Raw genomic sequence first — 114,748 nt, forward strand, 5'->3', positions numbered from 1 at the left:
CGCTCATCGAACAATGGGGTCAACCTACGTCCGACGCCACCTCCCCTGTGGACTCCATGGATGAAATGGACCACGGCGGGGTTGATTCAGGAATGATGTCCCAGCAGCAGATCGCTCAATTGGAGGGACTGCGCGATGGGGACTTCGACACCGCGTGGCTGAAGATGATGATCGAACATCACTCCGGCGCGATCGCGACGGCCCAATCGGAACTATCCGATGGCGACAACGCCGACGCCAAGCAATTGGCTACCGATATCATCGCCGCACAGCAGTCCGAGATCACCGCGATGCAAGCACTTTTGCAACAGAACTGATCCGGAAACTGGCGAGTGGCTAGGCCTGTCCGTCGAAGCCTCTCTTCTCGTTGTCCGCTCTGATCTTCCATCTGATTACTTGCGTCCCTTGCGAATCACTGTCTTCGTCGGCGCTCCCCACCCACTGACGTGAAGGAACAATTATGGCCTCAACACGGCATACAGGGTTAGTCGTCCTTGTCCTTATGGTCGCAACGCTGACAGGATGCACCTCCACAGCACCGCAGTCCGCACCGAGTGACACGGGTGCGCCCGCCGAGAACGACTCTCCTGTCTCCGCGCTGGTGATGACTCCTTCCGGGGGGACAGATACCGTCAACCCCCTTGATCCGGTCACGGTGGAATCTGTTGGCGGGAGGCTCGACTCGGTAGTGCTCACCGAAGTGGGCGGGGCTGTGGTCGATGGCATCTTCACCCCTGACCGGCAGGTGTGGAAACCCGGCGCGTCCTTGGACTACGGGAAGACCTACACGATGACAGCGTCAGCCACCCAAAACGATGGCTCACGTCTCGATCAGTCCAGCACCTTCTCCACAGTCAAGCCGCGGAACCTGACCAAACCATCCTTCGTGACGGCCGGGGGTAACCTCCTCACAGATGGTGGCACTTTCGGGGTAGGGATCGTTATTGTCACGCATTTCGACGAGCCGATCCTCGATCGTGCAGCGGCGGAGAAAAGCCTGACTGTGCAAACGTCGGTGCCGCTCGAAGGCTCGTGGTACTGGGTGGATGACCAGAATGTTCACTGGCGACCTCGTGCGTACTATCCCCCCGGCACCGAGGTCACGGTCCGGGCTGCGGTCTTCGGCGTCCCGCTCGGTGGCGGACTGTTCGGACAGGAAGACGCCACGACTGCATTCACCATCGGCGACTCGCATATCGCCGTCGCCGACGATACGACCAAGCAAGTGACGGTCACGAGCAACGGCAAAACTGTGCGCACTATGCCGACATCGATGGGCATGGGAGGAACCGAGCTCGTCAACGGCCAAACGATCTCCTTCTGGACCCAACCAGGCATTTACACCGTCCTCGATCAGGCCAACCCCGTGATCATGGACTCGTCGACCTACGGACTTCCCGTCAATTCCCGGCTGGGGTACAAGGAAAAAATCAACTACGCCACCCGAATAAGCACCGACGGAATTTACCTTCACGAACTCGAAGACACAGTCTGGGCGCAAGGCAATACCAATGTTTCACACGGCTGCTTGAACCTCAGTCGCGCCAATGCTCAATGGTTCTATGATTTTTCGCTTCCCGGAGATGTCGTGGAGATACGCAATACCGGCGGCGCCCCTCTCGAATTGTGGCAGAACGGCGACTGGAGTGTGCCGTGGGACCGATGGTCGGAAGGCAGCGCGCTGTAAGACCTGTCGCCCTGCCGGCAAACGATGCTGAATCGCAAACAGAAGCTCCGCGCGAGACGTTCTCCCGTAGTCGACGCGAAAGTGCTGGATAAACCTTTTGACACTGTCAGAGCTGACAGGGGTTCGGCAGATCGTCACGGGAGGAGGTCGCCAGACACCGCCGCCGTATCGGGGCGGCGACGGGAAGCAGAACAGATAGTATTTCTACAGGGCTTCGGTTCGCCGTCTCGGCAACCTCCAGCGTGCAGAGTCGACACGACACCCTCATCGAGCGGTCCCACATCACTGTGACCGACGAATCACCGACAGCGCTGGTTGGGCCCCGTACGAAAGCGACGGAGGTTGCAGGTTGGGCACTCGCACGGTGCGGTGACGAATGCAGCTCTACGAGGAGGAAAAATGCAAGGTCTGGGAGAGCTCGAGGCGCTGGTGATGGATGTGCTGTGGCGCTCCACCGAACCGGTCCGTGTGCGCGACGTCATCGACGGCCTCGATGACGACCGTGAACCGGCGTACACGACGGTGATGACCGTCATGGACAATCTTCATCGCAAAGGTTGGGTGCATCGTCAGCGAAACGGGCGCGCGTACTGGTACGAAGCCACGCGAAGCCGCGAGGAAGCGGCAGCTGACGGGTTGCGCGCACTTCTCGAATCCACCGGAGACCCGACCGGGGTCCTGTTGCATTTTGTTCGCGGGACATCCGACGTCGAATCGAAGATCCTGGCGCGTGGATTGCGTGAACGAGGCAAGAAGTGACAGCCGTCCTCGCGTGGGCGGTCGGTGGCCTTCTCGTTGCCGCACTCTCCCCGCTGTTCCTCGGATCGATGATGCGTCGCGGCGTTGATCCGCATGTCGTCCTCGTCTTGTGGGGCGCTCTGGCACTCGGAACTGTAGTGAGTATCAGTGTCCCGGTGATCTTGAGCCTTTTACCCAGTCACGGTGGTGTCTCGTCGCTGATCGAATTCGCCCACAGCTGTTGGCTCGCCCTTCACGACGACGCGCCGGCCAGGCTCGAGACGGCGGTGGGTGTACTCGGTGGGTCAGCCCTGGTCATCGGGGCGGTGCGAGGCACCGTCCATCTGTTCAGCTTCTCCCGCACTCGCCGCGAGCTACACCAGCAGCACCTCGGGTTGCTGCGCATTCTGGGGGGTGCACGGTCCTCGTCACTGCTCTGGCTCCCGGTTTCTGTGCCCTTCGCCTACAGTATCGCTGGGCGCCCCGCGCTTGTAGTTGCGAGCGACGGATTGAGAGATCAACTCGACACCGAGGCTCTTGCTGCAGTACTCGCACATGAACGAGCACACATCACGGGGCGGCACCATCTGCTCGTCAGCGCAGCTCAAACGCTCGCCTACGCGTTTCCGTGGCTTCCGATCATGCGATCTTCGCCCCCATTGGTCCGTGCGTTGGTGGAAATCGAAGCCGACTCCCGAGCCGTTCGTCAGCATGGGCGCGAATCCGTGCACCGCGCACTCTGCAGTATGACACCTCACGAGGTGCCCGTGGCGGCTCTGGGAATAGCGCAGGATTGCCTGGCGTTGCGACTTGATCGTCTGTCCTCCCACCGCACCCACCACCCGGCGCCCATTCGCTACCTCCGCACCCTTGCTGCCTGCGGAACGGCGATCGTCCTACCTGCGGCGCCTCTTCTGGCGCTACTGGGTGCGATGGCGATGGCTTCATGCGCAGCAGGTGCTTGAAACAGTGCGAAACCGGGTCGTGGACGAACAAGGAGTCCGGCCCGCAGGGGGCCAGTGCTCAAGGCCGGTTCACCCCCTCCTCGAACTGAACCGGCCTCATGCACCGAACGCGGCGCCAATCGAATTGGCCAGATCCCGCGCGAAACTTGATTCGTGGCCATCCCAATTTTCGTGAGACTCACCTTCTGCGCACGTGGCATCGGCAGAAAAGCGCAAAAGGCTACTACTCTGGGTCACGATCACACCACGCCCAGCAGAATCGTCGCGACGATGACAATTCCGCATGCCGCGCTGGTCAGAAGCCGCCCGCGCCGTGTATGAGGGTCCGCACGATAGGGGAACAACCCTTGACGGACCCACGTGTAGATAGCCGCGGCGACAACGAATACTGCTCCGTCATAGGGCGTTTCGGTGCCGTAGAGGACGAAAATCAGTGTCGCGAGGCCGATGATCAAGCCTGCGAACGCTTCGATCAGTTGCACGGGGATTCGGCGCACCGCGAGAGTCCGGTCCGAAGCCCACATTCCCCATCTCGACCTGGTAGGTCGACCCGAACAGCATCCTGTCAAAAAGCATCCCGGGCGCCCGATCGCAATCCCGAGAAACAACCCGGGCGTTGTCATGTCCAGTAACACACCGACGCCCAGACCGAAGGCTGCTCCGCCGAGCACCAATACCGCGAGCGACACCACCAAAAATCCTTGTATGCATGCGCCGGCAGAGACGAATTTTCGAAGGCTCTGGCGGTGAAGTGCCAAGTACCAGAGCTTCGCACCCACGTAGCCGAGAAGGCAGCCGAGGATCGAAATGAGAACTGCCGCAGTGGCGTTCTCGCTCATACGGGTCAAGAGCAGTGCCTGCATGACGATGGCGAACACTGCACCCAAACCGACCAACAGCGGCCACGTCCAGAGTCGCACGCCGGGCCCGTGCACCAATGGCGCTGCGGTAGTCCAGGCCGTGGCGGTCTGCGGAGCTGCGATGTCGAACTGCCCGGTGGTGTCGTCCGGAGTTTCGATGCGCTCGGCACTGACAGTCCAACTACCAGTGGCGATTCCGCGGATTCTCGCAGTCACCGCGAAGCGTTCCCCCGCTGGAACACCGTTGACGTGGGTGACCCTCTCGAAACGTTCCGGTTCGCTGCCCGGGCTGTTGCGGGCTCCTCGGAACAGAATCGACAGATCGGAAGTAACCTCGGGCGATTCTCCCCAGTACGTTGCTGCGAGCCCCTGTGGTTCTATCTGCGTGAACGCTTCAGCGCACCCACCGCCGGGCGCAGCGAGTTCCGTTGCAGCGGTCGACTCGTCGTCACCCAATGGCCGGGCAACGCGTTCAGTGCCCGATGGCTTGGTGGGCATCGCCTTTTCGGCGATGGCCGGCGCCGGCGGTGCTTGAGCCAAGGCCGAGGCTGGCGTCGGCGCTGCTTTACTCAGATACGCCGCTGCGGCCGCTGCGGCCAGTTCTTCCACGGCACTACCGGCCGGACTGGGCCTAGCACGGGGTGTTGTGCCGACTTCGTCGTGCGGTCGTGAAGTGGGGTTCCGCTTCGGTGACGTGGCGCGTCGGGCTCGACTCTGCGTCGTAGACCGCTGTTTCGCGCGGGTTTTGGTTGATTTTTTGCTCACCGTCGCCCCAATCTCTCGGTTGGCGCGGATGCCCACCGAACTACTAAGGTCGATAGTAGCTGAACTACGAACCTGGATAGTAGGTAGAGGTCGAGCGCGAACGCGCGGGTGGGCACTGCGGCGAGACGAGGCGCTTCGAGGCCGAGCCGAGGAATATGGGAATTCCATGGTGCCGCAACGATCTTGGGCACACTCAAGAAGGACCTGGAAAGGACATCGAACGTCAACCGGCAATCGCGCGGACAGTGTAGTAGTTTGCGAGACTGGATAGGCTCCTTGTTCACCATGTTCGGAGACCGGGCACGGACTACTGGGTACGACTGCGGCAGACCCGGCGGCTGATGCGGGACTGGGCGTAGGGATCGCACTACGTTGCAGCAAGGGTGTGCAAAGTATCGAAGCGAACAATCACATCTAAGGGATCTGCAAAATGGAAGCTGACGCGATGCGCAACCACCGCCTGGTGGATTTGCCGACCAATGGCGCGGTGTTCGAAACCTCTCGGCCGGTACGGACGGGAGATATCGACGTCTCCGGGACGGTGCGACTCGATGGCGTTGCACGTTATCTGCAGGACATCGGTTTCGACGATCTCGATGCGAGCGGCGCAGCGGCTGCCCACCCGGTGTGGGTCGTGCGCCGCACAGTCATCGATGTCATTCGTCCGGTCAGCTGGCCGGCTCGTGTGCGCATGCGCAGATGGTGCTCGGGGTTGTCGAGCAGGTGGTGCACGATGCGTGTCCGCATCGAATCCGACGGCGGCGGCTTGATCGAGACCGAAGGATTCTGGATAAATCTCAATCCGGTCAACGGGATGCCTTCCAGGATCGAAGAGAGTTTCATGGCCGGACTCGGTTCGACCGCCAACGATCACCGATTGAAGTGGAAACCCTGGCACACCGCTCATCCGGGCGATGGGGAGGAAACGACATTCGTCTTACGATCGAGCGATATCGATCCGTTCAACCACGTCAACAACGCCACGTATTGGCAGCCTGTCGAAGACCTGATCAGAGATTGGGCCGGACCCCGAAATCCACTCCCCTACCGAGCGATTCTCGAATATCGCTCTCCCATCACCGCGGGAAACGACGTGACCGTGCGGTATCACAGTTCAGGGGAGAGCCTGAGTAGTTGGTTCCTGGTCTCGGGTTCGGTGTGCGCGAGTGCCTACGTCACAGCGATCGAAGTGTAAGTCCCCGGGCCGGGTCACCTCTGCGCTCTGGTCTCTTGAATCGTCATTGATCGGTTCACCTCACGAGTTCTTGACCAGGTGTGCCGGTAGCGGCGGGGTGAGTGGGTGTTCCCGGAGCGTTTCCATTACCTCGAATGTCGCGTCGAATGTCACGCATCGACAGTTCCCCGGCAGTCGATGTGCCGCCCTTTCGGACGATGTACTGGCAACGCGATAACGAAGGTGGTGCCTTGCCCGGCTCCGTCACTCGCGGCGGTGATCTGTCCACCGTGTGCTTCGACGAGTGCTTTCGCGATGGACAGTCCGATCCCTGCCCCTCCGTGAGCACGATCGCGTGCTGCGTCGGCGCGATAGAAACGCTCGAACAGATAGGGGAGGTGCTCGGCGGCGACTCCATCGCCTTCGTCGGTGAGTGTGAGGATGAACCGATCCCCTTTCACCCGTCCCCGCACCTTCACTGTGCTCTGTGATCGACTGTGGCGCAGTGCGTTGTCGAGCAGATTGCTCAACACTTGCCCTATGCGCTCCGGGTCCAGCCACACCGACGGCAGATTTCCGGGGACGTCCACGCTCAGAATGACTGCTTTCGTGTCGTATCGTTCTTCGTGCGCCGCTACCGCTGAGCTCACCAGTACCTCAGGTCTGGTCCATGTCGGTTCGATTGCAGCTCGATTCGTCTCGGCATCGGACAGCGCCGAGACGTCGCCGGAAAACCGTGCCAGACGTCGGGTCTGATCTCTGAGCATCGCAATGGTGTGATCATCGAGAGCTTCCACTCCGTCTTCGAGCGCTTCCATGAATGCTTCGAGAACAGCTACCGGCGTCCGGATCTCGTGCGCGAGATCTGCCAGCAACCGTCGACGCATCGACTCGGCAGACTCGAGACGGACCGCCATTTCGTTGAAGGCCGTCGCAAGTGCGTCGAAGTCGTCACCGAGCTGCGGCGGCGGGACTCTGGCCGCGTAGTTTCCCGCCGAGACTGCCGTGGCGGCAGTTGACACCGCAGTCACCGACCGCTGCAGCCGACGACTGAGATACCAGGTCACAGCCAGCGCGCACAACGCAGCTGCGCCGATCGCCACGGACAACGAGACCGCAGTTGCCGAGCGATATGCCTGCTCGGCATGCATTTGCTCCTCAGACATCGGAGGCACGCCCGCGCGGCGCAGATGCTCGCGGAACAAACTCGGACCGACAGTGACTGCAACGACCCATGAGGTGGCCGCTCCTGCCACCAAGACCAGCGTTTGGGCCATCAACAAACGCACGCCGACACCGAGTCCTCGGCGGGTACGCCCCTGATGAGACGAAAGTTCTTCCAGGGTAGTCATTTTCCGGAACCCATTCGGTACCCGATGCCGCGCACGGTATTGACATACAAAGGCGCGGCGGGATCATCGCCGAGTTTGCGGCGCAGATGACCGATATGAACATCGACAAGATGTTCGTTCCCCGTCCACGCAGGACCCCACACTGCTTCGATCAGTTGCCGACGGCTGAACGCCATCCCCGGCCGAGCGGCCAATGCCGCCAACACGTCGAATTCCGTCCGAGTCAGCAGAACCGGTTTCTCGGCGACCGAGACCTCTCGCCCGGCAACGTCGATCCTGAGCACCCCGAACGTCATTGGCGGACTCTCCTCGTCTCGGGTTACCGCTCTCGCAGTTGTACCGTGCGCGACTCCGCTGCGGGGTCTGCGCATCATCGCGCGGATCCTCGCTACCAACTCTCGGGGGCTGAACGGCTTGCTCATGTAATCATCGGCACCGACAGAAAGCCCGACGATGGTGTCCACTTCCTCACTGCGAGCAGTCAGCATCACCACGTATGCATCCGAAAATGTACGAAGTTCCCGGCATACCTCGATGCCGTCGATACCGGGCAACCCGAGATCGAGGACCACCACATCAGGATCGACCTCACGTGCCAGGGCGAGAGCGTCGAAACCGTTGTAGGCCACACTCACCTCGAATGACTCTCGTTCGAGGTAACTCGAGATGATCGAGGCCAGTGGGCGTTCGTCGTCGACGACCAGTGCCCGAAAACCTGCGTACCCGTCGGTTGACCGTGTTGACGTACTGTCCATGCCACCATCGTGGACTGCTCAGTCGCCGCTGCGCACGCGATACACGGTATGCGGTCACCTCTTCAGCGAATCTTCATAGAAAGCACACCGATCCCAGAGGGTTCGGCGAGCACTGTCGAAGGTGAGGAGAGTGAACGGACATGATGTGGTGGAGCGAGAATTCGGGTTATGGAATGGGTTGGGTCAGCTGGATTCTGATGGCGCTGGCGATGATCGCATTTTGGGGGTTGGTCATTGCGGCCCTACTTGCTTTGTTTCGTCCCAGGCGCAGTACCCGCAGCGAACTCCGTGGTACGAATGCGCAGCATCTGTTGGATGAGCGCTACGCCCGCGGCGAGATCGACGATGACGAGTATCGCTCCCGCAGTGAAGCTTTGGATCGATCCTCTCGTCGACACGAGAGTCGTTGACCTCTGCCGCACGCGCGCCCCGGGCTCGGTGGCGTATCAGTTCCGTTTCTCCACAACGACTAGACAAGGACAATCACAATCATGGCTATTGCGCCGTTCACAGGATCGGCTTTCAGTCGACGTACGTTTCTCGCCGCCACGGCGGCGGGGGCGGGTGGCCTGGCGTTGACCGCATGCACCACCAGCGGATCGTCCAACCCGAACCCCCCGCCGTTCGACAAGAATGCCATCACGTCCGCTGAGGCAGCGCGCCCGCATACCGGTCGCACCGTGGACTACACGCTCAATCCGCAGGGTGCCGATATCGATCTCGGCGGCATCACGGTGCGCACTCTGGCATACGGCGACAGTGTTCCCGGTCCGTTGATTCGCGCGAATGTCGGTGACGAGTTGGCGATCACCGTCAACAACGGACTCGATCATCAGACATCGGTGCATTGGCACGGCATCGCGCTTCGCAACGACATGGACGGCGCCATGCCGGCAAGCCCGAACATCGAATCGGGGCAGAACTTCACATACCGGTTCTCAGTACCTCATTCGGGAACGTATTGGGCTCACCCGCATGTCGGTCTCGACACCGACTACGGCCTGTATCTCCCCATCGTCGTCGACGACCCCCGCGAGCCCGTCGACTACGACGCCGAATGGATCGTGGTTCTCGACGACTGGACGGATGGAGTCGGCACGAGTCCGCAACAGATCCTCTCCGACCTTCAGTCCGGAAACGGCATGGGTTCGATGGGCGGATCCGGGATGGGCAACATGCCTGGCATGGGTGGAATGAACCACGGGTCGGCCGAAACCACGCTGCCCGCCACCTCGGGTGGCCCTAACTCGGTAGAATCAAGCGCTCTGCTCGGTGGGGACGCGGGTGACGTCAGCTATCCGTACTATCTGATCAACGGGCGGATAGCTTCTGCACCGACAACTTTCTCGGCCGCTCCCGGTCAGCGTGTGCGTATTCGCATCATCAACGCGGGTGCGGATACCGCTTTTCGAGTCGCCCTTGCCGATCACGTGATGTCCGTGACCCATACGGACGGTTTTCCGGTCGTACCGACAGAAGTCGATGCGCTTCTCCTCGGCATGGGTGAGCGCTACGACGTGATCGTCACGGTCAAGGACGGTGTATTCCCGCTCGTCGCCGCGGCCGAGGGTAAGAACGCTCAGGCTCGGACGCTGCTGCGTACAGGCTCGGGCGCTGCGCCCGACGCGTCGTTCCTCCCTCGGGAATTGGCAGGTCGAGTGGGCACGGTCGAGTCGTTCACTGCAGCCGAAAGTGTCGTTCTGCCGCGAAGCGATGGCACCGGTGTCGATCTCGTGGCAGACCTCGGGGGGGACATGATGAGCTACCAATGGACGATCAACGGTCGGAACTACGACCAAACCGAACCTCTGACCGTCAAAGAAGGGGACCGAGCCCGGCTCACGTTCACCAACATGACGATGATGTGGCATCCCATGCATCTGCACGGGCATACGTTCCAAGTGGTCAAAGGTGACGGCGGTGTCGGCCCTCGTAAGGACACAGTCATCGTTCGTCCGATGGAATCTGTCGCTGTCGATCTCATCGCCGACAACCCGGGCGACTGGATGCTCCACTGCCACAACGGATATCACCAGGAGTCGGGTATGATGACCCGCTTGGGCTACATCGTCTGACACGTGGAGACGTCCGAACACACGATCACACCAGCACGGGAGGCGCGACCTGATTGGGCCGGCATCTCATTCGATGCCTCTTCCTACCCCGTTCGGCGAGGTGAGATTGTGGCCGCCCCGGCATCGGGTCAGCGTCCCGGAATCCCCGGCCTCTGCCCTGCCGCTGGACTGGGATCGAAATCCCGCGAACGGCGCAACTGCCCATGGCTCCGGTGTACACCTGGCGACACTCCACGGGCGCTCGAAATTCGACGTTCTCTGCGCGGGCGAATACACGAGGGAGAATCCGACCAAATGTCCGACGGAAGTAGTCGAGGCGCAGCCTTGACTCACCTTCTCCTAACGCGAGTATAGTAGAAACAGGTACCCCCCTGGGGTACCAGACGGGAAGGGAATCATGAGCGGTCAGACTAACTCGCAGCCGAATCTACTCGATAAGACGCAACGCGGCTGTGGATGCAACTCGACGAAGAAATCACCCACGACATCCGCGCCCACCCCTACGGAGGACATCATGTCTGCAACCAACAACACGTTCGCGGTCACCGGCCTCACCTGCGGGCATTGCGTCGGCGCCGTCACGGACGAGCTGCGCGCCCTCCCCGGAGTGAGCGAGGTCGAGATCGATCTCGTCGCCGGAGGAGTCTCCACCGTGACCGTCACAGCTTCAGCGCCACTGACCGAGGAACAAGTAACTGCCGCGCTCGACGAAGCCGGCAACTATCATCTCGCGAACATCTGACCGGGCGCCCACACCGCCAGCGTAGGCAGGTCAGGAGAGGTACATCTGATGAGCACCCTGGACAACACGACCGTCGCTGCCGAGTCCGCACACAGTGTCGAACTGGTCATCGGCGGCATGACCTGCGCCTCCTGCGCCGCGCGAATCGAAAAGAAGCTCAACAAGATCGACGGCGTCACCGCGACAGTGAACTACGCGACCGAAAAGGCGAAGGTCGATTTCACGGGTGCGGTAGCACCTGAAGACTTGATCTCCACCGTCGAGGCAACGGGATACACCGCCACCTTGCCTGCCCCCAAGGGCTCGTCCGGGGAGGTCGGCACTACCGACGGGGTGGACGCCCGAATCCAGGACGAGGCTTCGCAACTGCGGACCCGACTGCTCGTCTCGCTCGCATTGACTGTGCCTGTGGTCGCATTGTCGATGATCCCGCCATTGCAGTTCACGAACTGGCAGTGGCTGGCCTTGACGCTCGCATCTCCCGTCGTCGTCTGGGGCGCACTCCCCTTCCACCGCGCTGCACTGACGAATGCCCGACACGGCGCGGCAACAATGGACACTCTGATCTCGGTGGGGGTGTCGGCGGCCTACCTGTGGTCACTGTGGGCGTTGTTCTTCGGTCATGCCGGAATGGCCGGCATGAAGATGGAGTTCAGCCTGTTCCCACAGCAGGAGGGCGGAGCGGACCACATCTATCTGGAAGTCGCTGCTGCGGTCACCGTCTTCATACTGGCGGGGCGATATTTCGAAGCCCGCGCCAAGAAGCAGTCGGGTGCAGCCCTACGCGCACTGATGGACATGGGAGCCAAAGACGTAGCGGTGTTGAGGGAACACACCGAGATCCGAATTCCCACCGAACAATTGGTGGTCGGTGACATCTTCGTCGTACGCCCCGGCGAAAAGATCGCGACCGACGGCATCGTCACCGACGGCACATCTGCGGTGGACGCCTCCATGCTGACCGGCGAATCCGTGCCAGTCGAAGTGCGCCCTGGCGACGCCGTTGTCGGCGCCACCGTCAACGCTGGAGGGCGACTCCTCGTTCGAGCAACTCGTATCGGCGCCGACACTCAGCTCGCTCAGATGGCACGACTGGTCGAAGATGCACAGAACGGCAAGGCTCAGGTCCAACGTCTCGCCGACCGCATCTCCGGAATCTTCGTCCCGGTCGTCATCGTTCTCTCACTGATGACGTTGGGTGCGTGGCTTTTGACCGGTCACTCGATGGTGACGGCGTTCACCGCCGCCGTTGCCGTGCTGATCATCGCGTGCCCCTGTGCATTGGGGTTGGCAACACCGACGGCGCTGATGGTCGGAACGGGCCGCGGCGCCCAGTTGGGGATTCTCATCAAAGGCCCCCAGGTTCTCGAATCCACCCGTCAGGTCGACACCATCGTGCTCGACAAGACCGGGACCGTCACCACCGGGCGCATGAGTGTCGATTCGACAGTCGGCGCAGATGGCGAGAATATCGACGAATTACTTTTTGTCGCAGGAGCGTTGGAGGACGGCTCCGAACACCCGATCGCGCAGGCCATCACTCTTGCAGCTCGGGCTGACGGCCGGCCGTTGCCGAGAATCGAAGGTTTCTCCAACCACGACGGCCGAGGCGTCTCCGGTGTCGTAGACGGCCGAGCCGTTGCTATAGGTCGGCGAACCTGGTTGGAGCAGGACTGGTCTCTCGTCGCACCCAAGAATCTGGAAGTGGCCGCACACGACGCGGAAGCCGACGGAAAGTCCCCGGTGTGGGTTGCGTGGGACGGTTCGATCCGCGGAATCGTGGTCGTGTCGGACACTGTCAAGGACACCTCGAAAGAGGCCATCACTGCATTCCGAACCTTGGGACTACGTCCCATCCTGTTGACCGGCGATAATGCTCGCGCCGCCGTCGCCGTCGCAAAACAAGTGGGGATCGAAGCCGCCGATGTCATCGCCGAAGTCTTGCCCGCGGACAAAGTAAGCGCCGTCAAAGACCTCCAAAGCCGTGGGTATACAGTCGCTATGGTCGGTGACGGTGTCAACGACGCCGCTGCTCTGGCACAAGCAGACTTAGGTCTGGCCATGGGCACCGGCAGCGATGTCGCCATCGAAGCCTCCGATCTCACCCTTGTCCGAGGCGACCTGCGCTCCGCCGCAGATGCGATCCGTCTGTCGCGCTCGACGTTGAAAACCATCAAAGGGAACCTTTTCTGGGCCTTCGCCTACAACGTGGCGGCGTTGCCTCTGGCGGCGCTGGGGTTGTTGAACCCGCTGATCGCCGGCGCTGCCATGGCTTTCAGCTCCATCTTCGTCGTCACGAACAGTTTGCGCCTACGACGATTCACCAGTCATGCCACAAGCTCCGATCACTGATTTGATCCCGAATTCGACTGCCCCGATGACCTTCCGTCTGCCCTGAACTCTTCGGACGCGATGTGCGGGAGAGGTCCCACTGTCCACCCGCAACGAATCCAAAGGTTTCACTTCACGACGACCACCATCACGGACGAGGGCAGTCGTCGACTGCTTGGGACACCATGGTCCTTCATCGAATCTTCACCAAACATCTAACCAAGGCATATCCGCCACCGGCAGGCTCAGTATTGAGACACACGTGGACCCCACAACATCACGCCCCAGAGGTGCCGACGATCTGCCACAACACGGGAACATGCCACCGAGGTATCCGCACAGTCGCTGCCGCAAGAATGGCGGTCACAACGAGAGGGCGCAGAGATGAATCGAACCACCGTTCTCGAAGTACAAGGATTGCAGTGGGCGACATCGAAAGCCGCAGTCGAATCAACTCTCCTTCGCCGACGTGGCGTCGTCTCTGCTGAGGCCAACGTCCTCAACCAAACTGCCACGGTCACCTACGACCCGGCTGCAACCTCGATACCCGAACTGTCCCAATGGATCCGGGACTGCGGCTATCACTGCGCAGGGCGATCAGTGCCCTCCCACAGCTGCGACCCCCTCTCCGAACCAAACGACAGCACCAGCGCCACGCCCTCTGAATACCACGTTCATTCAGACCACGCCGACACATCAACCGACGCACCGGTCGAACACCCCGGCGAATCTCCTCACGGCGAACACACAGCGCACGAACCACATGCTCAACACTCTGCACAGGACATGATGGGGCACGGAGGCGCCCACGCCGGAATGTCGATGGACGACATGGTCCGGGACATGCGAAATCGCTTTCTCGTCGCTCTCGTTCTGTCCATTCCGATCATGCTGTGGTCCCCGATGGGGCGCGACATGTTCGGATTCACAGTTCCCGCCCCGTTCGGACTCCGCGACGACGTATTCACCCTGATACTGAGCTTGCCAGTGGTGTTCTACTCGGCCTGGATCTTTTTCGACGGCGCTTATCGGGCTCTGAAGGCCCGCACCCTCGACATGATGGTCCTCGTTGCCGTCGCCGTCGGGGCGGGTTGGCTCTACAGCGTCGCCGTCACCTTCACCGGCGGCGGCGAGGTCTTCTACGAGGCCGCGTCGGTGCTGACGGCTTTCGTCCTGCTCGGACATTGGTTCGAGATGCGAGCCAGAGGTGGAGCCAACGACGCGATTCGCACACTGCTCGAACTGACCCCGCCATTGGCAATCGTGTTGAGAGACGGCGAACCCGTCGAAGTTCCCACCGCCGACGTTGTCGTCGGAGACCTGTTACTGATCCGACCAGGCGGCAAAGTCCCTGTCGATGGAACGGTCGAGAGCGGAACTTCCGAAGTCGACGAGTCAATGGTGACCGGGGAAAGCCTTCCCGTATCCAAAGAACCGGGATCCGCAGTCATCGGGGCTTCCATCAACACGACGGGCACACTTCGCGTCCGAGCAACCAAAGTCGGTGCCGACACCGCCCTGTCCCAAATAGTGGCGTTGGTCCAGGAAGCGCAGAACTCGAAAGCGCCGGGGCAACGGTTCGCTGATCGGGCCGCGTTCTGGCTCGTCCTTGTTGCTTTGATCGGCGGCACCGGCACCTTCCTCGTCTGGTGGGCGGCGGGTGCAGGAGTGCAGACCGCGCTTCTGTTCGCGATCACCGTCGTTGTCATCACCTGCCCCGACGCTCTCGGTTTGGCCACGCCCACCGCCATCATGGTCGGCACCGGACTCGGAGCTCAACGAGGAGTGTTGTTCAAAAATGCCACCGCGCTGGAATCCTCGGCGCGCATCGAGACGGTAGTGATGGACAAGACCGGCACCCTCACCAAGGGTGAACCCGAAGTCACCGACGTCGTCGTCGACGGTATCGGCACCGATGAACTCCTTTCCCTCGTCGCGGCGGTCGAACGCGAGTCCGAACACCCCCTCGCCGGCGCGATCGTCCGCTACGCGACCGAACGCGGCGCCCCGGAGTTTCCCCTCACAAATTTCCGTAATGTGCCAGGTCATGGTGCGGCTGCGGAGGTGGACGGTCGTCGAGTGGCGGTGGGCAACCGCAAACTGATGATCGCCGAAAACGTCGACTTCGGCACATTGATGGGTACACGCGACGACCTCGCGGCCAGCGGGCGCACAGCAGTACTCGTTGCCGTCGACGGACAGGGCGTCGGGGTGATCGCACTCGCCGACGCTGTCCGAGAGACTTCCGCCGCCGCAGTGGCGGCGCTGCACGACTTGGGCGTCGAAGTCGTCATGCTCAGCGGCGACAACGAAGCCACCGCACAGCGCATCGCGGGCCAGCTCGGTATCGATACCGTCATCGCGGAAGTGCTCCCCGGCGACAAAGCCGCCAAGATCGTCGAGCTGCAAAATGCCGGCAAAAAGGTTGCGATGGTCGGGGACGGAGTCAACGATGCTCCCGCGCTCGCACAAGCGGACCTCGGTATCGCCATCGGCGCAGGTACCGACGTCGCAATCGAAACAGCGGACCTCGTGCTGATGCGGTCGGACCCACTCGACGTACCGGTCGCTCTACAAATCGGGCGAGGCACCCTCCGCAAGATGAGACAGAACCTCGGATGGGCAGTCGGGTACAACGTCATCGCCCTCCCCATCGCCGCTGGAGTCTTCGAACCCTCCCTCGGACTTGTACTTCGCCCCGAGATCGCGGCGCTGTCGATGTCCGGGTCCAGCTTCATCGTCGCAGTCAATGCACTACTGCTGAAGCGGCTACGCCTCCCTTCTCCCCCAGATCAACACCGGCCTTCACCCAGCACTACGAAGTCCACCTCACAGAACGTCTCATGACCCGACAACCGATCTCCCAGCGAAAGGGATTCCCCGATATGAAGAAGGTCCTCGCAATCAGTGCTGCAGCAACTGCAGCACTATTCGTCCTCACCGCATGTAACAGCTCCAATACCGATGAAACTACCTCCACGCCAACGTCAATGAGTGCCGAATCCAGTTCATCGGCGAACGCGAGCACTCACAATCAGGCAGATGTGACATTCGCCGAGCAGATGATCCCGCATCACAGTCAGGCCGTCCAGATGAGCGACATGCTCCTCTCCAAAGACGGTATCGACCCCCGAGTGACGACGTTGGCAGAACAGATCAAGGCAGCGCAAGCCCCAGAAATCGAGCAGCTGCAGGCCTGGTTGACCAGCTGGGGACAGAGTTCGTCCTCCTCTGGCATGAATATGCCGACCACCTCCCACAGCATGGAAGGCATGACACCCTCTACCAGCATGAACATGCCGATGCCCTCAGAGAGCATGGGGATGACGCCGGGAATGATGGAGGGGATGATGTCCGCCGATGACATGACCGCGCTGCAGAATGCACAGGGAACCGATGCCGCGAAACTGTTCCTCGCTCAGATGATCGACCATCACCGCGGAGCTGTCGCAATGGCGCAAACTGAAGTTGATTCCGGACAGTATCCCGAAGCTATCTCCATGGCGCAGACCATCATCAGCGCGCAAAACCAGGAAATCACCACGATGGAAGGCATTCTCGCCACGCTGTGATCACGACTTCCGGCGTTCATTGCTCAGATTTCAGTCGGATGTGAGCGCACGCGGCTCGGTGTCTCTGCTTGACAATTGACCTCGGCAGAGGCACCGAGCCTTCTAGGCGACAGGTCAATACCCCGGAGGACACCGAACACTATCGAGGCAACCTCATTTGTTGGAGGGTTTGGTAATTACACCCGAAGATATCCCGAGATCCGCACGCGCCGTCCTGCGTGCGCGGTCACATTCGTCGGGCTCAACATTCTGGTCAGGCTCCGTGGGATACCCACCAGCACGAGGTAGGAACGGGTGCACAAAAACCCACGCCTGAACCGAACCGATCTATTTGCATCAATCAGGTCCAGGCGCAAACCGAGCCCATCGATTAACGAGGGACAGGCCGGGTACGCAAACGAGAACAGACGACATGGAGGTCATGATGCAGGACGTTCGGCGGGGGATGACCGACTCCGAGTTGATCGCGGAGGCGTACCGACTCGAAAGCCAGCCGGTATTGAGCAGGTGCGACCACATCAGGTTGACACTGATACACGATGAACTCGAGTGTCGCGCAGGATGTCGGGAAAAGAAACTCCCTGACGCGGCGCCACAACGGCTTCCGCCTTGCAAGGGCAGGAAGTGCGCATGATTGACAAGTTTGATCACCACGTTCACACACTCACATCAGAATGGCTGCGCCACTCCCCCGGCATGCAGGCGCGGGGCTCCCCTGATCCATATGCCCCCGCGCCACTCTCACCCGCTCGCTCTCAGTTGAGTCCCGCGTACGAATGGAGGCCGGAGACATCCATCTTGATGATGAAGAGATTGAACAGCATTGCGACGAAACCGGCAATGATTATCCAGGCGGCACGGGTATCGCGCCAACCAGAAGTAGCACGCGCGTGCAGAGAGGCGGCGTAGATCACCCAAGCGATGAAGGAGATGTGAACGACGGTTGAAAACTAGACCACCCGTCGTTTCTGGACTAGTTTTCAACCGTCGTCAACAGGAGACCGTTTCCTTGGGGTCCCATCCTTCTTGACAACATCCAATCGCGCACTAGGAGCGTTCGGGGACCGCAGTACCGATCGAGTCCTTCGACACACAAGTACGCACTCCGCACGCCCGCTCACCTTTCAACCGCTGCCGAAACGCGCCCGCCATCAAAGCCAGTGAAATCAGCCCCAGGACCGGTTGTATCGGTGCCCACAGATTCAACGCACCCGTCACACCGACAGTCATGATCACCAATTTGTTGCACACCGGACAGCCGACGGCCAACAGAGCCAGCGCATTGCTGCCAATGCCCACGCGCGAGGGTGCTGCAGAACTGGATTGCGTTCGCACATACGTCGCGAGTATCAATCCACTCAATATCGCGTTCGCGATCCACACCGGATAGTTCCACCACAGCACCGGAGTCATCCGCTGGTAGAACGAAGTCGGCACTATCCCGGTGGGGACGCCGACGATGAGCGCTGCTGCCACCGCACCTGCCGACGCAGTAATCCAACGCCAGAGCGACCAATTCGTCATCGCCGATGTCCCTCCCTCATACAGTGAACTACTAAAAGAGATAGTAGTTCACTGTATGAGACGACCGGAAACGGCAATCCTTCAACGACTTGCATCCCACCCGACAGGGGTATCACCGAGGTGCACGTGTGTGAAAGCGAAGTCTCCACGGCGATCGAATACGATGCGCGGGACAGCGGGAGTTTGCGCAGCGTCGAGGCAGGGCAACCGAGGCCCGCACCGACAAACGTGAGCGCGGTAAGAGTTCGCGTAACAACGAATCGGTCAGTGCGGCTGTCGTCTTGGTAGGACCCCGTTTGGTGAGCCACTCGCTATCAGAGAATCAATGCGTGTGAATACAGCTGGCAGCTGTACTCATTCGGAGTGCGGTAAGCCAGCGATGAATGCCGATGTCGGGTGTTGTAGTCCTCCTTCCCGTCCTCGATGACCACCCGGGCTTCGAGGAGGCTGTGGAACTCGTTCATGTTCAGGCATTCGTCACGGACTCGGTTGTTGAAGGATTCGATGTAGCCGTTCTTCCACGGCTGACCAGGGGGAACATATCCGATTCCCAGTCGGTCCTCGCAGAACGTCCGCAACGCCTCGGAGATGAATTCGGGTCCGTTGTCGCACCGCAACACCTGTGGCGGGCCGCCCCAGAGCGCGAACACTTTCTCCAGGGCGGCGACGAGATCCTCTGCCGGGATGGATCCCTCGACCATGTTGAGCACCGACTGGCGCGAATGCTCGTCCACCATTGACGCGATCTTGAACTTCCGTTCGTCGGTGGTGAAGTCGAACTGGAAGTCGATCGCCCACACCACCTTCGGTGCATGTGCCTCGGCAATCGGGGTGGTCGAAGCGTCGGCTCGTTTGCGGATTTTGCGGACCTTCACCCGCAACCCTTCCTCGCGCCAGAGACGCTGAACCTTCTTCTTTGTTAATCACCCAGCCCATGGCACGCAAGTCCGCCCACGCCCGACGAAACCCCTTGCGGGCATTCGCTTTGGCCCAGTCTCGCAACCACTTCCGCAGATCGGCGTCCGGATCGTCCGGGGTGTCTCTCGCAAGCGCTTTTCGTTGGGTGGATCGCGGTTGCCCGACGATTTTGCAGGCGAAACGCTGTGAGAGCCCCATCGTTTCCTGGAGCATGACGACAGCGTTTCGTTTGGCGGTCAGGCTCAGAATTTTCCAGTGATAATGGAATCAACCCGTTGACGGAACGGCCTGACCCAGAATTTTCCGAGCAATCTCCTTGAGTGCAGCCTTTTCGAGTTCGGCTTCGGCGAGGAGCTTCTTGAGCAGGGCGTTCTCGTTCTTGAGTTCTTTGAACTCTTTGGCGTCGTCGGCTTTCATGCCGCCATACTGCTTGCGCCAGTTGTAGAGCGTCGGCACCGAGACGTCGAGTTGTCGGGCGATTTCCTCGTCGTCGGCGCCTGTGGCGGCAAGTTCGTCGCCGTGGCGCAGTTTTCGGATGATCTGTTCGGGCGTGTGCCGTTTGCGTCCAGCCATGAGTTGCAGCCTTTCATGCCCTTGATCAGGGCGGAAGGATTCTCATAGCTTGCGGGTCACTTGATGGGGGTCATGCCAGTCTCATCCGTCGCCGGCACAGTCATCACCGAAATTGGGAACGAACTCATGGCGACTTCGTGTCCTCACTTCTTCCCGTCATACGTGCGACATATATTGCGTACACGTAGTTTGCGGACGACACGGCTCACTCGGATCCGTTTCCCGCCAGTGTGCTCGTTGTGGGATGGAACCTTCCGGTGTGAGCTTCAGCCCGAATCCGTTCCACCATGTGTGGGTGGTGCATCTCGAACGCCGGACACTCGGAGCGGATAGGGGCTCGGTGAAGTTGTGGCGTGGCGGCGGACAGCTGGTCGCCCACTCGAGAGAATTGCCATTGCCCCACGGATCGTCGACCGTGACGACTTCACCAAATCTGTAGCTCCTGAAGACGTTCCAGATGAACGGCAAGGTGAATGGTGAATGCACCCAAGACGAAGGACTCTACGGTCGAGATGGAGTTCAGTACCGCAAAGTCGTCCAAAGGTAGGTAATCCGCTTAGCGGCGCGGCATCCCCTCGACGCCGAGCCAGTGCTGCACGAGGAAGGTCATGTGGAATCCGCGAACGCCGCTTAGAAATGCCATTTGCCCAGCCACTCATCCATCACTCGGCCAGTCATCTTAGGGAACCAGAAGTAGATCCGCGCGTACGTGGTGAACACAACCGTACCGAAGACCACGTAGTGAAAATGTGCCACGCCGAAGTAACTGTCGGTGACCTGAAAATCGAACGGTGGTCTGGCCAGAAGCACCTCCGAAAGACCATCGACTAAGAAGGTGATCAAGAAACTGATCGAGAACAGCATCGGCGACTCGAAAGTCAATTGCCCCTTCCACCAATCCCGATAACGCCAACCCCACGATCCCCACATGTCCGCGCGCACGCCCGGCGAAACTCTTATGGAGACAGACGTACGCAACGATTTTCGCCGACCTCTGAAGCCAACCGTACCGCCGACGGAGAAGAGCTAGAGAAGCCTGGTCACATTGGGCACCATGCCGTCCCAACGCACCGGGGAAACCTTGACCACATCGCCGGACTGCGGGGATTCAAGCATCTGATTGTTGCCAAGGTAGAGCGCCTCGTGCTGACTTGCGTTGGGCCCGTAGAAGATCAGATCCCCTCGCTTCATCTGAGAGGCTGGAACCTGCCTTCCCGCGGTGTACTGGTACCCGGAGTAGTGCGGAAGTGAGATTCCCACACCAGCAAACGCATAGATCATGATTCCGGAACAGTCGAAGCCTGCATTTTCGAAATCACCGAAAGTGTCCGCGACTCCGCCGTCACGAATTCCGACGGTCGGCCCGTTTGCGTCTCCGCCTCCCCACGAATAGCGGACACCGAGTTGCGACATTGCCCGGTCGATGACAGTTTCGATGGCACCGTCACCGGTGACCGAATTCTGACCGTCGTCACTCACGCCACCTCCGGGCTCCGTCGTAACCGACGGAGCCTTGGTTGGAGAAGCAGGCGGTGACGGCGTAGCCGTCACCGACGTGGGAGCCCTTGTAGAAGCAGCAGACGGTGACGGCGTAGTCGTCACCGACGGCACCTTCGTCTCCGAGGAATCATCGCTGATCTGGGTATGCGGACGCTGTCTGCTGGCAATGTCCGCGGCGCGATCACGTGCAATTTGATCCGCAGCAACCCGGGTCGCAGCTTCCGATGCTGCTTGCTGCGCTGCGGCGATCGCCGCAGCGGTAGCTGCTTCCTCTGCTCTGCGCTGAGTATCCCACTGGTCGTAGACCTGACGCTGGTTCTGCAATCCCGTCGCGCTGTTTCTCGCTGCCTCCAACTCGATTTGCGCGGAATCGCGCTCCTTCATGACCACTGCCTGTTGCTCTGTTGCCGACTTCTGCGCATCCGTCACGCGCTGGATTGCTTCCATTGCGAGGGCTTTGTTGTCTTCTGCTCTGGCTGCAGCAGCGTCGGCGGTCGCCTGGGCCGCCCGTGCCACAGACTCCGTGTTCGATCGCGCCGTTCGTGCGCGCTGAAGCTCGTCCATGACCGCGTTGTGCTTCTTCGTAATCATCCGCACCAGGTCAGCTTTGGCCAAGAGATCGTCGGGGCTGTCGCTTCCGAGGAAGACGGTCAGCGAGCCGGCGGTGCTGCCTTGTCTGTAGCTGGCGGCAACGAAATCGTCGAACTGCTGTTGCGCCACCTCGATTGCCTGCCCAGCCACTCCCATGTCGGTGCGTGCAGCTGCCCCAGCAGCAGTGGCGGCCACCGCGACATCACGGGATGACTGAAGGTCCACCAACGCCTTGTTCACGTCCTCCCGCTTGATCGCAACCTGGGCGGCGATCTCAGCGAGTTGCGCATTCGCCGACGCAACGTCGTTGATCAGATCGCCGATACGGCCCAGAGTTTGATCCACGCGTGAGTCTGCCTGTTGCAACTCGGTATCGCTCGGATTCGGTGGCGGCGGCGGAACCGCCATCGCGATACCGGGAGTGGTTGCGACGATCGATCCGGCGAGAGCCAGACCAAGGACGGCGTGAGCGACTCTCGTGCGAGCATGCGTGAGTCGATTCCGTTGCCTCACAAACACCCCTCGTCCTCGACGACTCAAACTGCGCTCGACACCCATGTACTAAGGACAATAGTAGATAAACATCATCAACTGCCCCATATGACAAAAAGCGTCACATGTTTCCCTCGCGCACCACAGATCGGCTAACCGTGCTGTCGTACCGGATTGGACCAGAACGGCAATGCTCCTGACCTCGGGACCGTTCGCACCCGCTGCGTGGAATCGCCACCCCGCCTTGCTCAGGAATGTCGGGTGCACGCACGAGGCGCCGGCGGGCACATCCCGATTGTCATTGCGCCTGCTGAAGGTTCGTTACAGAGCGATGGTGATCGCCGCGGTGTGCAACTGGCCTCCTGTCTGGAACTCGATGAACAGTCGCCAGTCGCCGGATTTCGAGAGTTTCGCAGGTACATCGAATTCCGGACCTCGCTGATCGCTGTCCAGTGGCGTCAGATCAGCAAAGGCGAGAGTCTGTGCATGGATTGCAGTGACATGGACATAGGCGCCCTCGTAGCGCTGCACGTCGGATCCCTGCTCGTCGCCTCCGGCAATGTCCACCGTGAGCTCTCCCGACTGGCCGGGTGTGAGTTTCCCCGCGACCGTGAGCGTGTAGCCGTCGACCGAGGTCGACGGCATGGCGTGTGGAAGCCTTTCCGGAGTCCCCTCCCCAGGAACTGTGACCAGCTGCGAAAGCACCTGCGTTTCAGAGGTTTTCCCGCTAAGAGCCCTAAACTGGGCGTATACGCGGTATCTCCCGGGTACGAGGCCTGAGATCGGGGCGCTCCACGTGCCGTCGCCAGCCATGATCGGATGCAGATGCGCGAATCTCGTCGAGTCATCCCGAATGAAATACAGATGCATGAGCTGGCCTTGCTCTGCCTCGTACTCGGTTACCGCGCCACCCCCTGAATCGTCGATTCGGAATCTCCACGTCGTGGCTTGACCGGCGGGAATCATCGAATCATCAGTAATCAGCGCCATATCGGAGGTGCTGGACTCGAGCCCATTCATCACTGCCGAGGGTTCGCCGGCCTTGCTCGACGATGACTGAAGGGAAGGCTCCGCACTATCGGTACCGCTGTTCGTGCAGGCCGTGAGTGATGTCACGGCGGCGGCGACCACAGCCGCCACCGTCATGTACCGAGGCAGACTGCGAATATCCATCGGGTTGGATCGCTTTCTTTGTTCCACCGACCAAGGGAGGAGATGTCAGGGGTCGAAATGAAGGGTAGCCCGATCAGGAGATTGCCGATTGATCAACACATTCATCTCGCCCCAGCGAGTAGATCGAGGTTGGTAACACCACTGCAGCATGAGCTTCAGCGAGTGTGTCGCCGCACGCACTGATCACCTGGTCGTCGGACGCGCCGCCGAGGGACTCCGGCGTCGATTGGCCACATATGGGGTGAGCTCTTTACAGGGCAGGGATCGGGTCGTCGGCGATTCCGAGCCCGAGATGTTCGATGTGATAGACCGCTTCGTCGAGAAGCATCGCCACATGATTGTCGTACAGGCTGTACACGACGTTGCGGCCCTGCCGCGTCCCCGTCACCAACCCCATCGCACGCAGCAGTCGCAGTTGATGCGAGACAGCGGACTGCTCCATCCCCACCGCCTCCACCAGGTCACCCACAGAACACGCCCCGTGCCGCAGCCGAGTCAACATCCGCAGTCGACTCGGCGTCGCCAACGCCTGCAACGTGGCAGCCACCGTCGCGGCCGACTCCGCATCGAGCTGCGCGGGCGGTGTGGACGTGCCTTCGACTCCGTGACCCATGTGAAGCATCTTACCCATCATGATTACATGAAGAGGTCTTCATGTTTTCCTGTATCGTGGCGTTCGTTCCTACCCCCCTGCCCCCAGCCGGAAGCCGTGCCATGACCACCCCTGTACGCAGCGATCCACACACCGAGCCCGCGGCGCCCCGGGCCGCAACCGCCGTCCGCACCCGGCCGTTCGCACTCCCGGAAGTGCGGTGGGCAGCCATCGCGACCGGGCTGTTCGTCCTCGGGCTTGCCGCTCAGTTCGGCGGTGCCCCGACCTGGCTGTGGTGGACGCTGTATCTGGGCTGCTACGTCACCGGCGGGTGGGAGCCCGCACTGGCGGGCTTGCAGGCGCTTCGAGAGAAAACCCTCGACGTCGACCTGCTCATGATCGTCGCCGCGATCGGCGCCGCGGCGATCGGCCAGGTCCTCGACGGCGGCCTGCTGATCGTCATCTTCGCCACCTCCGGCGCGTTGGAAGCATTCCTGACCCAGCGCACCGCCGACTCGGTGCGCAGCCTGCTCGATCTTGCTCCCGAACGTGCCACCGTCATCGGCCCTGACGGGCACGAAACCATGGTGGATGCGGCGTCGTTGACGGCAGGTGATGTGATCGTCGTCCGGCCGGGCGAGCGGATCGGCGGCGACGGCCGGATCATCTCCGGAAGCAGCGATGTCGATCAGGCCTCGATCACAGGAGAACCCCTACCAGTGGCAAAACATCGCGATGACGAGGTGTTCGCCGGAACCCTCAACGGGACCGGCACTCTGCGAATCCGGATCGATCACGCGGCATCGGAGACGGTCGTCGCGCGGATCGTGGCGATGGTCGAAGAAGCGTCCGCCACCAAAGCGAAGTCGCAGCTGTTCATCGAGAAGGTCGAGCAGTACTACTCGGTCGGAGTCGTGGCCGCGACCCTCGCAGTGTTCTTCATCCCGTTCGCGCTCGGCGGCGCCCTGCAACCGTCGCTGCTGCGAGCGATGACGTTCATGATCGTCGCCTCCCCGTGCGCAGTCGTGCTGGCCACGATGCCGCCGCTACTGGCGGCGATGGCCAACGCCGGCCGCAACGGCGTGTTGGTCAAATCCGCCGTCGTGATGGAGCAGCTCGGTTCGGTCACCACCGTCGCATTCGACAAAACCGGAACCCTCACCAAGGGGTCCCCGGCCCTGACGGACATCCGGCCGATGAGCGGGGCGAACCTCGCCGCCGACGAGCTGCTCACGTTCGCCGCCGCGGCCGAGCATCCCAGTGAGCACCCGCTCGCTGACGCGGTCGTCGCCGCTGCCCGCCAACGCGGGTTGCAGGTGCCCCCTGTCGAAGAGTTCGACTCCGCCCCCGGCCGGGGAGTGCGAGCACGCCTGAACGGTCGCCGGATTCAGGTCGGCAGCCCCGCACACCTGCTTCCAGCGGCGTCGGCCGCGATCGCGGACCGTGCCACGGCGCAAGCGATGTCTGCGGCCGCCGAAATGGAAGCCGGCGGAAAGACCGCGATCGTGGTGATTGTCGACGCCGCACCGATCGGAGTACTCGGACTGGCCGATCAACTCCGCGACGGCGCCCGCGACGTCGTCGACGAACTGACCACCCTCACCGGACACACTCCGGTTCTACTGACCGGCGACAATCCCCGCGCCGCCGCTGCGCTCGCCGCACAGGTCGGGATCACCGACATGCGAGCCGGACTCCTCCCCGAGGACAAGGTCACCGCCGTCGCCGACCTCGAACGCAGCGGCGCGAAAGTGCTACTGGTCGGTGACGGTGTCAACGACGCCCCCGCACTCGCCGCCGCGCACACCGGCATCGCCATGGGCCGCGCCGGATCCGACCTCGCACTCGACACCGCCGACGCCGTCATCGTCCGTGACGAACTCGCCACCATCGCGCGCGTGATCGCCCTCTCACGCCGTGCCCGGCGCATCGTGATCGCCAACCTCGCGATCGCCGCCACCTTCATCACCACCCTCGTCCTGTGGGACCTGTTCGGGCACTTACCGTTACCCCTCGGCGTCGCCGGACACGAAGGCTCCACCGTCATCGTCGGACTCAACGGAATGCGACTACTTTCCCAACGCGCGTGGCGCTACGAGACAGGCAACCTCGGGTGGCGCCGGGCTCGATCCATCTAGAGAAGAGGTACATCTCCCAAGCAAAGGTCGTCCGCCTTCGATTGCCTGCGCGCTACGTAGTGGCGAAGGGAACCCGCGAGTTTTGCCGCGGGACGCCGTCAATGGACCACCCGCCATGAGCAATCTACTATTGACGATAGTAGGTTGTTGATCGACACTGTCCCAGACCGCTCGATCCGAGCATAGGAGAACTCCATGAGCTTGGCGCCGTTCCTCGTCGTAGTTCTCGGAATTCCAGCAGGAATGGCCGCCATAATTGGACTGATGACCGCGGGCAACGAGAGAAAGAGCCGAGTTGACCGACCGATGCGACGCATGCGCGCGGAGATCAGTCGACTCAATTCGGAGAACGCCGCACAGTAGCCCGGCACGGCATCGACCATGCTCACCGCCGATACACTCGTGCTGCATCTCATCTCGCAACCACGAGCGGGACCACGGACGTGGGGTCAAGATCCTTCCTCGGGAGAGGCGACGTCGTGCAGCCAAGGTCGGGCGCGAGAATCGAACTCCCAACGCAACACCAAATCGGATCTCATCACACTGTCCACGTCTTCCGACTGACCAGACAGCCGGCTTCCACATCGGGGCCGGAATGCGTCATCTCCCCTCCTGACATCCCGGCAAGCTTCAACCTACGGAAGGAGCGCGTCGGGTCGGGCGGGGAGTCGACCGGTTTCGAGGAAGATGATGCGTCGTCCGATTTCCACAGTGTGGTCGCAGAATCGTTCGTAGAACCGTCCGAGCAGGGTGATGTCGACAGCAGCTTGCACTCCGTGCGGCCATTGTTGGGCTTGGGTGACGGTGAACAGGCGCCGGTGCAGTTCGTCCATGACCGTGTCGGCGGCCACAAGCTCTTGCGCGTGAGCAGAATCGACGTGCCGCAGTATTACCTGGGTTTCGGTCGCCCGAGCCACTGCTGTCCTTCCCATGTCCGCTACGACTGCCCGCGCTTCGGGCGGTACGGCCGACGTCGGGTGGCGCAGGCGCGCGATCTTGGCGATGTGGACGGCCAGTGCGCCCATACGTTGCAGACTTGCGGCGATGTGCAAACCGCCAACGGTAAATCGGAGGTCATGTGCCACAGGGGCTTGTAAGGCGAGAAGTGAGAATGACTTGTGTTCCCAGTCGGAGGCGGCCCGCTCGAGGTCGGTGTTCGCGTCGAGTACTCGCTCGGCGGTGCGAAGGTCGGCATCGAGGAGGGCTGCCGTTGCCTCCGACATCGCTGTCACGGTGAGCCCGCACATCGACGCCAGGCCACACGAGAGGTCGTCGAGGCTGTCGGCGAAATGTGTGCGCATCTCATCACCCTAGATGTGTACCCAGCGGTTGTTTCGTCTTCAGTTCGATCCGGGGCATCGGGTCCATTGCGCCTCTTCTCGGCCTCCGTCCGGGCAATACCGTTTCTGTGCCCGCCGGTGACGGGTAGAAATGGATTGAAGCCGACAGCCGTAATGGGTGCTGTCGGCGAGGTGCCTGTGGTTAAGCAGTCAGCCGCAGGTGCCGACCACAACGCGATTCAGTCTGTCATCGGTCACAAACCGAGCAGCAGCTGATCGAATTGCGAACGCAACCCACCGAGTAGAGCGAAGTCTGCGCGAACACGGGCGCTCAACTGCTCGGACACCTGGCGGAGTTTGACGTTCTTCTGCTCCAAGCGCCAGATGAGAATGTCGAAGGCCCGCTCCGCGGAAATTCCGTACACGATCATCAGCATCACTTTGGCCTGCTCGATCGCTCCACGGGAGCTACTGATCTCATCGACCAACTCGTCGACCGACTCCCTGACCCATGCGGTCGAGCGTTTCGGTGACGTCTATGTAAAGACCGGCACTACCGATTACTTCGTCGTTGCCGCCGAGGATGCTGTCGCCCACCACGATTCACCGATCTCGTCACACCATTTGTGTCGACGATGCGATGTCTACTACTGAACGGCCCAAACTGGTCGCCGCCGGCACCGCCCTCTACGAGGCGTGAGGCATTATCTTCCTCGAAGACCAACTCGCGGAAGCCCGCCGCATCAACACCGAACTTCAACAGCAAGAAAGCGGACCCGGCGCATCACCCGAATACGCCCAGCACCTCCGACATCACCCCTCCCCCAATACTCTCCGCTACGCCACCACACCCACCTTCGCGGACTGCATCTTCACAGGGCGGATCTGTCCGAGCGGAAACGTCAGGAGTCGAACGCAGACAATGCTTTCGCTACAGTCGATCAATGCAGCACCATCCCGACGTGGCGTTGCACTCGGCCCACCGAACGCGATGTCGCGCAGGCCGAAAATTCGGTGGGCCGCCTCTGACTGCGCGCCCGTCGACCCTGACACCGGGCCGCACGGCCCATCAGGTCGGACGTCTCACCCTGACCTGGTGAACCACGGTGGAACTGTGTCCCCCCAACTGGCGAAAACACATACCCTCGCTCGGCCGCCGAAAACATGGGTACAGAAGAATTTCACCCCGGACAGCGCCTAGGAACCTTCGATCTTGCCGCAACGCCTGGCCGGGGGCAACGCCTAGAACACACACTCGTCTACGCGACCCCCATGGTGGCAGACATGGATTGATGGTGTCGACGTGTGCTCAGCACGTACCCGTGCGATCGCGTCGCGTTTCACTCGCGAGTGCATGGCAGCATTTTCCGAAATGAGGAGAGTGGGGCAAAGCACCACGGCAAACAGGACAAACCTCACCTCGACCGCCCGCGAAGCGTACGGCCTAGTCGTACACGTCCGGGAGCGGGCGCCGGCATCTACCGGTCTCATCGGTCCTCTGCCTTGTATGGTCGTCGAGACTGCCCTCCCGGCGTCAGCGCCCCATCGGTTGGGTAGAGCACATATGGTCCTGCAATGATGCACGGCCCAATCTCGCAGTTGCACCGAAAGCTCGCTCTCACTCGTCGATCTCGGCCAGAGAACCACGAACGGCACGGAGGACCTCACGAGATCAGTCCGAAAGCGAACTCCATGCCACCACAGCATTTTTCGCCGTGTCGCAAAGTCAAGACGGTCGGTGCTACGCCTGCAGCGCAAGTTTTCCAATCTGTAACTTCGATTATCTGTGCGCTAGCCGCCGAAAAGCAGTCCAGTGCAAGCCGAACCTCTACGCAATACAGTCAGGAGAACCTGATGACACCACACCCGAAGAGGGAGCATCACCGTGATCCGTCAAACGCCTGAGTCCGCGGGCGTGAGTGGTTTCAGCGACCGCCTCAGTGCTCGTTGATCCCAGGCCCTTGATGAGTGTGTATTGCGCACCGATTCGACACCGTAAAATCGACCGGGAAGCCATGCAGTGCAGTTATTCGCGTAACACGCGAATCTCGGATCTCTCCATCCCAGGCATCGTCGTGATCGCGCGCAGCGGGAGTTGGCATGCCATGTTCGAGCCCACGAGCTTTCATTTCCCCGTTCACATAGTAGAACCGCGCCTTTTGATTCGGGGTGTGGCGATCAAACCTGTCGTACAAGTATTGGTACTCCGCGACCAGGTCATCGCCCGTCATTCGGTAAACCGACAGAGGCGCCTCGTCATTCGTCATCGAATCGCCTCCTTGATACAGCGGCGCCGCAAGAGAATCTCGAAGACCATTCCCCGGCCGAGCGGACTTCGCAACGTGGATTTGCGGTTGACCCACGGGACAATTACACACCTGTCTCCGACGGGGTCAAAGGATGATCCCAGCTTTCGATCGGCTTCGGTCATGCCACCCCAGGTTCCGTACGGCTCACCAGCACCCAGGGCATACTCGCGACAACTACCGAGCAGGGGCAGTTCTGACAAATCCGCCGAGTCGGCGAATCCCACCGGCTTCCAGCAGTAAGACCACCCTCCACCGGCACTCGAACCTCGCCTTCCGTCACGCCCTCACCCGAATAACCTATAACCAAACCCGTGACTGCATTCAAACAAGCAGCAGGAAGGCAAGACACGAAGGAACCCCCCGCCGCCTCGAACGCACCAGTCGCGCCCCGCGACGTAGCCTACGAAGATCATTCTTTGGGCACTCATACGTTGTCTTCGCTTCGAACGCCACCGTGGACGTGCCCGTCGAGCTTCAATTCGATCACGAATCGCTCAGCTCAGACCGGCGTAGGAGTGCAATCCGGACACGACCATGTTGATGATGAACAGATTGAACAGCATCGAGACGAATCCTGCGATGTTTATCCAAGCGGCTTTGGTCTCGCGCCAACCTGCGGTCGCTCGGGCGTGGAGGTAGGCGGCGTAAATCACCCAGGCGATAAACGACATCGTCTCTTTGGGATCCCACCCCCAGAACCGACCCCAGGCTGCCTCCGCCCAGATCGCGCCGAGGATGACTCCGATACCAAAGAGAGGGAAGCCGACGATGACGGTTCTGTAGGCCAACCGGTCGAGTGTCTGGGCGTCGGGCAAACGACGAGCCATCGAACCTACAGGCCCGCGGCGCTCCGCGCCGGCGGGCTGTCGGATCCGTAGTAGGAACGCGAGGCTGGCCACGCCGGAAACCAGGAAGACGCCGCTGCCGATGCTGACGATTGTGACATGGATCGGAAGCCAGTAGGACTGCAGAGCCGGAACGACAGGCGCTGCGTCGGCGTAGAGCAGGGTTGCCGCAACGAACATCAGGATTAGGACCGGCGCCAGAAGAAAAACCCACATCGCGCGGTATGTCTGCCCACGCAGAAACACGATGCCAGTCGCCGTTGCGGCCGCGGTGGCCATGGTGACGAACTCGTACATGTTGCCCAACGGGAAACGTCCGGTTGCGAAGCCACGCAACACGATCGACACAAGGTGCAGTCCCAAGCCCACGACGAGAACCGCGGCACCCATGTTGCCGAGACGCTCGGGCACTGGCTTCGGCGGAGCCGAAACGATCCGTCCGGGCACTTCCGGCGACGGCGCCGAGACTCCCCCTGCCGCCACAAGCTTCCTGCTCCCCAACTCGAACCGGTGGACGTGGTCGGTGCGTGTCGCGGCGTAGTGCCAGATCAGCAACACGAGGGCTAACAGATACACGGCGAAGGCCGACTGGAACGACAGGTCACTCAGCCTGGCAATGGTTTGGTTGATGGGCACGGTGGGTCCTCTCCTGAGCCATCCGGGTTCTCAGATCAGATGCGGCCGCACCCGTCCAGCGAGTTTCTACTACTCGTACGTCATTCGTGGTCCATTAATCCGTGCCGCAGACTTGGCAGAATCGCACAACCTACAATTCCGTCTGGGATGCGCCGGACCCGCCGTACGCGTCATTGCCCGACCTCGGCGCACTGCGGTTTCGATCAGTCGTCCGTTCAGATCAGCATGCCCGTAGAGGTCGGCGAGGGCACATATTGACTACTATGCCCGATAGTAGTCAATGTTGTGTGGCTCAACGGGGAGTCACCCGGAAAATGAGGCTGCCGTCGGATACCGCGTTCCGCGGCGCTGAGTGATATGCCAAACCCCTCAGGGCGCAAGGGCTCGCTGACGCAACGAACATTGCCATGTCACCGAGCGAACACGTTGACGCATTGATCTGCTGACCGACCCTCCGGGGACGCGACTTCGCGCTCACGGCAACGCTTCTAGGTGCACTGGACCACGTGCGCGATAGATGGGCGGATGTATGAATACGCTCACCAAAGGCGGGGTCGACCGTGCATCCGCATTGAGCCTCTGCTCCGACAACCTCACAACCCGAACCGCTACGCCAGAAGTCGCCGAGCTTGAGAGTCGCCCCAAACGGCTCCCAAACCGGACTTTACATGCATAGGTGCGCATGTAACAATACCGGAGCGGGAAGGCTTGTCCGCGAAGCGAGAAGGTGGCGTGCTTGAAGTTTTGGTCGCGAGTTTCAACCATGCAGATGCGTCGTCACCGGCGAACTGAGTCGCAACTGACCGAGCCGCGCCGAACTTAGGCCACGCTTGTCCGTCCACCGACCTTTCAATCGGACATCAATAGCCGTCGCGCGAGTGTGCGCATCCTGCGTGGCTCGTCCCACCACCCACCGACGCGAGGAGTGCCGATGACCGAGTCAGCGACCGACGGAGCCCCCACGCATCCGGTGATCCATCTCTCACAGCTACTGAAGCGACCAGTGATCGCACGGAATGGGGACATCGTCGGCGCCCTAGACGATCTGATCGTGCGATTGCTCGGCGTGGACACCTACCCGACGGTATCCGGGCTGGTAGTCAATGTCGGTGGTCGGCGAGTGTACGTTTCTGTCGAACGGATCGAGCACCTCGACGGGGACCGGGTGATGCTGGCGCAGAACAAGGTGGACCTGCGCGGGTTCGAGCGCCGCGAGGGCGAGGTACTGCTGCGTTCCGACGTCCTTGGCCATCGGCTGATCGACGTCCCGGCCGCGGAGCTGGTGCACGCCTACGACATCGAACTCGAGAACCCCGGTCACGGGTGGGTACTCGCACGGCTCGACACTCGCCGCCCGGCCCGGTTCTTCGGCTTAATCAAATCCCATGGAGGACACGCCAGTCGGGATTGGAAAGCGTTCGAACCCTTGATCGGCCACAAACACAGCATGGTAGTGCGGCGGGTCGGCGGGCGAGTCGGCACCCTTAAACCGGCGCAGATTGCAGATCTGCTCGAGGGCGCAGACAAGCGCGAGGGTGGGGAAATCCTTGACCGCGTCCACACCGACCCCGAGCTTGAGGCGGACGTTTTCGAAGAGCTCGACCCGGGCAAGGCCAACAAGCTGCTCGCCGACATGAGCGACGTCGAGGTGGCCGGTGTGCTTGGTCTCATGCGCGCAGACGACGCCGCCGACGCAGTCGCAGAGTTACGACAGTCCCGCCGTCGACGAGTGCTCGATCTGATGCCGGCCGGCCAACGCACGAAGGTGATCACACTAATGGGGTTCAATTCGTCCAGCGCCGGCGGCCTGATGAGCGTCGACGTCATCTCCTGCGCCGCCACCGCCACTGCGGCGCAGGCCCTGTCGGCAATCTCAGCAGCACGGTCCATGCAGCCCGAGGCTCTGCTGAAGGTGCACGTGCTCACCGACGCCGGCCGGCTGATCGGGGTGGCGTCGGTCATCCGGCTGCTGCAATCGGAGTCGGTGACCCCGATCGTCGACATCATGGACACCGACCCTGTGCGCGTGACCCCCGTGGCGGACCTAACCGAGGTGGCGGTGCTGATGGCCGACTATAACCTCGCGACGATCCCAGTCGTCGACGATGCCGACCACGTCGTCGGCGTGGTCACCGTCGACGATGTCCTCGAGGCCTCCATCCCCGACGACTGGCGACGGCGAGAACCTGCACCGAGGCCCATCGTCGAGCGCGCCACCGACCACCCTACGACCAACACCACCTCCACAGATCCAGGCGGTGATGACCGTGGCTGAACCCGAGATCACCGACGCCACCCCGGCACATACGCCTGTCGGTATGCCTGAACCGCGACCGTCCGCAGTCCTCGATTCCGCGCACCTCGGCGACATCGAGGGGGCGCTCGGAAGAATCAGTTTGTCCGACAAGGAATCTCGCCGCACTTTCAAGGCTCGGATGCTGACCATGTTGGCGATCGTCGGGCCTGGCCTCATCGTCATGGTCGGTGACAACGACGCCGGCGGTGTTGCCACCTACGCGCAGGCCGGCCAGAACTACGGGTACTCGCTGCTTTGGGTGTTGCTATTGTTGATTCCAGTGCTGATCGTCAACCAGGAGATGGTTGTCCGACTCGGGGCGGTGACCGGGGTGGGGCATGCCCGGCTGATAAACGAGCGCTTCGGCCGCGGGTGGGGCTGGTTCTCGGTCGGCGATCTGTTCGTATTGAACTTCCTGACCATCGTCGCCGAGTTCATCGGAGTTTCACTGGCCGCCAGCTACTTCGGCGTCTCACGGTACATCGTCGTGCCGACCGCTGCGGTCGCGTTGATCGCGATCATGGCCACCGGCAGCTTCCGCCGCTGGGAACGTGCGATGTTCGTCTTCATCGCCGTCACGGCGGTACAGATCCCGATGCTGCTGCTCTCACACCCAGACTGGGGTCGCGCTGCCCGAGACTTCGCGATTCCGGGCGTCCGAGGCGGGATCACCTCGGACGCGGTGTTGTTGATTATCGCAATCGTCGGCACCACTGTCGCGCCGTGGCAACTGTTCTTCCAACAGTCCAACATCATCGACAAACGGATCACCCCGCGGTTCATCAGCTACGAACGAGCCGACACCGTCCTCGGGGCGCTGGTCGTCGTCGCCGGCGCAGCGGCATTGATGATGACCGCCGACTACGCCGCCCGCTCAACTGGCAGTGTCGGAGAATTCGTGGACGCCGGCGACATCGCGCGCCTACTCAGCGCGAATGGTTCCGTCCTCGGCCCGATCTTCGCGATCGTGCTTCTCGACGCCTCGATCATCGGTGCCGCTGCGGTCACTCTGTCGACCAGCTACGCCTTCGGTGACGTGTTCGGGATCAGCCACTCGCTACACCGAGGGTTCAAGGAGGCCAAACCCTTCTACCTCTCATACGGTGCCATGGTCCTCCTTGCCGCGGGGATCGTGCTGATCCCCGGCGCACCGCTTGGACTGATCACTACCGCCGTGCAGGCTCTTGCCGGACTGCTCCTGCCCAGCGCGAGCGTGTTCCTGTTGCTGCTGTGCAACGACCGGCAAGTACTCGGACCCTGGATTAATCCGCGCTGGCTCAACCTCGTCGCCGGGCTGATCGTCGCGGTCCTGCTGATGCTCTCGGGAATCCTCATGGCCACCACCGTTTTTCCCGACCTCAACGTGGTGACCGCCTCAATATACCTAGGGATAGCGTTGGTCGTCGCTGGCATCGTCGCAACAGTTGGCGTGCGGTGGCTCGACCGGCGCCGCGGCGTAGTCACCGCTCTGCCCCCTGACGTCGGGCGAGAGGCAAAGATGCAGTGGCGGATGCCGCCGCTGACGCTGCTCGAACCGGTCGTGTGGTCCTCCGGAACGAAACTGGGCATGCTGGCCTTGCGGGGCTACCTCGTCATCGGCGCGATACTTCTCGTGGTCAAGGCTATTCAACTCGGCAGCCGATAGGATGCCGAGCCGCAGCCAAATGAGAGTGCGAGTACCAGCAGCTCGGGAGTCACCACCACGCGGGATGCCGGTCTCGATGCCGTGCTCGAGAACCTCACGGTCGCTGCGCCGCAGACCCAGGCAGAACCGGTAGGTGACGAAGAACGCGATCGGGGGGCAGCAGCACCATGCCGATTCGGCCGATCCACATCATCGCGTTCAGCGAGATGTTGAACTTGTACGCAATGATGTCGTTGACGCAGGGGATCGTCAGACCAGGTAGAACGCGATGACCATCGCGCCGATCGCGGTGCGGACCGGAACGTCCCGCGGACGCTGCAGCAGGTTTGCCTGCGTGCGGTGGTAGTCGGAGATTCAGCACCGATCGCAGGGCTCGCGGGTTCGGATGCTGCGCTTCCTCGTCGTGGTCGTGGTACTGATGGCCGACTATAAACTCGCGACAATCCCAGTCGTCGGCGTGGTCACCGTCGACGATGTCCTGCCGCCGGGCAGAACAACTTGACTCCGTAGCCGGGTACAGGGTTCACAATGGCAACATGCGTAGCAGTGAACTGGCCACCCTCACGGGTGAATGTGCAGACGTTGCGGTACTACGAACGGCGCGGACTCCTGCAGCAGCCTCCACGATCCGCCTCGGGATACCGCTCATATCCGGGATGAGGCGGTCGAGATTATCCGGTTCGTCAAACGCACCCAGGAACACGGCTTCAGCCTCGAGGAGATCAACGAACTTCTCCACCTCTACGGTGGCGGACCGGACGATTGCGACGCAGCGCGGAGACTCGCCCAGAAGAAGATCGCCGAGCTCGACGAAAAGATCCGAGATCTGCAATGCATGCGGGCCTCATTGACCGAATTCGCTTCCACCTGTGCACTACCGCGAGCTGACCGGCACTGCCCCATGCTCCAGACATTGCACACCGACGAAGGAACACCATGATTCAACTCGAAATTTTGCAAGTCCTGGACTGCCCCAACGTGCCGCTCCTCGAACAACGAATCGAGCAAGCTCTCGCGGGTGTATCGATCGAATGGGAACTGCGCCACCTGGTCATCGAGGATTCCCAATCAGCAGCACTCGCGGGTATGGCCGGGTCTCCGACGTTGCTCGTCGACGGCCACGATCCCTTAGCCGAGTCAAATCAGATCCCGAGCGTGTCCTGCAGGCTCTATCGCGATGCCGCGGGCGCTGTCGACGGCGCTCCTACTGTGTCGGCGCTGAGGAGAGCATTCGGAATGGATTGACCAACGTGGACAGTCGTTGACTGCTGCTCCGAATTCGGCTTCGGCAGCAGCGATCGCCGCGACCTAGCCCCTTCCCGGGTGACACCGGGGGATGAAGGAGGCTTCATCTATGCCGGCGTGGCCGCGGGAAACTTCTTCACGCGGTGCGCGACGCGCGACGCCTCTCATCTACGACCATCACCTCGTCGTTGATCCGGCGTCGCAACGATCGGAATGCGATCGCAGAGATGGCGAATCCGAGCAGCAAGGCCCCGAACAGTGACAAAGCGCCGGGGATTTCGAGGTCGAATACGGCGTTGATTCCCATGACGATCACTGCGAGCCCAGCGATCAGGGCGAGTCGAGCTGCGGTGTAGTACACCATCAATCGCACAAGCTTCGACCGTGCGATTCGTGTCATTCGCGTCGGCGGCCCTTGATGTGAATCCAGTGCTGGAATTTCGGGGCGGGCCGACGAGCTGGGACGACCCTCCGGGGCGGATTGACGTTTCACAGTGCTCGATTCAATAGTTGGACTCGGGCCCCTGCCGCTGCTGAGCGAGGGCCGGTGGAAGAACCAATATAGCTACTATGCACAATAGTAGTTCAGTGTTGTTCCCCGATTCGCCGCACCATACTTGGAGGAAGTGTATGCAGGCACGGTCGCGATGGCTCATGTTCTTCTTGGCCGTGATCGCCCTCCTTGTCGTGGCAATCTGGCCTCGATCCGAACCAACCGAATCCCACTCCCCAACCCGACCGCAAATGCCCCCGGCCGCATCCCAAGACGACGGCGAAGCTCTCGACCCGAGCTTCACATCTGCGACCGCAGCAGCGAAGGTTTCCTGCCCTGCGGCCCCGGCGGCACCGCCCGTGAACGGAAAACTCCGGGGAATCAAAGCGACGTGTCTTGGCGAGAGCACTGAAGTCGACCTCGGCGCAGCGCTGTCCGGGGAACCCACCTTGATCAATCTCTGGGCTTCGTGGTGTGGGCCGTGTCGATCGGAGATCCCGGTTCTGAACGATTACGCAGGCAGCCCCGGCGCCATCCGTGTGGTCGGCGTCAATGTCCAGGACGACATGTCAGCAGCACTAGCACTTCTCACGGACGCCGGCGTGCGCTATCCCTCGTTCGCCGCCATCGACGACGTCGGAATTGCACTGTCGGCGCCGCCAGTTCTGCCGCTGAGCTTCCTCGTCCAACGTGACGGGTCCGTCGACCAGGTCACAGCCCCCATGGTTTTCGAAAACACGGACCAAATACGCTCCGCCGTAAGTGAGTTGATGAAATGACAGTCCCCACACCCACGCGACAACGGATGCACCGCACCCCCCGAGCGCATGCCCATCCCCTCTCACTCATTGCTATCCTCACCGCGGTGGTCGTCGCCGCAAGTGGGTGCGCGAGCGGTACCGACGCGGTCGCTTCGGGTGCGAACTTCGATTTCGTCTCGCCTGGGGGGCAAACCGATATCTTGTACGACCCACCCGAGTCGCGAAATAGAATCGGCGCATTGGCCGGGCCTGACCTTATGACCGACGGTAACGATATCTCACTGACTGACTACGCAGATCAGATCGTCGTGATCAATCTGTGGGGACAATGGTGCGCCCCATGCCGCTCCGAGGCCGACGATCTCGAACGCGCCTACGAAGCAACCAAAGACCTCGGCGTTCAGTTTCTCGGGATCAATGTTCGAGATCCTCAACGTGACAAAGCTCAGGACTTCGTCGTCGACAACAACGTGAGCTACCCCTCGATCTACGACCCGTCGATGAGGACCTTGATAGCGCTCGGCGGAAACTATCCGACGAGCGTGATTCCCTCCACGTTGGTGTTGGATCGTCAGCATCGCGTCGCCGCAGTGTTCCTTCGTGCACTTCTCACTGAGGATCTACAGCCTGTCATCGAGCGTGTGGCGGCCGAACGGTGAACGACTTTGCCCAAGGCATCGGGTCCAGCTTCCAGACCGCCGCCTCGAGCGGTCCGTTGCTGCTCGCCGTAGCGGCGTGCGTTTTGGCCGGTCTGGTCTCTTTCGCCTCACCGTGCGTGGTGCCACTGGTTCCCGGATACCTGTCGTATCTAGCCGGCATTTCCGGAGCTGATTCTCCGGCGGTGACCCCTGAAGACGCGACCACGAGACCCGCAGCAGGCAGATGGCGGGTGACAGGCGCGGCAACGATGTTCGTCGCGGGATTCACGGTGGTGTTCGTTTTCGCCACCGCATCGGTATTCGGCGTGATCAGCACCCTGCGCATCAACGAAGACCTGCTCCAACGGGTGGGCGGGGTGATCACCATCGTGATGGGGTTGACCTTCATCGGCCTTATTCCTGCCCTGCAGAAAGACGCACGATTCGCGCCGCGACGAATCTCCTCCCTTGCCGGCGCACCTTTGTTGGGGGGCGTGTTCGCGTTGGGCTGGACACCATGTCTCGGCCCCACTCTCGCAGGGGTTCTTTCGGTGGCGGCCGGAACTCAAGGCACGACGGCAGCGCGCGGGGTGCTGCTGATCGTCGCCTACTGTCTAGGACTTGGATTACCGTTTATCGTGCTGGCGTTCGGGTCGGTGAAAGCGCTCCGAGGCGTCGGATGGCTCAAACGCCATTCACGAACGATTCAGATCGTCGGCGGAATAATGCTCGTCGCTGTCGGTCTGGCACTGGTCACCGGTGTGTGGGGCGTGTTCATCGGCTGGTTGCGCAACGAGTTTGTCAGTTCGGTCGTGTTGCCGATATGACAGAGAGTGTCCCCACGGGAGCTCGCATCCGTCGCCTCCCGAGACTGATTATCCGAGAAAGCATTCGAATGCTGCGCCAGTACTGGCGCAGATTGACGTCGATGAGTACCGCGCTCGTGCTCCTGTTCCTCTTGGCGCTGGCAGCACTCCCCGGAGCAATGCTGCCTCAGCGAAATCTCAACGTGCAGAAAGTGTCCCAGTACATTGCGGCCCAACCAACCCTTGGCCCACTGTTCGACAAGCTGGAGTTGTTCGACGTCTTTTCCAGTTTCTGGTTCACCGCAATCTACGTTCTCCTGTTTCTCTCTCTCATCGGCTGCCTGTTTCCACGCTTGCGGGCGCATCTCGGCGCACTCAGGAGCCAGCCTGTGCGGGCACCTCGGAATCTGTCCCGGTTGCCGCACCATTTCCGCGGCGAGGTAGATATCTCTCACGACGAGGCCTTGACGAGAGTGCGCCGGTCTCTCAAGGGTTGGCGCATCGCAGTCAATCCCGAAAATGATTCCGGAGTATCGGTTTCGGCGGAGAAGGGATATCTGCGCGAGGCCGGGAATCTGGTGTTCCACTTCTCGTTGATCGGGTTGCTCGTCACCGTCGCCATCGGCAAGCTGGTGGGGTACGAGGGTTCGGTCATCGTCATTGCCGACGGTGGTCCTGGATTCTGCAACACCTCACCCGCTGTGTACGACTCATTTCGCGCTGGAAGTGCAACTGACGGAACTGGTCTCGCACCGTTCTGCATCAAGGTCAACGATTTTTCCGCGGACTATCTCGATACTGGTCAGGCCGAAATGTTCACCTCCAACATCTCATACCAGAGCGGGCAGGACATCGCGACCAATACGTGGAAGGACTACCGTCTTCGAGTCAACGAACCGTTGCGTACCGATGGCGCCCGCGTCTATCTGACCGGCCACGGGTACGCGCCGCAGTTCACCGTCACTTTCCCCGATGGCCAGTCCCGTACCGAGACAATGCAGTTTCAACCGGACGACGCGGTGACGTTTCTCAGCAGTGGGGCGTTGCGTTTCGATCCACCCGGCGGTTCGTTCCCCGATCCGAACGAGCGCCGGAAGAATCAGATTGCCATCGAGGGACTCTTCGCGCCGACCGCGGCCTTCAGTGGGACGCTCCTGACTTCGTCGTTTCCCGACGCACGTGATCCTGCGGTCGCGATCGACATCTACAAGGGCGATACGGGTCTGGATACCGGCATTCCGCAATCGATCTTCTCGTTGAATACGGAGATGATCAACCAAGGAAGGCTGGTCAAACAAGATCGTGTGAACCTTCGACCGGGAGAGACGCGGACTCTCTCTGACGGAACACAGGTTCGGTTCGACGGGGCCAAGGAATTCGCCAATCTACAGGTGTCGTACGACCCTGCGCAACAGTGGGTTCTCGTCTTTGCGATCACGATGATGCTCGGACTTCTGACCTCGCTCGTGATCAGGAGGCGGCGCGTGTGGATCCGTTTACGCCCGGGGGCAGCACCGGAGCAGGTCGATCTCGAACTCGGAGGCCTCGCGAGGACCGATCATGCAGGGTGGGGCGGCGAATTCGACGATCTTTGTGAGAAATTGTGGACGGACCAGCACAGTTCTCCTTCTACGGGAGCGGGCCTGTGAGGGTCCCTTCGTCCGAACGTGCACTCACTGCCGACGGTGAACTCGATGCATGCCTGAAGAGTAGTCGCCCCAAACGGCTTTACGGTGGGAACGCTTTGCGTCTCGCGCTTTCGGTGGGCGCTGGGTGGCTGCTATTTCTCAGTTTTCCGCCGCGCACGCTGTGGTTTCTGGCCCCTGTCGCCATCGCCCTGCTGACCGCCGTTCTCCAGGGTCGCAGTCTCCGTGCGGGTTTCGGATTCGGCTATGCCGCGGGACTGGGATTCTTCGTTCCCTTGCTGCCGTGGGTCGGAGCGTATGTCGGTGCAACGCCTTGGTTGGCGTTGGCGGCGATTGAAGCGCTCGCGTTCGGCGTGTTCGGCGTACTGGCAGTGGCCGTCGGTCGCGCTCCCCTTTCCCCGGTGTGGATTGCGGGTGCATGGGTCACCGCCGAAGCACTTCGTAGCCGAATTCCGTTCGGCGGTTTCCCGTGGGGGCGTTTGGCCTTCGGGCAGGCGGACAGTCCGCTGCTGCCGTTGGCTTCGATCGCAGGGGCGCCAGGTCTTTCCTTCGTGACTGCACTGACCGGAACTCTCATCGCCTGGTCACTGGCCGGACCCTCCCGTGTTCGATGGCAAGCATTGGCGAAGGGTGGCGTTGCCGTCGTCCTCATCTTTGTGAGTGCATTGGTGACAAGTTCTCCCGGTGCCGCCCCTGACGAGGTCGTCACTGCTGCCGTCGTTCAGGGCAACGTGCCGCGACTCGGCCTCGATTTCAACGCCCAACGCCGAGCGGTGCTCGATAATCATGTTGCCCGCACCGAGCAGCTCGCTGCCGATGTCGCGGCGGGTCGCGCAGCCCGGCCACGGCTTGTTATCTGGCCCGAAAATGCTTCGGATATAGATCCTTTGGTGAATCGGGATGCGGCAGAGCGACTGGACCGAGCAGCCCGTTCGATCGGGGCACCAATCCTGGTCGGTACGGTTCTCGTAGGTGAAGCGAGCACATCGATCAACAGTGTCATGGTGTGGGATCCCACGGATGGCCCTGGCCAGCAACACATCAAACGACAACTCGTGCCGTTCGGGGAGTACCTGCCGCTCCGACCGATCATTCGTGCAGTGTCGTCGTACGCCGATTCTGCGGGCAATTTCGTTGCCGGGAATGGGAACGGTGTCGTCGACCTCAACGGAGTTCAGGTAGCTGTTGCCACGTGTTACGAGGTGGCCTTCGACGATCTGGTGACCGAGTCGGTCCAGGCGGGAGCCACCGTCATCGCGGTTCCCACCAACAATGCGACCTTCGGCCGGACGGAGATGACCTTTCAGCAATTGGCCATGTCGCGGGTGCGGGCAGTCGAGCACGGTCGCACTGTGTTGATCGCCGCGACCAGCGGTGTCAGTGCGATCATCACGCCGACGGGAGAGGTACGCCAACAGAGCGAGATCTTCACAGCACAGGCATTGACCGACGAGATCGCCCTGCGTTCCGATCTCACACCGGCAACACGTCTGGGCGCGGTTCCCGAGATCGCCCTGGCGGTGATCGTCCTTTCTCTCGCTGCCGCATCTCTCTTCGGGGGCGCGTACCGCTTCTGTCTCGGCAGAAGAACGAAACCATGAATTACTATGATTGATAGTAATTCAGTGTCGGTGCCAGCGCGCAAGGGAACGAGTCCACCAATGTCGAAGAACCGCAAGAAGAACACACCCCGCCCCCGCGGCGGTGGGGTGCCCGGTGGCCGAAGTTTTCCGTGGTCGATATCGATCGCAGTCCTGATTATCGCCGGCCTGGTCTCGGTCATCGCCTACAACATGGTGCCCAAGGCCATCGAGAGGACCGAAGCACAAAAATACGCTCCGAGCGCGGACAACCCGGACCCCTCGCTGTCCATCGAAGGGGTAACCGAAATCGAATACGCGGCCGGCAATCATATTCAAGCGCCTCAGCGCGTTGCATACGATCAAACTCCCCCCTTGGGAGGAGCGCACGATCAGTACTGGGCGACATGCACAGGCATCGTCTACCCGGAGCCGATACGCACTGAGAATGCGGTGCATTCACTCGAGCACGGTGCGGTCTGGATTGCCTACAACCCCGACTCGTTGAATCCGTCCGACGTCGACGCCCTTACCTCCCAAGTCAACGGTAAGCCGTATTCCCTGATGTCACCGTTCCCTGGCATCGATTCCCCCGTTTCGATTCAGTCGTGGGGGCACCAACTCAAAGTCGACAGCGTCGACGACCCCCGTATCGCAAAATTCATCACCGCCCTCAAACAGAACCCGAACACCCATCCAGAGGCCGGTGCCAGCTGTGCAACGGTCCCGGGAGGATTCGACCCGAACGCTCCTTTCCCCTTCGACGCATCTCCGCCAGGCCCTGACGCGATTCCCGCAGCGTCGGAGCAGTCAGCCACTGGTCTTCCCGCAGCAACGACCCCACCTGCGCCGGCGATCACGAGGAGTCGCGAAAATGGTTGAACACGAGGCGGTATCGATTCAATCCGAGTCGGTATCCGATTCATCGGGCAAACGCCATGCCACGCCGGCCGCAGTGTTGGTGGTCGGTATTGTCATCGCTCTGTTGATCGGAATCATCATCGGCCTGTGGGCAAAGGGGCGGATCGAGAACACCTCGCAGGGGGTCCCAGCCGTCGGCGCAGTGGAGGTCGGCTTCGCGCAGGACATGTCGGTTCACCACGGGCAAGCGGTCGAGATGTCGTCCCTCGCATTGGTGAACACTGCCGACCCCGCTATCCGTACGCTCGCGTACGACGTCGTCACTACTCAGCAAAGTCAGATAGGAATGATGCAGGGGTGGCTGTCCATCTGGGATCGACCCGCCCGGAGCACGGGCGAGTATATGGAGTGGATGCCCTCAACTTCCTCGGCGATGAATCACTCGATGCCCGGCATGAGCACCGGACAAAGTGATTCCGGCGTAACTGAATCAGTCGCGATGCCGGGAATGGCTTCTCCCGCCGAACTCGCGGAACTACGCACCCTGACCGGACCGGCATTTGAGATTCGCTATTTGCAATTACTGTTGCGCCACCATCAAGGGGGAATTCCGATGGCCCAATACGCCGCTGACAATGCCGATCTCCCCGTCGTGACAAATCTTGCTCGACAGATCGCCGCTACACAGCAGGCCGAATCGACCGCATTGCGAGAACTGCTCGCAGTGAGAGGTGCCCAACCGATCCCGATGAACTGACCACTCATCTCACACACCGTCGCATCCGCCGAACCCGATCATCGAGATGCCGAGAGCAGTCATCGACGGGGAAGGGTTTTGAGGAATTCGTTGTAGGCCTCGAGGTCGACGTCACCGTCCCTGGCGGCCTTTTTGTCGACGGCGGCGTTGGTGCGGGTCTCGTCGCGATTCCACCTCATCGCGAAAACCACCATGATGATCAACGCGACGGGTTCTCCGTACGACCATGCCAAAGCCCCCGCCATTTGTTGATCGGCCATCAGATCGACGTTCCAGGACGCCGGCGGATTGGTGAAGGTACTCAGGAGTGGCGAGGTTGCCATCATCAGGATCACGCCGATGAAAACATGGAGAGGCATTTCGACGAAGAGGTCGAAACATCGACCCAGGTTGCTTTGCTTGACGGGCAACGGCCCAGATGAGAGCACCGGAACGATGAACAACACTCCAGTGGCCAGGAAGAAGAGCTCCAGGCCTGTGTGACCGACCCAGGACGACGCCACCAGGTCGAATACCGGCGAGAGGTAGATGCCGTAGTAGCTGAACAGGAACAGTGGAATCGTGACGCCGGGGTGTAGCAGAATCTTCGCCGTCCGGCTTCTGAGTGCCGTCAATGCCAGCTTGAGGATCGGAATTCCCCACCCTGTGTGAGGGGTGGAGCGCAGCAGGAGAAGACCTGGGCTGCCGAGAACGAGCAGTGGTGGAATCGCCATCGACAAGGTCAAATGCTGGAACATCCAGATACTGAAGAGTTCGTACCCGTAGCCCTCGACGGCGAGCCCCGTGACCAGGATCAGCAATATACAGCCGAAGAGGAAGCTGGCCGTCCTCGTCCACGGCCACACCCGACCGGAAGACGTCACCCGGTAGACACCCCAGCCATACCACGCTGCCAGTAGGACTCCGATCAGTGGTAGGACCGGGAGCGGCTGCGGCGCCCACCCCACCATTGCTCCGAACGAAGGCACGGCCTCGGGTAAACGTATCCAGTCCATCACCTACGTGGTCCCTCCCCGCTCGTACTGTGTTGTAACATCTCAGCGCTTCGAGCGCTTGTCTCCGCGGAGAACGATGACCATCCCGATCACGAACAGGATTGCCACTGCGCCACCGAGAATCGGCAACAACAGTGGGGATCCGTCGTCGGAGTCGGCATCGGCGGTCGCCGCCGACGGCGCAACAGTTGCCGGAGGTGTTGCACCTCCGGGAAGCGGCGCCGCATTGTTCTTCGCCGCGTTCAAGGTGAAGGAGTACGACCCCGTGATCGGGTGTCCGTCCTCAGAGATCACCCGGTAACCAACGGTGTAAGTGCCAGACGACATCTGACCGGTCGTCACGAGAGAAACGCGCTCTCCCTGCACCGACGGCTCCCCGGCTCCGACCTGCGTCCCGTCGGCCGCACTGACGGTCACGTTCGCGAAACTCGTCTGAATCTCCTGATTGAAAACCAATTCCACCGAACTCGGCGCAGTGTCGAGAACTGCGTCGGCGGATGGAGTCGATCCGACCAGTGCACTGTGTGCTTGCGCGGTGCCTGCGCTTATGAGCGCACACCCCGCAGCCACCAGCAGCACAACCATTGCACGCCTCAAAATCTGTTCCTCCTACTCGGCTCACACCATCGAGGTGCGGAGTCCGGCGATCGATGCACACCGCACTTCGCTGAGACAATACCTCCGACTACTATGTTGCATAGTATTCAGGGCTGTGTGGTGGCCGGAAGGTTGCACGCATCGACGAACACCGACCAGGTAGGCGGATCCATGAAGTTGACCACCAACGCGAAATTCTCGATAGCCCTGATAGCTGTCTTCGCTGTCGTCCTCGGCGCGCTGTTGCTCGGCAACCGCAGCGGGAGGGAGACAAACAGCGCCAGCGCTTCGGACGCATCGGTTCTTCGCGACGACACGCATCTACTTTCCTCTGCGCCGGACAACGATGTCGTTCTGGTCGAATTCCTCGACTTCGAGTGCGAGGCATGCCTGGCGATGTATCCGACGATGGAGCGGATACGTGCTGAGTACGCTGACCGCATCACGTTCGGTGTACGGTACTTCCCCATTCCCAGTCACACGAACAGTCGACTCGCGGCGCGAGTCGTCGAAGCGTCGTCCAGGCAAGGGAAGTTCGTGGAGATGTACCAGCGAATGTACGACACGCAGACCCAGTGGGGCGAGTCGTCCGAATCTCAAGTAGCCCTCTTCCGTACGTTCGCCCAGGATCTGGGACTCGACATGGCGACCTTCGAAGCAGATATGAATGATCCCGCAGTCGCAGAGCGTGTCGAAGGGGACTTCAACGAAGGTATCGACCTGGGCGTGCAGGGCACACCGACGCTGTTCCTCAACGGCGTCCAGTTGCCGTCCATGCCGACATATGACGATCTCACCGCTCGCATCGACGCAGCGCTGGCCCAATGACATCAACGGGAGCACGCGGTGCCCACGTCGACACTGGTATACCTCCGACTGTCGACTCGGCCCCGAAAGTGTGCTCCCCCTATGTCGTCGGATGGATTCTCACTGCAGCAGGCGCTCTCGGCTTGGCGGCGTCTCTGATACTGACTATCGAGAAGTTTCAGCTTCTCGCGGATCCCTCATATCGCCCGTCCTGCAGCATCAACCCCGTCCTCAGTTGTGGATCGGTGATGAGTTCTCCACAAGCCTCGATCTTCGGTTTCCCGAATTCGATCCTCGGTATAGTCGGGTTCACCGTCCTACTGACCACGGGAATCGTGACCCTCACCGCCGCAAAGGCACTACCTCAGTGGTATTGGCGCTGTATCGTCATCGGCTTGCTCACCGGAGCGGTGCTGGTTCACTGGCTGATTTTCCAAAGCCTGTACAGAATCCAGGCACTGTGCCCATACTGCATGGTCGTGTGGGTGGTGACGATGACAGCCCTCTGGTATGCCATTTTGCATCTAGGTGCTCGTAGCGCGTCGACCTCCTCGCGAATCGTGACCGTCGGCACCGAGAAACACACTCTCGTGCTTACTATCTGGATCGTGTCCGTCGCGAGCATGATTCTCAGCGCATTCTGGGACTACTGGTCGACACTGGTCTGACGAGTCCCACGAAAATCTGCCAACGCCGTCGCACTCGGCCAACTGTTGCACGATCAGTCAACCTTCAACTCAACTACTATGGATCTTAGTTTTTAGATCCGCAACCCTCCCGAGTAGAGGGCGATGAGGCCAGGAGAAGGAGACGAATATGAAATTCATGGGTGCAGCGAAAGCGCTAGTCGACAAGGGCAAGGAGGCTGCCTCGAAGAACGCAGACAAGATCGAAAACGCGATCGACAAAACCGCCGCGTCTGCCGAAGCCAAGACCGGTGGAAAACTGACCAGCCAGATCCGGAGGGCTGCGCTTGCGGCAAAGAGAGCGATTCCTCCGAAGAAGTAGCGACTCTCTTTGCCTTGCCGCCTGATTGCTCGTTGGTCTCCACGCCGTACGACTGAGAATCGGCGTCGAGAGCGCGAATAATCTCGCTTCGGTGTGCCCCCCTCGTGACAGCACACCGAAGCGAGGAGCGCTCAGGGTTCGGTCTGCGGAATCACGATACTCGCGTGAAAATCTCTGTGCCACAGCCGCGCAAGGAGGGCGTAATAGGATTCGGTTACCCTCGATTGCGTCGAGAGCGCCGCTTCCGACGACTCGATTGTCGTCGGAACGAGAAGGAGGGCACGATTCGCCAATGCCGCCGCGGAACTCCCGATATCCATCACTGCGCCACTGATACTGGCCGCGGCGTTCAGCACGGGGTCTGGAAGGACAGTGGTGGAACGCATGAAGGTCCGCTCTGCGTCAACGAAATCCGCTCCGGTCTGGAGATGATTCTCGATTGCGGCGATTACTTCGCTGACTCGACGGGTGTGAACCCGAAGTTTGCGGGGGTGCCGGATGTGGCGACGAGATACCGGTGGCAAAGTCCGCAACCGGGCACCAGCATGGTTCGCCACGCCGCCGTCGAGAGCGGTCGGCAGTACGTCTCGAATCAACCAGTCCGTGAGTAGGGCGGCAGCGGTATCTGTTGCCGGGACGATGACCACCGGCATTGTTCGTGTTGACATTGACTTTCCCATCGGTATGGCCGCCGAGCTAATTCTTCTCGTCATCATCGGACGTGGATGCGGTAAGTACCTTCTCCGATTCTGATGAACTCGTCTCCGGCCGGTGACCGGCCCCGACGTGTGCTTCTGCTCGCATCCGAGCAACCATGTGCGGGTAATGCAACTCGAAGGCCGGACGCTCGCTGCGGATGCGCGGCAACTCGGTGAAGTTGTGACGCGGCGGCGGGCAGGTCGTTGCCCACTCCAGCGAGTTTCCGTAGCCCCACGGATCGTCGACAGTGACCACTTCGCCGAATCGGTAGCTCTTGAAGACGTTCCAGATGAACGGGAGAGTGGAGGCTCCGAGAATGAAGGAACCGATGGTCGAGACTGTATTGAGTGTGGTGAACCCGTCCGCGGGTAGGTAGTCGGCGTAACGACGCGGCATACCCTCGGCACCGAGCCAGTGCTGAACGAGGAACGTCATGTGAAAGCCGACGAACGTGGTCCAAAAGTGCCACTTGCCAAGGCGCTCGTCCATCATGCGACCGGTCATCTTCGGGAACCAGAAGTAGATACCGGCGTACGTCGCGAACACGACCGTACCGAAAACCACGTAGTGGAAGTGGGCGACCACGAAGTAAGTATCCGTGACCTGAAAATCCAGCGGAGGGCTCGCCAGCAGCACACCGGACAGACCACCGAAGAGGAAGGTGATCAAGAATCCGAGAGAGAACAGCATCGGTGACTCGAACGTCAGGTGTCCCTTCCACATCGTGCCGATCCAGTTGAAGATCTTCACACCCGTCGGCACGGCGATCAGGAACGTCATGAACGAGAAGTACGGCAGGAGAACCGCGCCCGTCGCGTACATGTGATGCGCCCACACTGCGATCGACAGCGCCGCGATACCGAGCGTCGCGTAGACCAGGCCGCTGTAGCCGAAGATCGGTTTGCGGCTGAAGACCGGAAATATCTCCGAGACGATACCGAAGAAGGGCAGCGCGATGATGTAGACCTCGGGGTGGCCGAAGAACCAGAACAGGTGCTGCCACAGCAGGACTCCGCCATTCGCGGGGTCGAAGATGTTGCCACCGAGGCGACGGTCGTAAAGCAGTGCGAAGAGTGCGGCGGTCAACAGCGGGAAGGCCAACAGAATCAAGACAGAGGTGATGAAGATGTTCCACGTGAAGATCGGCATGCGGAACATCGTCATACCGGGAGCGCGTAAGCAGACAATGGTGGTGATCATGTTGACCGCGCCGAGAATCGTGCCGAGACCGGAGACGAGAAGCCCCACAATCCACAGATCCGCACCGACCCCAGGTGAGCTGACTGCCGAACTCAGAGGCGTGTAGGCCGTCCAGCCGAAATCTGCGGCACCTCCGGGAGTGACGAACCCGCCCGTAGCGATGAGAGCACCGAAAAGGTAGAGCCAGTAGCTGAACGCGTTCAGTCGCGGGAAGGCGACATCCGGCGCACCGATCTGCAGGGGGAGAACGAAATTGGCGAATCCGAACACCACCGGCGTCGCGTACAGCAGCAGCATGATCGTGCCGTGCATGGTGAAGAGTTGGTTGTACTGCTCGTTCGACAGGAATTGCATGCCCGGAATCGCCAGTTCGCTGCGCATGATCAGCGCCATGAGCCCGCCGATGAGGAAGAACGCGAACGAAGTCACCAAATACATCAAGCCGAGCGTCTTGTGATCGGTCGTCGTCACAAGGTTCCGCAGCACCGATCCCTTCGGCGCCCGTCGCGCGGGGTACGGCCGGGCGGGGATCGGGGGTGATGCAATTGCGGTCATAGTCAGCCCGCTTCCTGTCGAGACGCAAATAGAGTGTGCGACAGAAGCATAACCCAAATACTACGTTGCATAGTTTTTGGGTCCGGGTGGCGCCTCGGCCACCCTTTCCGACTGCCGTCAGGTCACGAGGGCATGAGCGGACGCAGAGAAGACGACCATGGTGGTCAACGCGGCGATGACGGGAACGATCATCGGGAGCATCGCAGCAGAGATGCAGACCAGTTTGGTGCCGCGAATCCGGGAATCCGTCTGCAGCCTGACCAAGCGCACCGAGATCTCGTCGTCACCGAGCCCGAGAGTCCACACCGGCTGAGGTAGCGGCGACGTCGCCACCACGCGCAACGCCGACCTGACGGCATCGGGGCTGGTGGCCTGTGCGGCCCGATCATCGGCAGCGAGCTCGACCAGCCGCCGCACCGCAGCGGGAGCCGCTTTGAACAGCGGGATCACCGGCAGCGCCTTCGCGAAGACTTCACACACATTGATGATTCGGTGATGGTGACCTCGCAAGTGTGCCCGCTCGTGGGCGATCACCGCTTCACGCTCGGATGCAGTCAAGCAATCGGAGAGACCTTTGGTCGCTACGACGAATCCCGGCCGTCCAGCGACGCTGTAGGCCATCGGCATCGGATGATCAAGCCAGAGAACGTCATCCGATGCCGGATCTGCGCGGGCGATGATCGATACGACATCACGGTGGTAGTCGCGGACCTTGGCTCGGCCCTTATGTTGCCGATGAGCCAAGAACAAGCTGCGAACGGCGATGAGCGCGGTAACCGCAACTCCGCCGACAGCGAGCGCTTCCCCGATCCAGGGGGCCATCGCGTGTTGGAAGGCAGTGAAGCATCGCACAAGGGCCTCGGAGAGCCCTTCCGCTGGTGCATGGCTCGGCCACAGAAGGATCACTACTGCCGATACGGCAAGGAATCCCAGACCCACGATGCTGCCGATCCATGCCGCGAGAATCGCTGCAGGAGCCAGAGTGGTCGATTCGAAACGCCGCAAAACCTTGGGCATGAACGCTCCGATGAGCACGGCCCCGAGAAGGAGGACTGCGGCGAGAGTCATCTACCGAACCTTGCCGTGATCCAGTGCTCGCCGCAGTGCCTCGTATTCGTCATCGGAGACGTTTTGCGCGAAGTGCAGAAGCGCTGAAACAGAGTCATTGCTGTTGTCGAGTAATTCGCGCATGGCCAGTGAGGTCGCTTCATCGCGGCTACGCGATGGCGAATAGATGTATGCGCGGCTTCGTTTTTCCCTCTGCACCCACCCTTTTTCGTGAAGGTGCGTCACGACGGTCAAGATCGTGGTGTATGCCTTCGGGGCGCCGCCCTCGAAGCGGTCGACCAGATCCCGCACAGACTGCGGCTCTTCTGCATCCCACAGGAGATCCATCACTTCGGATTCGAGCCCGCCGAGTCTCTTCATCTTCCTTCCCCCTTCGGAAATCGTCGATTGCGTCAGTCACTGACGGCCGGAGGCTGGATCTGTACCCCACGCGCGTCCAACCATGCCATGGGATCGACCTTCTGGCCGTCTGCCTGCCACACCTCGTAATGCAGATGTGGCCCTGTTGATTGTCCCCTGTTTCCTACCGTCGCAATCAATTCTCCGGCACGCACCTTTTGACCCGCGGTTACCAGAGTCTCGTTGATGTGTCCGAAGACCCCGATTGTCCCGTCATCCTGCAGGATACGGACCCACAGTCCGAAACCGGACGCAGGTCCGGACTCGAGTACCGTGCCGTCGGTGACGGACACGATAGGTGTACCGATCTCATTGGCAATGTCCAACCCGTAATGAGTCGACCCCCAACGCGGTCCGTAGTTCGACGTCAATGTTCCGCTGACAGGAGCCATCGTCAGCGGTTGGCGTGCAGCTGCCTCTCTCGAAGCGCGATCGGTGTCGCGTTCGGTGCCTCGAGCCAACTGTTCGGCCAGCCTCCCCAGCTCGGCCAGTTTGGGAACCTGGAGAATTTCCGGAGCCGATGCCAGCGCCTGCTCGAGAGGTGCCAACGGTTGCTGGTCGAGCTCGACGGGAACACTGACGCTCCCTGTCGATGCATGTGAGGCGGATGTGCCGGCGGCAAGCAAAGCGCCGGTGGCGACAGAGAGAACCAAAGCCCGTCCACCAGGACGATTGCGGGACTGTCGGCGATGAGCGCCGCCGCGTCGCGCCTGAACGCTTGCAGCGACGGATTCACGGTCGACTGCAGATGCGGTGGAGATGTACATCGTGTCGACTGGCAGGTCGCGATCGCTGCGTGGCGTGTCGAAAAAGCTACTTTCCCGAAGTGGGCAGTCGAGATCGTCGGTGTCGGGCTTGCGGTGTCGGGCCAAGATCGCATTCCTTGCGTCGCGGAAGGTCACAGAATGGTGACGGTCCCAGACAGCGTACTACTATTTCGCATAGTTTTTGGGCGAGCGTTGACAAAATTCAGAATCTCGACGAGACGCCCCGCTGCAAATGCACCTTCTCCTACTCATCTGCCGCGCGATGACATCTCGGCGAGCAGCACGCGTTGAGGAGAAGCCCTGTCGCGATTGCCAGGGGTATTGCTCCGATCGCGAGTATCAGTCCGGCACCGAACCGTTGATCTCGTGCGAGGTCGTCGAGCCAGCCGCGCTGCAACGATGTGAAGTACTGATCGGCAATCACCGCGTCAGTGGTGATCAGTGCTGCTGCGAGGCCCCCGTAGGCCAAGAACGCCGCAAGGAGCAGGGCCGTCCTGATCGCGGCGCTCGCTCGTCTCGGCAAGGGATCGACGCCGACCATGACCCAGAAGAACATGAAACCGCAGATCAGCAGGATTCCGTTGATCACCAGGTGGGGGACGTGCGAGCCGGCGACAGCGCTGTACATCCCTCCCAGGTAAAGGAGAGGCAGGGCTCCGGCGAAAATCACAGCAATCACATAGGGCTGGGACATGAATCGGAACCAGGAGCCTCTGTACACGCTTTGCGCCCATTCCCTCAGCCCCGGCGCATCTCCGGACGATCGCCGAACGGAGAGCCTGAACAGCGTGAACGGGGCGCCCAGGACCAGACAGAGTGGAGCAAGGACCGCCACGGCGGACGTTGCCGCCATATGCATACTCATCACTGCAGGTGCATACCTACCCACTCCCGATGATGTTGCGACAAGCAACACCAGGCACCCCAGAGCCCAGCTGACCGATCGGAACGTCGACCACTGCACGCCCTGCTGTCGGAGGCGAAAAACGCCGACGACGTAGCACGCAGCCAACACCACGGCGAGAGTTCCGAAAATGAGATCGAATCGCCAGTCGACGAGCAAGCGGCCCGCAGTCGGTACGCCATCGAGCGCATACCCGAGCACCTCCTCGACTCTGCTCGGATCCTGTCGCTCCGTGGGCGCCGGGGGCGGCGTGCGGCCCAGGGCGACGGCGATACCGACGGTTACTGCGAGAACCACCGACTCCACCACTGCCAGACGAATGAAGGTGCGACCGTCGCTAGGATCCTTCGTCAGTTCGGCGATCGCGATTTTCCGTTGGCGCCAACCTGCCAGTCCGGTGAGGACCAAGGCGGCGACTTTGGCAAGAATCAAGACACCGTAGGTGCTACTCCACACCGCGGTGAGCGGCACCCGCACGGCAGCGTTGACCACACCGCTGATCGCTATGACGACGAACGCCATGAGTGCCACGGCCGAGAAGCGGCGCGCGGCGAAGTCGAGATAGCTCCCCTTTCTGCGGGCATGCAACACGAGAGCCGCTATTCCTCCCATCCAAATCGACGCCGCGAGGATATGCAGAACCAAACTGTTCGTGGCGATGTCGTGGGATCCACCCGAAGAGGAGTGACCCGACAATGCCCTGGGGAGCAGGCTGAACAAAGCGAATGCGAGAAGTAACGGTGTCCACGAATATCGCAGGGTCAGACGACACGCAATCGCGAGCACGAGTGCGAGCCCTGCGGTCCATGCCCATGCAGTTGTGACATCGATGTCCGAAATCGCGCGAGCGAACAGCCCTGGATCGGCGAACACGACGGAGAGAGGTTGGCCTGAACTGTCCGAGAGGGTGAGTGGAACGAGCAGCGCCGCGCATACCGCCCAGATAGCGGCGGCGACGCTTGCGGTTCGTAGCGCCAGATATCCGTCGACATCGAGTACACCTGAGGCTTGAGGCGGAACGAGAACGGCAGCCAAAAGTAGACTGCCTACGGTCATCACGGCGGCAACCTCGCCGAACGCCATCACCGCCGGGAGTCCGTAAATCGTCAAGGGCCCCGGATCTGGAAGTCCGAGCAATCGCAGCGCCTCGGAAGTTGATGCGCGCGCCAATGCCGCCGCAGTGATTGCAGCTATGACACCCCATCCCAATACTTTCCGTATGGGTCGTCCGACGACGAGGGTATCGGCGCCGGACGGTTCGGTTTCGATCATTTGCGGGTGGACCTCTCAGCATTGTGGATCTCGCCCGCGCGATCGGCGCTCCGGACCAAAATACTATGACGGATAGTTGCATGGGTGCTTCAGCCAGGGTTTACTGAAACTCTCTCGTTGGCAAATATGCGCATATGAGAATACGACGCTCCAGTCATAGGCGAGAAGGGCATATCGAGATGGGTCACGGCCATGGGCACGGCGTTGCGGAACAAGCTGCGAGTGCATCGGGTAAACATGTCCGCAAATTATGGATAGCCGTCGGGCTCGGTCTGGTCACGTTCGTCACGCAAGTCATCGTGGGGTTGTCCACGTCATCGCTCGCCCTGCTCTCCGACTCCGCACACGTCTTCACCGATGTGTTCGGCATCCTCATGGCATTGACCGCTATCTTGCTTGCGCAAAGAGCGCGATCGCGCCCGGATCGCACGTTCGGTATGTACCGGGCGGAGGTGTTCGCTGCCTTGTTCAATGCCCTACTCCTGTTCGGTGTCGCCGGATGGGTTCTCTACGAAGCTCTCGGTCGACTTTCCGATCCGCCTGAGGTCCCTGGACTCCCGGTGAGCATTGTCGCTGTCGTCGGCCTCGTGATGAACATCGCGGCATTCTTGCTCCTTCGCAGCGGGGCGAAGGAAAGCATCAACGTCCGGGGCGCCTATCTCGAGGTCATGGCTGACATGCTCGGGTCCGTTGGAGTCCTGATCAGCGGATTGGTCACACTGATCTTCGGATGGCGGTACGCGGATCCGGTGATCGGTGTTGCGATCGGCTTGTTCGTCCTACCGCGTGCCTACAATCTCGGCCGCCATGCCCTGCGGATCCTGCTCCAGCACGCCCCCGCCGGCGTGAGCATCACCGAGGTGACGCAAGCCTTGCAGGGGATCCCCGGGGTCAAGGACGCCCACGACCTTCACATCTGGACGCTCACATCGGGCATGGAAGTTGCGTCGGCGCATCTGACGATCGACGAGGAGTCCGATCCGACCAAGGTTCTCGCTGCTGCCCAGGATCTGTTGGCCACCCAGTTCAATCTCGTTCACGCGACCCTGCAGGTAGAACCCGCCGCGGGTGACGGGCGTTGCCAGGAGCTTCCGTGGTGAGTACCAACGAGGTGACCACGAACGACAAATCCCCCCATCGCAAGAAACGAATTCTCTTCGCTACGACGGTGCTCGTTTCGGTCGTCGTCGCCCTGACGATTGAGCCCGTTGCGCGGAAGCACCTGTCCGGGGCCAACGAGATGGATCTGGGCGTCGTCAGTTTGAGGCTGGCTTACAACAGTGGTGTCGCCTTCAGCCTGGGCAATCAGCTGCCGAGTGCCGTCATCATCGCCTTTACCGGCCTCGCCACCATGGGAATCGCCGTATACGCCTGGCGGAGTGTCCCGCAAAGTCGCGGGGTGGCCGTGATCGGTTTCGCTCTGATTGTCGCCGGAGCTGCCTCCAACGTGGTCGACCGAGCCCTCGACGGGAAGGTCACCGACTACTTCCACACCGGCTGGTGGCCCACCTTCAATCTTGCCGATACCTACCTCACCTGTGGATTCATCCTGGTCGCCGTGTCGCTGCTGTTCGAATCCGCGCGCGGGTCCGAACGTGAGATTCAGCGTCCGCAATCCGTGTGACCTGATTCGAGCGAGGAGGGAGCCGGAGCGCTGTCGACAGGGAAGCAGTCCATCTCTGCGAACTTCTGCGGTTCGAGGTGGCGAAACCACGACGCCCCACTCGTCGAAAATTTCCGCGGTCCGCCTGTTTTCGGTCGAATGCGTTCGGATAGTTTGGGGGCTATGAAAATAAAGTTCGGCATGACAAACTTTGAGGTGTGACTCTTTTGACTGCCAGGAATGTCGATGCTTCGGTCGGGTGGCCATGAGCGCACCGTCGCGGCGACAATTGTTGATCGGTGGGGCGCTCGCCGGATCAGCCGGACTCATGATGAACGCAGGAAGAGTTGCGGGCGCATCGCCTACCGAGCATCCCGGAAACACCAACCCGGGTACCGCCGCACCTGACGGAGACGGCGGAGTCCGTCACGGCGGCACGAGCGGTGCGACCTTTCGGGCCGGTCAGCAGGTGAACCACACTGCCAACGGGTTTCATCCCACGGCAATGCTGCGTGACTTCGACTACGGGACGACTTCCGAATTGCCTGACGGTCGAACGCTACGCGAGTGGGAGATCTTCGCAGCCGACGAGGAGATCGAGGTAGCACCCGGAGTCTATTTTCCCGCGTGGACCTTCAACTCCCGCATTCCAGGTCCCGCCTTGAGATGCAGTGAGGGAGACCGGCTCCGGGTGCGGTTCGTCAACGGTTCCGCGCACCCTCACACGATGCACTTTCACGGAATCCATCCCGCTGACATGGACGGAATTCCCGGGGTAGGTCGGGGCATCATCGAGCCGGGCGAATCATTCACTTACGAATTCGATGCAACCCCTTTCGGATTGCATCTCTATCACTGCCACGTCAATCCACTTGCAGAGCACATTGCCCGCGGCATGTACGGCACATTCATCGTCGATCCAGCTCAGGGGCGCCCGGCGGCTGACGAAATGGTGATGGTGATGCACGGCTACAACACCACATTCGACGGGCAAGGAAACCAGCTCTACGCGGTCAACGGCATCCCGTTCCATCACATGCACGAACCGGTACAGGTGAAACGAGGCGAGCTGGTTCGCATCTACCTGGTCAACGTCCTCGAATACGATCCGATCAACAGCTTCCACGTGCACGGGAACTTCTTCGACTACTACCCGACCGGGACTCGGCTCGAGTCCAGCGAATTCACGGACACGATCATCCAGGCCCAAGGTCAGCGCGGAATATGCGAACTGCGCTTTCCCTACCTGGGCAAGTACATGTTCCACGCCCACAAGACCGAATTCGCCGATCTGGGCTGGATGGGATTCTTCGAGGTGACCGAATGACCGGCACCCCAGATCCTCCCTCTCCTACGAGCACTCATGAGAATTCCTTTGACACTGCGGGTTCCGCGCATACAGAGTCCGATCAAACAGGCGCATCTCGCACCGGCCTTTGGCTCCGAGGCGCCGCAGTACTCGCGATCATCGTCATCGCCCTGACTGCGCTGGCAATGCTCGCCGGACAAAGCCTCCCCGAACGCACCGGCCCACCGATCGAGAACATCTCCGTCGAACGAACGGCCCTCGAACCAGGCCGAATCACGTTGACGCTACGCAACACCGGCCCCGACGCGGTGACCGTCGCGCAAGTTGCCGTGAACGACACATTCGTCGATTTGGTAGGCGCTGCAGATCCCATCGGCAGACTCGAGTCCCAGACGATCACCCTCGACTACCCGTGGATCACCGGACAGCCGTACCTCGTCTCGATGCTCACCTCCACAGGGTTGGTCATCGAACACGAAATTCCCGCTGCCGTAGCAACTCCCGTCCCGGGAGTGGCGTTCTTCGGCTTGATGGCTCTATTGGGCACATACGTCGGAGTCATCCCGGTCCTGCTCGGGATGCTCTTGCTACCTGTGATGCGGGGCGCCGGCGTCAGGGCAGTCAGATTCGTGCTGGCCGTCACGGTCGGTCTGCTCGCCTTTTTGATCTTCGACGGCACGAGCGAGGGGTTCAAGCTGGCAGCAGCCTCGAGCGGAGCCTTCGGCGGCGGCACTCTCGTCGTTCTCGGCGCGGCGATCGCCTTCCTGACGCTCACGTGCATCGACCGCTACCTACGCGGAAGACGCCCAGCCGGTACGACAGGTGCATCCGAACTCAGACTGGCACTGATGATTTCCATCGGCATCGGATTGCACAATCTCGGAGAAGGCCTCGCGATCGGATCCGCGTATGCGGTAGGTGAGCTTGCGCTCGGCGCGTTCCTCGTTATCGGATTCACCCTGCACAACACAACAGAGGGACTCGCGATCATCGCACCGTTGGCTCGGCGACGTACCCCCCTGTTGACCTTGTTGGGGTTGGGATTGATCGCGGGTGCGCCGGCAATTCTCGGTGCTGTTATCGGGGCGGGCGTCGACAACCGTGAAGTATCTGCGTTGCTGCTCGGAGTCGGGGTCGGCGCAATCATCCAGGTCGTCATCCAAATTGCACCGTCCTTGCGCACACAAGGCCGCTCGGATCTGGATCCGATGGTTCTCGTCGGCGTCGGTGTCGGAATACTCCTGATGTTTCTCACTGGTTTGGTGGTCCCCGCATGAGCACGATCGATCCATCCGACATCAAGGTCGGGCGCAGAACGGTCCTCCTCACAGCCTGCGCGACAACTTGTCTCGCCGTTGCCGGATGTAGCACCCAGAACAACAGCAATGCACCCGGCGTAACCCTGGGCAGTGCCGAGGTTCCGATATCAGCGGTTCCTGTCGGCGGCGGAGTCATTCTGGCGGACGAGCAAGTCGTGATCACCCAGCCGCAGGAAGGCGTGTTCCAAGCCTTCTCTGCGGTATGTACCCACCAGGGATGCGTAGTCTCCGAGGTCAGCGATGGAACGATCAACTGCCCATGTCACGGCAGCCGATACTCCATCGTCGATGGCTCGGTCGTGCAACGACCTGCTCAGAAGCCACTGCACAGCTACGCCCTTTCTCGCACCGCGGACACGATCATCGTCAACTAAGCCGGAGAACGGCACTTCCGAACTGGGACAGCTATCTGCGAAGGTTGTTATGGAACAGTGCGTTCGGCGGCGCTGAGGAAGTGAGAGATGTGTATTCTGCACAACCCGAGTTCTCGGCGTACGGCCCATCGCATTGGGCAGCCATCGCTCTGTTTGTCGCGGGTTCGGTGTTTCTGATCTGGGCGGGACGTAGACAGACCGAAGCGCAAGCTCGCCACCTCAGCCGCGCCCTCGGCGGAATACTGGCGGTGATATACGGCTCGGCGGTGCTCTACTCGCTGTCCTCACCCACGCTAGGAGGATCCGTACCCTTACAACTCACCGATCTCGCGACAGTGTCCGCGATCTACGCATTGTGGTCGCACCGACATTGGCCGTTCGCCCTCACCTACTACTGGGGGCTTGTATTGAGTACGCAGGCGTTGATTTCACCGGCTCTGGCCGGGCCCGACTTCCCCGGTTACGAGTTTCTTGCCTTCTGGGCGATTCACCTGTTTGTCGTCTGGGCCGCGATCTATCTCACGTGGGGCCGGAGAATGCGACCTACATGGCGCAGCTACCGCTTCGCGGTACTGGTCACGCTGACATGGGCGATAGTCACTTTCATCTTCAATCGCATCGCCGATACCAATTACGGCTTTCTCAACGCCAAACCTTCCACCGCATCGCTGCTGGACCTGATGGGTCCGTGGCCGGTGTATCTGTTTTCTGGGATGACAATCGTATTCATCATCTGGGCTCTGATGACGTGGCCGTGGGAGAGAGACGGAATTCTCGACAAGGACGCCGCGCAACCCGTGGTCTAGCCGTCCTCGCTCGACCTCCGCACCCCTGGCATGGACCGACCGCTTTTCAGCAACAATCTGCACAGTCCTGCCCAATCGAGCTACCGGGCAGCCGAGTGACAGGCAAGCGAGAGCAGCAGATGTGATACTCAACCGGCATGTAGATGCAGGCGGCGTTGCACACTCCGATCGGCGACTCGCGAAGACTTTCAGTTTCACCCGCTCCAGTTCGTCTGCACGTACATCCCCGACGGTGACCGCTCTGCTGTGAAGCCGCTGATCCCGAGCCCTCAAGAACTCACTGCAGGAGGACGTGACACCAGCCCACGAATAATTTGCCAGTTACAGCGGGAATCACGTCTCAGCAGATTCACTCTGCACTCGAGCTAAGGGGTTGCTTCGAGTTGCTGATCACATATGGCGGATCGATTGCCGAAAAATGCTTCGATTGGCGGTTCAGAAAATCAGGAATCCGCTGCCGTTCGGCGTTCGAGCAGGACTGTGTCGCGCCAGATCCCGTCGAGTTGGGCGATCTTCTCGCGGATCCCGATGGTGCGGAACCCTGCCGAGTGATGCAGGGAGACGGAGGCGCGATTTTCAGGGAAGATCGACGTCTGCAGGGTCCAGAGCCCATCCGCGTCCGCTGCCATGACTTGCTTGCGTAGCAACGCTTTTCCGACACCTCGCCCGCGCATCCCGTCGGCGACATAGACGGAATTTTCGGCGACTCCGCGGTAGCAGTCCCGCCCGGAGGTCGAACTCAGGGCAGCCCAGCCGACGACGACATCGTCGATGGTGGCGACCCAGCGATGATTCGGCAGCCACTGCGCATCGAGATACTCCCGGCTGGGGACTTCGGTGGTGAAAGTGGCGTTGCGCGTGGCGATCCCTTCGCCGTAGATCCGCAGAACGGCGTCCCAGTCGTCATCGGACATGACCCGGACGGCGACATCGTCAGGAAGATCGCTCGGGCAGCACGGCCGCGGCGCGAGAACTCCCATCACGATGTCGGCGGCCTGCGGCAACGCGACGCAGCACGTCGGATTCATCGCGACAACGGTGCTGGTCCCCTCTTTGCGCAGGCTGACGAATCCCACATCGGCGAGCTTACGTACATGGTGGGAGACCGTGGGCTGCCCGATCCCCAACGCCTCGGCGAGAGCCCCGATCGTGATGCCGCCAGCAGCGCTCGCGACGCGGTGCAGCAGCCGCACCCGCATCGGTTCGGCCAGGCACGCGAACCACTGCGCGTAGGTGTCGGCGTCAGCTTGCTCGAGCACATTCGAGTCGACCGCACCTGGGTCCGAATCGCCGACGCGCACCGTCGGGGTCTGCAGCGATGTCATGCACACACTATATCGACCTTCGTCGATGGTTGCATTCATCGACTGATATCGATACAGTTCGAATTAAAGATCGATCATTGTCGATGAAAGGAATTTGTGATGACCGAACTACCCGTTGTCGTGATCGGAGCTGGACCGATCGGCCTCGCCGCCGCCGCGCAACTGCGCGAACGAGGACTCACGCCGCTGGTGCTTGAGCGAGGCGCCGTCGCCGGTACGGCGATCGCCGAATGGAATCACGTCCGGCTCTTCTCCCGCTGGTCCGAACTCGTCGATCCCGCCGCGCAGTGTCTGCTCGAGCAGAACGGGTGGAGCGCTCCCGACGTAGATGCGTACCCGACCGGACAGCAGTGGCGTCAGCTCTACCTCGAACCCCTCGCCGCCGCCCTCGGTGATGCGGTGCAGTTCGACACCGAGGTGATCGGCGTCGCCCGACGTGGCCGCGACCTGGTCGTCGACGCCGGCCGCGATACCGAACCTCTCTCCATCCACCTGCGCCGCGCCGACGGCAGCGAGGACCGCGTCTTCGCCCAGGCCGTCGTCGATGCTTCCGGCACCTGGGGCACCCCGAACCCGCTCGGCGGGGAAGGACTGCCCGCCCTCGGCGAGAGGGCTGCCGCTGCCGCGATCACCTACCGTGTGCCCGACCTCGACGACGAGGCGATCCGTGCCCAGTTCGCCGGGAAACACACCGTCATCGCAGGCAGCGGCCATTCCGCACTGACTGCCATCGTCGCGCTAGCCGGACTCGAAAAGCAAGCCCCCGGTACGCGCATCACGTGGGCTGTTCGCCGCGGGGCTATCGGTTCCGCGTTCGGCGGCGGTGAGTCGGACGAGCTGCCCGCTCGCGGCGCACTCGGACTCCGCGCGAAGAAGGCTGTCGACGACGGACTTCTCACCGTGGTCACCGGTTTCCGCACCGCCGCCGTCGAATCCGCCGACAATGGTCAGCTCGCACTGGTCTCCGATGCCGGCACCCGGATCGAGAACGTCGACAACGTCGTCACCTTGACCGGATTCCGCCCCGACTTGTCGTGGCTGTCGGAAATCCGACTCGGCCTCGACCCCGTGCTGCAGGCCCCGACACAGTTGGCGCCTCTGATCGACCCGAACGTCCACTCCTGCGGCACGGTCTATCCGCACGGCGCGAAAGAACTTCGCCATCCCGAACCGGGTATGTACCTGGCGGGGATGAAGAGCTACGGCCGCGCGCCGACGTTCCTGGCGATGACCGGGTACGAGCAGGTACGCAGCATCGCCGCCGAACTCGCCGGCGATCACGAGGCCGCCGCCCGGGTGGAGTTGATCCTCCCGGAAACCGGAGTCTGCGGCGGCGCTGGTGTTTTCGACGAACCCGATACCGCGGAATCCGAGGGTGGCTGCTGCGCCGCACCTGCTCCGGAGCTGATCTCGCTGTCCAGTCCCTCCGGCAGTTCCAACTCCTGCGGATAGGGCACAGCCGATGACGACCATCGAAGATCCGCCTCGCCCCGTCAGCCTCGATCCGTCGGGGCTGCGGCGGGTCCTGGTGGCGCTGTGTCTGACCGAAATCACCAGCTGGGGGATTCTGTACTACGCGTTTCCCGTTCTGTCGGTAGCCATTTCCCGCGATACCGGATGGTCGAGCGCTGTGATCGTGGCGGCGTTCTCGGTCAGCCAACTCGCCGCCGCCGCCGTCGGCATACCGGTGGGACGGATCCTCGATCGCCACGGGCCCCGCTGGGTCATGACCACAGGATCTGTACTCGCTGTACCCGCACTGGTGGTCATCGCGACAGCTCACACCCTCCCACTGTTTTTCGCGGGTTGGGTGTTCGCCGGAATCGCGATGGGCGCGGTGCTGTATCCACCGGCATTCGCCGCACTGACTCGCTGGTACGGCGACAACTACGTCAAAGCACTGATGATTCTCACCCTCGCCGCGGGTCTGGCCAGTACCGTCTTCGCGCCGCTGTCTGTCGCTCTGGCCGATCGATTCGATTGGCGCACAACCTACCTGATCCTCGCGGTCATACTGGCTGTGATCACCATCCCCGGACATATCTGGGGTTTGCGTGGCGGATGGCCCAACCCCGACCGGCTACCCCATGCGCAGCCCGGCGACTATCACCGCACCTCCCGCAGCATCCCATTTCTTGCTCTGCTCGTCGCCCTCGCTGCAGCTGCCTTCGCCGCATCCGCCGGCGTCTTCAACCTCGTACCGCTGCTGATCGAACGCGGTTTCAGTCCCAGCCTCGCCGCACTCACTCTCGGATTGGGCGGCGCCGGTCAGGTCATCGGCCGCATCTTCTACCTACCGCTCGCAGCGAAAACCAGTGTCCGCGTACGCACGGTATCGGTCATCGTCGTTGCCGCCCTGAGCACCGCGTGGTTAGGTCTGGCGAGCTCGGCGGCGGCGTTGATCGGCATCGCCGTCGGCGCCGGACTGGTCCGCGGCATCTTCACGTTGATACAGGCCACCGCCATCACCGACCGCTGGGGCGGTGAACACTACGGGCGCCTCAACGGGCTGATGTCCGCGCCGATCGTCATCGTCATGGCCTTGGCGCCGTGGGCCGGCGCCGTGCTTTCCACCTGGACCGGTACTTACGCCCACGCCTACCTCGTCCTTGGAGCGATCGCCCTGGTCGGCGCGGTGATCAGCGCAGCAACCATCCCCGCCCTCCGCACCATCACAACGATTCCGATCACTTCCTGACCGAAAGAGAACTCTCATGACGCACTACGACGCGATCGTCGTCGGGGGCGGTCAGTCCGGCTTGGCCGCAGCGCATCATCTGCGCCGCCAGCGGCTCGACACCGCAATCGTCGAAGCTGGTAGCGAACCTGTCGGATCCTGGCCGCAGTACTACGACAGCCTCACTTTGTTTTCACCAGCAAAGTACAGCTCCCTCCCCGGTTTACCGTTCGGCGGCGACGGTGACCGCTATCCCGGCCGCGACGAAGTCGTCGACTATCTCCGGCGTTACGCGAAGACTCTCGATGTGGATTTCCACGTCAACGAGCGAGCCGACACGGTCACCACCAGCGAGGGCCAGTTCACCGTCCGGACCGACAGCGGATCCATCTTCACTGCCCCTCGAATCATTGCCGCCACAGGAGGATTCGGCACTCCCCACATTCCCGCACTGAAGGGGCTCGATGCCTTCACCGGGACTGTTGTGCACGCCGCCGACTACCGCGAACCCACCACCTACACGGGGCAGAACGTCATCGTCGTCGGAGCCGGGAACTCGGCAGTACAGATCGCTGCCGAGCTCGCCGAAACAGCCGATGTGATCCTGGCCAGCCGAAAACCCGTGACATTCGCGCCGCAACGCCCTCTACGTCGCGACATGCATTTCTGGTTCAAGTACACCGGAATCGACACCCTCCCGATCGGGCATCTCCTCTCGCGGCCACCGACGTCGCCGGTGTTCGACACCGGCCGCTACCGCGCCGCGCTCACCGCCGACGCACCGCAACGCCGCGCCATGTTCACCAAACTCGAAGGAAACCAAGCCTTCTGGCCCGGCGGCACCACAACAACCGTCGACGCGGTCATCCTCGCCACCGGATACACCCCCAACCTGGACTACCTCACAGAACTAGGGGCACTCACCGACACCGGCCGTCCCCGCCACAAGAAAGGTCTGTCCACCACCCACCCCGGGCTCGGGTACGTGGGACTGGAATGGCAACGAAGCCTCTCGTCCGCGTCCCTACGTGGGGTGGGCCGCGATGCACACCATGTCGTCCGGACTCTCGGAGTCTGAAACCGACGTGATGGCATCGTCTACCGAAAGTCTCGTCTCCTCAAAGCTTCACCCACCCACATTTGCAGATGTGGTCAATGGTCAACCGCAAAGTCTGTCTACAAGCCAACCATTGGCCATCGTGCATTTTCCCGCCCAGTACCTCAAAATTCCGTCCAGGTATCCGGACATGTACAGCGCGGACGTTTTCACCCGCATGCTCACGTGATCGGCGCGTGATGCTCCCCCACGCCCGAGCGGGAGCGCGCGGCCGATGTCGACTTTCACTGCCCTCGGCTCGTCGAATGTCCTGATCACGGGGTGATCGGGCCAGCGTTCGGTCCAGTGGTCAGTGTTGATCACTGTGCAGCCCTCAATGGCGGTGTCGATGCGAGGGCGGTGTCGTCGACGGTCGCCCAGCGGAGCTGTCCGCTCTCGTCCCGGATCTCCAGGCTGCCGGTGCGTTGTTGAAATCCTTTGCCGACGGCCGCGACGTCGAGCCGAACCCCTGTCACACGCCCTCTCCCCGCCGTGAGTCCTGTGTATCCGGCCACCCGCGACGAGATCCGCAGATCCGGACCGTCCCATTGCCCTTCAGTGACAATCAACAGCGATCCCTTACTCCTCGCACGCGCGGCCACAGCCCTTCCGCGAGAGGGCGTTACAGCGCCACCAGAGAGGCCCAGGACAACCACGTCGAAACCCTCCAACAGAATTGCGGCGCAGTCGATTCCAGCATCCTTGGGCTGCGGCACGAGCGCGACCTTCGCCAAGTCGCCCCCTTGCTCGTGGAAGGCGAGAAGTCCGAGACCGGGCATTCCGATCACCGCCACGTGCCCACCGGCAGCGGTGACGGTGGCGAGTAGGCCGATCAGGACCGAGGCTGCGCCGTCGACACTGACGACGGTCCCTCGTGCCAACCCCCCGCGTGGGAGCAGATCACCGATCGGCTCCGGAACGGGAAGCATCCGGAGAGTCGATTGCGCGGTGGCCACGATCGGAGTTGGCTCACGCTCGCCTACGGGTTTGAGCATCACCGACGGAGTAGCTGGTTCGGTGCCGTCCGCGCGGGCAGGGATCGAGGCCATCTTGCGGCGTAGCTGTTCGAGCTTTTCCGCCTTGGTCAGCACTGTTGTTGCTGACGAGTGGGGCTTTTGGTTCATCGTCGCCCCGCTTTCCTGGATCCGCACGCACTTCCCGCCCACCAGGATACTCGAACACAGGTTCGATAAAAACAGAGTCGGGAGCGGTTGGGTTTTACGCCGGTCCAGCGATCGGCTCCAGCAAACTCGGATCGTTATTCCTCGGAGAGTTCACCGCGGTCGAGACTTCGTACGGTTCGAGGTGCGACTCCGGAACGGAGTTGATCATGGCCTGGACTTCACCTTTGTCGGTGAGATTCGGATCGAGCCAGTGTTCCCAGAACGATTCAGGCAGAATCAGCGGGGACCTGTCGTGTATGTGTCCCAAGGAATCTGAGGCTGGCCGAGTCAAGACTGTGCAGGTCCATACCCACTTGTTCGGATCATCTTCGGGCAGTTCAGGATCGGGCCACAACTCGTAGAGCCCGGCCATCGCGAGAATGTCGTCCTCGCCGTGAAGAAAATAGGGAACCTTCGACCCTGCTTCACTTTTCATCCACTCGTAGTATCCCGTGGCCGGGATGATGGCACGCCTTTTGGAAGCACTACTTCTGAATGAGGGCTTCTCCGTGACGCTTTCACTGCGGGCGTTGATCAGCTTGGACGCCATCTTCCGGTCTTTTGACCAAGCAGGGAGCAAGCCCCATTTGACCGTCCTGAGCTGGCGCTGGGGCTCGGCGCCGGGTTCCTCGCGTGGGGTTCGTTCGAGGATCACGCGGACGGGCTGAGTGGGTGCGACGTTGTACGACGGGGGCAGTTCGTCGCCGACAGTCTGCATCGTGTCGAAAAACGACTGCAATTCCTTACCTGAGCTTCGGTTGGCGTAGCGCCCGCACATGGCCTGACCTCCTCGTAGTCGGTTCCTATCCCATTGAACAGCGTGGGTCCTACTTCCACGCTCGCATGGCGTGTGATGATCTCAGCAAATACATCACAAGCAGGGAAAGGGGTTGTGCGATCAACGGTCCCCGGCCGGCACCTGCCGATGTCGCGTTGGCGGTCGCGTCCGCCACAGTCCTCGGTGTCACGGTCGGGGTTCTCCTTGCCGAAGTGGTGGCCGGCGTTGTGGTCGGAGCCGGCACCGCGGTTGTCTTCCGTTTCGTACTGCGCTCGATCATCACCCGAAAATGACCTTCTTTGCTGGTCAGCAGCGCGGAATAAGTTCGCGCATCGTCTCGTTGTAGAGGCTGTCGGTGTTCGGTTCTTTGCCCCGGGTACCACCCCAGAAATGCCGCTTCGAGCGGCCACTTGCCGAGAGGCGCAAGACGGGCACCGACCCTGTGAAGCCGCTGGACACCCTTTTCGGGGCCGGCGGCTTCGTCATATCCGGTGGCGATCAGTGGCGGCCGGGGAGGTCGACTGGCGGATGTGCAGTATTCGAAAGGTGCTGTATTCCGGCCGACGATGGAGACTAAATCATGCGCCAACGCAGTGAGGACCGAACTTCAGTCGACAAAGCCAACAGGGCGCTTCGGTGGCTACTGCTGGGATGGAGCGTGGGCAATGTTGCTGTGTGGTGGATCCACCTCGCCCGACGCAGCAGTCGTGAAGTCCAGGTTTCGCTGATAAAGCCCAGGACCCTTCGGTGAACGCACCTGGATTGATATGGGAGGCTTCCTCGCGTATTGCTCGCTGGCATCCCTCCTGGCCATTCTGGTTTGGTACATCCTGGCTCGTAGATGATCCCGTCGTTTACTTAGGCTGCGGAAACGGGCTCCAATACAACCACCAAATTGTCCATCAGCGAATCTTTCTGATTTGCACTGTTGCAGTGACTCAGTGACGACCCGGTACGTTGACCTCATCGGCGGTCTTGTCGTTGCGCAGCCCTCGAAAGGATGGGTGCCGAAGGCTGCCACCGGTGTACTCGCGGTATTCCACGTCGCAGACAAGGATCGGCCTCGACCAGGATGCATTGCGGGTGACCGCTCGCGGCGGCTCGATAGTGAACGGGCTGATCGGCTGATGGAGTTCGACGAGCTTGTCTCGTAGTTCGCGCCGCTGTCGATCGGTCAGACCCGTACCAACGTTTCCGATATATCTGAGGACCCTTGAATCGTCGTGAGCGCCGAGGATCAACGATCCGACTCCTCCTGCCGCACCTCCCGAGCCGGGGAGGAAGCCGCACACTACGGCCTCACAATTAGCTCTCAGAGGCGTTTTGATCCAGTCGCGAGATCGCTTGCCGGACTGATAGATCGAGGAGATGTTCTTGGCCACGATACCTTCCAGATGGTGTTTGCGCGCCACCTCGAGCATGGTCGGTCCGTCGACGTTGAGCCAGTGCGGTGGGACTTTGATGCGCGGGTGTTCGAGACTGAGATTGGCGAGCGCCTCGCGGCGCTCGAGATAGGGCAGATCGCTGGTTGATGTGCCGTCGATGTCGAGGACGTCGAACACGTAATACGAGGTCACGGCCTCGTTGCGGAGCTGTGCGGTGGGTCTGAGCACGTGCATCCGGCGTTGCAACAGGGAGAAGGACGGCACACCGTCCGGTCCGAGGGCGACGATTTCCCCGTCGAGGACGGTTTCTCGGTGTTCGAGCACCGAGCGGAGTGCATCGACGATCTCGGGGAATGATGCGCTGATGTTGTTACCGTTGCGCGACCAGAGCATCGGATGCACGGAACCTGTTGTTGCTATTGCTCTTTGGCCATCCCATTTCGATTCGAAGGCCCAGCGCTCCCCTGTCGGGGGCTGCCCGAGAGTGGCGAGCATCGGCGGCACTGGCTTTCCGGCGGTGGCGCTCATACCGTCCACTGTGCGCTGGTTTGTACTGGTTTCGGCCGGTTTTCGGAGGTTGAGACAATAGTGAAATGAGCGAGACTGCAGAACCGGATCAGACTCAGGGGTGGAGCCCGGCCCCGGACGAGGGCCAGGCCGGCACGGTGATGACGAAGGACGGTCAGTGGGCGTACCGCTACAAGGACGGTGCGGAGCTGATCATGATGAAGATGCCGGAGCGTCCAGCCTCCACGTAGGCGTGTGCAGTGGGCCCGCACCGGCCCCCTTGCCTTGCACAGGCTGGGTAGCGGGCCGCCGTTGTCTTGGACCGGCTCCGGTGACCACCTCGGTTTCGGCGAGGCGGCGAGCCTGCGGTAGATCAACACCACTTGTCTCAGCGGGTTGGCCAGTCGCTACCGCTCTCCCATAGCGGGACTTATGTCTCCACTCTGCGTGCGATCGTTCTGATTTCGCGCGGTTTGCGGGAGAGACCGCTCGACATTTACTGAGCCCTCCGATCATCAGCCGTACTTTCACGTAGCTCCATACGCAGGCACCGAGTCAGCCGATCTTCTCGTCCCGGCCGCTCAGGGTCTATCCCGTGATTGTTGTCGAGCAGATACGCGTTGGGCTCGACGACTCGGCAGGCCGGACACTGCCATCCGCTCAGTACTGCGCCCTTCTGTATCCCGCCTGCGCAATCCCACGGTGCAGTCCACATCGCCGGGATCATGCGCTCTGTCCACTCGCGAACAGCAACAACATCGCCCAGTTCAATGTCGAAAAGCGTGAGCTGCGAGTCGTTCATCGCATTTCCTGGATCAACTCTGCTCCAGGCCCGAGCACTTCGTCTTCGTCAGTCGCATCCTTAGCCCCTCGAAGGGCAACCATGAGGCCGGCAACGCCCAACAGGCATGTCATCGAGGCTCCTGCCATGAACAGAAGATCACCCACGCGAGGGACCGATTTCGCTTGCTGGCCGGATCCACGAAATCCGCGCCTCATGCTCGTCTGCGTGCAACGGAACAGAACCCGGATCATCTGGGTGAACGCCCGCCCACGCTGATTGTTCTGACACAAGATCCGCCACCGTCGCCCACGTTTCCGAGGTACAAGGCGGGTTCACAACAGCCGCTTTGGCGAGTGCTCGGCGGGTAGCTCCACTGAGGCGGAGGAGCTCTGTACCGCAAATCCCTCGATCCCAGATATACCGAGCGAGTTTGATGGAATCGGCATATTCCGCGGCCTCCGCGTACGAGGTATGAGTGAAGTCCACGTGGGTGGTCACGGCTGCACCCGCGGATAGCGACGGCGCCGCTCCGAGGCAGTCAACCCACCCCAGACACCGAAACGCTCGTCGTTCGCCAATGCGAATGCCAAGCAGTCGACACGAACCTCGCATCCTGCGCAGACCCGCTTCGCCGGCCGGACAGCTTCTCCCGGTTCAGGAAAGAATGCTTCGGGATCAGTACGTTGGCACACAGCTCGCTCCTGCCAATCGACATTCCCAGCGATATCGCCTGGGTGAATCTCGTTGATGGTCATCGCAACCACATCTCCTCTACACATCGGCCTCTCGGATTGACGGGCGAACGGTAGCGAGGGACCTGGACTGCGTGAACCGGAGCGGAAGGCCGGCCACCCTTTTCGACTTTCACATCGTGGACGCGAAGCGGCGTCCTACCAGATCAGTACACTTCTGTGTACTGCAAAACGACCGGTAGATTTCTAAGCGTTCGCTCCCAGACATGCGATCCTCTGACGCCGGCACCCCTTGTCCGGCGGCCCAACCAACCGACGGGATACACGTGCCAACTCCAACCTCTTCCACGCCTGGCCCAGTCATGACGCGGCTCGCAACAGCGTTGTTCAGGAACGCACAAAGCGCCGGCCGAAACTTTAGGGACGGAGAACTTCACAACATCCGCCAAGGTGAAGAAGGAACCACCGAGCGGATCTTGCTGCACCTCACGAAAACCATTCCCGAACTCCACGTCGGAGCCTTCAACCGCAGAGAGGAATCCCGCTACGGTGCGGACTGGGAATGGTGGATCTCGGACGGCTCGAATAAATGGTTTCACCTTGTCATCCAGGCCAAGAAGCTTCAAACGACTCCGGCGCACCCGGCCGGGAAATACAAGATAAAGCACAAAATTCGATCATCCGGCATGCAGCAGATAGACCTACTCGACCTCTACGCCCGAAAGAGCGGAGCGCAGAGCCTATATGCGCTCTACAACCCCGCGGCTCGCGGCGTCCGGTACAGCGACCACAAGTGCTGCCTCGGCCCCTCCGGCGACCGAATCACTGCTGTCAGCGCAGATGTATTTCTCAAGCGGTTCCCACGTACCAAAGGTCTAATCGATGATGTACCCCTAGCAGCGATCCGTGAGCACGCGCTCCCCTGGTCGTGCCTGGCAAACGACCGTGTCACCACACACGACGTGCCGCCGCCAACAGGGCCTTCCCCGCTGACCTTCATGCAATTTGCTCAGTGGACAGTCACGCAAGATGACAGCGGGGACTCGCTTGGCACGTTCGATTCGACCAGCGCGGCATATTCATTGCTCGTCAACTCCGCGACAATGAAAGCCCTTGCACAAAGCCAGGACTGGTTCACGCGGAACTATCGCCACTACCTCGACGACTGGAAGGGAGTAGAGAGACCGGGGTTGCCCGAAGAATGGAAGGACGCGCAGAAGATTGCCACATCTCGGCGCGAATCTTCCGACGAGCTTTTCGAGCAACAGCGAATCAGGATCTTCGACCGCGCTGAACTCCCTGCCTACGTTTCTGCCATCCTCAGCAACGAACCGATCCCCGAGGACGTGCGGCACCCCTTCTCAGACCTCGGCGCTGCTCCCAAACAGGTCCTCGCACTCGTCGCACCACCCCCACCAGACCAGCCGACCGAGCCCTCGCCCGTCGAGTGGCAAAATTCGATGCATACGACCTGGTACCCGCATCGAGTAACAGGCCCACCAATCCCGCAGTCGAACCGTTACCGGGGCAGATGAAGTTCGCGCATGCGCGTCGGGTGCATGTAGGGCGGACGAACACCAGCCAGCCCGAAACCAGCGGTGACCGGCGTATCTCGCGAGCCCGTCACACATGCGGCCGGTGTCGTGCGTCCCAGCGTGCCGTCGGGGTGCTCGTGCGAGAACTTCCACGGATCCTCACCTGCACGGTTCTCGAACTCCCACCGCAGAACATGCCCCTCACCGTGTGCGCGTTTCTTCCCGATCACATCGAGACCGGACAATATCGCCGCGACGGCCGTCAGGTCACCCACACCGCGCCAGGTGACAGTTCGGGAATTGGTGATCATCAACGGCATGTACCTCGCCCGGTAGCGGCCTTGCCGGTCCGAGATCACTGCCGGCACGCTCGACGCGAGTTCCTCGAGCCCTCGGTGATCAGTTCTGCTCGCCCAGTGCCGCACCACCGGATCCCCCGCCGGGTCTTCAGGGAACGAACACGTCGCGCACCAATGCCAGTCCGCACCCGCCAGAGTGCAGCGCGCCAGCGGTAATTCGAGATCCGGCGGGGTCTTCTCCGGCGAGAGCGCCGGCACGTATTCGCCGCGGTCGAGGGCGCCTGCTTTGTGGTCGGCCCACAGTTCAGCAGCGAGGATGCCGTCCAAGGCGATCCCCCAGGGGCTTGCATGTGCCAACCCGGACGAGAGATGGGCCCTGACCAGGAAGGGAGCGAAGGCAGTGTCTGCGTTCATGTCAGCCACCCCAGTGCCTCGATCACGTCTTCTCGTAGCGGTTCCAGTTCCGCTCGCCAGTCCGCGACCTGCGGGCCGGGGCCCGTCAACACGGTCAGCTCCGACTCGGCGCGGACTCTGCCGTGCCCGATCGCGCTACGCCCACCCAGGAAGCCGTCTCGCGAGAATCGTTCCCACACGTCACTGAAGAAGGCGATGTCGCGGTCGGTTGCCCGGTCCAGCCTCAGGAAGGTTTCGAAATGTGTTCCTGCGGGCAGCGTCTCGACCTCGAAGCGCATCAACATCGACGTCTGGTGCGCCGACGTTCCCGAACCGGGCACGGTGTCGGCATCGAAGGGCGCCGGAAAGGACTTGGTACCGGCGTCGTCGAAGCGGCTGTAACTTTCCAGGGACATGAGCTCGAACTGCGACATCAGCACTCCCGGGTAGGGCCTGCTCATGATCGATTCTGTTTCCTTCACTCGGGGAACAACTTTGCCGACTTTCAGACATCCGTCGATCGGCGGCGCACCGCCTCCGTTGCCCCCGAACAGACTGATCGGCGGGACCAACTCGCGCAGCCGCTGACGCCGGCGGCCCGTCAATCCATCGCCGGCGACTTTGCTCAGGTTGCCGCCGTTGCGCAGTGCGTGCGCCGCGGAGAGAAGTATCTGTCCTTCGTAACCGATCACATCGCGGAACAATTCCTCGGCGGTGCGTCGCAATGCTCCCCGCAGCGAGTTCCCCGACACGACCGGTACCAGCACTTTCCTCCCGTCGGGCTGCAGGAGCGGTTCGCGGCGAAACAGTGTCGTCGTCGTTTCCGACTCCTCACCCTTCTGCGAAATCGACGACAGGGCAGTCAGTTCGACATCCCACCTCACGGTAGAGCGCATCAGCTGACCTTCCTCGCGGCGCGGGCAGCGGCAACTGATTCGGCCACGATGCGGGTGCGCAGGACATACGCCGTGGGACGCTCCCGCAGCAGTGTCAATACCGGCTCCGATTCGGCCCGCAGAAGAGCTGCCAACTCCAGCCGCTCATCGGTAGTTCGCGGCTCGGATTCGAGCGAGCGTGAGACCACCGACCACCAACGATCGAGGTCGGCTCCTCCGACATAAGTGGCAACGCGGACTCGGTTCGGCAAATGCTGCGTCCAGTACGTCGCCCGGCGCCGGCCCACCCTACTGCGCAGTGAGAACTTCCTGAAATGACCTTTGACAGCCTGATCTGGCGTTGTCCGTGCTATCGGGTTATCTCTTCGTCCCCGCCCCGAACAAAGGGCCTCACCGCCCAAACCGTAGCGATGAGGGGTAACCGAAAGACGGAGTCACGATTCCTGGAGTGGATCGATTTGCCCGATGTCGTCATCGGGTAAGCATAGATCACGATGCAATTATGAAGAGAATTCTCATTCATCCGGCAGTGTGTGAGCGATATTTCAATCCGAACCTGCAACTATCACCAAATTTTGTTAACGAACAAACACTTTTTGTAGTGAAACTGGGCGACGGCTGCATACGAGGAACATGCGAATACCTCTCCGTTGCATCACCCGCTTCATTCACAACCAAATGACCGGGCATACACACAATTTCTTTGTACTCCCAGTTCAGGGCCTCACGCACTCATCTACCGGCACTGTTTGGCGGTGAACAGCAGTCCGTTGAACTCCCCAGGGGCTCCCCCGGAACGTGCTTGAAAGCAATCTTCACCGCCTCATAGCGCAGACGAATGCGGTTGGTTAGTTTCGGCAAATGGCAGGCTCTGACGGTACCGATAACTTCGCACTGCGCACCGCCGTGGACAGCACCACATCGATCCGAAGTCAGCTACTCGTTAGGATTCACTCAAGATAGTTCAATCCCGAAATTTCGAGGGTCACCCACGAACGGTTCTGCCACATGCTGTTGATCGAGGTGGCAACTTATATCGGATGGCTGCACGCACAGAGTTTCATTGACGGAAGGGCGCAATATGCTTCGCGATACCGCAGCGACGACATCCGCGACACCCCTTCTCAGAGCTTCTTGCGCTTACGCCCACTGCGCACACCACAACGATGCATCCACAACGGCCATCATTCCGAGCTCGATGAACACACTCCGCCGCGGAGATTCACCCGAAGTGGCGGTGCCGAAAAATATGTACATCTGCGAAGGTGAGGACCGTTGACGCCCCTCAATCGACCGAGATCATCTCGCGAGCTCGACCGACGTAGATTTCTCGCCCTGGCAGCCCTGGGGATTCCCGCCGCGATCGTGTCATGCGCGAGTCCCCCGACTCAGATAGTGGCAACAACAGAGAGCCAAGCACTTCCCTCAGCGGCGGCACCCCCACCAGAAACTGCACCGGCATCTCTTCCCCAGTGGGATCGAGCGCCCTCGCGGTGGGGAACAGAATTGCCCGGCGTGCAGACCCTCGTCCCAACCACTTCCCAAAAACGCACGATGGCATTGACATTCGATGTATGTGGAGGCCCCGGAGGCTCGTCGCTCGACCGACCATTGATCGCCACGCTACGCAATTTTGCAGTTCCCGCAACACTGTTCCTCAACGAACGGTGGCTTCACACCAACCCACGCGAAGCAGCCGAGTTACGAGAAGATCCACTCTTCCGAATCGAGAACCACGGCTCACTCCACGTACCGCTGTCCGTTACCGGGCGTCCCGCGTACGGCATCGCGGGAACGCCTGATCCCTCTGCTGTCGTCCACGAAATCGACAGCAACCGCCAATTGCTCAGCAGCGCGCTGGGAGTGGACAGTCGATGGTTCAGAGCAGGCACAGCGCACTACGACGATGTCGCTATCGCAATCGCACACGACCTCGGCGTACGTATCGCAGGTTTCGCAGTCAATGCTGATGCAGGCGCGACAGCATCAGCAGGAACCGTGTCCCGCCAACTGCGGACAGCACCAGATGGTGCGATAGTTCTCGCCCACGCGAATCAGCCTCACTCCGCAACAGCGGAGGGCGTGAAGTCTGCACTGTCCCTCCTCACCTCTGATGGCTGCCGCTTCGTCCACCTTGATGACATGGATGCGCTATGACTGACGCTCACAAAGGCCCAGCCCAGCTCAGCTCCGATGCAAGCAACTCCCCGAATACCCTGAATGCATTGATCATTGATGCTCTACGGCACGGCCAGGTCAGGTCGAGTTCGCTCGCGGGCGGTGCGGCCGTGATCGAAATAGCAGGTCGGGAGGAATCCGAGGCTCGCTCCCATGCCTCGTTGGAGGTGCTCGCGGCGCATCCGTGACCCTCGCGCACCAGATCTCCAGGAACGCACAAGCCGAACATCCTTTACCCGACACGAACAACAAGGTCATAGCGGCGTTGGCGGTCGCACTGGATAGCGCGATGAGGGTAGCCGGGCACTGAAACCGCTCAGCGTGGTTTCAGTGCTCGCCGCTCATCGAGCAAGGTCCGGAGCAAGACAAACCGGAGGCACTCGAGACGTCGACAAGCCGATGCGTCATCGGGCCCAATGCGTCATCCATCAGATCCTGCTTGCCCTCAACGACTACGAGCCGTGTCCGACCACCGAGAATTCATCACCGTGCCGAGCCCTCATAGTCTCGACGAGCGTGTCGATCGAGGCCAGCAACTCCGCTGGCGGCGTGGTCAGGTCGAGTGCGTGGCAGTAGATGGTGATGTCGGCGCCGACAACCTCGACTGCATGGGAGGCGGTGTCGCCTTTCGCGTAGATCAGGTGACCTTCGCGGAGGCCGAGGGCGGTGCAATAGGCGGTCAGTTGGTACATGTCTGCGTTCGGTCCGGTCTTGCCGGAAGTGATCGTTTTGTACTTGGCGTCGATCACCGCCACGGGCTTGTCGTCGCTGTTGCACCAGGTCAGGTCAGGTTCGATCGTGACGGTGCGGCCGTGATCGAGGTAGCGTGTCGGGCCGGATCCGGGGCGCACTCCGGTGCCGCCGCGGCGGGCGATCGCAGCGGCGGTGGTGGTCATCAGGAAATTCTCGAACACTTTCCACATGTCGAGGACGAAGCCTCGCACGACGACAGTCCCGATGCGGTGCTCGGTGGACCGATGCTCGGTGATCAACTCCGCCAACTGCAATGCCCAGTGGTAGCGCTCGTTCAATCTCGTTCGCGCCGGGGACGGTTCGGCACCAGCGGTGGGCGGTGTGACGTCTGCGAGGGCGCGGCGGAGCCTGGCCAGCCTCGTCTGCAGACGGGGCGGGACTACCGCGGAATCGAGCAGAATCACGGTGGCGGCGAGCAGCAGCTGGTTTTCGGCGATGTCTTCGTCGTATTCGTCGTAGCGGATCTCCACAGGCAGTGCGAGCGAAGAATCGTCGGGTGATCTGATCGCCCGCGCGTAGCCGCCCGCGCAAGACCGGGCCCGAGTCTTCGACTTCGCGGTAGCCGGAGAGCAGTCCACGGGCGGTCGCTCGCTCGGCGGCGACGACGAACGCTTCGGCCAACGCCGCAACCAGGTCGGTATCCGTGTCAGCGAGTGCGGTGTGCTGCGACCACCACGCCGGGTCACGGACGTATCCCATCATCCACATCACGCAGCTGATCGGCGTTTTCGGTTCCACCCTCACAGTGAGAGCACCGACGGTCACGGCACCGACCTTACGGGTGGCGGCCAGTGTGAACACTCCGGGAGTGGTCGTGGGTGTAACCGTGACCAGCCCAGTGGCCGCGAACGCGGCAGCACCCTCCGGCGTCAACACCACCCGCGGGCGGCACACCAGGCAGCCGGCACAACCGTAACCGCATGGTGCCCGCTCGAAGAGGGTCACCGTAACCGGATCATTCACCGGCGGTCAGGCTCTTCTCCAGAGCAGCAAGGCCGTATCGGGCTTCGAGATCCACGGTGCGGTCCCCGAAGTGGAATTCTTCGAGCAACGGGATGATCGCGATGCCGAAATACCTGCGCCAATCCCCCGTCGCTGTGGACGGCCGGACGCATGAAATACGAGGGTCCGAACAGGTGCGTCCGGATCGTCGATTGCAGTATTCAAGGCGTGGTGCAGGTCCGCGACACGCTGCGGGTACTTGCGGGCGGTGAGCCAGCGTCTCAGGACCGATTTCGTGGGCTCCTGCGCGGGGTGCAGCGGAATGAATCCGAAGCGGCGGCGCATGGCGGTGTCCACGAGAGCGATCGAGCGGTCCGCGGTGTTCGATCGCGGAAGATGATCACCACATTGCGTGGCAGTGTGAACGACTCGACCTTGTCCGTGGAGTACATCAGATCGATTGCCTCGTCGCGGTATTCGAGCAGGAAGTACAACTCACCGAAAATCTTGGCGAGGTTTCCGCGATTGATCTCGTCGACGACCAGCACGAACAACTGATCCGGATGCTTGCGGGCGCGGTCGGTCAAGCGGCGCATCGGGCCCGGCTTGAGTTCGAAGCCGACCTGCCCATCGCTGCGCGGGGTGGGCCGGAAGCCTTCGAAGAAATCCTCGTAGCTGTAGGCCGGGTGGAACTGCACGATGGTGACGTTGTCCGGGCCGGCGAGATGCCGAGCCAACGTCTTCGCGATGTACGTCTTCCCTGTACCGGGCGGCCCGTAGAAGATCAGTTGCGGGCGATCACGCAGCAGATCGGTACCCGGGCCAGCCAGTCGAGATCCACATGCAACGAGTCCGCCAACTCTTGGTCCGGATCCACGATAGAGAATTCCTTGTGCCGGAACGAGCAATTCCTCGTCGGGCTCTTCGAGGTCGTCCATAATCGCCATCGGCCGCGTCAACCTCCTTAGGCGGTGTGACCGGCTTCCACATCGACTTCCACGGCGCTCGATAAAAGTCCTCACGCTCTCACTGCAACCGCGTGCCACCTCCGCCGCCGGGACGCGGCACGCGAGCTCGTCGCATAGGCCACGCCTTACCGACTCGGACATCGCGTGAACTGACTGAAAGACATCCCGACCGAACGAACTGGCTCAACAGCCATGAACATCATCGCAGTACTACTGCACATACTGCAATAATCACGCCCAGCGCATTACTATTGCAGTATGCGCAGTGACAACAAGGCCCTCGACCTGGCAGACCTCGCCGCCAGCCAATGGGGCCTGTTCACCACCGCACAAACCCGGGCCCTCGGATTTTCCACTCAACGCATCGCCCGTCTCGCCGACCGCGACACCATCGAACGACTCCGCCATGGGGTCTACCGAATCAGCGGCGCACCGAGCGTTCCCCACGAGCAGCTCCGCGCGGCGTGGCTGATGATCGAGCCGGCCGTCACCGGGGGCGAACGGCTCGATGCCGAGCATCCGGGCGTCGTCTCCCATCGCTCCGCCGCCAGACTCCACGACCTCGGCGACCTCGACGCCGATGTCATGGAGTTCGCGACCACCGGCCGCAAACAATCTCGCCTCGTCGATGTCCGATACCGCACCGCCCGACCAGGGCGGGAGCGGTGGACTCTTCTCGACGGCCTCCCCGTCAGCACCGTCCTCGCCACCATCGACGACCTCGCCGCCGACCACCTCGACGGTGGGCACCTCGCCTCCGTCGTACGCGACGCCGTCACCACCAACCTCGTCGACACCGACGCCTTGATCGCCGTGTTGGGGCAGCACGCGCACAAGTACGGCACCACGCCCGGTGACGGCGCAGGCCTGCTCGATCGGTTACTGACCGAGGCCGGCATACCGGAGTCGACGCTCGCGTTGAGTCGCCGCCTCGTCGCCGGCGGCACCGCCCCCGATATCGCAGCCACCGTTTCCCCCTGACACGAAGGAACACATGAGCACCGACAGACCGCCCCGCAGCAACAATCCGGCGGCATTCAACCGCTCCCTCAAGGACCGGATCCGAAACGAAACCACTCCCCGAGGCCGCAGCACCGAACAACTACGACGCGAGTTCTTCCTCCAACGCTTCCTCGCCCGCGTGTTCTCCGAACCCGGCGAGCGCTGGCTACTCAAAGGAGGCGCCTCACTCCTGGTGCGCCGACCCGATGCCCGATACAGCCAGGACATCGACCTGCTGCACACCTCCGCCGCCGTCGCCGACGCAGTGTCCGAACTCGTCGCGATCGCCGAAACCGACAGCGATCTCGACCCGTTCCGGTTCGTGTTCGACACCCCGCGGCTGATGACCGGCGGCGTATCCGGAGCCAGTGTGAAAGTGAAGGTCTACCTCGGCGCCGTTCAACTCGCCGACTTCCCCATCGACCTATCCGCCGAACTGGTCCCGGTCGGCGACGTGGACTACCAGCTTCCTCGCCCGGTGGTCGAGATGGACGAGCTGGCACCCATGCCGAAGTTCGCGTTGTACCCACTGCCACAACAGGTTTCCGACAAGGTATGCGCAATGTACGAACGGTACGGAGACCTGCAACAACCCTCAACGCGCTACCACGACCTGGTCGACCTCACGTTGATCGTGACCGCCTGGACCCTCGACGCAGCCCTCACCTGCACTGCCCTGCAACGAGAATCCGCACGACGCACACTGACGCTGCCAACCAACCTCGCCGTGCCTGCACCATCCTGGACTGCGGGCTATGCCAAAATCGCCAAAACCGTACCCGGACTCCCCGAACACGCACGCGGAATCGACGGTGCACTACGCATCGTCGGCCAATGCCTCGACCCACTACTCGGCCGGCACCTCGACACCGGAACATGGAACCCGATCGAATCGAACTGGTCCACCCAGTAGAGACGACAACCTCGAGAGAACCCGCCCTGCACACCCACGCCCATCGGGAACTCGTCATCGCCGGCGCCATCACAACTGAAAGTCCCTAAGAAGAGCACTCATTTCGGACTATCCCGACAAAAATTACGCGAAATCTTCCTCCGCAACCAAACGCCGAATCCAAGGTCGCCTAGATGCTGGGCCTCATCGCGAGCCCCGCCGTAGCGCTGGGCGCCTCGAATATTGCGCGTAGGGCGGCGATGTCACCGTCGATGACGACTGCCGGAGCGATGGCGTCGACGGTCAGCACTCCGGCTGCCAGACCCAGCACGATTGGGGCTTCGGCACTCAGAACGGCGTCGACATCCCGCCCGTCCGGCAGGCCGACATCGATACCTGTGGGTGTGGCGCGGAGTTGGATACAGTCGTCTGCAACCGAGATGTTCACCGCCGCTGTCTGATCGACTGGGACACGGCCGGTGAACAATGCCGGAAGGGCCAGCAACATCCACTCGGGCCGGAACGCGTCGTCTTCCGGACCGCGGATCATCAGCGGCGTCGACCACCGGATCAGGCCGTTGATCGGCTCGCGAAGTTCGGCACCCCACGCGGTCAAGGCGTAGGTGATTGCATTCCCGCCTTCGGACAGGCGTCTTTCGATCACACCAGCGGTCTCGAGGTCGCGCAGGCGGCCGGCCAACAGGTTGGTGGCGATGCCGGAGAGGGCTTCGCGCAGGTCACCATATCGAGCGGGCCCCAGCAACAACTGCCGGACGATCAGCAAATTCCACCGGTCACCGATCACATCGAGAGCTCGGGCGAGTCCGCAGTACTGGCCATAGTCGCGGCTCATAACACCTGCTTTCTAAAATAAAGTGTGCTTCACTATATCAACCATCAACTTTGCGAGGGCGCATGACGACGACAACACGGCCATCCTGGGTCGACGACGACCTGTTCCCGTTCGAGAGTCGATTCGTCGATATCGACGGAAACACCGTCCACTACGTCGACGAGGGCTCCGGCCCCACATTACTTCTGCTGCACGGCAATCCGACCTGGTCATTCCTCTGGCGCGAGGCGATCAATGCGCTCCGCTCCGACTTTCGATGTATTGCCCTCGACTACCCGGGCTTCGGCCTCTCGACCCCCAAGCCCGGCTACCGCTACTTTCCCGAGGAACACGCCGACGTCGTCACCGGATTCGTCGACGCACTCGGCCTTGACGACGTCACGTTGGTAGGCCAGGACTGGGGCGGGCCGATCGGACTGGCCGCCGCCCAGCGGAGACCGGGTGTTTTCGATCGACTGGTTCTCGTCAACTCCTGGGCGTGGCCGGTCAACGCGATCCTCCACTTCGAAGCCTCCGCGCGCATCATGGGCAGCCTCCCGATCCGTTTCCTCGTTCGCCGGCACAATTTGCTCGTCAACGCCTTCCTCCCGACCGGGCACCACCGCCGCAAACCCACCACAGCCGAGATGACCCACTACAGACTGGCCCTCGATACCCCGGAGCGACGACAAGCCACCGCTGTGCTTCCCGGCCGGATCCTCGCCAGCCGCGACTTCTTCGCCGAGGTCGAGGCCGGCCTGCCCGACCTCGCTCACCTACCCACGCTAATCGTGTGGGGTGATGCGGACATCGCCTTCCGCCGGCAGGAACGCGAACGACTGGAAGCGACGTTCCCCGACCACACAACCGTGATCGTCACAGGCGCAGGCACCTACGTCGAATCCGACGCCCCAGACGAGTTCGTCGCCGCAATCCGCCACTGGCACACACCCCGACAGTGACACCCGTCCGTGCAGGGAAGTACCGCTGGCACAACGCAATCAGTGGACAGTTAGCGCTTTGTAGTAATTGCGGGCGATACAGGCGCGCGGAGGTCCGAGGGTGTCGGTCTACCGATGGGTAGAACACCGACAAGGACCATTTTCGGTGTCTCTGTCGCACTGTGAGCGCGCCGAGCAATCCAGACATTGTCATCGACGCCGGAGTAACCAGCATCGTGATTGCTGTGGTCCCCGACTACGAGCAACCCGAAAGGCGGACCCGTCGCGGTATAGTTCACCGCTTGTGACAAGTAGCTACTTTCCACCGCTTCTCGCGTGCACTTCCCCGTCCGCCTCTTAATTTCGGCCACGAAATGGCTCCCAGGCCCGGGGTGTACGTGATGTCCGTTCGCCCTCCCGCGACGTCGCTGATCTCACGTTTGACGGTGCCCGGCGTCAGTGTCCCACTCAAGTGCTGATGAAGATCGTCTTGTAGTGCCTTTTCGTGCCAGGAACCTGGTTTTCCGTCTTTGGTCGGCTGGGCTGGCCCAAGGTATGCGGTGCGGGCTCCGTACAGGTTGGCTTGGGCGTCGAAACGGTCGTAAAGGAAGCGAAGGACCTGCGCAACGAGCGAGGTGAAGTAGTGACTGTCCGGTGGGGTCCAGGCCGGGCTCGTCGACAGTTCACCGAGAAGTAGTTCGAGGTGAGAATCGAATCGAGCATTGCCGGTCGGAATGTAACCCTTCATGATCTCTTGAGCGCGCTCGTCCAGCTTGTCGAGAAGTGCTGGATCAAGGTTGTCGCGAAGAGACGTTGTGCCGTCACGGAACAAGGCAGCCAAAGCCGGCCTGTCTGCAAGCTCTTTTCCCGGCACCGCCTCCGCTGCCTTTGATTTAGGGATATGTTCTTGCACGGCCACGTACAACTTATGAGCATCCGAGTTGCTTTTGAACGCTGAGTCAGTGGTGAGTGCCTGTTCGAGTTGATGTCGCAAGCCCTCGGTTCGTAAGAACGCCGCCTCGATAGTCGGGCTGACGAGTCGACCGAGAGCATCCGGCTGCCCGGCCACGTGGGCGTGCACGCTGCGGCTCGCAATATAGACATCGAGCAGATTGTTCAGGGCCACAACCGGATTCCACCAACTAGGTTCCTTTAGGTGACCACTCGCGGTGCAGAGAGTAGTAACGAGACATGACCACGCGCTCTGCGCCGAACCTCGGGCACTTAGCCAAGTCAGTTCGTGGAATCGGCCGCTCCAGGCAGTGAACAATGCAGTCGTTTCGCTGAGTCGGTCAGACGCCTCGCTTATGCGTTGGTCCGCGCCTGCCACTCCTTGACCGAGTTCGAGGAACGCAAGAACTGCCTCAACTGCGGCAGCATACGCTCGAGCGTCTAGGCGAGCTTCGTGTGTGCGATCTAATTCCGCGAAACGGAACAGGGCGCGACGCAAATATTGCTCGGTGGCGGAGGCGTCCGCTGCGTTGAGAGCTTCACGAACGTCTGCTATCGCCAACTCGAAGGATGCATCGGCACGGGAGGCGAGAGAAAGATTTGGTCGGTTCTCCAGCATAACTAATACTTCGAGAAGATCGGACTCGCCGAAGTGATCGTGTGCAAGACCAATCAAAATCGGTAACCGTTCTAGTGCATCGGCAGGCTCGGCCCCAGTGATCTCCGTGAGCAGCACCAGCAGTCGATGCGGATTGGTATATCCACCGACGGCCAAGCGCAATAGCCCGGAAACTGCCGGATGCGCAAGCGCCGCCGCCTCTGTCTGCGATTGTGGCGTGAAGGCTACTTCGGCAAGTTTCGTCAAGTCACGCGCCAGTCCGGTGCTGAGTCGAGCGGACATCACAAGGTGCGCGCAGACCGTGTCGAGCGCCTCGGTCAGGATCCAAGCGGCATGAGGACTCCGAAACCCCCGTGCGACGGCATCAAGTAGTACATTCGCCTGATCCTCCTGCAGAACGTCGAAGTCGCGGGCCACTGCATTGACCAGGTAAGGAAGCAGAGGGCCACCCGCTACCCGTTCCGCCTCGCTAGTGACGCGTTCAAAGCCGCCTAGGTCGTCGAGCGCAGGACCCAGATCAGGTTCCTCGACGGAAGCATGGCTCGCCCAGTGCGCCAGCGATTGATCGGAAGTCGGAAACAACGCACTCCTTTCGCGGCGAGATTTAGGTGCCCACCATTAGAACAGATGTTCGCCATCGCTCGTGATGACACGGTCATCCGGAAGTAGATTATCGACGAGCGCGGGATCAGCTGTAGTAAAGAAGATTTGTAGGTCGGGAATCTCCTGTGCGATGGCCTGGAGCTCCGCGATCAGCGTTCTAGCGGGCACCTTGGTGACTTCTTCCGCTGCGATCGAATCGATCAGCAAGAGTCCGGGGTGCGCGGTCACTCCACGGTCCGCACCGGTGCGCAGCAACGCAATGACAGTTGCGATGCGCATACGCAGACGGTCACCGCGGCTCAGCTTTTTGAAGATCGTCGGCACACCAGACTTCCCTCAAGGCGCGCCTCGTTGCTTCTCGTCGAGGACTCATACAGCCGCGAGCGTGTCGATCAGTTTCCTACAGAACGCTGGGAGATCATCGGGGTTGCGGCTCGATATCAAGGTATTCGGCCCTGAAGTACAGACGACCACTTCTTCGTCTACCCATGTGCCGCCTGCGTTCGTGATATCGGTACGCAAACTCGGCCACGACGTCAGCGTACGACCGGCCACCACGCCGGCTTCGACCAGCGTCCACGGTCCGTGACAGATCACTGCGACAGGCTTCCCGGCATCGAAGAAACTCCGGGCGAACGCCACCGCCTCGGGATTCATGCGAAGGAAATCGGGGTTGGCCACACCACCAGGGAGTACGAGAGCGTCATACTCAGACGACGACGCCGATTCGACCACCGCGCCCACGTCGAAGACGTCAGCTTTGTCGAGATGGTTGAATGCCTGGATAGTTCCGGATTCGGTCGAAACAATCGACGGCCGAGCGTTTTCCGCAACCACTGCTTCCCACGGATCCGTCAGCTCGACTTGTTCGACTCCCTCCGTCGCCACGAGGAATGCCACTTTCTTCCCTGCGAGTAACTCGCTCATACTTGAACGTCCTCCCTCATGTTCGTCACCCGCTGAGCGACTGCTCAGCTGGATGCGCCCTCGGTGTCGTCGAAGAACGACCATTCGCCATCATGGTGAACTTCCATGCGCCATCCCAGTTCCGTATTGTCGGCGCGGGCGTCCACGAACCAAGCGTGCGCATCGTCAGCGCTCTCGATGTCGCGCGTCGCGGTGACGTCGCCTGCAGGATTGATCACTCTGTAAGTAGCCATTCAGTTCACCTTCCCCAGCCGATGTTTCTTCAATCATCGGTCGCGATGCCGGCCGAACACGTACCCACGCCGATCGTCCGGTTCGCCTTCGGGGGAACGGGCGATTGTCGCTGATGCGCGATCTGAGTCGACCGAAGTAGATCTACGGCTTGCTGGCCCTTGCATGTCGCCGATACGCAAACCGTCGGCGATCATGTCGCACGGAGGCGCGAAACCATCGGAAGTCGAGACACATCACCACACCCATGCCGATACTCAGCATCACAAGCAACAGAACAACATTCAGCACCGTGTTTCCACCCTTCGGTCAGGCTGCGGTCACGCCGCGAAGCGCGGTAGGCGTCGATTCACTCCTTGCCGAGGCCGCGGAAACCTTGGCACGTGGCAGCTCTCCGGCCTCTCTTGCCATACAACGGTCTCCGGAAGGCGCGATTCCCACGATCTCGCGCCACCACATTTCGCGCTCTTCGGATTCCGTCCACTCCACGACATCCACCACGGGCCCTCCTTCACCAACCCCGATTTGTTACCCCGCTCACGCATTGAGGAAACGTGACTTCGACTGCGGCGGGTCAGCGCCGTTCCGGTTGCCTTACAACTGTGCGAGAGCGTCGGGTTCCGTGATGCCCACCCGGAGGCAGTTTCGTGGGCAACAATTGACCACGATCGTCGTAGCGCTGCACATCCAACCCTTGACTGCTCCCGCCGTTGGTTGCGGTGGCAGCGAGAATCGCCTGGTTGTCGGACTCGAAGAACTCGTCGCCGCTCGATCCGTCCGCGAGCGTTATCCTGTATCGCTCCATCACGCCACCACCGTTTCCGATGCGAAACCTTCTCGTAGGCAGGGGGTTTCGATTTCGCGACTTCTCTCGTCCGCCGTGGCACCCTCGCTTCGAGGAGCGATGACCGAATGTTCGAGTCGGCGCCGCATCCACTCAATATCTCACGCGTATACCGTAGATTTTATATATCATTTGGATCAGATCAATTCAAGATCCCGAAGAGAAATGATCAGATAAGGAGGCATGGTGCCGCACACATCCGGTCCCCTCCCTGCTGGCCTTCATGGCATCTCGGCGCCCACGGACCTGCCGGGGTTTCACCATCGCGACACCCCTCTACAAGGAGTACGGGCTGATCATCCAGGTCCGAACACGAGGCGGCACACGCCGGTACAGCGATGCGGCCCTCTCGCCCTCTCACGACTGGGCCGCATCGCGGAACTGATCGCAGACGGAATCGACCTGATCGACATCGGGCGACCCGCCAGGTTCGCCGCTGGGTACGCCACCCAGCCGGGCCGCGCATGTCGCCGGCAGCCACGGATGGCGACATGCGTTTGAGAGTGCCCACCCGGCGTGCCGTCGGGGACGCCGGGTGGGCTGGTGTGCGCCGCAGTCCGGGGAGACGGACGCGCAGTTCAGACGGCCCGCCGGCGCCTACAGGTGACGAGACTCCGACGGACCGATACACACCCGAGCTGAACAGGCACCGGGCATGCAATCCAGGTGGTCCGCTGCAAGCACGCAACTGCAGGGGTGTACTCACTGCGGACCGTGGGCAGCCTAACCCGCCAACACCGCCGGGTAAAGGCAATCAAAAGGCGCGGCGGCTCCGGAGCGTGGGATTAACGTTTATCGTTCCTGGTCAAGCACTTTCGGTGTTCAGCGAACTTTTCCGTGCCCTAGCGGCGCGCCGGAAGGATGCGTCAACGTCGCAGTCCAGGCGATGACGGCGATGGCAGAGCCCAGAATGGCTGCGGGCACGATGTACTTCGGCCAACGGTCCATGCACGTCAGCGTAGCGGCGCAACCCTGGGCGGCGCGAGCGAGAAAATTCGTAAGCCTGCGCAAACACTGTCACTACGAGAGCGACCCACCCCCGGCGAGTGACAGCCGGTAGGGCAGGCCGTGCGCGGCAGCCCCGAACTCGTATGACTGTCTTGCCGCACCGTACGAGTAGCCGGATATCGGAAATCGAAACTCCGGCCGAGAAGTATCTGGCCGGGGTTTTCCTCGAACATCGTCGACGCCGAGCACACAGCCCATGACGCATGGGCCCTTCCGCTGAATCGAAAATCGGCGAAGAAGATTCACGGAGGCGGGCTTCGTTTCGACCAGGGATCTAGAGCAGGTACGGACTACCCCCAGGCCCACCACCCGGTCCCGATCGGTCGTCACCAGCAGCCAGACGTGTCGGTGCAAGCACTGGCCGGGCCGCCGTCTCGCCAGGCGGACGGGTACAGCCCGGTCAGCCAATTCCCCGGGCACCAAGACATTCGCCGCAGACCACCTGCTCCATGGATACTCAGCATGCACCACTCGCTGCGGCACGCAGCGCTGCGATGATTGCTGCTTGCTCGGGAGGGGTGGCGTTCTTCCACGATCTGACGGCGGTTGCTTGGATCATTGCCAGCACCGCGTCGACATCGCCGCCGAATGTCATCACCGTGGGACGGACGTCGGTGCAACTCTGGGCGAGTTCTGCCGCCGAGATCTCGAGCGGGACGTTGACTGCGGTTGTCAGTCCTTCGGGGGTGACTTCGTAGGTTTCTGTACCGGGAGATGGATGAGCGATTCGCGAGTGCGGCGCAGCAGGTTGCATCGATGCCACCACGGTAGGCCGACTTCTTGTCATCTGGCCGGTCTCCGCGCCAGCAACCTCGTTGTTCGGATCGCCGCTCGTCGAGCACGACATCGTCAACGCTGCTGGAATCAGAAGCGCGCTGAACAGTCGGACGATGCTGTGCCGGACGAGAGTGCCGCGGTGTGCTGGAGGAAGTGTTCGGTCCGATTTTCTGTTCACGGTCGGTCCCCCGTCATGTCTTGCCCTCGGGAAAGGGCGTGCAGGTAGCGGCGTTCCCACATGCTTTCGCGCCGATACGCTCGAATATGCTTCGGCCAAGAGGTGAAGAAAGCGGACGAGTGAAATCCGAGGATCGGGCAGTAACTCGCAAGCGACCCGACGAGTGGACTCATGTCTCCACTACAGGATGAGAAACAACATCGCCACAAGGACAACGCATGACATTGCTGCCGCTAGCGGCACCAGGATCGGCGCAGTGTCGTGATCATTCATGCGTTCTCCGCCGCTGCCTCATCAGAGCCGGAATTCTATCCCGGCAGGAGAGTGTCCGGCAACATATCCCGGCTGCGGGCATCTCGACCATTGGAGTCTGGCGAGACCACGATGAGGAATCAGAAAAAACCTCTCCCGGCATCCAACTCTCGTACCGCAACGAAGGCGCTTCCTCACCGGATCCACCGGTTGCGATTTGAGCAATCGCAGCATCAGCCTCTACGGTCGGACAAGCTCGAGCACGCCTACTAGTCGACATCGGTCACTATGTCGGGCGAGCGCGATACACGCTCCTACGGGTTGTGTTCGTGCCGTGATCGTCCGATGTGGTGGCTTCCTGAGGAGGACACGTGAGCGCACTGAAAGAAGCGTGGCAGGGAATCCGAAAACCGGTTTTCGTTCCCGCATCGATCGTCATCGTGGCCATGATCGTGTTTTCGGTGGTCTATGCAGGTACAGCGGAAGATGCGTTCGGATCCCTGAATTCAGCGATCAGCGACGGCATCGGATGGTGGTACATCCTCACCGCCACCGGTTTCGTGATTTTTGCGCTGTACTGCGGCGTCAGCCGTGTCGGCAACATCCGGTTGGGACGTGACGACGAGCAGCCCGAGTTCGGGATGCTCTCGTGGTTCGCGATGCTCTTCAGCGCCGGTATGGGCATCGGCCTGGTGTTCTACGGAGTAGCCGAACCACTTTCGCACTATGTGAACCCTCCCGTCGCGGGCGGAGTCGCTGGATCCACGGACGCCGCAGCCAATCAAGCGATGGAACTGACGATGTTCCACTGGGGTCTGCATGCCTGGGCCATCTACGTCGTCGTCGGTCTGGGTCTGGCATACATGACCTACCGCAAGGGCCGCCCGCTGTCGATCCGTTGGCTGCTCGAGCCCCTCCTCGGACGCGCTCGCATCGAAGGCGGTATCGGTCATACGATCGATGCGATCGCGATCATCGGCACGTTGTTCGGTGTCGCTACCTCGCTCGGTTTCGGCGTGCAACAGATTTCGGCCGGTCTGGATTACCTCGGCTGGGTGGAGACCGGAAACGTGCTGACGGTCGTCCTGATTACTTGTGTCACCGGGCTGGCCACGTTTTCCGTTGTCTCCGGAGTCTCCAAGGGCCTCAAGTGGCTCTCGAACATCAACATGGTTCTCGCCGCGAGTCTCGCGATCTTCGTCCTCGTACTCGGCCCGACTCTGTTTCTGATGCAGTCGTGGGTGCAGAACCTCGGCGGGTACGTCCAGGCTTTGCCTGAGCTGATGCTGCGCACGTCTCCGTTCGCCGAAGACGGTTGGGCTGGAGCGTGGACCATCTTCTACTGGGGCTGGTGGATGAGCTGGGCACCGTTCGTCGGCATGTTCATCGCGCGCATCTCACGCGGCCGCACCATCCGCGAATTCGTCTTCGGTGTACTGCTCGCCCCCACTGTCATCGGATCTCTGTGGTTCACGATCTTCGGGGACTCCGGCATTCTGCGTCAGCGCAACGACGGCGACATGCTCACAGCGGACGGGGCAGTCGACACCAACACGACCTTGTTCCACCTTCTGGACGGTCTTCCCTTGTCCACGGTGACCAGTGTCCTCGCCATCGCAGTGGTGGTGTTCTTTTTTGTCACCTCCTCCGACTCCGGCTCTCTGGTCATCGACATCCTCTCCACCGGCGGCGATTTGGAGACACCGAAGATCACACGGGTCTACTGGTCGGTGCTCGAGGGAGTGGCCGCAGCGGTACTACTCCTCGTCGGCGGAAGTGGCTCGTTGACAGCGCTGCAAACCGCGTCGATAGCGACCGCGGTGCCCTTCTCCATCGTGTTGGTACTCGCATGCGTATCCATGCTTAAAGCATTCCGCTACGACGTGGCCACCACCCCGCGATACTTGCGCGTCTCCTCGCACGGTTCGGGCGCCACCACCGGCGAGGAACCGCTGCCGACAGAGAAAGCCCGCGGAAAACGCCACCCCAGTGGCATCTCGGCCACCTTCGCCGGCCTTGCTCCCTCGACCCGGGATCTTCCGAAGCAGGACACCGACGAGCATCTCGTGCTCGCAGTACACGAGGTGTCCTCGCACTCCATCGACGTGGATCCCGCGACCGGTGCGATCGCATACTCCGGCAACGGAGTACTCGACGATCCGCTCGGCGGCGAAATCTTCGATACCCCCGAATTCGCGCAGTCAGCAGAAGGACACGCCCAGGCCAGCGGCCGCGACGAGACCGTCTAACTCTGCATCTGGGAACGAGAGAGTGCTCTCGCCAGTGCCCACCGAAAGCAGGCTGCACCCATGACGCAACAGCCGCCCCGCCCTCCTGCCGGCAAGCGGGCGCTCTTCGCACGTGGCTCCTGGACGGAAACAGCGCGTATCGCTGCCCTGTTACGCGGAGAAACCGTCGGTGGTGCTCTGTTGCTGGCCGCCACGGTCGTTGCGCTCGTCTGGGCGAATTCGCCGTGGTCGAACGCCTACGGCGCGCTCTCCGAATTCCGAATCGGCCCCAGCGCATTGGGGTTGGATCTGCCGTTGGAGACCTGGGCGGCAGATGGGCTGCTGGCGATCTTCTTCTTTGTCGTCGGGCTCGAACTCAAACGTGAGTTCGTCGCGGGCGATCTGCGTGATCCTGCCCGCGCAGCGCTTCCGATAGCTGCCGCCGTGGGCGGCATGCTCACCCCGGCGCTCATCTTCGTCCTGGTCAATCTTCGGACCGGGGACGGGGCACTGGCCGGCTGGGCCATCCCGACCGCGACCGACATCGCGTTCGCCGTCGCGGTGTTGGCGGTGGTGAGCACGCACCTTCCCTCGTCCCTGAGAACATTTCTGTTGACCTTGGCGGTGGTGGACGACCTTCTCGCCATCACCGTCATCGCGATCTTCTATACCGACGATCTCGATGTCGCGATGTTGGGGGCGGCCCTGATTCCGTTGGCCTTGTTCACTCTGGCGGTCCAGAAGAAGGTGCGGTCGTGGTGGGTTCTCCTACCGCTCGCCGGTGCGACCTGGGTACTGGTACACGAATCCGGCATCCATGCCACCGTGGCCGGAGTGCTCCTCGGGTTCGCAGTCCCTGTCATTCGTAGTCCGGCCGCCGGGGGCCCGGATGCGGGCCCAGGCTTGGCGGAACACTTCGAACGCCGCATCAGGCCTGTCTCAGCAGGTTTCGCGGTACCGGTGTTCGCGTTCTTCGCGGCCGGAGTCACGGTGGGCGGAATATCAGGACTGACGAATGCCTTGACCGATTCCGTTGCGCTGGGCATCATTGCAGGGCTGGTGGTCGGCAAAACGGTCGGGGTGTTCGGCACGACCTATATCCTCGCCAGGTTCACCCGGGCCGTACTCGATGAAGGTTTGTCCTGGATCGACGTCTTCGGGGTGGCGATTCTGGCGGGAATCGGCTTCACGGTCTCGCTGTTGATCGGAGATCTCGCCTTCGGTGCAGGCTCCTTGCGCGATGACCATGTCAAGCTCGGTGTTCTCGCCGGCTCCGTTCTGGCTGCTCTGTTGGCGTCGATCGTGCTTCGTCTGCGTAACCGCGCATACCGGATCATCGCCGAGAACGAGGCCCGCGACGACGACGGTGACGGTATCCCCGACGTGTATCAGTCGACCGATTGAATTCGGCTACAGCAGCGGCGACGGACATCGGGTCCGCTACCGAAATTTCTTGCGCCACTGGATCGGGTAGGTGGTGGCATCTATCAATTGCTGCCGCTGCCGCGCGCGAAGGCCTCCGAGGCGGCGCGCACTGTCGATTCCGATGCCGTCCAACAGGCGTTGCGCGCCAACAGGTCCCACGCCGGGTAGCGATTTCATCAAGTCTACGACCTTGATGCGGGCGATGATCTCGTCACGATCTGCCGCGTCGAGAACATCTCGTACACCGATTTGACTGGCCTTGAGTTGCTGGAGCATTCGCGCACGGGCCATGCGGGCATGTTGGGCGTTGACGAGCCCGAGGCGGCGTTGTCGATCGGTGAGCGGTGGAGGTCTCACAGTTACCCTCGGTGCGCGACTATTCTCGTGCCGCCGGAACCCCATCTCGTGGGTTCTCGAAAATTCGAACAGCTTGCGCAACAACAGAATAAGCAACAGAGGGAACGTGGGCTTCAACAGGCAGCGCCGACAGCTTCTCCTTGGTCAATGCCGAATTCAGTGCCCGCAGCGGTGTCGCCGCCCGACCCATCCAGGGCGTTAAGACCTCCACTGCGCTCGTGTGAGGAACACCGAGACGCCCCACTTCGTCGACGACCTTGTCGAAGGTCAACCACACCTGATTGTCGAGTTGTTCGGCGAAGAGGGTGTAAGCACCCCAGGTCCATTGAGCACGTTGAAGATTCGCACTCACACTGATGGCACCGTCAGCGGTACGACCGCGTAACTGCCCGCCCTCCCACACCCAGTCGATCACCGGGTCGGGTTCGGTTCGCCTGTGCGGTGTGGACATGTCGATCGCGTTCGCTCTCATCGTTTCCTTGCGCTCATGCAGGTGCTTCGGTTGCGCAGAAGAGGCTCTGCGTCCCTCGGACTGGCGATCATGCAACCACGTTTGACCGGTGGTGTGAACCGAGGAATTCCGTCTCGAGTCGCACCCGGCCACTGTTTACGCAGGTATGCCTGGTTTTCGCGCGGCCGAAATCGATATACGACTGTGACATTGTCGCCAGTCGTGTGCGTCTGCGTGTTCAACATCGTTGTCTGGAACAACATTTGGACAGAACCCGCGCGAAAGACGGCGGTGTTGCTACCTCGATCACGGCTCGTGTTAGGTTCGAACCGAAGATCGCCGATCCCGGTCGAGCGCAGCGCACGCGCTCGACCGGAGGTAACGGCGCCACGAGAAACACCGACCTGGGCACAGTTGACCTCGGTACAACGGGAAGGCTCGATTCATGACAGGCATGCACTTTCGCGGTACCTCTCTGCGACGATCGTCGATCGCACTGGCAAGTGGTGCGATGCTCCTGACTGCCGTCACGGCGTGCACATCGACGAGCGACACAGACAGCGCCGATCACCTGCAGTCCCTACAGGACACAGGCGCGATCACGGTCGGGTTTGCCGGCGAAGCGCCGTACAGTTTCGAGGAGAACGGTCAACTCACCGGCGCAACCGTGGCGTTGCACCGCGAAATATTCTCCCGGTTGGGTATCGACACGGTCGAAGGGGTCAACGCCGACTTCGGCTCTCTGATCCCTGGACTGCAGGCGAACCGCTTCGACGCGGTCAGTGCGGGTATGTCCATCCTTCCGAAGCGATGTGAGCAGGCCGCGTTCGGTGACCCCGAATTCAACTACACGACGGCCCTGATGGTTCCGGCGGGCAACCCGCAGAACCTCACGGACATGGAGTCCATCGCGGCCTCCGGCGCGAAACTGGCCACCATGACAGGTGCGATCGAATCCGACTACGCCGATGCACTGGCCATTCCTGCTGTCCAAGTGGCCTCACCGCAAGACGGGATGGACGCCGTTACCTCCGGTCGTGCTGACGTGTTCGCATTGACCGCCATCTCACTGAACTGGATGAAGAACAACAACCCCGGCGCTGCTGTCGACGTCACTGATTCCTTCGTCGCCACGATCAACGGAAAGCCACAGGTCGGGGCAGGTGCGACGGTCTTCCGCACCGATGACACCGAACTTCGTGAGGCCTACAACGCGGAACTTGCGAAAATCACCTCGGACCCGCAGAAATATCTCGAGATCGTCGGCCCCTTCGGGTTTACGAAAAAGGAACTCCCCGACCCGGCACTGACCACTGACAAGTTGTGCTCGGGAGCCGCTTGAGGTAGCTGGTAGCTCCCCATGAGTACGAATATCGATGCCCTTGTCGAGGCGTGGCCACGTATCACCGGCGGTGTCGCGGTCACCGCCGCACTGACTCTCGGCGGCGCAGCATTGGCCTTTGTACTCTCGCTCGTCCTCGGCTGTGCGGTCGGTGTGCGCAACCGTTGGATGAGGTATCCGGCGCGGGTGGTGATCGAGTTCTTTCGAGGAACTTCCCTTCTCGTACAACTGTTCTGGCTTTTCTACGTACTTCCGTTGTTCGGGTATCAACTCGAACCGATGTTGTGCGGAGTTCTGGCGCTCGGTCTGAACTACGGCGCGTACGGCGCCGAGGTGGTTCGGGGAGCGATGGCGGCTGTACCGATCGCGCAGAAGGAAGCATGCATCGCCCTGGGTTTCTCACCGTGGCTGCAGGTACGCAAAGTCCTCTTCCCTCAGGCTTGGGTACAGATGGTCCCTCCGCTGACGAACCTGCTGATACAGCTCCTCAAAGGAAGCGCCCTGGCCAGTTTCATCCTGCTTCAGGACCTGACTTATCAGATCGAGCAGCTGCGCCGCGGGACCGGCGACACGATCTTCGCGTTCGGCGTGGGACTGATCATCTACTTCGTTCTTGCGTATGCGTTGACGTTGGTGATGAACGTGGTCGAGATCCGTGCCAAACGCCGACTCGGTCTCGGGCCGTCGCTGCGAGAAGTACTCAGCATCAAGCCCGACCGAGGCGATGAACTCGTAGGAGTGGGGCGATGAGCGTCGAATGGAGTTGGCAACGCGCCGCTGACGCACTCCCGCTCCTGATCGACGGCTTCACGATCACTTTGCTGGCGACAGTGCTCGGAATGGCAATCGCATCGGTTCTCGGTTTGGTGATTGCGATCGCTCGCCGCACCTGCCCTGCGTACGTGCGAGTTCCCCTGCGCTGGATCACCGAGTTCATCCGGCTGACCCCGCTCGTCGTCCAACTCCTGTTCGTGTACTACTTGCTTCCGCAATTTTCCGCGCTGCAGATCGGTATCGGTGTTCTGGGTGTCCACTATTCGACGTATATGGCCGAGGTGTACCGCGCAGGAATCGAAGCGGTTCCCGCCGGACAATGGGAGGCTGCGCGAGCCCTGTCTCTTCCGACGACGAGAACGTGGCGAGCTGTGGTTCTTCCGCAGGCGGTACGCGCCACCCTACCGGCGCTGGGAAACTACGCGATTTCCATGTTCAAGGACACACCGTTCCTCTTCGCCATCACGGTGGTCGAATTGGTCACCGCTGCACAGCAATACGGAGCAAGAACCTTTCAATATCTGGAGCCGATCACGATGGCAGGAGTGATCTTCCTCCTCGCCAGCTACCCCACGTCCGTGCTCATCCGACAAGTGGAGAAACGTCTTGCCTACTGACGAGAACACCCGCTCGGCGATTTCGTTCGAGCACGTGGTCAAACGATTCGGCACGCACACCGTGCTCGATCACCTCGACATCGCGATCGAGCGCGGGGAACGCGTCGCATTGATCGGGCCGAGTGGATCGGGGAAGACGACCATCCTTCGGATTCTGATGACACTCGAGAAGATCGATTCCGGACTCGTGCGTGTCAACGGCCAACCGTTCTCCCACGAAATCAAAAATGGTGAGTTGGTGCCCGCCGGTGAACGACACCTACGCGCCGCTCGCGCCAGGATCGGGATGGTGTTCCAACAGTTCAACTTGTTTCCGAACATGACTGTCCTGGAGAACATCACCGAAGCGCCGATACACGTTCTGCGCCGAAGCAAGGCCGAAGCAGATGCCCGCGCCCGTGAATTACTCGCCCTCGTCGGGCTCGCCGACAAAGAACACGCCCACCCAAACACACTGTCGGGAGGTCAACAACAACGCGTGGCCATAGCCCGAGCATTGGCGATGGACCCCGAAATCCTCTTGCTTGACGAAGTCACCTCGGCTCTCGATCCGGAATTGGTCGCCGACGTCCTCGACGTACTACGAACAATCGCTGCCACCACGGACATCACCATGCTCATCGTCACCCACGAAATGGGGTTCGCGCGCGATGTCGCCGATCGAGTACTGGTCTTCGACGCCGGAAAGATCGTCGAGGAGGGCCCACCGGAACAGATTTTCGACTCCCCCACCCAGGACAGGACGCGCACCTTCCTCAAAGCGGTTCTCAAGCATTGATCGCCCGGTATGCCGTCACCGCAATCTACGGCTCCGGCCGTGGGCGGGTCATCTCGATATCGTCCATACTGCGAGGACCACCAACGCCACCACGACCAGGACGATCGCCGTTGTCGTTTCGGCGGGATGCGCGTTGATCCACTCGCTCATCGCACGATTCGACATTGACGACGTATCGACCATGTGCGTATCCCTTCGAACGGAGATCAATCGGTCAGAGGCAGAACAGGATCCACCCGTGCAGTATTTCCGTTGATGTCTGTTTCACCGTATCGCTGACACCCGCACACGCGAGAATCTCAACGCCAATGACCACCCGTGGAGCGTCTCACACCATCGACGCCGTATTCCTCACGGATCGACCTTCAGGTGCCATGTTGCGAAGTGAATTGCTCCAAAGGGAAAAAGTGCACAGGTCCACGAGATGCTACCGAGGAGGAGAACGTCATGCAGCTCGCTCTCGCAACGCCAACTCAACGAGCACGCACGTACCGCGTCGAAACCTCTTCGATCGCAAGCTTTCTCGTGATCGCCGCAGTGGTCATGGCCTCCCTGGCTGTTGTACTCGCGCTCGACGTCGGCGAACCCGATCATGACACGACCGGCGCGCAGCCATGGCTGCGCTGGCCGGCAACGATCATCGTGGGCGGCCTCGCCGCAGTACTGCTGGGTGCATGCTCGCGGTACCTGTTCGTGCGCTTACACCCAGTACCGACACTGGTGAACACACCGTTGCATGCGGTGGTGACACGTCCGCCCGGCGGCCAGGCAAGGAGCCGGAGTCGAGGTGTTTCACATCGACGTCGCCCTGGACAACGACCGCTCGGTCGCATCGATTGCGGATGCCGTAGCGCCGAGCTCGATCGGCCAGTTTTCGGTCGGCTCTCGCTGGCAGGTCTACCCCCTCTCAGACGACGCCCGCTGGGTTGCATTGAGTGAGAGCCACCACGAGATCATCCGCTACAGGTATCTGATCCACACCCCCACCAGCAGGAACCGACCTCACCTGTTGGTCGAGCGCCCCGGCCCATGTTCGGACCTCGCACACCGTGATGCGACCGACGTGAGGTGACATCGCCCGGGCAGTATCGACTACCTGCGGGCGGCGAGAAACTCCGGTCTCGGTGCAGCACCGCAGTAAGGCGGCGCGAGCGCATTGTCGACGCTGTTGAAGACCACGAAGATGTTCGCACGAGGTACGGGCGAAATATTGCCCGCGGACGCGTGGAGCAGATTGCTGTCGAACAGTGTCATCGAACCGGCAGGTCCGGTGACGACCTCGATGCCGTGCTGATCGTACTGCTCGGAGATCATCTGCTCGTTCGGGACACCGACTCGGGGGATCTCGTCGACCAAGGATTCTTCGAAATACCGTGGCGGGGTGGCGCCGGCGCATTGCAGGAAGGTGCGGTGCGAGCCGGGCATGACCATCAAGGGGCCGTTGAAATGGTGGTTGTCGGTCAAGGCGATCGAGGCGCTGACCGCGCGCGGGGAGGGCATCCCGTCTTCGGCATGCCAGGTTTCGAAATCGGCATGCCAGTAAAAAGCGCCACCTCGGAAACCTGGCTTGTAGTTCAGGCGACTCTGGTGAACGTACACCTGCGATCCCAGAATCTCTGCTGCGATGCAGGCGGCCCCGGACTCCTCGATCGCGTCGGAGACCACCAAACTCAGATTCGCGATGTCGAAGATGGACCGCACTGCTGATGAACCCTTTTCGCGAACGATCCGCTCGTCCCCGCGCAACTCCGGTTCTTCACCGAGTCGCACGACCTCGCTCAGACATCCCCGCACCTGGCGGTCGTCGAGCACTCGGTCGCGATGTGTGAACCCGTTGGCCTCGAAGTCTGCGTACCGAGTACGCATCTTCGGATCCCAGAGAACAGGGTCGGGGCGTTGATACGCACTCGGCGACGCCATCACCCGCGTGTGGTACCGGTCGGCGGCAACAGCCATCAGTACGAACTCCCATCCTCGCGCTGCTCGAATCCCGTCTCCGGCATCGGCGGACACCGACACTGTAGGTGATGCCCACGGCGCAGACACCGGCCGGACAAGCGATTCGCGTACTGCCTCATCGTTTATAACACCTACCCGCGGTAGTTCTCAAATCGCTTGGACTCCAACGACTTTCTCTGCTATTTCAAAGCATCCGTCGAGCCGGCTCGGGTCTCGGCTACGCCCGGAGGATCCGATCGAGTTGGATTGTCTAGGGTAAATGGGGGGTGAGTCGGGTGTCTGGTCAGCAGGTAGGTCAGTGCTGCCCGAACAATCCAGGAGAACGCGATGCATCACCCCATTCGAAGCCGAACCTGCACCCGGCCAGCGTCGAGCGAGCCCTCGAACGTGGACGAGAATCGTTTATAACACCTACCCGCGGTAGTTCTCAAATCGCTTGGACTCCAACGACTTTCTCTGCTATTTCAAAGCATCCGTCGAGCCGGCTCGGGTCTCGGCTACGCCCGGAGGATCCGATCGAGTTGGATTGTCTAGGGTAAATGGGGGGTGAGTCGGGTGTCTGGTCAGCAGGTAGGTCAGTGCTGCCCGAACAATCCAGGAGAACGCGATGCATCACCCCATTCGAAGCCGAACCTGCACCCGGCCAGCGTCGAGCGAGCCCTCGAACGTGGACGAGAGTTGAAGCAGATCGACAGCGACACCCATCGACCTTCAACAACAGATACTTATTGCCGTCGTCAGGGAAACTGGCCGATGGGTGCTCGCCCACAGTTCCGATACAAAATCTGCTGCGGTCGCATTCCTCGTAGTCGAACGGCTACTCGCCCCCGCCTCTGGTCGAAGATTGTGACCGCCACATGGGCTCCGCGACCATGACGTCGACACGGCCGAGCGCCGCCACCTGAACGTCCGGCGGTCAGGAGACTTCGCAGACGGCCCACGCGGCTGGAAATCCACAAGGCAGCAAAGGCCGGCCCCTGGCCTTACCATCTCACCCACGCGCTCTCTCACCACTGACCGACCGGGCCTGACCTCGGCACTGCGATCTGGAATCCGATCACCGGGTCCGGGTCGGCGCCGACCGCCTGAAACGATGTCCCCTATGAGTCACTTCGGTTCATGGGTGCAAGCACAAATTGATCTCCGCGGATATGGGAGCGTCAAGGAAGCCGCCCATGCCCTCGGTATATATCCATCGGTGTTACGTCAGTGGATGTCGATTGTTCGACGGCCCTCACACGGCGTCGTGCGCCGTGCGGCCGACGCCTTCGACGTCCACATCCAAGAGGTCCTCGTAGCCGCCGACTACATGACCGAGGAGGAGTCAGGGCTCGTGGACGCAGTTCCAGCATCAGTGCGACACTTCACCATCGGGCAAATGCTCGAAGAAATCGGCCGCAGAACCGAAGGACGGTAGTTCACCTACCTGTCGGGTACGAATAGCGCAGCAGATGCAGCCGATTTCAGAATCCAGGCGAAACTGCTGAGCACCAGTACATTCCGAAGACAAACCGCACAGCCGGATCTTTGATCCAAAGTCCTAGTACCTCCAGAGCGACCTCGTTCGATGTCCTCACTGGATCGGTCCACGAAATTCCAGGTCAGCGAAGAAGATGAGACAGTCGAGGGACGTGGATACACCCGACCCCGGATTGGAATAACGCCAACGATGACCCTCACCGAACAGCTACACAACTGTCAGCATCTGCTGGAACGAGCACAACTGGCGGGTGATGCCGACGCCGTGCGCCGCTTCTCTGAGCACCGACGCACACTGGTTCAGCAAATAGCTGACGAAAGTACACACACTCGACACAGTCAGGGCTCGTCTCTGGACTGAGATTCGCGCGAAACGGGGCGCCAGAGCAGGTGGTGCGCTGAGCGTGACAGACCACCAGAATCCGTCTCAGCATCGCCGAATGCTGCTGATCCCGATTTACGTTCAGATAAGTTGACAGAGCCGTTGCGGGTATACCGCGAGTGGTGCTTGATCGACGAATGAGCACTGCCACGAATCTCAAGGATGCGGCGGCGTTCGATGGTGGCGTGACATCTGGACCGGTTGGGTCGTTCGCTCCCCCACCTGCTGCAGACCGTCGAAGATCTCGCCGCCCGCACCGTCGGCTTCAAATCGTTGACCGAAGCGATCGACACCACCACCTCCGGTGGCAAACCCTTCTTCTCCATCTTCGGTGCTCTCGCGGAATTCGAACGCAACCTCATCCGGGAACGGACTCGAGTGGGTCTCGCCGCCGCCAGGGCGCGTGGCCGTACCGGCGGCCGGCCACCGAAGAAGACGTCGACGAAACTCGCGCAGGCACGCTGGTTCCGACATCACCGAATCTTCGACAAGGAAACATGAATCTTCTTGTGCAGAAACAGGGTTGAAAACAGCGACCACGGGGGCATGGGGACGCAGCTTTCGTCTCTGAATCCCCTGACGGATATTGTCTGCGTGGCAGATCGAACCCGTCCGTAAGGTTTCACGAACCCGCTCAATACGAGAAGTTGGGCTAGAAAACTGCGACTGACCGCACCGTCACGGACCAGACGCGACACGTTGCCAACCGGGAGGGGCAACTCTCGCCGCCACCCGAATCGACATGTAGCTCGTTGCGCTCGCTGACAGGCGCACCCGTGTTCGAAGATGCTCAGGGCTCGAACGGCAATAGAAGTTCGGATTCGAGTTCCAACCTCCAGTACGGATCATCGGTGCGCGTTCCGAATTCCGCGCCTTGAGGGCTGCTTTCCAGGATCTGCGCGTCGTCGCCGCCCACCGCAGAAATCACCGCAGACGATTGATTCTCACGCGGATCGAACACAACTTGGACTTGCACCAGATCGGAGACCCGGATCTGTCGTTGCGCAGGTTCACCGGCGTTGTACGCCTCGGCGAATGCTCGGGCCTTTCCTTGGTCATCCACGAGAGTGGCAGAGAATCGCCCATCGGTCACTACCGCGCTGCCCGATGCGGACTGTCCGTAGTGCTTCTCATCGCCAAATCCGAAGTATTCGATTCGAGAGAGTGTTATCGCCAGGCGAGCCCCGTCTGGTAACGGGACGGCACCGGACACGTTCACCGTCCGACCCTCCGCAGCGACGGCGGCAGTCAACAGGACAGGTGACGCGCCGGCAGCCGCTGAAGGTTTTCCGGCAGCAGGCGTCGTCGGGTCGTCTCGGACAAGGGGGCAGAACTCGGTACGGGCATAGTCATTAAGCCGCTGAGCATCCGATAATTCTGCGCCACTGAACAAGTCTTCATTGAGCGAGTTTTCCCACGACGTTTCGCCGGCACCGATATCTCGGCAGAGCAGCACGATCGCGTAAGCGAAATCCTCGCGCTGTTCCTGATTCATCGGAACCGACTTGCTGATTCCGTACCCGGCTTCGTCACCGACGATCCCGAGAGCTGTCACCATCCCTGGTGTCACGCCGGCACGCTCGAGCGCCGCGCGCACCGAACCGTCACTGCCCGCGGAAGTTATTGGGGAAAAAGAATTTTCGCTAACGGTGTCGGCCGGAGCGGTCGAACCCTCCTGACTGTGTCGATCTTCGTTTCGGGCCGTCGACCACGCGTTGAGGAGGTATGCCGCCACCACGACCGCGGCGGCCAGCCACAGGAGCCCTCGCCAGTTGACCTTTCCCGCGGACGCGGGGGACGAGGCGTGCTGCGCAACGTAGGCTGGATTCCTGTCCCACCCCCGCCTCTGCTCATTCCACAACCATTCCTGTTGTGGTCGCTGCCCGCCGGGACTCTGCTCCGCGCTCATGAATTCCGTTCTATCTGCAACGCCTACTGATTCCTCGAGCGTCATGTTATTTCTTTACGACTCAGTGTTCCTATTCGGGGAATGATGCCATTGTCGGCTTACTACAGCTCCGCGAAGGCAAATATTGGTTTCAGAGTGTTCGGGTCGAAATCCGGTAAAAGGTGCGTTTGCCCAGTGAGCCTGCCGATGACATGTCCATCGGTATGCGCCCACACTGTACGGTCTTCATTTACTGAAGCTCGCTCAGATGCACGAATGAAGTTTTGATTGATTGTCGGGCTTCTTCGGTAGTGTCTTCCCCGTTGTCTCCATTCGCGCAGAGGAAAAACCCTTGACCGATGTCTCCGCAGATCAGATTGCTCGCGAACTTCGATTGACGCCAGAGCACATGCTCACCTTGCGGGCGCTACAAGCGCGGATGCTGCGCCGCGATTGGGAAGACGCACGCAAACCCAGCGCCCGCAGCACAAAGCAGGATCGACTGCAGCGTTTCGTCGCCGCCGCATTCAACGAGGTGCTCACCTGCGGCGCGCTACCACCAGCACTGGCAGAGGAGTTAACTGCCTACGCGCACAAGCATTTTCTCGACCAACTCCACGGACTCACCTCACTGGCACCCACGCTCGCGCAGAAAGTACACCCTCGATCCGCGTCGGTGGTGATCCTCGCCGAACTCATCACCTTCAGCCCCTGGACCGACGCAACGACATGGGGACCCGGAGTACGAAAAGCCGAACTACGCACTGCAGCCGACGATCTCACCGCTCTACGCACAACCGATCTCGAGACGATGACCGAAGAGTTCGAAAGTTTGATGAAAGCGCTGCGCCGCAAGTCGATCAAATGGGGCAGGGTCGCCGCCGTCTCCGTCATCGGAGTCGGAGCCGGCGCTCTCACTGCCGGGTGGGCGGCTGCACCGATCGGTGCAGCCATCGGCGGCACGATGGGACTGACCGGCGCCGCTGCGGTCTCAGCAGGGTTGGCGATGCTCGGCGGCGGATCCCTCGCCGCCGGCGGCTTCGGCGTCGCAGGCGGGACACTACTGCTCACCGGTGTCGGCGGGCTCGCCGGCGCCGGTGTCGCCGCCGCCGGAGTGCGCTACACCCCGTTAGGTTCGCAAGCGATCGCAGGCGAAGCCGTCAAACTCGACCTGGTTGCCCGCATGGTCCTCGCCGATGCCCCGGACCGGGACGAGAAGATGCGGCGCGTCGTCGAAAGCCTGCAGGAGCGACTCAACGACGTCACCGACCGCATCGGGCTGCTGGTCGAGACGATCAACACACTCAAACAGGAAAAAGCAGCCACCTCCGCCGAAAACACCGAACTACGCGCACGAGTGAAAGACCTCGAAGCCGAACTGATCGAGACCAAACAGGCGCAGACGACCCTGGAGTTGGTCCGCGAGCGTCTACCCGAAAAGATCATCGCGTGAGCGAGGACATCGAGCGCAATCTCGACACCCAGTCACGTCGACTCACCGACATCGAAAACCTCATCCGGGCAACCCTCGACGATCAGGAACCGTCAGCACCACTCACACCAGGTCCCCGGCGCCAAACCTATGACGAACTCACGACATTCAACGACGAACTTCGCGGACGACGCGATTGGACCGACGTCGACCTTGACGCGGCACTGACCGAGGAGCAACGTCAAGCCTTCGAGCTGTGGCAGCAGAAACATCGTCTGTCATGGTCCACATCTGATCTCGTTGCTGTCGGAGCGGTGGGTGCCATCGGAATGCTGTGCACCTGGTTCGACGCCTCCATCGACAGCACTCTCCGGGATCAACTTCAACTCCTCAAATCCTCCGACATCGTCAGTGTGTGGGAGAAAGCCGGCAAACGACTCCCGATCGATTACATGGGACCAGGTTTCGGAGGACGCGCACACCGCGTCAAAGGCGCCGGCCATGATCTCGCGCGGCCGATCGAGGCAATCAAACAGATCATGGCAGGTGAATTCCGCGGCACCGCATGGCATACCGGCGTCGCCACCCAGGTCGTCGTCGGAGACAAGTTCCAGGACGTCGACTCCGCGTCAGAGGCGGCTCTGCGACTTGCTCAGCATCTCCTCGCGGACGTGATCACCCCGATGAGCCTTCCGATTCCCGGTATGTCCTTCCTCTACGAGAGTGACAGCACAGCGCTGCGCGATTTCGCCTTGCACGCGTACAACGGTCTCAGTGCAGGCAACGGATGGAACGTACGAAACGGTATCGCGTTACCCGGAATGACCGTCCTGGTCACAGAAATCTTGATACGCACCTACGTGCACCTCGACCTCTACAAGCAGACCGGCACCGCCCGGTTGGATCTTCCGCACAAGCGCCGACGAAACGAATTACTCCTGGCGGCGCACAGCCTCGTATCAGCTATTTCGCTGGGAAAGGTCGCAGCCCAAATCACCGCCCACTACTACTCGGGAAACTATGTCCGCGCCGTGCATCCCTCGCACATCCGGCACGCGAACATTCCCGCGCTCCTACGCGCAGGCGCACTCGCCGGCACCGTTGTCAACGACGCCTACCGAGCCTCCAAAATCCCCTCCGCCCGTTCGTGGGAGGAACTGGTCACTGATACCGCCCAGCCATGGCAGCTGGACCTCGTGGATGGCATCGAAAGGCTTGGTCGTTCGGAAGTCCTTACCGCGCTGGCGTCCCTCCACTGACCTCACCCACCGAACTGCACGGACTCCGAGATCAGTTCCACATTTTTTGTATCAGAGACCCGCGCGAATTCGCTGCGCCAAGCTGAACAGAAAAATCTTCCGCAGTTTCCCGACTGTCCAACACAGCCATCACCGAAGGGGCTTCATGCACGACCAGTACCTGATCAAAGGCCAGAACATCGCCCTTCCCGACGACATCGAACAGGTCGACGTCCTGATCACCTGGGAAGACTCCACAACCGGAATCGACGCCGCAGCGCTGCTTCTGGGCGCCGACAAGAAAGTCGGCGCCGACGAAGACTTCGTCTTCTACAACCAGCAGGAATCCACCGATGGTTCCGTTCGCTACCTCGGCCGCCGCGACACCGAATCCGGACCACACGAACGTCTCCTCGTGCACCTTTCCGCCGTCCCCACCGGCGTCGAGGTGATCGTCCTGGCCGGAAGTGTCGACACCGGATCCTTCGGAGACCTCGGTAAACTCTCCCTCCACGTGCTCGACGGATCCGGCTCCCCCATCGCCGAATACGTCACCGCGGACGCGAGCACGGAAACAGCATTCGTCTTCGGAGAGATCTACCGCCGAAACGGACTCTGGAAACTACGGGCGATCGGCCAAGGCTGGTCCTCCGGACTGGCCGGGTTAGCGGAAGACTTCGGTGTCGACGTCGGCGACAACACCGCCACCGACAACACCGCAACCGACGACACCGACGACACCGACGACACCGACGACACCGACGACACCGACGACACCGACGACAACGTAACTGCCGCAACAGTAATAGACGAATCCTCGACACCGCTCACCCCCGCAGTTCCGCCCCTCGTCCTCGCGGACACGGCCGCCGACGAATCTGCAGCCCTCGAACCCGCCGCACCCGCTGTTTCGGCGACTCCGGCCACACCAGCTGCGCCCGCAACGAAGCCGGCGCGTCCGCGCGGGGTACGAACCACCAAACCCGTGCCGAAGAAAGCGCCACTACCCGAATTCACACTCGCCGAAGCCGACACCTGGCAACCAGCACGCTTGTTCTCCGTCATCGGAGTCGGATCCGGCGAAGAACAAGAACGCCGCACCACCTCGGCACTGACCTCGACCATGCAAGCCGTTCCGCTGTTCGCGCGAGCAATCACCTCCCGAGCCGGCGCACCCGCGGGATCGTTCGAGGGCTACCTCGAAGTCCCCTACAGCAAAGGCGAATCCCGCGTAATCCCCGACGCCGTGTGGAAGGTTGCCCGCGGCGCCCGCCTGTGGACCGGACTCCTCGAAGTGAAAACCGGAGCAGGCAAACACACCCCCGAACAACTCGAAAACTATCTCGACATCGCGAAGAAGAACAAGTACGACGGGGTGATCAGCGTCTCCAACGATCTGCCCGCCGGCGCCGGCGAGCTACCGGTCGAAGTGGACAAACGCAAACTCACCAAAGTCGCACTACGCCACCTGTCCTGGGCTGAAATCATTCACGAAGCGCGTATGGTTCTCTCACACGGCGGCATCGACAACCCCCTCCAGGCATGGATCCTGCACGAATTCCTCCGATACGTCGAACACCCCAAATCCGGGGCATCGGAATTCGTCGACATGGGACGGCACTGGGTATCGATCCGCGATGCGATCAGCGCCGGAACACTACGATCCGGGGACCCGAAAGCTGCCTCGATCGCGGACTCCTGGATCGCACTCGCCCGCAACCTCGCCTTGCGCTTCACCGCCGAATTAGGGGTCAGCGTCAAACACGTCCTGCCGCGCCGCGCCGTCAACGACGCTAGCTATCGCACTGAACTCACCGTCGAGGAACTGGCGAACGACGGAACATTCACCGCGGTACTGCGAATTCCGGACGCCGCCGGACAACTCACAATCATCGCGAACATGCGCACCAACAAGGTCACCTGCAGCACCCAAGTCACCGCCCCCGACGAAGGCACCGCCGGCAAACGCGTGACATGGATGCTGCGTCAACTCAAAAACGCCCCCGCAGATCTGCTGATCGAAGCCACCTTCACCAACCCGACCTCCTCCACCTGCGAACCGCACACCACTGTCCGCGCGACGCCACGCACCCTCACCGACAACCAAACCGGACAGCTCCACTCCTTCACCCTGATGCGCACCTTCCCACTCGGCGGCAAACGAGCCGGCACCGCCGCCAGTTTCATCGGCAGCGTCACCCACTCCGCCGAAACCTTCTACGCCGACGTGATTCAACCACTGCGCGAATGGGTTCCCGCCGCACCCAAAGCAACCGAACTCGGACGCGACGAACACGGCGACGACGAGCTGTAGAAACACTGCGCGATGCTGCGCGCCGCTGTCCATGTGCGGCCGCGCATGAGTCAGTGAGGTGTGGTCGCACGTGCTGCGTTGAACTGCGGTCATCGTCATCGGTGAGTCCTCGAGCACTGTCCCTATCCACGTCAAGGCGACACTGCGAACGAAACCACTCTCCCCTTCTGGACGCGTAGCGCCACCGCGCGGCCGGACACGGACGAGTCCACATCGTCGCCGTGTCGGTCCGCACTCGTTCAGATGATCGTGTAGCCAAGTTCGTGCGCCGCAGTGAAGATTCGGTCGGCCAATGCCGGATGACTCAACGGCTGCGAAAATTCCGGAAGAGCAGGGAATGCATCGGCGGCGCGTTCGAACAGCGACATGCACACGGCGCCCGCGTACCGGCCGCGGTAGATGATTCCGTCCAAACTCCCGTGGGCGCGGTGGATGGTCCTGGCCCAGTGCTGGGTTCGCCGGTGCGGCGCCGCATCAAGTGCATGATTTCCCCCGACACGCGTCGCCCACACCCCGGCGCCGACACCTGAAACATCGAGCAGCCGCAGCGGCCTGACGAACTTCACACCTGTCAGGAACGGTTCACCGTGACGCCGGTCGATCGTGCGCGACGCCTGGAACGCTTCGGCCAGAGCGCCGCGAGGAGTGCTCGCCCCGTACCAAATCCCGTACCGCGGCTGATCGGCAGCAGGGAGCGGATGGTGATCGAACCGAAGGACCGGGCCGAAGGTGCGAAGACCGCTCCAAGCCAGGACGTGGGTACCAGTAGTACGGTGCACTCGCCACACCACCTCGCCCGGTGTCCACTCGATCAGCTCATCAGGACGAATTCCTGCATCTCGAATGTCCTCGATCGAAGGTGGTACCGGGAGCATCGCCACCATCTACGCGGACTCCCACTGCGCCGCGGTGATCACGTCCGTGGCCGCGCTGATCTCGTCTTCTGTTCCGGCGCACCCTGTCAACCATGCCGCTATCGACACCGGCTCGTCGTCCACTATCAAGGACCGCTGCGCGGTAGTGAGCTGCGCCTGCACCGACAACGGATGTACATCGCCTTCGAACAGCGGGACGATCCGATCCAGGTACGGCACCTGACCGGTGGGCGTGAACTGAGCAGGGGGCAGCAGACGGTGTCGACCGGAAGTGAACGCCCACAGCTTGCGTTCGGAGAGAAGCTGACGGACCCTCGCCGGCGTGACACCGAGACGCTCGGCCGCCTCCGGGATGGACAGTGACGTCTGCACCAGGTTCTGCATCCGGATATCGCGGTCCACCCGCGCTGAAGCCACCGCCAACGGATCTGCCACGAACCCGACATCGTCGAGAATTCGGGCATCGTGAGCAGAAAGGACCGGCGCAGCAACGCTGCGCCGCGACGCGAGGCCTTCGAGGATGTGCCACAGGGCACGTCGGTCAAGGTCGGTCCCCGTAACCTCCTTCAAAGCATCTTCGAAGCGCAGATCGCCGTGCAGGTAACGATCCCGGGTGCTGCCGGTCGCGGCGTCGGACATTGCTAACCCTTTCGGTGATTATCACTCGTAAATCAATGATAGCGCGAAGGCAGGGTGAGTTCCACCGATTCATCCGGATCACACCCTCACGTAGACGAATCCGACTCCAGCGATAATTGGCGAGAGTTGGCGGTCCAGCAGCGGGAGCCTGCCCGCATGACGCCGCGGACATCACGGCCAGATACGCATTGCGCAGAATTCCACCGAAACTCACTGCAACTGGACGCGCAATCGTTGCCCGAGCGACTCCCCAACGCGCGCCGGCAATCACAGGCCTACCGCCCAGCCCGTCAGAACAGACAGCCATCGCCGCCGCGGCATACCGCGTGGCCAGTAAGATATCGGCGATCGGCGTTGCAGTGCCGCGATTGTGGAGACCACAACGGAAACCATCGTCGAACCGCACACAGCGGAGGCAACATTCATCGACACGCCAACGCCGGCGGTGACCAAGTACATCGACTACTGCACTTCGCCCGGTCCGAACACCGCGTTCACGGACGGAACATACGGTTGGACGGACGAATGCGCCGGCCCCGCAGCGATCAGCCGGGTCAGCGAGATCACCGCCAACGGAGGATCCTGCGACGGAACCACATGCACCAACTCACTCGGAACGACCTTCCCCGATCCTCGGGCCGAAGCCGGAATGACCGATGCACCGCCAACAGCTGGCACTCCTCGGACCACGACAAGCACGCCGACAGTAACGAATCCGCCGAACCACCCCCAGGTCCTGTGGTCGGATTTCCTACGACAAGGAAACACCCCGGAACAATGCCGCGAAATACTCGACAACTGATCTCACGCCGAGAGAAAGTCCGTCCAGTCCTGAGCACTTCGAAGCTGCAATTCCGGGGGGGTCTCGACACTCTCGCCCGACTTTGATCCACTCATTCACTGAGCAGGTCCTGTGGTTTGACTGTACGTTTTTCCGCATCCGCACTCGAGTACCGTCCGAAACCTGATGGACACGATATTCGATGTAGATTCTTCACACGGGTTTTAGGCGGAACGAAGAGAAACCCGCTGCGGAGATCAGAATTCGGATACTCACTGCATACTCGGCCACTCGTTACCTGGGCCCACTCGGTAAGAGGAAAACACGCCGCACCCCTTTGAGTGACCCACCCGGTCGGTCGTCAGTACCAGCCGGGTGGGTCGAGTGCGCCCAACTCTGGGGCCAGGCACACGATCAGGGAGCCACCCGCCTGGAGTCGTGTGACAACATCTCGGCGAACCCCATCCATCACCGTCTCGAGCAGAGACGACGCGGAAAGAAATGTAGCGCACACGATTCCACTGACCCGCAACCACCCGGCGTGTTTCGCCGGCCATTTCCTTCCCATGATGTGCGGCGGATCTAAGCTCACCTCAACAACCACGGCCTCAACCTCACGGGAGCAGCGATGAGTCCCAGACCCACCTGGCTCCACACCCGATCCGCCGAATTCCGGGCCGCCCTGCTCGATCTCGGGATCACGATCGCCGACACCGAAGCCCGCACAATCCTCGACGACAAACTCACCGAATACGCGACCCTGATGCGAGTCACCCGCCAGACCGCGCAGAACGACTTCACCGACGAACGCCTCCTCGCCTTCGCGCGCTCGCTCGCGGTATCACTCTCCGACGAAGCCCCCGGCGCCGACCTGATCGAATTCGAACGCACCATCTCCATGCCCGTCGCCGCCGTCGGACTGGCCACCGCAGCACTGCCGAAGCCTTGAAAGTCGCCCACATCAACCTCGACGACAAAGAAGCCGTCGCCGGCCTGTCCCTGCTCTCGACCCTCGGCATGATCACCGCCGATTCCAGCGCCTTCCTCGTCCCCACCCCACGCCCACTGCTCTTGCGGATCGCCCGCTATCTCGACGGCGCCGCAGCATCCATCACCAAAGGTGCGAACCTGCCCGACGGACTCGACGACACCCACAGACAGCAATTCGCGGACATCCTCGCCCAGGACGCCGACGGAATCCGGGCCCTCGCCAACACCGACGACGGCGACCCCCCGACACTGTGGCGCACCCCCAACCCACGCTGAACACCGTGGCAGCAAAACGTAGTCCAGGCGCCGAAACCTGCAGGCGGCTCGCCCGCCGATAGACCAGGGGCGGCTACCGGCGGAGCGTTCGCCATACCCGTTGGGGACCGGGTGATGCCGCTCCCGAAAATTTGGCTGGCGCCCACCCCGGTTACCAGTCTTCGCACAGTTACAGCTACTCGAGCATCGAACTACCCCACAACAGACCGAACAAGGCCGGCTCAGCCCACTCGAAGCAAGAGGGGCCCGTCAGCACAGTCCCGCGACAGTACTAGCGGCAATTCCCGAGAACAGTCCCGCCGCGGAGACTCACCAACGACTGCCCCTTGTGGCTCCCCACGTGCTTGGACATCACCGTCACGCTCAACGAAACTTCGTCACCGGCGGTGGACCGATACCGAGTTAGTGCATTGCACTCGTAGGGGCATATTCGCTGCCTCCCGCGTACCGACCGGCCAACAATGGCGCAGTAACATCACCCTTTGTGGCGCGCTGCTTTCCGCCTCGGTTCCAGCGCACCGCCCCACACCACCACGCATGCAGTCGCCCTAATCGCACTGCCTGAATGATCCACACGTGCAGGAGCTACCCATGACATCACCCGCCGAGCGTCTGACCGCCAAACTCGAGCAACTACCCATCAGCGACGACGCCCCCATGGTTTCACTCCTGCGCACCACCTTGCTCGGTCACGCCCAGCACGGCAGCGACATCACCGAACCCACCCTGCTCGGCCTGCTCGCCATCACCGGCGTCCTCGAAGAACGCCTCACCAGACTCGAAGCAACACTCCAGCCCGCAACCACCCCATGACGCCACCCCACCACGGATACTCACCAACACAAACGCAGACACGGATTGTTCGGCATGACCGTGGAAGCCGCCGGCATCATAGGTTGCATCGCATCCGCCATCGCCATCCTCTGGCGGGCACCTGACATACTCCACACCTGTCGAACAGCTGAACAAGACAGGCTATTCGACATAGATTGTCGACCCGAGTTCTCGACATATCGACCTCGGAACGAGCTGGCGATACGTGGGTTCGCGAAACAATGCCGCCCCCTCCAATAGCTTGTGGATAACTGATCCGCTGCGCGCGATGCTAAAGTCCGCATTGATCAAAGATTGCACTGTCTTCATCAGGTCGGGACCGAATGGAGCGTCACGTCCCATGCCTGCAATAGAACTTGCCTCCGATCCGTCGCGGAGACGGCGCGCCGGCCGCCACAGCGAGACCAGGCAGCAATGTTGAGTAAATTTCGGCGTGACGCCGCCGTCCTCGCCGCGTACCTCGCACAATTCGAGAACACCGATACGAACTGCGCAGACCCCAGACCTGCCGCTACGGCACTCACACCCGAGGAACATCGACAGCGTCGACGCGACTACGCGGATGCCGGCGGGTGGGTGGTCTCGACGGAGGTCAGCGATCAAGACATCGCGGCGCTCACCCAGATGCGGCAACGCTACGGTTTCCCACCCCAATCGTGAATGTCAGCGTCCCCCACACACCGGCAGAGACTCGTCGCCGAGAAATAACGAAAGGAATCCGAACGATGAGCGAAGGCTACTTCCGAACCCAATGCCGAGGATGCGACCTCCTCGTCTATGAAGGACCCTGGATCCCGCCCCGAGAGCGTCAACACCTGCACGAGCGCCACCGCGCACTCTGCACAACACCGTCCACAACCCCACCAACGCCGGCCCTCACCGCGGTGAACACCGTGCCCGTCCCGTTGTTTCTCCTGCGCACCGAGCATCGAGAACTCATACCGCGAACACCCTCATCGCCCGCGAAAACTACTCTGCTACAACGAGTGAGATGACGCGGGAGGGTCATTGCCGAATCGAGGGCCGGGACTTACCAGCCTGCCGGTTCAGCCCGAGGACTCCGCGTCCGCTGATTCGCGGCCAGAGGTCTGTCGGCAGGCTTCCCATAAGAAGTAAGAACAGGCATCCGCCGCGCACAGCTCGAATCACTCAACAGCCATCCCTGGCGCGGCCGACGCGCCTGACACGACCCTGATATCGGGGATCTTTGTGCAGTAGTGGGTTTCGCAGTTATGTTTCTGTGGGCGCCCGTCGACCGGCTGCTCACTCGACGGGAGGCGGGACGCCCGTCCCCCGCGCCTGCCTCACATGCACCACCACTGAGCAGGCGGCAAGTTCAGCGATGAATCGCTCTCGCATCTGAGTCCTTGGCCGGCGCGATTGCGGGATGGGATGAGCCAGAGCGAGACGATCGATGTTCCGGCACCGGGACAACGATCGCTGACACGAAACTTGTTCGTCAGCTCCCGACGCTGCCCGTCCCGGAGCTGCCGGGAACGTGCATCGTCGAGCCGTCGACGACAGACCCCACGGGTCCATCGGTGACCGGCGTATCCGTGACGAGGATCGGCATCCGATACACGCTGCCGTCGTCGCCGCGCAGTTCCAGATGATGTTCACCTGCCGGGACGTCCGAAGCGACGAGATCGATGATCGCCACGCCGTCGTCGCTCACCTCGAACGTGCCGACCTCGACCGGATCGGATCGGAGAACAACGTTCCGACGAACTTGCCCACCTTCGTCTGCGGAGAGTTGCGTTGTCGCAGCATTGAGTCGGTCCTTGTTGTCGGTGACGACAGGCACCAACAACCGGCCGCCGTCACCGCAGTTTCCGCTGAAACTACGGAGCCCGGCGGCCGGGCCGGGAGCGAGCGCGTTGATTCACTCGGCCGTCAGCGCTGTGGTCCACGGAGACGAGGACAGGTGGGCTCCGGTCAGTCCTCGCTGCCGGAGCGGTCACCGATCCACGCGAGGAGATCTGGATCGGACGACGTCAGCCGGTCCACTTCCTCGCCGTCGTCGCAGCGTCGTAGTGACACCGTGATCGATGTGGGGGTTCGGTGCACAACCCGCCACATCGCTCCCGAATCCGACCACCGCGAAAGAGTTTCCACCGGTTGCTCTTCCGTCATGTCGGCTCCGCTCAGGTAGTGGCCCAGCTGTCCGGTCCGAAGACCTCGTAGTGGATATTCTGCGCCGGGACGTCCCGTTCGAACAACGATGCGCGCATCGCCAAGAAAAAGCTGGAAGGCAATGAGCGGGCGTCGAACTCGCTCTAGTCTGAACCCCTCCGCAGAACGCTCCATGAGTTGTCCGCCAGTGAACTTCGCACGACAGGCCAACCGCCGCAACGAGCGGGCGATACCCTGGAAAAATCACATCGCCCGCCAATAGGGAACGAGCTGCAGTGGCATCCCCCGATACCCCCACGCTTCGCGACGTCGCGGCAGCCGCAGGCGTAGCAGTGGCGACCGTCTCTTATGCCCTCAACGGCAAAGGCAGGGTCGACGCCGCCACCCGCGCCCGCATCCGAGAGATCGCCGACCGCATAGGCTACCGGGCCAATCGGTCGGCCCAGAACCTCAGATCAGGCCGAACGGCCACCCTCGGACTGATGCTCCCACCGCCGGCGGAGCTGACCCCCGCCGGGTGCCTCAACTTCGACTGGTACGGGCGCATGGCAACAGCGGCTGCCCAAGCCGCATTCCACGCCGACCATGCGCTACTGCTGCTGCCCTCGGCGACAGACCCGAACGCACTACACCGCTTCGGACTGGACGGGGTGCTGATCATCAACCCGATGACCGACGACCCACGCGCCGACCTGGTGACGAAAACCGGAATCCCCTGTGTAGCAGTGGGTCCTGCACACCCCACCCGGTTTCAATGCTCCATCTCACCGGATCTCACCGCCACCACTCACACACTCCTGAACCACCTCACAGACCGAGGAGCTACGAACATTCTCCTTCTGAACCCGGGCATGGACTCGGCATGGACGCGCGCCACGACCAACGCTTACCTCGAATGGTGTCGCGTCCGCGGCGCAGCACCCCGAGTCAGCGATGAACCGGTGCGGTTTCCGGGCGCCGACACCGTCGAGCGAGATGTCGCGGCCGCGTACGCGACGACCCGCAAAGCCCTGACCTCGAAGAACCCTCCCGACGCGATTCTGTCGCTGGTTTTCGGTTCCGCCCCCGCCGCCGCCCGGGCAGCCCTCGACCTCGGCCTGACAATTCCCGGCGACGTCTTGATTGCCCAAG

At 61.4% G+C, this 114,748-nt stretch carries 112 protein-coding genes and 6 pseudogenes (2 of these 118 cut by a window edge); 63 read left to right on the forward strand and 55 right to left on the reverse strand.

What is annotated here, in order from left to right; all coding sequences use genetic code 11:
* From AOT96_RS31150 to AOT96_RS31165, 4 genes are all read left to right on the forward strand, one after another.
* Positions 1-317, forward strand: the 3' portion of a protein-coding gene (locus AOT96_RS31150; protein WP_231917494.1) for a DUF305 domain-containing protein. Its footprint begins 355 nt before the window's first position; only the last 317 of its 672 coding nucleotides appear in the window; the start codon falls outside the window, past its left edge; the stop codon is at positions 315-317.
* 185 nt (positions 318-502) lie between these two features.
* On the forward strand, positions 503-1,687 hold the full coding sequence (locus AOT96_RS31155; protein WP_019747378.1) for a L,D-transpeptidase: 1,185 nt from the start codon (positions 503-505) through the stop codon (positions 1,685-1,687).
* Between the two features lie 399 nt (positions 1,688-2,086).
* The gene (locus AOT96_RS31160; RefSeq protein ID WP_019747377.1) at positions 2,087-2,446 is read left to right on the forward strand and encodes a BlaI/MecI/CopY family transcriptional regulator; all 360 of its coding nucleotides are present in this window, start codon (positions 2,087-2,089) and stop codon (positions 2,444-2,446) included.
* Positions 2,443-3,390 (forward strand): M56 family metallopeptidase, encoded by a 948-nt coding sequence (locus AOT96_RS31165; protein ID WP_019747376.1) that lies wholly within the window; start codon positions 2,443-2,445, stop codon positions 3,388-3,390. Before AOT96_RS31160 ends, AOT96_RS31165 begins: the two co-directional genes overlap by 4 nt.
* Positions 3,391-3,629: 239 nt before the next feature.
* Here AOT96_RS31165 and AOT96_RS31170 read toward each other — a convergent pair whose 3' ends face one another.
* A complete protein-coding gene (locus AOT96_RS31170) occupies positions 3,630-4,859 on the reverse strand; it encodes a prolipoprotein diacylglyceryl transferase family protein (protein ID WP_051720982.1) in 1,230 nt (409 codons plus the stop codon).
* A 586-nt stretch (positions 4,860-5,445) separates the two neighbouring features.
* Between AOT96_RS31170 and AOT96_RS31175 the strand changes: the two genes are divergently transcribed.
* Positions 5,446-6,210: an acyl-[acyl-carrier-protein] thioesterase gene (locus AOT96_RS31175; RefSeq protein WP_030537783.1), complete on the forward strand. Its 765-nt coding sequence runs from the start codon at positions 5,446-5,448 to the stop codon at positions 6,208-6,210.
* A gap of 149 nt (positions 6,211-6,359) precedes the next feature.
* Here AOT96_RS31175 and AOT96_RS31180 read toward each other — a convergent pair whose 3' ends face one another.
* Both AOT96_RS31180 and AOT96_RS31185 read right to left on the reverse strand, forming a co-directional pair.
* Positions 6,360-7,541: a HAMP domain-containing sensor histidine kinase gene (locus AOT96_RS31180; RefSeq protein ID WP_030537784.1), complete on the reverse strand. Its 1,182-nt coding sequence runs from the start codon at positions 7,539-7,541 to the stop codon at positions 6,360-6,362.
* Entirely contained in the window at positions 7,538-8,296 is a 759-nt protein-coding gene (locus AOT96_RS31185; RefSeq protein ID WP_030537785.1) for a response regulator transcription factor, read from the reverse strand. Before AOT96_RS31185 ends, AOT96_RS31180 begins: the two co-directional genes overlap by 4 nt.
* A gap of 140 nt (positions 8,297-8,436) precedes the next feature.
* On the opposite strand from AOT96_RS31185, the gene AOT96_RS31190 reads away from it, so the two are divergent.
* From AOT96_RS31190 to AOT96_RS31215, 6 genes are all read left to right on the forward strand, one after another.
* Positions 8,437-8,706, forward strand: a complete 270-nt coding sequence (locus AOT96_RS31190) for an SHOCT domain-containing protein (RefSeq protein WP_030537786.1) — start codon at positions 8,437-8,439, stop codon at positions 8,704-8,706.
* Positions 8,707-8,787: 81 nt separating this feature from the next.
* Entirely contained in the window at positions 8,788-10,371 is a 1,584-nt protein-coding gene (locus AOT96_RS31195; protein WP_030537787.1) for a multicopper oxidase family protein, read from the forward strand.
* Between the two features lie 514 nt (positions 10,372-10,885).
* Complete coding sequence (locus AOT96_RS31200) at positions 10,886-11,113, forward strand: heavy-metal-associated domain-containing protein (protein WP_030537788.1); 228 nt, start codon at positions 10,886-10,888, stop codon at positions 11,111-11,113.
* A gap of 48 nt (positions 11,114-11,161) precedes the next feature.
* Positions 11,162-13,465 carry a heavy metal translocating P-type ATPase gene (locus AOT96_RS31205; protein ID WP_047270630.1) on the forward strand — a complete coding sequence of 768 codons (2,304 nt, stop codon included), beginning with the start codon at positions 11,162-11,164 and terminating at the stop codon, positions 13,463-13,465.
* A gap of 363 nt (positions 13,466-13,828) precedes the next feature.
* Entirely contained in the window at positions 13,829-16,291 is a 2,463-nt protein-coding gene (locus tag AOT96_RS31210) for a heavy metal translocating P-type ATPase (protein WP_058228111.1), read from the forward strand.
* Positions 16,292-16,329: 38 nt separating this feature from the next.
* Complete coding sequence (locus AOT96_RS31215) at positions 16,330-17,016, forward strand: DUF305 domain-containing protein (protein WP_047270628.1); 687 nt, start codon at positions 16,330-16,332, stop codon at positions 17,014-17,016.
* 755 nt (positions 17,017-17,771) lie between these two features.
* Here the strand turns inward: AOT96_RS31215 and ccsA are convergent.
* The 7 genes and pseudogenes from ccsA to AOT96_RS31255 form a co-directional block, all read right to left on the reverse strand.
* Positions 17,772-17,948, reverse strand: a pseudogene (gene ccsA, locus AOT96_RS35000) (cytochrome c biogenesis protein CcsA); the annotation flags it as partial.
* 115 nt (positions 17,949-18,063) lie between these two features.
* Positions 18,064-18,540 (reverse strand): hypothetical protein, encoded by a 477-nt coding sequence (locus tag AOT96_RS31225; RefSeq protein WP_047270626.1) that lies wholly within the window; start codon positions 18,538-18,540, stop codon positions 18,064-18,066.
* A 314-nt stretch (positions 18,541-18,854) separates the two neighbouring features.
* Positions 18,855-20,031, reverse strand: a pseudogene (locus AOT96_RS31230) (IS3 family transposase).
* Between the two features lie 205 nt (positions 20,032-20,236).
* Positions 20,237-20,925: pseudogene (locus tag AOT96_RS31240) on the reverse strand (cytochrome c oxidase subunit I); the annotation flags it as partial.
* Between the two features lie 132 nt (positions 20,926-21,057).
* Positions 21,058-22,680, reverse strand: a complete 1,623-nt coding sequence (locus AOT96_RS31245; RefSeq protein ID WP_081377629.1) for an NlpC/P60 family protein — start codon at positions 22,678-22,680, stop codon at positions 21,058-21,060.
* Positions 22,681-22,935: 255 nt separating this feature from the next.
* Positions 22,936-23,259 carry a hypothetical protein gene (locus tag AOT96_RS35505; RefSeq protein WP_134929860.1) on the reverse strand — a complete coding sequence of 108 codons (324 nt, stop codon included), beginning with the start codon at positions 23,257-23,259 and terminating at the stop codon, positions 22,936-22,938.
* A gap of 778 nt (positions 23,260-24,037) precedes the next feature.
* Positions 24,038-24,400 carry an ArsR/SmtB family transcription factor gene (locus tag AOT96_RS31255; RefSeq protein WP_047270658.1) on the reverse strand — a complete coding sequence of 121 codons (363 nt, stop codon included), beginning with the start codon at positions 24,398-24,400 and terminating at the stop codon, positions 24,038-24,040.
* 101 nt (positions 24,401-24,501) lie between these two features.
* Between AOT96_RS31255 and AOT96_RS31260 the strand changes: the two genes are divergently transcribed.
* Together AOT96_RS31260 and AOT96_RS35510 are read left to right on the forward strand one after the other, a co-directional pair.
* Positions 24,502-26,517 (forward strand): heavy metal translocating P-type ATPase, encoded by a 2,016-nt coding sequence (locus tag AOT96_RS31260; protein WP_047270622.1) that lies wholly within the window; start codon positions 24,502-24,504, stop codon positions 26,515-26,517.
* 195 nt (positions 26,518-26,712) lie between these two features.
* The gene (locus AOT96_RS35510; protein WP_155419211.1) at positions 26,713-26,880 is read left to right on the forward strand and encodes a hypothetical protein; all 168 of its coding nucleotides are present in this window, start codon (positions 26,713-26,715) and stop codon (positions 26,878-26,880) included.
* A 272-nt stretch (positions 26,881-27,152) separates the two neighbouring features.
* Here the strand turns inward: AOT96_RS35510 and phoU are convergent, their stop codons facing one another.
* The 5 genes from phoU to ccsB form a co-directional block, all read right to left on the reverse strand.
* Positions 27,153-27,818, reverse strand: a complete 666-nt coding sequence (phoU, locus tag AOT96_RS31265; protein ID WP_047270619.1) for a phosphate signaling complex protein PhoU — start codon at positions 27,816-27,818, stop codon at positions 27,153-27,155.
* 233 nt (positions 27,819-28,051) lie between these two features.
* Positions 28,052-28,285 carry an ANTAR domain-containing protein gene (locus AOT96_RS36170; protein WP_054827431.1) on the reverse strand — a complete coding sequence of 78 codons (234 nt, stop codon included), beginning with the start codon at positions 28,283-28,285 and terminating at the stop codon, positions 28,052-28,054.
* Between the two features lie 1,449 nt (positions 28,286-29,734).
* Positions 29,735-30,064 carry a hypothetical protein gene (locus AOT96_RS31280; RefSeq protein ID WP_054827429.1) on the reverse strand — a complete coding sequence of 110 codons (330 nt, stop codon included), beginning with the start codon at positions 30,062-30,064 and terminating at the stop codon, positions 29,735-29,737.
* The gene (locus AOT96_RS36660; protein WP_052959928.1) at positions 30,061-30,330 is read right to left on the reverse strand and encodes a WhiB family transcriptional regulator; all 270 of its coding nucleotides are present in this window, start codon (positions 30,328-30,330) and stop codon (positions 30,061-30,063) included. The genes AOT96_RS31280 and AOT96_RS36660 overlap by 4 nt, the downstream gene beginning before the upstream one ends.
* Positions 30,331-30,600: 270 nt before the next feature.
* Positions 30,601-31,587, reverse strand: a complete 987-nt coding sequence (gene ccsB / locus AOT96_RS31290) for a c-type cytochrome biogenesis protein CcsB (protein ID WP_047270614.1) — start codon at positions 31,585-31,587, stop codon at positions 30,601-30,603.
* A gap of 931 nt (positions 31,588-32,518) precedes the next feature.
* On the opposite strand from ccsB, the gene AOT96_RS31295 reads away from it, so the two are divergent.
* A complete protein-coding gene (locus AOT96_RS31295) occupies positions 32,519-33,862 on the forward strand; it encodes a magnesium transporter MgtE N-terminal domain-containing protein (protein WP_047270613.1) in 1,344 nt (447 codons plus the stop codon).
* Positions 33,863-33,905: 43 nt separating this feature from the next.
* Positions 33,906-35,528, forward strand: a complete 1,623-nt coding sequence (locus AOT96_RS31300) for an Nramp family divalent metal transporter (RefSeq protein WP_047270656.1) — start codon at positions 33,906-33,908, stop codon at positions 35,526-35,528.
* 63 nt (positions 35,529-35,591) lie between these two features.
* Here the strand turns inward: AOT96_RS31300 and AOT96_RS31305 are convergent.
* Positions 35,592-35,855: pseudogene (locus tag AOT96_RS31305) on the reverse strand (cytochrome b); the annotation flags it as partial.
* 201 nt (positions 35,856-36,056) lie between these two features.
* Here AOT96_RS31305 and AOT96_RS36480 point away from each other — a divergent pair.
* The 3 genes from AOT96_RS36480 to AOT96_RS31315 all read left to right on the forward strand — a co-directional run bounded on the left by AOT96_RS36480 (position 36,057) and on the right by AOT96_RS31315 (position 36,773).
* The gene (locus AOT96_RS36480; protein ID WP_223304459.1) at positions 36,057-36,188 is read left to right on the forward strand and encodes a MerR family DNA-binding transcriptional regulator; all 132 of its coding nucleotides are present in this window, start codon (positions 36,057-36,059) and stop codon (positions 36,186-36,188) included.
* Between the two features lie 61 nt (positions 36,189-36,249).
* Entirely contained in the window at positions 36,250-36,468 is a 219-nt protein-coding gene (locus tag AOT96_RS36485) for a MerR family DNA-binding protein (protein WP_256670292.1), read from the forward strand.
* Positions 36,465-36,773: a hypothetical protein gene (locus tag AOT96_RS31315; RefSeq protein WP_047270607.1), complete on the forward strand. Its 309-nt coding sequence runs from the start codon at positions 36,465-36,467 to the stop codon at positions 36,771-36,773. Before AOT96_RS36485 ends, AOT96_RS31315 begins: the two co-directional genes overlap by 4 nt.
* A gap of 136 nt (positions 36,774-36,909) precedes the next feature.
* Here the strand turns inward: AOT96_RS31315 and AOT96_RS31320 are convergent, their stop codons facing one another.
* Positions 36,910-37,173 carry a DUF4229 domain-containing protein gene (locus tag AOT96_RS31320; RefSeq protein WP_080961187.1) on the reverse strand — a complete coding sequence of 88 codons (264 nt, stop codon included), beginning with the start codon at positions 37,171-37,173 and terminating at the stop codon, positions 36,910-36,912.
* 230 nt (positions 37,174-37,403) lie between these two features.
* On the opposite strand from AOT96_RS31320, the gene AOT96_RS31325 reads away from it, so the two are divergent.
* Genes AOT96_RS31325 through AOT96_RS31355 form a run of 7 tightly spaced genes read left to right on the forward strand, consistent with a single transcriptional unit; the run spans position 37,404 to position 44,315 of the window.
* Positions 37,404-38,045 carry a TlpA family protein disulfide reductase gene (locus AOT96_RS31325; RefSeq protein ID WP_047270605.1) on the forward strand — a complete coding sequence of 214 codons (642 nt, stop codon included), beginning with the start codon at positions 37,404-37,406 and terminating at the stop codon, positions 38,043-38,045.
* Positions 38,046-38,071: 26 nt separating this feature from the next.
* Positions 38,072-38,686, forward strand: coding sequence for a TlpA disulfide reductase family protein (locus AOT96_RS31330; RefSeq protein WP_047270604.1), 615 nt, complete (start codon positions 38,072-38,074; stop codon positions 38,684-38,686).
* Positions 38,683-39,492: a cytochrome c biogenesis CcdA family protein gene (locus AOT96_RS31335; protein ID WP_058228108.1), complete on the forward strand. Its 810-nt coding sequence runs from the start codon at positions 38,683-38,685 to the stop codon at positions 39,490-39,492. Before AOT96_RS31330 ends, AOT96_RS31335 begins: the two co-directional genes overlap by 4 nt.
* Positions 39,489-41,120, forward strand: coding sequence for a cytochrome c biogenesis protein ResB (locus tag AOT96_RS31340; RefSeq protein WP_054827427.1), 1,632 nt, complete (start codon positions 39,489-39,491; stop codon positions 41,118-41,120). The genes AOT96_RS31335 and AOT96_RS31340 overlap by 4 nt, the downstream gene beginning before the upstream one ends.
* On the forward strand, positions 41,117-42,718 hold the full coding sequence (gene lnt, locus AOT96_RS31345) for an apolipoprotein N-acyltransferase (protein ID WP_065353025.1): 1,602 nt from the start codon (positions 41,117-41,119) through the stop codon (positions 42,716-42,718). The genes AOT96_RS31340 and lnt overlap by 4 nt, the downstream gene beginning before the upstream one ends.
* A gap of 60 nt (positions 42,719-42,778) precedes the next feature.
* Positions 42,779-43,579 (forward strand): DUF3105 domain-containing protein, encoded by an 801-nt coding sequence (locus AOT96_RS31350; protein ID WP_047270598.1) that lies wholly within the window; start codon positions 42,779-42,781, stop codon positions 43,577-43,579.
* Positions 43,572-44,315: a DUF305 domain-containing protein gene (locus AOT96_RS31355; protein WP_047270597.1), complete on the forward strand. Its 744-nt coding sequence runs from the start codon at positions 43,572-43,574 to the stop codon at positions 44,313-44,315. Before AOT96_RS31350 ends, AOT96_RS31355 begins: the two co-directional genes overlap by 8 nt.
* A gap of 59 nt (positions 44,316-44,374) precedes the next feature.
* Here the strand turns inward: AOT96_RS31355 and AOT96_RS31360 are convergent, their stop codons facing one another.
* Together AOT96_RS31360 and AOT96_RS31365 are read right to left on the reverse strand one after the other, a co-directional pair.
* Positions 44,375-45,310, reverse strand: a complete 936-nt coding sequence (locus AOT96_RS31360) for a cytochrome c oxidase assembly protein (RefSeq protein WP_054827426.1) — start codon at positions 45,308-45,310, stop codon at positions 44,375-44,377.
* A gap of 42 nt (positions 45,311-45,352) precedes the next feature.
* The gene (locus AOT96_RS31365) at positions 45,353-45,895 is read right to left on the reverse strand and encodes a copper resistance CopC family protein (protein WP_223304457.1); all 543 of its coding nucleotides are present in this window, start codon (positions 45,893-45,895) and stop codon (positions 45,353-45,355) included.
* A gap of 183 nt (positions 45,896-46,078) precedes the next feature.
* On the opposite strand from AOT96_RS31365, the gene AOT96_RS31370 reads away from it, so the two are divergent.
* From AOT96_RS31370 to AOT96_RS31380, 3 genes are all read left to right on the forward strand, one after another.
* On the forward strand, positions 46,079-46,735 hold the full coding sequence (locus AOT96_RS31370; protein ID WP_047270652.1) for a DsbA family protein: 657 nt from the start codon (positions 46,079-46,081) through the stop codon (positions 46,733-46,735).
* The gene (locus tag AOT96_RS31375) at positions 46,732-47,382 is read left to right on the forward strand and encodes a vitamin K epoxide reductase family protein (protein WP_052959927.1); all 651 of its coding nucleotides are present in this window, start codon (positions 46,732-46,734) and stop codon (positions 47,380-47,382) included. Before AOT96_RS31370 ends, AOT96_RS31375 begins: the two co-directional genes overlap by 4 nt.
* 148 nt (positions 47,383-47,530) lie before the next feature.
* On the forward strand, positions 47,531-47,722 hold the full coding sequence (locus AOT96_RS31380) for an antitoxin (protein ID WP_047270593.1): 192 nt from the start codon (positions 47,531-47,533) through the stop codon (positions 47,720-47,722).
* A gap of 131 nt (positions 47,723-47,853) precedes the next feature.
* On the opposite strand, the gene AOT96_RS31385 is transcribed toward AOT96_RS31380, so the two are convergent.
* From AOT96_RS31385 to AOT96_RS31410, 6 genes are all read right to left on the reverse strand, one after another.
* Positions 47,854-48,390 (reverse strand): hypothetical protein, encoded by a 537-nt coding sequence (locus AOT96_RS31385; protein ID WP_223304456.1) that lies wholly within the window; start codon positions 48,388-48,390, stop codon positions 47,854-47,856.
* A gap of 28 nt (positions 48,391-48,418) precedes the next feature.
* Positions 48,419-50,176 carry an aa3-type cytochrome oxidase subunit I gene (gene ctaD, locus AOT96_RS31390; protein ID WP_047270592.1) on the reverse strand — a complete coding sequence of 586 codons (1,758 nt, stop codon included), beginning with the start codon at positions 50,174-50,176 and terminating at the stop codon, positions 48,419-48,421.
* A gap of 117 nt (positions 50,177-50,293) precedes the next feature.
* Positions 50,294-51,244: a M56 family metallopeptidase gene (locus AOT96_RS31395; protein ID WP_047270591.1), complete on the reverse strand. Its 951-nt coding sequence runs from the start codon at positions 51,242-51,244 to the stop codon at positions 50,294-50,296.
* On the reverse strand, positions 51,245-51,604 hold the full coding sequence (locus AOT96_RS31400; RefSeq protein ID WP_003944627.1) for a BlaI/MecI/CopY family transcriptional regulator: 360 nt from the start codon (positions 51,602-51,604) through the stop codon (positions 51,245-51,247).
* A 32-nt stretch (positions 51,605-51,636) separates the two neighbouring features.
* A complete protein-coding gene (locus AOT96_RS31405) occupies positions 51,637-52,515 on the reverse strand; it encodes a M23 family metallopeptidase (protein ID WP_230691701.1) in 879 nt (292 codons plus the stop codon).
* 139 nt (positions 52,516-52,654) lie between these two features.
* Positions 52,655-54,586 carry a bifunctional copper resistance protein CopD/cytochrome c oxidase assembly protein gene (locus tag AOT96_RS31410; RefSeq protein WP_047270589.1) on the reverse strand — a complete coding sequence of 644 codons (1,932 nt, stop codon included), beginning with the start codon at positions 54,584-54,586 and terminating at the stop codon, positions 52,655-52,657.
* A gap of 179 nt (positions 54,587-54,765) precedes the next feature.
* Between AOT96_RS31410 and AOT96_RS31415 the strand changes: the two genes are divergently transcribed.
* The 6 genes from AOT96_RS31415 to AOT96_RS31440 all read left to right on the forward strand — a co-directional run bounded on the left by AOT96_RS31415 (position 54,766) and on the right by AOT96_RS31440 (position 59,997).
* Positions 54,766-55,686: a cation diffusion facilitator family transporter gene (locus AOT96_RS31415; protein ID WP_003944635.1), complete on the forward strand. Its 921-nt coding sequence runs from the start codon at positions 54,766-54,768 to the stop codon at positions 55,684-55,686.
* A complete protein-coding gene (gene lspA / locus AOT96_RS31420) occupies positions 55,683-56,210 on the forward strand; it encodes a signal peptidase II (protein ID WP_011331644.1) in 528 nt (175 codons plus the stop codon). The genes AOT96_RS31415 and lspA overlap by 4 nt, the downstream gene beginning before the upstream one ends.
* Positions 56,211-56,454: 244 nt before the next feature.
* Positions 56,455-57,516, forward strand: coding sequence for a multicopper oxidase domain-containing protein (locus tag AOT96_RS31425; protein WP_011331645.1), 1,062 nt, complete (start codon positions 56,455-56,457; stop codon positions 57,514-57,516).
* On the forward strand, positions 57,513-58,775 hold the full coding sequence (locus AOT96_RS31430; protein ID WP_011331646.1) for a ZIP family metal transporter: 1,263 nt from the start codon (positions 57,513-57,515) through the stop codon (positions 58,773-58,775). Before AOT96_RS31425 ends, AOT96_RS31430 begins: the two co-directional genes overlap by 4 nt.
* A complete protein-coding gene (locus AOT96_RS31435; protein ID WP_011331647.1) occupies positions 58,772-59,191 on the forward strand; it encodes a QcrA and Rieske domain-containing protein in 420 nt (139 codons plus the stop codon). The genes AOT96_RS31430 and AOT96_RS31435 overlap by 4 nt, the downstream gene beginning before the upstream one ends.
* An 89-nt stretch (positions 59,192-59,280) precedes the next feature.
* Positions 59,281-59,997, forward strand: a complete 717-nt coding sequence (locus AOT96_RS31440) for a YwaF family protein (protein WP_003944610.1) — start codon at positions 59,281-59,283, stop codon at positions 59,995-59,997.
* Positions 59,998-60,440: 443 nt separating this feature from the next.
* Here the strand turns inward: AOT96_RS31440 and AOT96_RS31445 are convergent, their stop codons facing one another.
* Positions 60,441-61,322, reverse strand: coding sequence for a helix-turn-helix domain-containing GNAT family N-acetyltransferase (locus AOT96_RS31445; RefSeq protein ID WP_037131630.1), 882 nt, complete (start codon positions 61,320-61,322; stop codon positions 60,441-60,443).
* Positions 61,323-61,421: 99 nt separating this feature from the next.
* Between AOT96_RS31445 and AOT96_RS31450 the strand changes: the two genes are divergently transcribed.
* Genes AOT96_RS31450 through AOT96_RS31460 form a run of 3 tightly spaced genes read left to right on the forward strand, consistent with a single transcriptional unit; the run spans position 61,422 to position 65,077 of the window.
* The gene (locus AOT96_RS31450) at positions 61,422-62,774 is read left to right on the forward strand and encodes an NAD(P)-binding domain-containing protein (RefSeq protein WP_003944612.1); all 1,353 of its coding nucleotides are present in this window, start codon (positions 61,422-61,424) and stop codon (positions 62,772-62,774) included.
* 10 nt (positions 62,775-62,784) lie between these two features.
* Positions 62,785-64,020, forward strand: coding sequence for an MFS transporter (locus tag AOT96_RS31455; protein ID WP_011331649.1), 1,236 nt, complete (start codon positions 62,785-62,787; stop codon positions 64,018-64,020).
* Between the two features lie 16 nt (positions 64,021-64,036).
* Positions 64,037-65,077 (forward strand): flavin-containing monooxygenase, encoded by a 1,041-nt coding sequence (locus AOT96_RS31460; protein WP_003944645.1) that lies wholly within the window; start codon positions 64,037-64,039, stop codon positions 65,075-65,077.
* Between the two features lie 81 nt (positions 65,078-65,158).
* Here AOT96_RS31460 and AOT96_RS31465 read toward each other — a convergent pair whose 3' ends face one another.
* From AOT96_RS31465 to AOT96_RS31475, 3 genes are all read right to left on the reverse strand, one after another.
* The gene (locus AOT96_RS31465; RefSeq protein WP_003944643.1) at positions 65,159-65,419 is read right to left on the reverse strand and encodes a hypothetical protein; all 261 of its coding nucleotides are present in this window, start codon (positions 65,417-65,419) and stop codon (positions 65,159-65,161) included.
* Entirely contained in the window at positions 65,416-66,219 is an 804-nt protein-coding gene (locus AOT96_RS31470; protein ID WP_003944658.1) for a hypothetical protein, read from the reverse strand. Before AOT96_RS31470 ends, AOT96_RS31465 begins: the two co-directional genes overlap by 4 nt.
* Positions 66,220-66,313: 94 nt before the next feature.
* Positions 66,314-67,036 carry an SOS response-associated peptidase gene (locus AOT96_RS31475; RefSeq protein ID WP_003944653.1) on the reverse strand — a complete coding sequence of 241 codons (723 nt, stop codon included), beginning with the start codon at positions 67,034-67,036 and terminating at the stop codon, positions 66,314-66,316.
* A 155-nt stretch (positions 67,037-67,191) separates the two neighbouring features.
* Here AOT96_RS31475 and AOT96_RS35880 point away from each other — a divergent pair, with 155 nt between their 5' ends.
* Positions 67,192-67,329, forward strand: coding sequence for a hypothetical protein (locus AOT96_RS35880; protein ID WP_003944609.1), 138 nt, complete (start codon positions 67,192-67,194; stop codon positions 67,327-67,329).
* A gap of 645 nt (positions 67,330-67,974) precedes the next feature.
* Here the strand turns inward: AOT96_RS35880 and ligD are convergent.
* Positions 67,975-68,949 (reverse strand): non-homologous end-joining DNA ligase, encoded by a 975-nt coding sequence (ligD, locus tag AOT96_RS31485; protein ID WP_054827435.1) that lies wholly within the window; start codon positions 68,947-68,949, stop codon positions 67,975-67,977.
* A gap of 65 nt (positions 68,950-69,014) precedes the next feature.
* Between ligD and AOT96_RS35885 the strand changes: the two genes are divergently transcribed.
* Positions 69,015-69,179 carry a hypothetical protein gene (locus tag AOT96_RS35885; protein ID WP_003944625.1) on the forward strand — a complete coding sequence of 55 codons (165 nt, stop codon included), beginning with the start codon at positions 69,015-69,017 and terminating at the stop codon, positions 69,177-69,179.
* Between the two features lie 245 nt (positions 69,180-69,424).
* Here AOT96_RS35885 and AOT96_RS31490 read toward each other — a convergent pair whose 3' ends face one another.
* Positions 69,425-69,730: a hypothetical protein gene (locus AOT96_RS31490; RefSeq protein WP_003944672.1), complete on the reverse strand. Its 306-nt coding sequence runs from the start codon at positions 69,728-69,730 to the stop codon at positions 69,425-69,427.
* A gap of 476 nt (positions 69,731-70,206) precedes the next feature.
* Complete coding sequence (locus tag AOT96_RS31495; RefSeq protein ID WP_065353026.1) at positions 70,207-70,467, reverse strand: WhiB family transcriptional regulator; 261 nt, start codon at positions 70,465-70,467, stop codon at positions 70,207-70,209.
* Between the two features lie 299 nt (positions 70,468-70,766).
* Here AOT96_RS31495 and AOT96_RS31500 point away from each other — a divergent pair, with 299 nt between their 5' ends.
* The gene (locus AOT96_RS31500; RefSeq protein ID WP_065352981.1) at positions 70,767-71,939 is read left to right on the forward strand and encodes a DUF6615 family protein; all 1,173 of its coding nucleotides are present in this window, start codon (positions 70,767-70,769) and stop codon (positions 71,937-71,939) included.
* Here AOT96_RS31500 and AOT96_RS31505 read toward each other — a convergent pair.
* Genes AOT96_RS31505 through AOT96_RS31515 form a run of 3 tightly spaced genes read right to left on the reverse strand, consistent with a single transcriptional unit; the run spans position 71,924 to position 73,778 of the window.
* Entirely contained in the window at positions 71,924-72,652 is a 729-nt protein-coding gene (locus tag AOT96_RS31505) for a hypothetical protein (RefSeq protein ID WP_065352982.1), read from the reverse strand. The genes AOT96_RS31500 and AOT96_RS31505 overlap by 16 nt on opposite strands.
* Positions 72,649-73,527, reverse strand: a complete 879-nt coding sequence (locus AOT96_RS31510) for an RAMP superfamily CRISPR-associated protein (protein ID WP_058227813.1) — start codon at positions 73,525-73,527, stop codon at positions 72,649-72,651. The genes AOT96_RS31505 and AOT96_RS31510 overlap by 4 nt, the downstream gene beginning before the upstream one ends.
* A complete protein-coding gene (locus tag AOT96_RS31515; protein WP_231917495.1) occupies positions 73,527-73,778 on the reverse strand; it encodes a hypothetical protein in 252 nt (83 codons plus the stop codon). Before AOT96_RS31515 ends, AOT96_RS31510 begins: the two co-directional genes overlap by 1 nt.
* 1,264 nt (positions 73,779-75,042) lie before the next feature.
* Here AOT96_RS31515 and AOT96_RS31520 point away from each other — a divergent pair.
* Positions 75,043-75,684, forward strand: coding sequence for a polysaccharide deacetylase family protein (locus AOT96_RS31520; RefSeq protein ID WP_268875645.1), 642 nt, complete (start codon positions 75,043-75,045; stop codon positions 75,682-75,684).
* Positions 75,681-75,893 (forward strand): hypothetical protein, encoded by a 213-nt coding sequence (locus AOT96_RS31525; RefSeq protein WP_058227815.1) that lies wholly within the window; start codon positions 75,681-75,683, stop codon positions 75,891-75,893. The genes AOT96_RS31520 and AOT96_RS31525 overlap by 4 nt, the downstream gene beginning before the upstream one ends.
* Positions 75,894-76,157: 264 nt before the next feature.
* Here AOT96_RS31525 and AOT96_RS31530 read toward each other — a convergent pair whose 3' ends face one another.
* From AOT96_RS31530 to AOT96_RS31540, 3 genes and pseudogenes are all read right to left on the reverse strand, one after another.
* Positions 76,158-77,036, reverse strand: coding sequence for an McrC family protein (locus AOT96_RS31530; protein WP_412778654.1), 879 nt, complete (start codon positions 77,034-77,036; stop codon positions 76,158-76,160).
* Positions 77,002-77,421, reverse strand: a pseudogene (locus AOT96_RS36665) (hypothetical protein); the annotation flags it as partial. The gene AOT96_RS31530 and the pseudogene AOT96_RS36665, both read right to left, overlap by 35 nt.
* A 260-nt stretch (positions 77,422-77,681) precedes the next feature.
* Positions 77,682-78,347 carry an McrB family protein gene (locus AOT96_RS31540; RefSeq protein ID WP_167349896.1) on the reverse strand — a complete coding sequence of 222 codons (666 nt, stop codon included), beginning with the start codon at positions 78,345-78,347 and terminating at the stop codon, positions 77,682-77,684.
* A 279-nt stretch (positions 78,348-78,626) separates the two neighbouring features.
* Here AOT96_RS31540 and AOT96_RS31545 point away from each other — a divergent pair, with 279 nt between their 5' ends.
* Both AOT96_RS31545 and AOT96_RS31550 read left to right on the forward strand, forming a co-directional pair.
* Positions 78,627-79,349, forward strand: coding sequence for a type IV toxin-antitoxin system AbiEi family antitoxin domain-containing protein (locus AOT96_RS31545; protein ID WP_021344811.1), 723 nt, complete (start codon positions 78,627-78,629; stop codon positions 79,347-79,349).
* Positions 79,350-79,362: 13 nt separating this feature from the next.
* Positions 79,363-80,283 (forward strand): nucleotidyl transferase AbiEii/AbiGii toxin family protein, encoded by a 921-nt coding sequence (locus AOT96_RS31550; RefSeq protein WP_058227819.1) that lies wholly within the window; start codon positions 79,363-79,365, stop codon positions 80,281-80,283.
* A gap of 169 nt (positions 80,284-80,452) precedes the next feature.
* Here the strand turns inward: AOT96_RS31550 and AOT96_RS31555 are convergent, their stop codons facing one another.
* Positions 80,453-81,115: a winged helix-turn-helix transcriptional regulator gene (locus tag AOT96_RS31555; protein ID WP_058227820.1), complete on the reverse strand. Its 663-nt coding sequence runs from the start codon at positions 81,113-81,115 to the stop codon at positions 80,453-80,455.
* A gap of 62 nt (positions 81,116-81,177) precedes the next feature.
* Here AOT96_RS31555 and AOT96_RS31560 point away from each other — a divergent pair, with 62 nt between their 5' ends.
* Positions 81,178-82,056, forward strand: coding sequence for an alpha/beta fold hydrolase (locus AOT96_RS31560; protein WP_058227821.1), 879 nt, complete (start codon positions 81,178-81,180; stop codon positions 82,054-82,056).
* 274 nt (positions 82,057-82,330) lie between these two features.
* Here the strand turns inward: AOT96_RS31560 and AOT96_RS31565 are convergent, their stop codons facing one another.
* The 8 genes from AOT96_RS31565 to lpqV all read right to left on the reverse strand — a co-directional run bounded on the left by AOT96_RS31565 (position 82,331) and on the right by lpqV (position 88,173).
* A complete protein-coding gene (locus AOT96_RS31565) occupies positions 82,331-84,187 on the reverse strand; it encodes a hypothetical protein (RefSeq protein ID WP_058227822.1) in 1,857 nt (618 codons plus the stop codon).
* A 36-nt stretch (positions 84,188-84,223) separates the two neighbouring features.
* Positions 84,224-84,532 carry a hypothetical protein gene (locus tag AOT96_RS31570; RefSeq protein WP_058227823.1) on the reverse strand — a complete coding sequence of 103 codons (309 nt, stop codon included), beginning with the start codon at positions 84,530-84,532 and terminating at the stop codon, positions 84,224-84,226.
* A 45-nt stretch (positions 84,533-84,577) separates the two neighbouring features.
* On the reverse strand, positions 84,578-85,135 hold the full coding sequence (locus tag AOT96_RS31575; protein WP_058227824.1) for a type 1 glutamine amidotransferase domain-containing protein: 558 nt from the start codon (positions 85,133-85,135) through the stop codon (positions 84,578-84,580).
* A gap of 44 nt (positions 85,136-85,179) precedes the next feature.
* Positions 85,180-85,368: a hypothetical protein gene (locus AOT96_RS31580; protein ID WP_031333594.1), complete on the reverse strand. Its 189-nt coding sequence runs from the start codon at positions 85,366-85,368 to the stop codon at positions 85,180-85,182.
* A gap of 307 nt (positions 85,369-85,675) precedes the next feature.
* Positions 85,676-85,867 carry a hypothetical protein gene (locus AOT96_RS31585; RefSeq protein WP_128636545.1) on the reverse strand — a complete coding sequence of 64 codons (192 nt, stop codon included), beginning with the start codon at positions 85,865-85,867 and terminating at the stop codon, positions 85,676-85,678.
* Positions 85,868-85,940: 73 nt separating this feature from the next.
* Positions 85,941-86,171 carry a hypothetical protein gene (locus AOT96_RS31590; RefSeq protein ID WP_021344801.1) on the reverse strand — a complete coding sequence of 77 codons (231 nt, stop codon included), beginning with the start codon at positions 86,169-86,171 and terminating at the stop codon, positions 85,941-85,943.
* Positions 86,172-87,032: 861 nt separating this feature from the next.
* Positions 87,033-87,158: a hypothetical protein gene (locus AOT96_RS36405; protein ID WP_257784575.1), complete on the reverse strand. Its 126-nt coding sequence runs from the start codon at positions 87,156-87,158 to the stop codon at positions 87,033-87,035.
* A 517-nt stretch (positions 87,159-87,675) separates the two neighbouring features.
* Positions 87,676-88,173 carry a lipoprotein LpqV gene (gene lpqV, locus AOT96_RS31595; protein WP_021344800.1) on the reverse strand — a complete coding sequence of 166 codons (498 nt, stop codon included), beginning with the start codon at positions 88,171-88,173 and terminating at the stop codon, positions 87,676-87,678.
* A gap of 623 nt (positions 88,174-88,796) precedes the next feature.
* On the opposite strand from lpqV, the gene AOT96_RS31600 reads away from it, so the two are divergent.
* Positions 88,797-90,674: a BCCT family transporter gene (locus AOT96_RS31600; RefSeq protein WP_021344799.1), complete on the forward strand. Its 1,878-nt coding sequence runs from the start codon at positions 88,797-88,799 to the stop codon at positions 90,672-90,674.
* A 60-nt stretch (positions 90,675-90,734) separates the two neighbouring features.
* Positions 90,735-92,057, forward strand: a complete 1,323-nt coding sequence (nhaA, locus tag AOT96_RS31605; protein ID WP_058227825.1) for a Na+/H+ antiporter NhaA — start codon at positions 90,735-90,737, stop codon at positions 92,055-92,057.
* Positions 92,058-92,093: 36 nt separating this feature from the next.
* Here nhaA and mihF read toward each other — a convergent pair whose 3' ends face one another.
* Complete coding sequence (gene mihF, locus AOT96_RS31610) at positions 92,094-92,480, reverse strand: integration host factor, actinobacterial type (RefSeq protein ID WP_063892140.1); 387 nt, start codon at positions 92,478-92,480, stop codon at positions 92,094-92,096.
* Positions 92,455-92,907, reverse strand: a complete 453-nt coding sequence (locus tag AOT96_RS31615) for a hypothetical protein (RefSeq protein WP_065352984.1) — start codon at positions 92,905-92,907, stop codon at positions 92,455-92,457. Before AOT96_RS31615 ends, mihF begins: the two co-directional genes overlap by 26 nt.
* Positions 92,908-93,331: 424 nt before the next feature.
* Between AOT96_RS31615 and ehuB the strand changes: the two genes are divergently transcribed.
* The 5 genes from ehuB (at position 93,332) to AOT96_RS35520 (ending at position 97,336) form a co-directional block, all read left to right on the forward strand.
* Positions 93,332-94,228, forward strand: coding sequence for an ectoine/hydroxyectoine ABC transporter substrate-binding protein EhuB (gene ehuB, locus AOT96_RS31625; protein WP_058227829.1), 897 nt, complete (start codon positions 93,332-93,334; stop codon positions 94,226-94,228).
* A gap of 18 nt (positions 94,229-94,246) precedes the next feature.
* Positions 94,247-94,978, forward strand: a complete 732-nt coding sequence (ehuC, locus tag AOT96_RS31630; RefSeq protein ID WP_058227830.1) for an ectoine/hydroxyectoine ABC transporter permease subunit EhuC — start codon at positions 94,247-94,249, stop codon at positions 94,976-94,978.
* Complete coding sequence (gene ehuD / locus AOT96_RS31635) at positions 94,975-95,619, forward strand: ectoine/hydroxyectoine ABC transporter permease subunit EhuD (protein ID WP_058227831.1); 645 nt, start codon at positions 94,975-94,977, stop codon at positions 95,617-95,619. The genes ehuC and ehuD overlap by 4 nt, the downstream gene beginning before the upstream one ends.
* Positions 95,609-96,397 (forward strand): ectoine/hydroxyectoine ABC transporter ATP-binding protein EhuA, encoded by a 789-nt coding sequence (ehuA, locus tag AOT96_RS31640; protein WP_058227832.1) that lies wholly within the window; start codon positions 95,609-95,611, stop codon positions 96,395-96,397. The genes ehuD and ehuA overlap by 11 nt, the downstream gene beginning before the upstream one ends.
* Before the next feature lie 447 nt (positions 96,398-96,844).
* On the forward strand, positions 96,845-97,336 hold the full coding sequence (locus AOT96_RS35520; RefSeq protein WP_141695798.1) for a hypothetical protein: 492 nt from the start codon (positions 96,845-96,847) through the stop codon (positions 97,334-97,336).
* 153 nt (positions 97,337-97,489) lie between these two features.
* Here AOT96_RS35520 and AOT96_RS31655 read toward each other — a convergent pair whose 3' ends face one another.
* Positions 97,490-98,416, reverse strand: a complete 927-nt coding sequence (locus AOT96_RS31655) for a phytanoyl-CoA dioxygenase family protein (RefSeq protein ID WP_082654909.1) — start codon at positions 98,414-98,416, stop codon at positions 97,490-97,492.
* Positions 98,417-99,569: 1,153 nt separating this feature from the next.
* Here AOT96_RS31655 and AOT96_RS36175 point away from each other — a divergent pair.
* Entirely contained in the window at positions 99,570-99,773 is a 204-nt protein-coding gene (locus AOT96_RS36175) for a hypothetical protein (RefSeq protein ID WP_231915127.1), read from the forward strand.
* Between the two features lie 636 nt (positions 99,774-100,409).
* Positions 100,410-100,718 (forward strand): annotated as a pseudogene (locus tag AOT96_RS31665) (recombinase family protein); the annotation flags it as partial.
* A gap of 289 nt (positions 100,719-101,007) precedes the next feature.
* Here the strand turns inward: AOT96_RS31665 and AOT96_RS31670 are convergent.
* Entirely contained in the window at positions 101,008-102,126 is a 1,119-nt protein-coding gene (locus tag AOT96_RS31670) for a hypothetical protein (protein ID WP_141695799.1), read from the reverse strand.
* Positions 102,127-102,457: 331 nt separating this feature from the next.
* Between AOT96_RS31670 and AOT96_RS31675 the strand changes: the two genes are divergently transcribed.
* From AOT96_RS31675 to AOT96_RS35890, 3 genes are all read left to right on the forward strand, one after another.
* The gene (locus tag AOT96_RS31675; protein ID WP_058227837.1) at positions 102,458-103,558 is read left to right on the forward strand and encodes a hypothetical protein; all 1,101 of its coding nucleotides are present in this window, start codon (positions 102,458-102,460) and stop codon (positions 103,556-103,558) included.
* The gene (locus AOT96_RS31680; protein ID WP_058227838.1) at positions 103,555-104,796 is read left to right on the forward strand and encodes a hypothetical protein; all 1,242 of its coding nucleotides are present in this window, start codon (positions 103,555-103,557) and stop codon (positions 104,794-104,796) included. The genes AOT96_RS31675 and AOT96_RS31680 overlap by 4 nt, the downstream gene beginning before the upstream one ends.
* A 145-nt stretch (positions 104,797-104,941) precedes the next feature.
* Positions 104,942-107,089: a TerD family protein gene (locus tag AOT96_RS35890; protein ID WP_058227839.1), complete on the forward strand. Its 2,148-nt coding sequence runs from the start codon at positions 104,942-104,944 to the stop codon at positions 107,087-107,089.
* A 239-nt stretch (positions 107,090-107,328) separates the two neighbouring features.
* On the opposite strand, the gene AOT96_RS31690 is transcribed toward AOT96_RS35890, so the two are convergent.
* Both AOT96_RS31690 and AOT96_RS31695 read right to left on the reverse strand, forming a co-directional pair.
* Entirely contained in the window at positions 107,329-107,973 is a 645-nt protein-coding gene (locus tag AOT96_RS31690; protein WP_082654910.1) for an RES family NAD+ phosphorylase, read from the reverse strand.
* Positions 107,974-108,603, reverse strand: a complete 630-nt coding sequence (locus AOT96_RS31695; RefSeq protein WP_058227840.1) for a helix-turn-helix domain-containing protein — start codon at positions 108,601-108,603, stop codon at positions 107,974-107,976.
* Positions 108,604-108,973: 370 nt separating this feature from the next.
* Between AOT96_RS31695 and AOT96_RS31700 the strand changes: the two genes are divergently transcribed.
* From AOT96_RS31700 to AOT96_RS31715, 5 genes are all read left to right on the forward strand, one after another.
* Positions 108,974-109,405 carry a hypothetical protein gene (locus AOT96_RS31700; protein WP_065352986.1) on the forward strand — a complete coding sequence of 144 codons (432 nt, stop codon included), beginning with the start codon at positions 108,974-108,976 and terminating at the stop codon, positions 109,403-109,405.
* Positions 109,406-110,012: 607 nt separating this feature from the next.
* Positions 110,013-110,333: a hypothetical protein gene (locus AOT96_RS36180; protein ID WP_231917497.1), complete on the forward strand. Its 321-nt coding sequence runs from the start codon at positions 110,013-110,015 to the stop codon at positions 110,331-110,333.
* Positions 110,330-110,650, forward strand: coding sequence for a hypothetical protein (locus AOT96_RS36185; protein WP_231917498.1), 321 nt, complete (start codon positions 110,330-110,332; stop codon positions 110,648-110,650). The genes AOT96_RS36180 and AOT96_RS36185 overlap by 4 nt, the downstream gene beginning before the upstream one ends.
* 591 nt (positions 110,651-111,241) lie before the next feature.
* The gene (locus AOT96_RS31710; protein ID WP_058227842.1) at positions 111,242-111,463 is read left to right on the forward strand and encodes a hypothetical protein; all 222 of its coding nucleotides are present in this window, start codon (positions 111,242-111,244) and stop codon (positions 111,461-111,463) included.
* Between the two features lie 435 nt (positions 111,464-111,898).
* Positions 111,899-112,144, forward strand: coding sequence for a hypothetical protein (locus AOT96_RS31715; protein ID WP_058227843.1), 246 nt, complete (start codon positions 111,899-111,901; stop codon positions 112,142-112,144).
* Positions 112,145-112,943: 799 nt separating this feature from the next.
* On the opposite strand, the gene AOT96_RS31720 is transcribed toward AOT96_RS31715, so the two are convergent.
* Both AOT96_RS31720 and AOT96_RS31725 read right to left on the reverse strand, forming a co-directional pair.
* Entirely contained in the window at positions 112,944-113,288 is a 345-nt protein-coding gene (locus AOT96_RS31720; protein ID WP_058227844.1) for a hypothetical protein, read from the reverse strand.
* A gap of 131 nt (positions 113,289-113,419) precedes the next feature.
* Positions 113,420-113,617, reverse strand: a complete 198-nt coding sequence (locus AOT96_RS31725) for a hypothetical protein (RefSeq protein ID WP_058227919.1) — start codon at positions 113,615-113,617, stop codon at positions 113,420-113,422.
* Between the two features lie 275 nt (positions 113,618-113,892).
* Between AOT96_RS31725 and AOT96_RS31730 the strand changes: the two genes are divergently transcribed.
* Positions 113,893-114,748, forward strand: partial view of a LacI family DNA-binding transcriptional regulator gene (locus tag AOT96_RS31730; RefSeq protein ID WP_058227845.1) — the 5' portion only. Its footprint extends 182 nt past the window's final position; 856 of the gene's 1,038 nt are visible here — the first part of the coding sequence; its start codon is at positions 113,893-113,895; the stop codon falls past the right edge of the window.

Source organism: Rhodococcus sp. 008, from assembly GCF_001682295.1.
Taxonomy (GTDB): Bacteria; Actinomycetota; Actinomycetes; order Mycobacteriales; family Mycobacteriaceae; genus Rhodococcus_F; species Rhodococcus_F qingshengii.

Excerpts from the sequence above, each read along its gene's own strand:
- AOT96_RS31155 (WP_019747378.1), top strand. The coding sequence starts at position 503 with ATGGTCGCAACGCTGACAGGATGCACCTCCACAGCACCGCAGTCCGCA.
- AOT96_RS31160 (WP_019747377.1), top strand. The coding sequence starts at position 2,087 with ATGCAAGGTCTGGGAGAGCTCGAGGCGCTGGTGATGGATGTGCTGTGG.
- AOT96_RS31175 (WP_030537783.1), top strand. The coding sequence starts at position 5,446 with ATGGAAGCTGACGCGATGCGCAACCACCGCCTGGTGGATTTGCCGACC.
- AOT96_RS31180 (WP_030537784.1), bottom strand. The coding sequence starts at position 7,541 with ATGACTACCCTGGAAGAACTTTCGTCTCATCAGGGGCGTACCCGCCGA.
- AOT96_RS31185 (WP_030537785.1), bottom strand. The coding sequence starts at position 8,296 with ATGGACAGTACGTCAACACGGTCAACCGACGGGTACGCAGGTTTTCGG.
- AOT96_RS31190 (WP_030537786.1), top strand. The coding sequence starts at position 8,437 with ATGATGTGGTGGAGCGAGAATTCGGGTTATGGAATGGGTTGGGTCAGC.
- AOT96_RS31195 (WP_030537787.1), top strand. The coding sequence starts at position 8,788 with ATGGCTATTGCGCCGTTCACAGGATCGGCTTTCAGTCGACGTACGTTT.
- AOT96_RS31200 (WP_030537788.1), top strand. The coding sequence starts at position 10,886 with ATGTCTGCAACCAACAACACGTTCGCGGTCACCGGCCTCACCTGCGGG.
- AOT96_RS31205 (WP_047270630.1), top strand. The coding sequence starts at position 11,162 with ATGAGCACCCTGGACAACACGACCGTCGCTGCCGAGTCCGCACACAGT.
- AOT96_RS31210 (WP_058228111.1), top strand. The coding sequence starts at position 13,829 with ATGAATCGAACCACCGTTCTCGAAGTACAAGGATTGCAGTGGGCGACA.
- AOT96_RS31215 (WP_047270628.1), top strand. The coding sequence starts at position 16,330 with ATGAAGAAGGTCCTCGCAATCAGTGCTGCAGCAACTGCAGCACTATTC.
- AOT96_RS31225 (WP_047270626.1), bottom strand. The coding sequence starts at position 18,540 with ATGACGAATTGGTCGCTCTGGCGTTGGATTACTGCGTCGGCAGGTGCG.
- AOT96_RS31245 (WP_081377629.1), bottom strand. The coding sequence starts at position 22,680 with ATGGGTGTCGAGCGCAGTTTGAGTCGTCGAGGACGAGGGGTGTTTGTG.
- AOT96_RS35505 (WP_134929860.1), bottom strand. The coding sequence starts at position 23,259 with ATGCCGTCGACCTCGGTCGACGGCTACACGCTCACGGTCGCGGGGAAA.
- AOT96_RS31255 (WP_047270658.1), bottom strand. The coding sequence starts at position 24,400 with ATGGGTCACGGAGTCGAAGGCACGTCCACACCGCCCGCGCAGCTCGAT.
- AOT96_RS31260 (WP_047270622.1), top strand. The coding sequence starts at position 24,502 with ATGACCACCCCTGTACGCAGCGATCCACACACCGAGCCCGCGGCGCCC.
- AOT96_RS35510 (WP_155419211.1), top strand. The coding sequence starts at position 26,713 with ATGAGCTTGGCGCCGTTCCTCGTCGTAGTTCTCGGAATTCCAGCAGGA.
- phoU (WP_047270619.1), bottom strand. The coding sequence starts at position 27,818 with ATGCGCACACATTTCGCCGACAGCCTCGACGACCTCTCGTGTGGCCTG.
- AOT96_RS31280 (WP_054827429.1), bottom strand. The coding sequence starts at position 30,064 with ATGACGAATGACGAGGCGCCTCTGTCGGTTTACCGAATGACGGGCGAT.
- AOT96_RS31295 (WP_047270613.1), top strand. The coding sequence starts at position 32,519 with ATGACCGAGTCAGCGACCGACGGAGCCCCCACGCATCCGGTGATCCAT.
- AOT96_RS31300 (WP_047270656.1), top strand. The coding sequence starts at position 33,906 with ATGCCTGAACCGCGACCGTCCGCAGTCCTCGATTCCGCGCACCTCGGC.
- AOT96_RS36480 (WP_223304459.1), top strand. The coding sequence starts at position 36,057 with ATGGCAACATGCGTAGCAGTGAACTGGCCACCCTCACGGGTGAATGTG.
- AOT96_RS31315 (WP_047270607.1), top strand. The coding sequence starts at position 36,465 with ATGATTCAACTCGAAATTTTGCAAGTCCTGGACTGCCCCAACGTGCCG.
- AOT96_RS31320 (WP_080961187.1), bottom strand. The coding sequence starts at position 37,173 with ATGACACGAATCGCACGGTCGAAGCTTGTGCGATTGATGGTGTACTAC.
- AOT96_RS31325 (WP_047270605.1), top strand. The coding sequence starts at position 37,404 with ATGCAGGCACGGTCGCGATGGCTCATGTTCTTCTTGGCCGTGATCGCC.
- AOT96_RS31330 (WP_047270604.1), top strand. The coding sequence starts at position 38,072 with ATGCACCGCACCCCCCGAGCGCATGCCCATCCCCTCTCACTCATTGCT.
- AOT96_RS31340 (WP_054827427.1), top strand. The coding sequence starts at position 39,489 with ATGACAGAGAGTGTCCCCACGGGAGCTCGCATCCGTCGCCTCCCGAGA.
- AOT96_RS31350 (WP_047270598.1), top strand. The coding sequence starts at position 42,779 with ATGTCGAAGAACCGCAAGAAGAACACACCCCGCCCCCGCGGCGGTGGG.
- AOT96_RS31355 (WP_047270597.1), top strand. The coding sequence starts at position 43,572 with ATGGTTGAACACGAGGCGGTATCGATTCAATCCGAGTCGGTATCCGAT.
- AOT96_RS31360 (WP_054827426.1), bottom strand. The coding sequence starts at position 45,310 with ATGGACTGGATACGTTTACCCGAGGCCGTGCCTTCGTTCGGAGCAATG.
- AOT96_RS31365 (WP_223304457.1), bottom strand. The coding sequence starts at position 45,895 with ATGGTTGTGCTGCTGGTGGCTGCGGGGTGTGCGCTCATAAGCGCAGGC.
- AOT96_RS31370 (WP_047270652.1), top strand. The coding sequence starts at position 46,079 with ATGAAGTTGACCACCAACGCGAAATTCTCGATAGCCCTGATAGCTGTC.
- AOT96_RS31375 (WP_052959927.1), top strand. The coding sequence starts at position 46,732 with ATGACATCAACGGGAGCACGCGGTGCCCACGTCGACACTGGTATACCT.
- AOT96_RS31380 (WP_047270593.1), top strand. The coding sequence starts at position 47,531 with ATGAAATTCATGGGTGCAGCGAAAGCGCTAGTCGACAAGGGCAAGGAG.
- AOT96_RS31385 (WP_223304456.1), bottom strand. The coding sequence starts at position 48,390 with ATGTCAACACGAACAATGCCGGTGGTCATCGTCCCGGCAACAGATACC.
- ctaD (WP_047270592.1), bottom strand. The coding sequence starts at position 50,176 with ATGACCGCAATTGCATCACCCCCGATCCCCGCCCGGCCGTACCCCGCG.
- AOT96_RS31395 (WP_047270591.1), bottom strand. The coding sequence starts at position 51,244 with ATGACTCTCGCCGCAGTCCTCCTTCTCGGGGCCGTGCTCATCGGAGCG.
- AOT96_RS31400 (WP_003944627.1), bottom strand. The coding sequence starts at position 51,604 with ATGAAGAGACTCGGCGGGCTCGAATCCGAAGTGATGGATCTCCTGTGG.
- AOT96_RS31410 (WP_047270589.1), bottom strand. The coding sequence starts at position 54,586 with ATGATCGAAACCGAACCGTCCGGCGCCGATACCCTCGTCGTCGGACGA.
- AOT96_RS31415 (WP_003944635.1), top strand. The coding sequence starts at position 54,766 with ATGGGTCACGGCCATGGGCACGGCGTTGCGGAACAAGCTGCGAGTGCA.
- AOT96_RS31425 (WP_011331645.1), top strand. The coding sequence starts at position 56,455 with ATGAGCGCACCGTCGCGGCGACAATTGTTGATCGGTGGGGCGCTCGCC.
- AOT96_RS31430 (WP_011331646.1), top strand. The coding sequence starts at position 57,513 with ATGACCGGCACCCCAGATCCTCCCTCTCCTACGAGCACTCATGAGAAT.
- AOT96_RS31435 (WP_011331647.1), top strand. The coding sequence starts at position 58,772 with ATGAGCACGATCGATCCATCCGACATCAAGGTCGGGCGCAGAACGGTC.
- AOT96_RS31445 (WP_037131630.1), bottom strand. The coding sequence starts at position 61,322 with ATGACATCGCTGCAGACCCCGACGGTGCGCGTCGGCGATTCGGACCCA.
- AOT96_RS31450 (WP_003944612.1), top strand. The coding sequence starts at position 61,422 with ATGACCGAACTACCCGTTGTCGTGATCGGAGCTGGACCGATCGGCCTC.
- AOT96_RS31455 (WP_011331649.1), top strand. The coding sequence starts at position 62,785 with ATGACGACCATCGAAGATCCGCCTCGCCCCGTCAGCCTCGATCCGTCG.
- AOT96_RS31460 (WP_003944645.1), top strand. The coding sequence starts at position 64,037 with ATGACGCACTACGACGCGATCGTCGTCGGGGGCGGTCAGTCCGGCTTG.
- AOT96_RS31470 (WP_003944658.1), bottom strand. The coding sequence starts at position 66,219 with ATGAACCAAAAGCCCCACTCGTCAGCAACAACAGTGCTGACCAAGGCG.
- AOT96_RS31475 (WP_003944653.1), bottom strand. The coding sequence starts at position 67,036 with ATGTGCGGGCGCTACGCCAACCGAAGCTCAGGTAAGGAATTGCAGTCG.
- ligD (WP_054827435.1), bottom strand. The coding sequence starts at position 68,949 with ATGAGCGCCACCGCCGGAAAGCCAGTGCCGCCGATGCTCGCCACTCTC.
- AOT96_RS35885 (WP_003944625.1), top strand. The coding sequence starts at position 69,015 with ATGAGCGAGACTGCAGAACCGGATCAGACTCAGGGGTGGAGCCCGGCC.
- AOT96_RS31490 (WP_003944672.1), bottom strand. The coding sequence starts at position 69,730 with ATGAACGACTCGCAGCTCACGCTTTTCGACATTGAACTGGGCGATGTT.
- AOT96_RS31495 (WP_065353026.1), bottom strand. The coding sequence starts at position 70,467 with ATGACCATCAACGAGATTCACCCAGGCGATATCGCTGGGAATGTCGAT.
- AOT96_RS31500 (WP_065352981.1), top strand. The coding sequence starts at position 70,767 with ATGACGCGGCTCGCAACAGCGTTGTTCAGGAACGCACAAAGCGCCGGC.
- AOT96_RS31505 (WP_065352982.1), bottom strand. The coding sequence starts at position 72,652 with ATGAACGCAGACACTGCCTTCGCTCCCTTCCTGGTCAGGGCCCATCTC.
- AOT96_RS31510 (WP_058227813.1), bottom strand. The coding sequence starts at position 73,527 with ATGCGCTCTACCGTGAGGTGGGATGTCGAACTGACTGCCCTGTCGTCG.
- AOT96_RS31525 (WP_058227815.1), top strand. The coding sequence starts at position 75,681 with ATGACTGACGCTCACAAAGGCCCAGCCCAGCTCAGCTCCGATGCAAGC.
- AOT96_RS31540 (WP_167349896.1), bottom strand. The coding sequence starts at position 78,347 with ATGGCGATTATGGACGACCTCGAAGAGCCCGACGAGGAATTGCTCGTT.
- AOT96_RS31545 (WP_021344811.1), top strand. The coding sequence starts at position 78,627 with ATGCGCAGTGACAACAAGGCCCTCGACCTGGCAGACCTCGCCGCCAGC.
- AOT96_RS31550 (WP_058227819.1), top strand. The coding sequence starts at position 79,363 with ATGAGCACCGACAGACCGCCCCGCAGCAACAATCCGGCGGCATTCAAC.
- AOT96_RS31555 (WP_058227820.1), bottom strand. The coding sequence starts at position 81,115 with ATGAGCCGCGACTATGGCCAGTACTGCGGACTCGCCCGAGCTCTCGAT.
- AOT96_RS31560 (WP_058227821.1), top strand. The coding sequence starts at position 81,178 with ATGACGACGACAACACGGCCATCCTGGGTCGACGACGACCTGTTCCCG.
- AOT96_RS31575 (WP_058227824.1), bottom strand. The coding sequence starts at position 85,135 with ATGAGCGAGTTACTCGCAGGGAAGAAAGTGGCATTCCTCGTGGCGACG.
- AOT96_RS31580 (WP_031333594.1), bottom strand. The coding sequence starts at position 85,368 with ATGGCTACTTACAGAGTGATCAATCCTGCAGGCGACGTCACCGCGACG.
- AOT96_RS31590 (WP_021344801.1), bottom strand. The coding sequence starts at position 86,171 with ATGGAGCGATACAGGATAACGCTCGCGGACGGATCGAGCGGCGACGAG.
- AOT96_RS36405 (WP_257784575.1), bottom strand. The coding sequence starts at position 87,158 with ATGGACCGTTGGCCGAAGTACATCGTGCCCGCAGCCATTCTGGGCTCT.
- nhaA (WP_058227825.1), top strand. The coding sequence starts at position 90,735 with ATGACGCAACAGCCGCCCCGCCCTCCTGCCGGCAAGCGGGCGCTCTTC.
- mihF (WP_063892140.1), bottom strand. The coding sequence starts at position 92,480 with ATGGGGTTCCGGCGGCACGAGAATAGTCGCGCACCGAGGGTAACTGTG.
- AOT96_RS31615 (WP_065352984.1), bottom strand. The coding sequence starts at position 92,907 with ATGAGAGCGAACGCGATCGACATGTCCACACCGCACAGGCGAACCGAA.
- ehuB (WP_058227829.1), top strand. The coding sequence starts at position 93,332 with ATGACAGGCATGCACTTTCGCGGTACCTCTCTGCGACGATCGTCGATC.
- ehuC (WP_058227830.1), top strand. The coding sequence starts at position 94,247 with ATGAGTACGAATATCGATGCCCTTGTCGAGGCGTGGCCACGTATCACC.
- ehuD (WP_058227831.1), top strand. The coding sequence starts at position 94,975 with ATGAGCGTCGAATGGAGTTGGCAACGCGCCGCTGACGCACTCCCGCTC.
- AOT96_RS35520 (WP_141695798.1), top strand. The coding sequence starts at position 96,845 with ATGCAGCTCGCTCTCGCAACGCCAACTCAACGAGCACGCACGTACCGC.
- AOT96_RS36175 (WP_231915127.1), top strand. The coding sequence starts at position 99,570 with ATGTCGATTGTTCGACGGCCCTCACACGGCGTCGTGCGCCGTGCGGCC.
- AOT96_RS31670 (WP_141695799.1), bottom strand. The coding sequence starts at position 102,126 with ATGAGCGCGGAGCAGAGTCCCGGCGGGCAGCGACCACAACAGGAATGG.
- AOT96_RS35890 (WP_058227839.1), top strand. The coding sequence starts at position 104,942 with ATGCACGACCAGTACCTGATCAAAGGCCAGAACATCGCCCTTCCCGAC.
- AOT96_RS31690 (WP_082654910.1), bottom strand. The coding sequence starts at position 107,973 with ATGGTGGCGATGCTCCCGGTACCACCTTCGATCGAGGACATTCGAGAT.
- AOT96_RS31695 (WP_058227840.1), bottom strand. The coding sequence starts at position 108,603 with ATGTCCGACGCCGCGACCGGCAGCACCCGGGATCGTTACCTGCACGGC.
- AOT96_RS36180 (WP_231917497.1), top strand. The coding sequence starts at position 110,013 with ATGAGTCCCAGACCCACCTGGCTCCACACCCGATCCGCCGAATTCCGG.
- AOT96_RS31710 (WP_058227842.1), top strand. The coding sequence starts at position 111,242 with ATGACATCACCCGCCGAGCGTCTGACCGCCAAACTCGAGCAACTACCC.
- AOT96_RS31715 (WP_058227843.1), top strand. The coding sequence starts at position 111,899 with ATGTTGAGTAAATTTCGGCGTGACGCCGCCGTCCTCGCCGCGTACCTC.
- AOT96_RS31725 (WP_058227919.1), bottom strand. The coding sequence starts at position 113,617 with ATGACGGAAGAGCAACCGGTGGAAACTCTTTCGCGGTGGTCGGATTCG.